General features: G+C 60.8%; 104 protein-coding genes and 2 pseudogenes (1 of these 106 only partly in view). 43 read left to right on the top strand and 63 right to left on the bottom strand.

Annotation, left to right across the window (positions count from 1 at the left end):
* Positions 1-96, top strand: partial view of a DMT family transporter gene (locus C3Y91_RS08635; RefSeq protein WP_130665905.1) — the 3' end only. Its footprint begins 345 nt before the window's first position; 96 of the gene's 441 nt are visible here — the last part of the coding sequence; the start codon falls outside the window, past its left edge; its stop codon occupies positions 94-96.
* A gap of 170 nt (positions 97-266) precedes the next feature.
* On the opposite strand, the gene C3Y91_RS08630 is transcribed toward C3Y91_RS08635, so the two are convergent.
* From C3Y91_RS08630 to C3Y91_RS08595, 8 genes are all read right to left on the bottom strand, one after another.
* Positions 267-1,715 carry a M20 family metallopeptidase gene (locus tag C3Y91_RS08630; protein ID WP_168575249.1) on the bottom strand — a complete coding sequence of 483 codons (1,449 nt, stop codon included), beginning with the start codon at positions 1,713-1,715 and terminating at the stop codon, positions 267-269.
* A gap of 134 nt (positions 1,716-1,849) precedes the next feature.
* Complete coding sequence (locus C3Y91_RS08625) at positions 1,850-3,394, bottom strand: ABC transporter substrate-binding protein (RefSeq protein ID WP_130665903.1); 1,545 nt, start codon at positions 3,392-3,394, stop codon at positions 1,850-1,852.
* Positions 3,395-3,419: 25 nt separating this feature from the next.
* The gene (locus tag C3Y91_RS08620; protein ID WP_018071203.1) at positions 3,420-4,283 is read right to left on the bottom strand and encodes a serine hydrolase; all 864 of its coding nucleotides are present in this window, start codon (positions 4,281-4,283) and stop codon (positions 3,420-3,422) included.
* A gap of 1 nt (position 4,284) precedes the next feature.
* Positions 4,285-5,913, bottom strand: coding sequence for an ABC transporter ATP-binding protein (locus C3Y91_RS08615; protein WP_130665902.1), 1,629 nt, complete (start codon positions 5,911-5,913; stop codon positions 4,285-4,287).
* Positions 5,910-6,728 carry an ABC transporter permease gene (locus tag C3Y91_RS08610; RefSeq protein WP_168575248.1) on the bottom strand — a complete coding sequence of 273 codons (819 nt, stop codon included), beginning with the start codon at positions 6,726-6,728 and terminating at the stop codon, positions 5,910-5,912. The genes C3Y91_RS08615 and C3Y91_RS08610 overlap by 4 nt, the downstream gene beginning before the upstream one ends.
* On the bottom strand, positions 6,725-7,669 hold the full coding sequence (locus tag C3Y91_RS08605; protein ID WP_130663496.1) for an ABC transporter permease: 945 nt from the start codon (positions 7,667-7,669) through the stop codon (positions 6,725-6,727). Before C3Y91_RS08605 ends, C3Y91_RS08610 begins: the two co-directional genes overlap by 4 nt.
* Positions 7,670-7,847: 178 nt before the next feature.
* Positions 7,848-8,753, bottom strand: coding sequence for a LysR family transcriptional regulator (locus C3Y91_RS08600; RefSeq protein ID WP_024320070.1), 906 nt, complete (start codon positions 8,751-8,753; stop codon positions 7,848-7,850).
* A 37-nt stretch (positions 8,754-8,790) separates the two neighbouring features.
* Positions 8,791-9,765 carry a LysR family transcriptional regulator gene (locus C3Y91_RS08595; protein WP_174826981.1) on the bottom strand — a complete coding sequence of 325 codons (975 nt, stop codon included), beginning with the start codon at positions 9,763-9,765 and terminating at the stop codon, positions 8,791-8,793.
* Positions 9,766-9,804: 39 nt separating this feature from the next.
* Here C3Y91_RS08595 and C3Y91_RS08590 point away from each other — a divergent pair, with 39 nt between their 5' ends.
* A complete protein-coding gene (locus C3Y91_RS08590) occupies positions 9,805-11,169 on the top strand; it encodes an MmgE/PrpD family protein (RefSeq protein WP_027690168.1) in 1,365 nt (454 codons plus the stop codon).
* 79 nt (positions 11,170-11,248) lie between these two features.
* Here the strand turns inward: C3Y91_RS08590 and yghX are convergent, their stop codons facing one another.
* The gene (yghX, locus tag C3Y91_RS08585) at positions 11,249-12,136 is read right to left on the bottom strand and encodes a YghX family hydrolase (protein WP_024320073.1); all 888 of its coding nucleotides are present in this window, start codon (positions 12,134-12,136) and stop codon (positions 11,249-11,251) included.
* 329 nt (positions 12,137-12,465) lie between these two features.
* On the opposite strand from yghX, the gene C3Y91_RS08580 reads away from it, so the two are divergent.
* The 5 genes from C3Y91_RS08580 (at position 12,466) to C3Y91_RS08560 (ending at position 17,989) form a co-directional block, all read left to right on the top strand.
* Positions 12,466-13,623, top strand: coding sequence for a Gfo/Idh/MocA family protein (locus C3Y91_RS08580; protein WP_024320074.1), 1,158 nt, complete (start codon positions 12,466-12,468; stop codon positions 13,621-13,623).
* A 13-nt stretch (positions 13,624-13,636) separates the two neighbouring features.
* Entirely contained in the window at positions 13,637-14,521 is an 885-nt protein-coding gene (locus C3Y91_RS08575; protein ID WP_024320075.1) for a carbohydrate ABC transporter permease, read from the top strand.
* Positions 14,518-15,375 carry a carbohydrate ABC transporter permease gene (locus tag C3Y91_RS08570; protein ID WP_018071212.1) on the top strand — a complete coding sequence of 286 codons (858 nt, stop codon included), beginning with the start codon at positions 14,518-14,520 and terminating at the stop codon, positions 15,373-15,375. Before C3Y91_RS08575 ends, C3Y91_RS08570 begins: the two co-directional genes overlap by 4 nt.
* A gap of 73 nt (positions 15,376-15,448) precedes the next feature.
* Positions 15,449-16,654 carry an ABC transporter substrate-binding protein gene (locus tag C3Y91_RS08565; RefSeq protein ID WP_018071213.1) on the top strand — a complete coding sequence of 402 codons (1,206 nt, stop codon included), beginning with the start codon at positions 15,449-15,451 and terminating at the stop codon, positions 16,652-16,654.
* Positions 16,655-16,855: 201 nt separating this feature from the next.
* The gene (locus C3Y91_RS08560; RefSeq protein WP_130663501.1) at positions 16,856-17,989 is read left to right on the top strand and encodes an ABC transporter ATP-binding protein; all 1,134 of its coding nucleotides are present in this window, start codon (positions 16,856-16,858) and stop codon (positions 17,987-17,989) included.
* A 312-nt stretch (positions 17,990-18,301) separates the two neighbouring features.
* Here the strand turns inward: C3Y91_RS08560 and C3Y91_RS08555 are convergent, their stop codons facing one another.
* From C3Y91_RS08555 to C3Y91_RS08545, 3 genes are all read right to left on the bottom strand, one after another.
* A complete protein-coding gene (locus C3Y91_RS08555) occupies positions 18,302-19,411 on the bottom strand; it encodes a sulfite oxidase (RefSeq protein WP_024320077.1) in 1,110 nt (369 codons plus the stop codon).
* 393 nt (positions 19,412-19,804) lie between these two features.
* Positions 19,805-20,182: a hypothetical protein gene (locus C3Y91_RS08550; RefSeq protein WP_024320078.1), complete on the bottom strand. Its 378-nt coding sequence runs from the start codon at positions 20,180-20,182 to the stop codon at positions 19,805-19,807.
* Position 20,183: 1 nt separating this feature from the next.
* Positions 20,184-20,633 (bottom strand): cupin domain-containing protein, encoded by a 450-nt coding sequence (locus C3Y91_RS08545; RefSeq protein ID WP_075225678.1) that lies wholly within the window; start codon positions 20,631-20,633, stop codon positions 20,184-20,186.
* Positions 20,634-20,733: 100 nt separating this feature from the next.
* Here C3Y91_RS08545 and C3Y91_RS08540 point away from each other — a divergent pair, with 100 nt between their 5' ends.
* Positions 20,734-21,717: a LysR family transcriptional regulator gene (locus C3Y91_RS08540; RefSeq protein WP_168575247.1), complete on the top strand. Its 984-nt coding sequence runs from the start codon at positions 20,734-20,736 to the stop codon at positions 21,715-21,717.
* 272 nt (positions 21,718-21,989) lie between these two features.
* On the opposite strand, the gene C3Y91_RS08535 is transcribed toward C3Y91_RS08540, so the two are convergent.
* Genes C3Y91_RS08535 through C3Y91_RS08525 form a run of 3 tightly spaced genes read right to left on the bottom strand, consistent with a single transcriptional unit; the run spans position 21,990 to position 25,079 of the window.
* Positions 21,990-23,090, bottom strand: a complete 1,101-nt coding sequence (locus C3Y91_RS08535) for a D-TA family PLP-dependent enzyme (protein ID WP_130722477.1) — start codon at positions 23,088-23,090, stop codon at positions 21,990-21,992.
* Positions 23,091-24,566 carry a M81 family metallopeptidase gene (locus C3Y91_RS08530; RefSeq protein ID WP_130683276.1) on the bottom strand — a complete coding sequence of 492 codons (1,476 nt, stop codon included), beginning with the start codon at positions 24,564-24,566 and terminating at the stop codon, positions 23,091-23,093.
* Between the two features lie 30 nt (positions 24,567-24,596).
* Positions 24,597-25,079 (bottom strand): hypothetical protein, encoded by a 483-nt coding sequence (locus tag C3Y91_RS08525; RefSeq protein ID WP_018483498.1) that lies wholly within the window; start codon positions 25,077-25,079, stop codon positions 24,597-24,599.
* A gap of 111 nt (positions 25,080-25,190) precedes the next feature.
* On the opposite strand from C3Y91_RS08525, the gene C3Y91_RS08520 reads away from it, so the two are divergent.
* The 5 genes from C3Y91_RS08520 to C3Y91_RS08500 all read left to right on the top strand — a co-directional run bounded on the left by C3Y91_RS08520 (position 25,191) and on the right by C3Y91_RS08500 (position 30,019).
* Entirely contained in the window at positions 25,191-25,580 is a 390-nt protein-coding gene (locus tag C3Y91_RS08520; RefSeq protein WP_018071220.1) for a RidA family protein, read from the top strand.
* Positions 25,581-25,601: 21 nt separating this feature from the next.
* Positions 25,602-26,465: a MurR/RpiR family transcriptional regulator gene (locus C3Y91_RS08515; protein ID WP_018071221.1), complete on the top strand. Its 864-nt coding sequence runs from the start codon at positions 25,602-25,604 to the stop codon at positions 26,463-26,465.
* A 25-nt stretch (positions 26,466-26,490) separates the two neighbouring features.
* Positions 26,491-27,267, top strand: a complete 777-nt coding sequence (locus C3Y91_RS08510) for an SDR family oxidoreductase (RefSeq protein WP_130665898.1) — start codon at positions 26,491-26,493, stop codon at positions 27,265-27,267.
* A 163-nt stretch (positions 27,268-27,430) separates the two neighbouring features.
* Positions 27,431-28,630: an MFS transporter gene (locus tag C3Y91_RS08505; RefSeq protein ID WP_168575246.1), complete on the top strand. Its 1,200-nt coding sequence runs from the start codon at positions 27,431-27,433 to the stop codon at positions 28,628-28,630.
* A 186-nt stretch (positions 28,631-28,816) separates the two neighbouring features.
* Positions 28,817-30,019 (top strand): ROK family transcriptional regulator, encoded by a 1,203-nt coding sequence (locus tag C3Y91_RS08500; RefSeq protein WP_130663505.1) that lies wholly within the window; start codon positions 28,817-28,819, stop codon positions 30,017-30,019.
* 36 nt (positions 30,020-30,055) lie between these two features.
* Here C3Y91_RS08500 and C3Y91_RS08495 read toward each other — a convergent pair whose 3' ends face one another.
* Positions 30,056-30,970 carry a DMT family transporter gene (locus C3Y91_RS08495; protein WP_168575245.1) on the bottom strand — a complete coding sequence of 305 codons (915 nt, stop codon included), beginning with the start codon at positions 30,968-30,970 and terminating at the stop codon, positions 30,056-30,058.
* 154 nt (positions 30,971-31,124) lie between these two features.
* Here C3Y91_RS08495 and C3Y91_RS08490 point away from each other — a divergent pair, with 154 nt between their 5' ends.
* Complete coding sequence (locus C3Y91_RS08490; protein ID WP_486669017.1) at positions 31,125-31,988, top strand: helix-turn-helix domain-containing protein; 864 nt, start codon at positions 31,125-31,127, stop codon at positions 31,986-31,988.
* A gap of 102 nt (positions 31,989-32,090) precedes the next feature.
* On the opposite strand, the pseudogene C3Y91_RS08485 reads toward C3Y91_RS08490, so the two are convergent.
* Both C3Y91_RS08485 and C3Y91_RS08480 read right to left on the bottom strand, forming a co-directional pair.
* A pseudogene (locus C3Y91_RS08485) lies at positions 32,091-33,087 on the bottom strand (NADP-dependent oxidoreductase).
* A 50-nt stretch (positions 33,088-33,137) separates the two neighbouring features.
* Positions 33,138-33,953 carry an oxidoreductase gene (locus C3Y91_RS08480; protein WP_168575244.1) on the bottom strand — a complete coding sequence of 272 codons (816 nt, stop codon included), beginning with the start codon at positions 33,951-33,953 and terminating at the stop codon, positions 33,138-33,140.
* Positions 33,954-34,043: 90 nt separating this feature from the next.
* Between C3Y91_RS08480 and C3Y91_RS08475 the strand changes: the two genes are divergently transcribed.
* Complete coding sequence (locus C3Y91_RS08475) at positions 34,044-34,520, top strand: winged helix-turn-helix transcriptional regulator (protein ID WP_130687755.1); 477 nt, start codon at positions 34,044-34,046, stop codon at positions 34,518-34,520.
* An 87-nt stretch (positions 34,521-34,607) separates the two neighbouring features.
* Here the strand turns inward: C3Y91_RS08475 and C3Y91_RS08470 are convergent, their stop codons facing one another.
* From C3Y91_RS08470 to C3Y91_RS08440, 7 genes are read right to left on the bottom strand one after another with little or no spacing between them, the layout of a single operon-like run.
* Positions 34,608-36,629: a beta-N-acetylhexosaminidase gene (locus C3Y91_RS08470; protein ID WP_130764183.1), complete on the bottom strand. Its 2,022-nt coding sequence runs from the start codon at positions 36,627-36,629 to the stop codon at positions 34,608-34,610.
* A gap of 55 nt (positions 36,630-36,684) precedes the next feature.
* Positions 36,685-37,155, bottom strand: coding sequence for a GNAT family N-acetyltransferase (locus C3Y91_RS08465; protein WP_130657293.1), 471 nt, complete (start codon positions 37,153-37,155; stop codon positions 36,685-36,687).
* Between the two features lie 11 nt (positions 37,156-37,166).
* Complete coding sequence (locus C3Y91_RS08460) at positions 37,167-38,093, bottom strand: ABC transporter ATP-binding protein (RefSeq protein WP_130657292.1); 927 nt, start codon at positions 38,091-38,093, stop codon at positions 37,167-37,169.
* Complete coding sequence (locus C3Y91_RS08455; protein WP_168575243.1) at positions 38,090-38,905, bottom strand: ABC transporter ATP-binding protein; 816 nt, start codon at positions 38,903-38,905, stop codon at positions 38,090-38,092. The genes C3Y91_RS08460 and C3Y91_RS08455 overlap by 4 nt, the downstream gene beginning before the upstream one ends.
* Positions 38,902-39,804 carry an ABC transporter permease gene (locus C3Y91_RS08450; protein ID WP_024320095.1) on the bottom strand — a complete coding sequence of 301 codons (903 nt, stop codon included), beginning with the start codon at positions 39,802-39,804 and terminating at the stop codon, positions 38,902-38,904. Before C3Y91_RS08450 ends, C3Y91_RS08455 begins: the two co-directional genes overlap by 4 nt.
* Positions 39,804-40,784, bottom strand: a complete 981-nt coding sequence (locus C3Y91_RS08445; protein ID WP_168575242.1) for an ABC transporter permease — start codon at positions 40,782-40,784, stop codon at positions 39,804-39,806. The genes C3Y91_RS08450 and C3Y91_RS08445 overlap by 1 nt, the downstream gene beginning before the upstream one ends.
* A 20-nt stretch (positions 40,785-40,804) precedes the next feature.
* Complete coding sequence (locus C3Y91_RS08440; RefSeq protein WP_018071233.1) at positions 40,805-42,496, bottom strand: ABC transporter substrate-binding protein; 1,692 nt, start codon at positions 42,494-42,496, stop codon at positions 40,805-40,807.
* A gap of 310 nt (positions 42,497-42,806) precedes the next feature.
* Here C3Y91_RS08440 and C3Y91_RS08435 point away from each other — a divergent pair, with 310 nt between their 5' ends.
* Positions 42,807-43,715, top strand: coding sequence for a flagellin N-terminal helical domain-containing protein (locus tag C3Y91_RS08435; protein WP_018071234.1), 909 nt, complete (start codon positions 42,807-42,809; stop codon positions 43,713-43,715).
* 267 nt (positions 43,716-43,982) lie between these two features.
* Positions 43,983-45,524: a DHA2 family efflux MFS transporter permease subunit gene (locus C3Y91_RS08430; protein WP_130775792.1), complete on the top strand. Its 1,542-nt coding sequence runs from the start codon at positions 43,983-43,985 to the stop codon at positions 45,522-45,524.
* A 183-nt stretch (positions 45,525-45,707) separates the two neighbouring features.
* Here the strand turns inward: C3Y91_RS08430 and C3Y91_RS38685 are convergent, their stop codons facing one another.
* Positions 45,708-46,049 carry a hypothetical protein gene (locus C3Y91_RS38685; RefSeq protein WP_392397615.1) on the bottom strand — a complete coding sequence of 114 codons (342 nt, stop codon included), beginning with the start codon at positions 46,047-46,049 and terminating at the stop codon, positions 45,708-45,710.
* 359 nt (positions 46,050-46,408) lie between these two features.
* Positions 46,409-47,077: a hypothetical protein gene (locus C3Y91_RS08420; protein WP_130687745.1), complete on the bottom strand. Its 669-nt coding sequence runs from the start codon at positions 47,075-47,077 to the stop codon at positions 46,409-46,411.
* A 343-nt stretch (positions 47,078-47,420) separates the two neighbouring features.
* On the opposite strand from C3Y91_RS08420, the gene C3Y91_RS08415 reads away from it, so the two are divergent.
* Complete coding sequence (locus C3Y91_RS08415; RefSeq protein WP_168575241.1) at positions 47,421-50,708, top strand: GH36-type glycosyl hydrolase domain-containing protein; 3,288 nt, start codon at positions 47,421-47,423, stop codon at positions 50,706-50,708.
* 31 nt (positions 50,709-50,739) lie between these two features.
* Here the strand turns inward: C3Y91_RS08415 and C3Y91_RS08410 are convergent, their stop codons facing one another.
* The 9 genes from C3Y91_RS08410 to C3Y91_RS08370 all read right to left on the bottom strand — a co-directional run bounded on the left by C3Y91_RS08410 (position 50,740) and on the right by C3Y91_RS08370 (position 59,172).
* Positions 50,740-51,480 (bottom strand): FadR/GntR family transcriptional regulator, encoded by a 741-nt coding sequence (locus C3Y91_RS08410; RefSeq protein ID WP_018071239.1) that lies wholly within the window; start codon positions 51,478-51,480, stop codon positions 50,740-50,742.
* A gap of 321 nt (positions 51,481-51,801) precedes the next feature.
* Positions 51,802-52,566: a 2-dehydro-3-deoxy-D-gluconate 5-dehydrogenase KduD gene (kduD, locus tag C3Y91_RS08405; RefSeq protein WP_343227720.1), complete on the bottom strand. Its 765-nt coding sequence runs from the start codon at positions 52,564-52,566 to the stop codon at positions 51,802-51,804.
* Positions 52,563-53,399 carry a 5-dehydro-4-deoxy-D-glucuronate isomerase gene (gene kduI / locus C3Y91_RS08400; RefSeq protein ID WP_024320102.1) on the bottom strand — a complete coding sequence of 279 codons (837 nt, stop codon included), beginning with the start codon at positions 53,397-53,399 and terminating at the stop codon, positions 52,563-52,565. Before kduI ends, kduD begins: the two co-directional genes overlap by 4 nt.
* 625 nt (positions 53,400-54,024) lie before the next feature.
* Entirely contained in the window at positions 54,025-54,171 is a 147-nt protein-coding gene (locus C3Y91_RS08395) for a DUF1127 domain-containing protein (RefSeq protein ID WP_003548073.1), read from the bottom strand.
* Positions 54,172-54,338: 167 nt separating this feature from the next.
* The gene (locus C3Y91_RS08390) at positions 54,339-55,319 is read right to left on the bottom strand and encodes a 3'-5' exonuclease (protein WP_130687735.1); all 981 of its coding nucleotides are present in this window, start codon (positions 55,317-55,319) and stop codon (positions 54,339-54,341) included.
* Between the two features lie 92 nt (positions 55,320-55,411).
* Positions 55,412-56,791, bottom strand: a complete 1,380-nt coding sequence (locus tag C3Y91_RS08385; RefSeq protein WP_168575239.1) for an ATP-binding protein — start codon at positions 56,789-56,791, stop codon at positions 55,412-55,414.
* Positions 56,788-57,462, bottom strand: a complete 675-nt coding sequence (locus C3Y91_RS08380) for a response regulator transcription factor (RefSeq protein ID WP_018071245.1) — start codon at positions 57,460-57,462, stop codon at positions 56,788-56,790. Before C3Y91_RS08380 ends, C3Y91_RS08385 begins: the two co-directional genes overlap by 4 nt.
* 123 nt (positions 57,463-57,585) lie before the next feature.
* Entirely contained in the window at positions 57,586-58,185 is a 600-nt protein-coding gene (locus C3Y91_RS08375; protein ID WP_168575238.1) for a class I SAM-dependent methyltransferase, read from the bottom strand.
* A 96-nt stretch (positions 58,186-58,281) separates the two neighbouring features.
* Positions 58,282-59,172: a haloalkane dehalogenase gene (locus tag C3Y91_RS08370; protein WP_018071247.1), complete on the bottom strand. Its 891-nt coding sequence runs from the start codon at positions 59,170-59,172 to the stop codon at positions 58,282-58,284.
* On the opposite strand from C3Y91_RS08370, the gene C3Y91_RS08365 reads away from it, so the two are divergent.
* The 3 genes from C3Y91_RS08365 (at position 59,173) to C3Y91_RS08355 (ending at position 62,292) form a co-directional block, all read left to right on the top strand.
* Entirely contained in the window at positions 59,173-59,685 is a 513-nt protein-coding gene (locus tag C3Y91_RS08365; protein WP_018071248.1) for a MarR family winged helix-turn-helix transcriptional regulator, read from the top strand.
* A 64-nt stretch (positions 59,686-59,749) separates the two neighbouring features.
* Positions 59,750-61,030: a flavin monoamine oxidase family protein gene (locus C3Y91_RS08360; RefSeq protein WP_168575237.1), complete on the top strand. Its 1,281-nt coding sequence runs from the start codon at positions 59,750-59,752 to the stop codon at positions 61,028-61,030.
* A gap of 230 nt (positions 61,031-61,260) precedes the next feature.
* Entirely contained in the window at positions 61,261-62,292 is a 1,032-nt protein-coding gene (locus C3Y91_RS08355) for an aldo/keto reductase (protein WP_130665878.1), read from the top strand.
* 109 nt (positions 62,293-62,401) lie between these two features.
* Here the strand turns inward: C3Y91_RS08355 and C3Y91_RS08350 are convergent, their stop codons facing one another.
* The gene (locus tag C3Y91_RS08350) at positions 62,402-64,186 is read right to left on the bottom strand and encodes a trimethylamine N-oxide permease (protein ID WP_130720162.1); all 1,785 of its coding nucleotides are present in this window, start codon (positions 64,184-64,186) and stop codon (positions 62,402-62,404) included.
* A gap of 248 nt (positions 64,187-64,434) precedes the next feature.
* On the opposite strand from C3Y91_RS08350, the gene C3Y91_RS08345 reads away from it, so the two are divergent.
* The 4 genes from C3Y91_RS08345 to C3Y91_RS08330 all read left to right on the top strand — a co-directional run bounded on the left by C3Y91_RS08345 (position 64,435) and on the right by C3Y91_RS08330 (position 68,367).
* Positions 64,435-66,804: a trimethylamine N-oxide demethylase gene (locus tag C3Y91_RS08345; protein ID WP_168575236.1), complete on the top strand. Its 2,370-nt coding sequence runs from the start codon at positions 64,435-64,437 to the stop codon at positions 66,802-66,804.
* A 269-nt stretch (positions 66,805-67,073) separates the two neighbouring features.
* On the top strand, positions 67,074-67,283 hold the full coding sequence (locus C3Y91_RS08340) for a cold-shock protein (RefSeq protein ID WP_003548109.1): 210 nt from the start codon (positions 67,074-67,076) through the stop codon (positions 67,281-67,283).
* A gap of 228 nt (positions 67,284-67,511) precedes the next feature.
* A complete protein-coding gene (locus tag C3Y91_RS08335; protein ID WP_018071674.1) occupies positions 67,512-67,736 on the top strand; it encodes a hypothetical protein in 225 nt (74 codons plus the stop codon).
* 250 nt (positions 67,737-67,986) lie between these two features.
* Entirely contained in the window at positions 67,987-68,367 is a 381-nt protein-coding gene (locus C3Y91_RS08330; RefSeq protein ID WP_018071673.1) for a DUF6481 family protein, read from the top strand.
* A gap of 43 nt (positions 68,368-68,410) precedes the next feature.
* On the opposite strand, the gene minE is transcribed toward C3Y91_RS08330, so the two are convergent.
* The 16 genes and pseudogenes from minE to C3Y91_RS08250 form a co-directional block, all read right to left on the bottom strand.
* Positions 68,411-68,671: a cell division topological specificity factor MinE gene (gene minE / locus C3Y91_RS08325; protein ID WP_003574994.1), complete on the bottom strand. Its 261-nt coding sequence runs from the start codon at positions 68,669-68,671 to the stop codon at positions 68,411-68,413.
* Positions 68,668-69,483: a septum site-determining protein MinD gene (gene minD, locus C3Y91_RS08320; RefSeq protein ID WP_018448670.1), complete on the bottom strand. Its 816-nt coding sequence runs from the start codon at positions 69,481-69,483 to the stop codon at positions 68,668-68,670. The genes minE and minD overlap by 4 nt, the downstream gene beginning before the upstream one ends.
* An 85-nt stretch (positions 69,484-69,568) precedes the next feature.
* Positions 69,569-70,288, bottom strand: coding sequence for a septum site-determining protein MinC (gene minC / locus C3Y91_RS08315; RefSeq protein ID WP_018071671.1), 720 nt, complete (start codon positions 70,286-70,288; stop codon positions 69,569-69,571).
* A gap of 209 nt (positions 70,289-70,497) precedes the next feature.
* Positions 70,498-71,099, bottom strand: a pseudogene (locus tag C3Y91_RS38395) (PAS domain-containing protein).
* A gap of 121 nt (positions 71,100-71,220) precedes the next feature.
* The gene (locus tag C3Y91_RS08305; RefSeq protein ID WP_130683304.1) at positions 71,221-72,558 is read right to left on the bottom strand and encodes a trimethylamine monooxygenase; all 1,338 of its coding nucleotides are present in this window, start codon (positions 72,556-72,558) and stop codon (positions 71,221-71,223) included.
* Positions 72,559-72,608: 50 nt separating this feature from the next.
* The gene (locus C3Y91_RS08300) at positions 72,609-73,649 is read right to left on the bottom strand and encodes a heme-dependent oxidative N-demethylase family protein (protein ID WP_075224573.1); all 1,041 of its coding nucleotides are present in this window, start codon (positions 73,647-73,649) and stop codon (positions 72,609-72,611) included.
* A gap of 31 nt (positions 73,650-73,680) precedes the next feature.
* Positions 73,681-74,646, bottom strand: a complete 966-nt coding sequence (locus C3Y91_RS08295; protein WP_024321769.1) for a PDR/VanB family oxidoreductase — start codon at positions 74,644-74,646, stop codon at positions 73,681-73,683.
* Positions 74,643-75,248 carry a dimethylamine monooxygenase subunit DmmA family protein gene (locus C3Y91_RS08290; RefSeq protein WP_075224575.1) on the bottom strand — a complete coding sequence of 202 codons (606 nt, stop codon included), beginning with the start codon at positions 75,246-75,248 and terminating at the stop codon, positions 74,643-74,645. Before C3Y91_RS08290 ends, C3Y91_RS08295 begins: the two co-directional genes overlap by 4 nt.
* An 11-nt stretch (positions 75,249-75,259) precedes the next feature.
* Positions 75,260-76,393 carry an aminomethyl transferase family protein gene (locus C3Y91_RS08285; protein WP_168575235.1) on the bottom strand — a complete coding sequence of 378 codons (1,134 nt, stop codon included), beginning with the start codon at positions 76,391-76,393 and terminating at the stop codon, positions 75,260-75,262.
* A 174-nt stretch (positions 76,394-76,567) separates the two neighbouring features.
* The gene (purU, locus tag C3Y91_RS08280; RefSeq protein ID WP_003548134.1) at positions 76,568-77,452 is read right to left on the bottom strand and encodes a formyltetrahydrofolate deformylase; all 885 of its coding nucleotides are present in this window, start codon (positions 77,450-77,452) and stop codon (positions 76,568-76,570) included.
* 94 nt (positions 77,453-77,546) lie between these two features.
* A complete protein-coding gene (gene glnT, locus C3Y91_RS08275) occupies positions 77,547-78,854 on the bottom strand; it encodes a type III glutamate--ammonia ligase (RefSeq protein WP_018071665.1) in 1,308 nt (435 codons plus the stop codon).
* An 80-nt stretch (positions 78,855-78,934) separates the two neighbouring features.
* Positions 78,935-80,263 (bottom strand): FMN-binding glutamate synthase family protein, encoded by a 1,329-nt coding sequence (locus tag C3Y91_RS08270; RefSeq protein ID WP_027690125.1) that lies wholly within the window; start codon positions 80,261-80,263, stop codon positions 78,935-78,937.
* 14 nt (positions 80,264-80,277) lie between these two features.
* The gene (locus C3Y91_RS08265) at positions 80,278-80,964 is read right to left on the bottom strand and encodes a GltB/FmdC/FwdC-like GXGXG domain-containing protein (RefSeq protein ID WP_026170875.1); all 687 of its coding nucleotides are present in this window, start codon (positions 80,962-80,964) and stop codon (positions 80,278-80,280) included.
* Between the two features lie 38 nt (positions 80,965-81,002).
* Complete coding sequence (locus tag C3Y91_RS08260; protein ID WP_018071663.1) at positions 81,003-81,911, bottom strand: class II glutamine amidotransferase; 909 nt, start codon at positions 81,909-81,911, stop codon at positions 81,003-81,005.
* An 88-nt stretch (positions 81,912-81,999) separates the two neighbouring features.
* The gene (locus C3Y91_RS08255; protein ID WP_130706828.1) at positions 82,000-82,683 is read right to left on the bottom strand and encodes a helix-turn-helix domain-containing protein; all 684 of its coding nucleotides are present in this window, start codon (positions 82,681-82,683) and stop codon (positions 82,000-82,002) included.
* Positions 82,684-82,762: 79 nt separating this feature from the next.
* Positions 82,763-83,722 carry a GlxA family transcriptional regulator gene (locus C3Y91_RS08250; protein ID WP_018071661.1) on the bottom strand — a complete coding sequence of 320 codons (960 nt, stop codon included), beginning with the start codon at positions 83,720-83,722 and terminating at the stop codon, positions 82,763-82,765.
* An 87-nt stretch (positions 83,723-83,809) separates the two neighbouring features.
* Between C3Y91_RS08250 and C3Y91_RS08245 the strand changes: the two genes are divergently transcribed.
* Genes C3Y91_RS08245 through C3Y91_RS08230 form a run of 4 tightly spaced genes read left to right on the top strand, consistent with a single transcriptional unit; the run spans position 83,810 to position 88,846 of the window.
* Positions 83,810-85,060 carry a sarcosine oxidase subunit beta family protein gene (locus C3Y91_RS08245; protein ID WP_130663525.1) on the top strand — a complete coding sequence of 417 codons (1,251 nt, stop codon included), beginning with the start codon at positions 83,810-83,812 and terminating at the stop codon, positions 85,058-85,060.
* Positions 85,061-85,072: 12 nt separating this feature from the next.
* Positions 85,073-85,354: a sarcosine oxidase subunit delta gene (locus C3Y91_RS08240; protein WP_018071659.1), complete on the top strand. Its 282-nt coding sequence runs from the start codon at positions 85,073-85,075 to the stop codon at positions 85,352-85,354.
* Positions 85,351-88,308: a sarcosine oxidase subunit alpha family protein gene (locus C3Y91_RS08235; protein WP_168575234.1), complete on the top strand. Its 2,958-nt coding sequence runs from the start codon at positions 85,351-85,353 to the stop codon at positions 88,306-88,308. The genes C3Y91_RS08240 and C3Y91_RS08235 overlap by 4 nt, the downstream gene beginning before the upstream one ends.
* Positions 88,301-88,846: a sarcosine oxidase subunit gamma gene (locus C3Y91_RS08230; protein WP_130764167.1), complete on the top strand. Its 546-nt coding sequence runs from the start codon at positions 88,301-88,303 to the stop codon at positions 88,844-88,846. Before C3Y91_RS08235 ends, C3Y91_RS08230 begins: the two co-directional genes overlap by 8 nt.
* A 132-nt stretch (positions 88,847-88,978) precedes the next feature.
* Here C3Y91_RS08230 and C3Y91_RS08225 read toward each other — a convergent pair whose 3' ends face one another.
* Complete coding sequence (locus C3Y91_RS08225) at positions 88,979-90,121, bottom strand: TadA family conjugal transfer-associated ATPase (protein ID WP_032982691.1); 1,143 nt, start codon at positions 90,119-90,121, stop codon at positions 88,979-88,981.
* The gene (locus C3Y91_RS38860; protein WP_260060310.1) at positions 90,121-90,243 is read right to left on the bottom strand and encodes a hypothetical protein; all 123 of its coding nucleotides are present in this window, start codon (positions 90,241-90,243) and stop codon (positions 90,121-90,123) included. The genes C3Y91_RS08225 and C3Y91_RS38860 overlap by 1 nt, the downstream gene beginning before the upstream one ends.
* Before the next feature lie 519 nt (positions 90,244-90,762).
* Here C3Y91_RS38860 and C3Y91_RS08220 point away from each other — a divergent pair.
* From C3Y91_RS08220 to C3Y91_RS08170, 11 genes are read left to right on the top strand one after another with little or no spacing between them, the layout of a single operon-like run.
* On the top strand, positions 90,763-90,966 hold the full coding sequence (locus C3Y91_RS08220) for a hypothetical protein (RefSeq protein WP_018246152.1): 204 nt from the start codon (positions 90,763-90,765) through the stop codon (positions 90,964-90,966).
* A 13-nt stretch (positions 90,967-90,979) separates the two neighbouring features.
* A complete protein-coding gene (locus tag C3Y91_RS08215) occupies positions 90,980-91,543 on the top strand; it encodes an A24 family peptidase (protein ID WP_017968491.1) in 564 nt (187 codons plus the stop codon).
* A gap of 5 nt (positions 91,544-91,548) precedes the next feature.
* Positions 91,549-92,346, top strand: coding sequence for a TadE/TadG family type IV pilus assembly protein (locus C3Y91_RS08210; protein ID WP_018071654.1), 798 nt, complete (start codon positions 91,549-91,551; stop codon positions 92,344-92,346).
* Positions 92,343-93,983 (top strand): TadE/TadG family type IV pilus assembly protein, encoded by a 1,641-nt coding sequence (locus C3Y91_RS08205; RefSeq protein WP_018071653.1) that lies wholly within the window; start codon positions 92,343-92,345, stop codon positions 93,981-93,983. The genes C3Y91_RS08210 and C3Y91_RS08205 overlap by 4 nt, the downstream gene beginning before the upstream one ends.
* Complete coding sequence (locus tag C3Y91_RS08200) at positions 93,955-94,635, top strand: TadE/TadG family type IV pilus assembly protein (protein WP_024321758.1); 681 nt, start codon at positions 93,955-93,957, stop codon at positions 94,633-94,635. The genes C3Y91_RS08205 and C3Y91_RS08200 overlap by 29 nt, the downstream gene beginning before the upstream one ends.
* Position 94,636: 1 nt before the next feature.
* Positions 94,637-95,551 carry a hypothetical protein gene (locus C3Y91_RS08195; protein WP_168575233.1) on the top strand — a complete coding sequence of 305 codons (915 nt, stop codon included), beginning with the start codon at positions 94,637-94,639 and terminating at the stop codon, positions 95,549-95,551.
* Positions 95,548-96,504, top strand: coding sequence for a Flp pilus assembly protein CpaB (cpaB, locus tag C3Y91_RS08190; protein ID WP_168575232.1), 957 nt, complete (start codon positions 95,548-95,550; stop codon positions 96,502-96,504). Before C3Y91_RS08195 ends, cpaB begins: the two co-directional genes overlap by 4 nt.
* Positions 96,505-96,524: 20 nt before the next feature.
* On the top strand, positions 96,525-98,423 hold the full coding sequence (locus C3Y91_RS08185) for a TadA family conjugal transfer-associated ATPase (RefSeq protein WP_018071649.1): 1,899 nt from the start codon (positions 96,525-96,527) through the stop codon (positions 98,421-98,423).
* Between the two features lie 10 nt (positions 98,424-98,433).
* A complete protein-coding gene (locus C3Y91_RS08180) occupies positions 98,434-99,297 on the top strand; it encodes a type II secretion system F family protein (RefSeq protein ID WP_130772566.1) in 864 nt (287 codons plus the stop codon).
* Positions 99,297-100,199, top strand: coding sequence for a type II secretion system F family protein (locus C3Y91_RS08175; protein WP_018071647.1), 903 nt, complete (start codon positions 99,297-99,299; stop codon positions 100,197-100,199). The genes C3Y91_RS08180 and C3Y91_RS08175 overlap by 1 nt, the downstream gene beginning before the upstream one ends.
* A gap of 2 nt (positions 100,200-100,201) precedes the next feature.
* Complete coding sequence (locus C3Y91_RS08170; RefSeq protein WP_130663531.1) at positions 100,202-101,080, top strand: FHA domain-containing protein; 879 nt, start codon at positions 100,202-100,204, stop codon at positions 101,078-101,080.
* Positions 101,081-101,123: 43 nt separating this feature from the next.
* Here C3Y91_RS08170 and C3Y91_RS08165 read toward each other — a convergent pair whose 3' ends face one another.
* The 7 genes from C3Y91_RS08165 to C3Y91_RS08135 form a co-directional block, all read right to left on the bottom strand.
* A complete protein-coding gene (locus tag C3Y91_RS08165) occupies positions 101,124-101,441 on the bottom strand; it encodes a hypothetical protein (RefSeq protein WP_168575231.1) in 318 nt (105 codons plus the stop codon).
* A gap of 28 nt (positions 101,442-101,469) precedes the next feature.
* Positions 101,470-102,561: an acyltransferase family protein gene (locus C3Y91_RS08160; RefSeq protein WP_130784142.1), complete on the bottom strand. Its 1,092-nt coding sequence runs from the start codon at positions 102,559-102,561 to the stop codon at positions 101,470-101,472.
* A 156-nt stretch (positions 102,562-102,717) separates the two neighbouring features.
* Positions 102,718-104,232 (bottom strand): lipopolysaccharide biosynthesis protein, encoded by a 1,515-nt coding sequence (locus C3Y91_RS08155; protein ID WP_130663534.1) that lies wholly within the window; start codon positions 104,230-104,232, stop codon positions 102,718-102,720.
* A 19-nt stretch (positions 104,233-104,251) separates the two neighbouring features.
* Positions 104,252-105,337, bottom strand: a complete 1,086-nt coding sequence (locus C3Y91_RS08150) for a polysaccharide pyruvyl transferase family protein (protein WP_168575230.1) — start codon at positions 105,335-105,337, stop codon at positions 104,252-104,254.
* Positions 105,338-105,757: 420 nt separating this feature from the next.
* The gene (locus C3Y91_RS08145; protein ID WP_018071641.1) at positions 105,758-106,363 is read right to left on the bottom strand and encodes a LysE family transporter; all 606 of its coding nucleotides are present in this window, start codon (positions 106,361-106,363) and stop codon (positions 105,758-105,760) included.
* A 7-nt stretch (positions 106,364-106,370) separates the two neighbouring features.
* Entirely contained in the window at positions 106,371-109,565 is a 3,195-nt protein-coding gene (locus tag C3Y91_RS08140) for a M10 family metallopeptidase C-terminal domain-containing protein (RefSeq protein ID WP_168575229.1), read from the bottom strand.
* Positions 109,566-109,621: 56 nt separating this feature from the next.
* Positions 109,622-109,921, bottom strand: a complete 300-nt coding sequence (locus C3Y91_RS08135) for a TolB-like translocation protein (RefSeq protein WP_130772582.1) — start codon at positions 109,919-109,921, stop codon at positions 109,622-109,624.
* A gap of 156 nt (positions 109,922-110,077) precedes the next feature.
* On the opposite strand from C3Y91_RS08135, the gene C3Y91_RS08130 reads away from it, so the two are divergent.
* Together C3Y91_RS08130 and C3Y91_RS08125 are read left to right on the top strand one after the other, a co-directional pair.
* Positions 110,078-110,983, top strand: coding sequence for a helix-turn-helix transcriptional regulator (locus C3Y91_RS08130; RefSeq protein ID WP_130772584.1), 906 nt, complete (start codon positions 110,078-110,080; stop codon positions 110,981-110,983).
* 9 nt (positions 110,984-110,992) lie between these two features.
* Entirely contained in the window at positions 110,993-112,135 is a 1,143-nt protein-coding gene (locus tag C3Y91_RS08125) for a helix-turn-helix transcriptional regulator (RefSeq protein ID WP_130688887.1), read from the top strand.
* 222 nt (positions 112,136-112,357) lie between these two features.
* Here the strand turns inward: C3Y91_RS08125 and C3Y91_RS08120 are convergent, their stop codons facing one another.
* Positions 112,358-113,242 (bottom strand): LysR substrate-binding domain-containing protein, encoded by an 885-nt coding sequence (locus C3Y91_RS08120; protein WP_168575228.1) that lies wholly within the window; start codon positions 113,240-113,242, stop codon positions 112,358-112,360.
* A gap of 125 nt (positions 113,243-113,367) precedes the next feature.
* On the opposite strand from C3Y91_RS08120, the gene C3Y91_RS08115 reads away from it, so the two are divergent.
* A complete protein-coding gene (locus tag C3Y91_RS08115) occupies positions 113,368-113,553 on the top strand; it encodes a 4-oxalocrotonate tautomerase (RefSeq protein ID WP_018071635.1) in 186 nt (61 codons plus the stop codon).
* The last annotated feature ends 63 nt before the right edge of the window (positions 113,554-113,616 follow it).

Genomic DNA, 113,616 nt, shown 5'->3' with positions numbered 1-113,616 from the left:
CCAGCGTCATTTTGGGCGAACGCGACCGGAATTGTTCTCATCGTCGGCGGAATGATGGTCAGCCGGCGACGACGCAAAGCCGGCGGCTCGCAATAGCCAAGCGCCGTGCTGCGATTCCGGTGCCATCGCTGACCGGGCAATTTCAGCGGCCGGTCGCAAGGGGACGGATGGACGGCGGAGAATGGCTCCCCGCCGTAAAGAACGGCCAAGACCAGTATGCACGCGCCCGACAAGCGGAAATAGCCGGGAAGCCCGGCGGCCGGGAACTACCGGCTGTGAACCGGTGCGGGCATCACATTGTCGGGGATCGGGCATGTATAGGCTTTGCCGCTGGTCTTTTCTCGCCACTCGGCCGTCGCGGCTGCCAGGAGGTCGGATGACGACATCAATGCGAGACCCGTGGTCGCAAGCGTCTTGGCCGCATGCGCCATGGCTTTGTGCGCGGCCGGGCTCTTTCCCTGCGCGACGACCTGCCAGGTGTGGGGATTGGTGCCGATCGCCCAGGCTGGCGCCCAGCATTGCGCGGTCGGCGTCACCCAGCTGACGTCGCCGACGTCGGTCGATCCGGCCCGGAAATGCGATTGTCCCTCGAAATCGCGCAGACCGGTGTGCAAGGGCGTCGAGCCATCGACCTTGGCGTTGGAGAATACGTCGCCCTTGATCTGGTAGAGGCGGATGCTGCTCCTGATCGCTTCCTGCGTGAAGGTATCCTGGATTTTCCTGGCAAAGGCGATGTCGGCCTCGTCGAAGGCTATCGGACCGAGCGCGACCATATTCTCGTGCATCGCCGTTTCGAGCGTGATGTTGGGAAGAAGGTTCGTCGAGGCGGTGTCGAACACGATCTCGACCGCGGTTTCGGTCATCATCGCCGCACCTCGTGCAACTTTCTCGACGCGCCCGGCAAGCTCAAGTGCCTGCGGCATGTCAGGCGCCCTGATCAGATAGAGAACCTCGGCGTTGGCCTGCACGACATTGGCGGCCCTGCCGCCGGTGTCGGTGATCGCGTAGTGAACGCGACAATCCTGCGGCATGTGTTCGCGCAGGAAATTGACGCCGACATTCATGAGTTCGACCGCATCGAGCGCCGAACGGCCGAGATGGGCGCTGTTGGCCGCATGTGCCGCGACACCCCTGAAGCGATAGTAATGTTCGAGAACGGCAAGATTGTTCGTCGAGCGAACACCGTTGAACGGAGCCGGATGCCAGGTCAGGGCGGCATCGACGTCATCGAATGCGCCGGCGCGAACCATGAAGGTCTTGCCGGAACCGCCCTCCTCTCCCGGGCAGCCGTAATAGCGCACCGTTCCGGGCAGGTTGTTCGCCTTGAGGTGGCCGGCAAGCGCAACGGCCGCCATCAGCGACCCGACGCCAAGCAGATTGTGCCCGCAGCCGTGACCGGTTGCTCCCGCCGCCTCGGGAAGAGGCTCGACCACGTCGGCGGTCTGGCTCATTCCGGCCAGGGCATCGAATTCGCCGAGGAAAGCAATCACCGGCTTGCCGCTGCCGGATTCGCCGATGAAGGCCGTTTCCATGTCTGCGACGCCGCGGCGCACGGCAAAGCCGTTTTCCTCGAGTGTCCTAGCTAGCAATTGCGACGAGCGCCGCTCCTCGAACTTCAACTCCGCGAAATCCCAGATACTGTCGCTGAGAGCGATATAATCCGGCTTCATCTTTTCGATCGTCGCGGCAATGGAGCCGATCGCGTCAAGATTCATGGCATTTCCTCGCTGTCTGTCCTGCCGCCACAGGGACGTGTTGCACCGGATCCGGCAGGATTGCCTGCCGGATCTCCTGTTGACTGTCGAAGCGGGATGGCGGCGCCCGACCTACCGGGCCCGGCAGTTCAGGCTCAATTGTCGAGCGAAACTTCCCAAAGACGGGCATTCGATTGCCAGACGGGCTGGCCCTTCAGCTTCTTGGTCGCGCCCCAGACATCGACCATGTCATAGAGGAAGATGCCCGGCATTTCCTTGAGCATCAGCGTGTGAAACTCGTCGAAGATCGCCTGACGCTTTGTCTGGTCGGCTTCCGCATAGGCGGCCTTCATCAACTCGACGGCCTTCGGGTCATCCCACATCAAAGAAGCGTTCTTGTCCTTGTTACCGACATAGAAGCCGTACATCAGCGCCGGATCGAGCCGCGGTGCGACCGATTGCGAGATGATCTGGTAGTTGCCGGACCGGCGGCGATCGACCTGCGTCGCATAGTCGAGCACCTCGATCTGCACATTGAGACCTGCCTGCTGCATCATGGCCTGCGCCATCACCGCGGCCGGGAAGCTTGGCACGTTGCTGCGCTTGTTGGCGATGATGGTAATCGGCTCGCCCTTATAGCCGGCCGTCGCAAGCTCTTTCTTCGCGGCCTCGATGTCGTAGGGCAGACGCTCCTTCTGGACATCGTCGAAATAGAGCGAGTCTTGCGAAACCATCGAACCGTTGGCTGCGCCGGTGCCATTGGAGGCGGCCTCGACGAGCTGGTCGAGATCGAGTGCCATCGCCATGGCGCGACGCACGCCGGGATTGCTCAGAACCTTGTCGCGCGTCTGGATGTAGAAGAGGTTTTTGCCGTTGTTGCGCGCCACGATCAGCTGCATCGTGTCGCTCGTCTTGAATTCGGGAATGAGATCCGGCGAAATCTCGGCGGTGTCGAGCACGCCGGACTGAAGGCCGGCCTTTACGGTCGAAGCATCGGGAATGACCATGAACTTGATGCCATCGACGCGAGGGCGCTTGGAACCGACCATGCCGTCGGGCTTGCCGTCATTCTCTGGCGAGACATAATCGTCGAACTTGGCGAGATGGATATACTCGCCCTTCTTCCATTCATCCCATTTGAAGGGACCGGTGCCGATCGGCTTGACGAAGCTTCCGTCCGCGCCGACCGATTCCGGGGAAATCATCCCGGTGTAACCGCATTCGGGGCGCGACATCAGGCCAAGGAAAACTGCGGATGGCTTTTCCAGCGTGATGGTGACTGTGGAAGCATCGACCGCCTTGACCCCCGTAACATGCACGCTGCCGCTGCCGTCGAAGTCGGGAAGGCAGGTCCATTTCGTTTCGGGCTTGAGATAACGGTTCCAGTTCCACACGACGTCATCGGCGGTCAATGTCTTGCCGTTGTGGAATTTGACGTCGTCACGCAGTTTGAAGCTGTAGCTCAGCCCATCGGCCGAGACTTCAAAACTCTTTGCCAGCAGCGGCTTGACCTCGCCGTTGTTGGCATAGCCGACGAGCCCCTCGACGATATGCAGGATGACGCCATCGGTGTTGCCGTCGCGATTGACGCCCGGATTGTTGCTGCGCAGATCGGAACTTTGAGCCACGACGATGTCGCGGGCGTCGACCAAGCCGGTCATCGCCATCAACATGGTGCCTGCAAGAAGAAGCTTGTGCATTGTTCTACCCTCTTTTTATGGATTGTTAGGATCGGAGTTCATCCCAGCAGGCGCGCGAAAGCCGGCCGATGGTTTCAAGCGCGACCGTGTAGCCAGGGGTGCCGTCCGGCATTTCCTGCGGCACCTCGTCGGTATAGGCGGCGATGATGTAGAAGGGGGAACCCTCGCGATAGACGATACCGGCATTCATGCGGCCGCGCTTTCCCGTGCCGCCCTTGTGGGCGACGAGCACACCGAAAGGTAGCCGGGAGGGAATGGCATAACGCAGGATCTGGTTCTTCAGGGTTTGAAGCGCATAAGCGCTGAGCGCCTGCGAGCAGCCGAGCCGGTCTGCGGCTTCCCGCGAATCCTGCGCATCCAGGATGGTCTGCAGCAGATAGACCTGATCCCGCGCCGTCGTCGTGGTGACGGCCTTCAATGAATGATCGGGCGACAGCGCCAAGGGAGGGATGAGGAAGCGATGGTTGGTGCCCGTCATGCCGATCGACTTGCAATAGCTGTCGACCTCTTCGAGCGTCAGCCTTTCGAAGACCATCTTGGTGCAGACATTGTCGCTCAGCACCATCATGCCGGTGATGGCATCGCGCAGCGATATGACGATACCAGGCGTCAGATAGCGGAACATCCCGCTCGCCACTTCCTCAGCGAAACGTTTTTCGTAGGTGATCTGTTCGTCCAGGTCCAGGCGGCCTTCATGGGCGGCCTTCAGGGCCGCCATCATGATCGAGGTCTTTCGGGTGCTGGCGGAAGGGGTTTCCTCGTCCGCGCCTCTGCCGATCGTTTCGCCGCTGCCAAGTGCACGCACCATGAAGCGCGTCACGAACGGCTGGGTATCGCAGATCGCGTTCAATCGCTCCGCGAGCTTTGCGGATTCAATCATCGTCGTCATGTCAGTTCTCCAGGCGCCATTTGAGGATCACGCCGCCCTGAGCATTGTGGTCCAGAGCGGGGATGGCCGAGAGAAGCCTTTGCGTATAGGCCTCCTTCGGGCTGTCGAAAACCGTAGCGCGGTCGCCCTCTTCGATGATCCGGCCGTCCTGCATGACGACGACGCGATCGGCCACCTGTTCGACCACGCCGAGATCGTGGCTGATGAACAGGCAGGAAAAGCCGTAGCGTTTTTGCAGATCGGACAGGAGTTCGAGCACCTGCGCCCGGACCGTCACGTCAAGCGCCGATACCGGCTCGTCGGCGATCAGGAATTTCGGCCGGCGCGCAATGGCCCGGGCAATCGCCACGCGCTGACGCTGGCCGCCCGAAAGCTCATGCGGATAGCGCCCGGCGTAGTCGGCCCCAAGGCCGACCTCCTCCAGCGTCTCCAGGGCGCGCTTGCGCTTAGCCATAGCGTCGAGATCGGCAACGAGCCGCAGCGCTTCTTCCACAAGCGCGACGATGGTCATGCGCGGATTGAGCGAGGAATAAGGATCCTGAAAAACCATCTGGCAATTCAGCCGATAATCCATCCAATCGTCGTTGCGGCTGCGTCCCTTGAACCGGATATCGCCTTCGCTCTCGCGGACCAGCCCGGCAATGGTGCGGCCGAGCGTGGTCTTGCCGGAACCCGAACCGCCGACCAGTGCCACGACTTCGCCCTCGTGGATATCGATGCTGACGCCATGCAGCGCCCGTTTCGGCGTTGCCTTCTTCATCAGCGACCGCCGGCCCGCATAGTCGACGACAATATCCCGCGCCGAAACCATCGGCGCCTTGGTCTTGTCGATCGTCCGCGTCTCTCCGCGGAACGGCAGGGAGGAAAGCAGCTTCTTCGTATAGGCACGCTGCGGTGCGTCGAGCAGATCGGCGGTGCGCCCTTCTTCGACGATCACGCCCTTTTCCATGACGACGATGCGGTTCGTGTAGCGGGCAACCATCGGCAGATCGTGACTGATCAGCAGCACGGCGGTGCCTTCCGCCTGCGTCAGCTCCACCATCAATTCCATGACATCGCGCTGGATCACGGCATCGAGCGCGGTCGTCGGCTCGTCGGCGATCAAGAGCGCCGGTTTCAGCAGCATGACGGATGCCAGCATGATGCGCTGACGCATGCCGCCCGAGAATTCGTGCGGATAGGCAGTGAGCGCCCCGGCGGGATCGTGGATTCCGACCCGGTTCAGCATGTCGAGGATCCGGCTGCGCCGCTCTTCCTTCGAAAGTTTCGTATGCAGCTGCAGCCCTTCTTCGAGTTGGCGGCCGACGGTCATCGAGGGATTGAGCGAGGTCATCGGCTCCTGGAAGACGACACCGACTTCTGCACCACGCAATTGGCGCAATTGCGCGCCGTTCATGGAAAGCACGTCGCGTCCCTTGTAGGCAACGGAGCCGCCGATCACCTTGATGGGCGCCGGCAGCAGCGAGATCAGGGCGCGTGTTGCCAGCGTCTTGCCCGATCCGCTTTCTCCGACGATGCCGAAGATCTCGCCGGGCGCGATGTCGAAGCTGACGTCCTTGACAACCTGCACACCGGTTCCGGTGACCTGAAGCGACAGGTTGCGGACATTCAAAAGCGTTCTATTGGTCATTTCAGCCCCCTCATCCGCGGATCAAGCTTGTCCCGAAGAGCGTCGCCCAGAAGATTGATGCCGAGGAGCGTCAGGGCGATCGCCAGGCCCGGGAAGAGACCCAGCCAGACCGCCTGCTCGATGAATGGCCGGCCGGCGGCCAGCATGTTGCCCCAGGTCGGTGCCGGTGGCGGAACGCCGAGGCCGAGAAAGCTGAGCGCGCTTTCGGAAAGGATCGCCCAGCCGAACATCGAGGTCGCCAGCACGGTGATCGGAGCGATGCAATTGGGGAGGATATGGCGGAACATGGTGTAGAGCTCGCCATTGCCCATCACCTTGGAGGCCTCGATGAATTCCCGCTCGCGCAGTGACAGGACGGCACCCCGGACAACGCGGGCCATGGAGGGAGAATAGGCAATGCCCAGCGCGAAGATGATGCCATATTGGTTGGCGCCGAAGACGGCGAGCAATCCCAGCGCCAGAAGGATGCCCGGAAAGGCAAGAAGCGCATTGTTGACGGCCATGATGACGGCATCGATCCAACCGCGGGCGTAGCCGCTGACGAGACCGATCAGCGTGCCGCAGACCGTCGCGAATGTGACCGTCAAGGTGCCGATCCAGACGCTCGCCCGGGCGCCGACGATCAGGCGGCTGAGCACGTCGCGGCCGAATTCGTCGGTTCCGAGCCAGTGGGCGCTGCTTGGTGCCGCCAGCCGTGCCGTGAAGCCGAGCTTCATCGGATCATAGGGGGTCCAGAAAAGGCCGATCGCAGCGGAGATCAGCAATGCGGCAATCAGAATGCTGCCCATGAAGCCGTTGAACGTGACGTTTTTCATTCGGCGACGACCCGCGGATCGAACAGGGGATAGAGCAGGTCGACGACCAAATTGACCAGCACATAGGATAGCGAGACGAACAGCAGGCAGCCCTGGATCACGGGGTAATCGCGGGCAAAAATGCTGTCGACCATCAGTCGCCCGAGCCCCGGAATGGTGAAGACCGTCTCGATGACGGCAATGCCGCCGAGCAGATTGCCGAGGATCAGACCGATGACTGTCCAGGTCGGGCCGAAGGCATTCTTGAAGGCGTGCCGCCAAAGGACGGCGCTTTCGGAAAGACCCTTGGCCCGGGCGTGGGTGATATAGTCGAGACGCAGCACTTCCAGCGTCGAGGCGCGTGCCATGCGGATCAACACACCCATCTCGTGAATGACCAGGGTCATGATCGGCAGCACGAGGTAGACCAGGCCGCCGGTAACGTTGCTGCCTATCGAGACATAGCCCAGGACCGGTAACCAGCCGAGTTTCAAGCCGAAGAAAAGCAGAAGCAGGAGTCCGAGCCAGAATGTCGGGATCGACAGCAGGATCGTGGCCGTGCCGACCAGCGCCAGGTCCGTCAGACTGTTCTGCCGCCAGGCGGCGATGACACCCGCCGGCACGGCGATGAGGCTCGCCAGAAGGACGGCGACGACAACGATTTCGGCGCTGACCAGAAAGCGTGATGCGACGAGCGGCAGAACCGGCTCGTCATTGACGATCGAGCGGCCGAAATCACCCTGGACGACATTGGCGGTCCAGATCAGGAACTGTTGCGGCAGCGATTTGTCGAGGCCGAGTTCCGAGCGCATCGCCGCGATCTGCTCCGGCTCAGCCATATCGCCCAGCATCAGTGCCGCCGGATCGCCGGGTATGAAGCGGATCAGCGTGAAGACAGTCACCGAGACGAGGGCGATCGTCGGCAATGCCATCAGCAGGCGGTTCAGAACGAATTTCAGCATTTTTGTTCCCCGCGATGGGCAACGGACAGTACCCGGCGCCATCGGTTTCGTTGCTGCAGACTATGATCGAATGAAGAAATATCCGCAATATTATGCGATTCTGTCATAAGTCTATGCGGAATATGACCGCAACCAAAGCGGCTGCGTTGGTGTAAGAGTTCAGGCTAAAAATTTGATTTTAAATGTCTTTTTGCGAAAGCTTAATCTGTCGCTTTAAGGCATCGCTCAGAGCATGGGCGGCAATCGAGAGTGGCGTCCCAACCGCCCTCGCCAATCCGAATTCCTGGGTCGCGCGTGGCACGAAAGGACGGTGGACCACCGGCAGATGGCGATAGAGATTTGCATAAAAGCTGCTGATGATCGTGACCCCGAGGCCATGCGCGACGTAGGAACAGGCGGAACTGTTGGTATGCGTCTCGATCTTGACGATCTGCTTGATGCCGGCCCGTCGGAAGGTCTGGTCGAGCGCCATGCGGTTCGGCCGTTGGCGGCCGATCAGAATGAGAGGAACGTCGCGCAAATTCCTGACCGTGATTTCCTCCAGTTTCGCAAGAGCATGATCCTTCGGAACGACGCAGACGCTTTCGCCGGTGGCGACGCGCTCGACCTCGATGCCCGGTCCGCTCTCGCCCTCCATGCGCAGAAAGCCGAAATCGATCACCCGCTGCTCGACGAGCTTGTTGATCGCGGTCGTCGTCTCGAAGAAGGTTTCGATCCGCACACCTGGGAAATCGCTGATGTAATCGGCCAGCATTGCCGGCGCGAAATGCTCCCACATGCTGCTCGGCAGGCCGATGCGGACGATCTCCGGGCCGGCGGCGCCGCTTCTTAAGTCCTCCGCGTGGCCCGACATCCGATCGACCGCGAGCAAGATGTTTTCGGCATCGCGGGCAAGAAGCAGGGCCTCGGGGGTGGGGATGAGACGGCCTTTGTCGCGCACGAAAAGCGACATCGAAAGGTCCGCCTCGAGCTGCTGGAGAAGGCGGCTGACGCCGGACTGACTGAGCCCCATCGTCTTTGCCGTGGCAATCGTCGACCCTGTCGCCAGAAGCGTGCGCAGGACTTCCAGTTGCTTGATATTCATGTGTTTGCGATCCCCCGGGACGGTTCAGGCACCGTCATCATGCCCAGTCCGAAATGCTTTGAAGGAAGAGGCTGGCGGCCTTGGGCATCGGAAATTTCTCGCCGCTGATCAGCGCGTAGGCAACCGGCAGTTCCGGTTCGAGCGGAATGAACTGCAGCGCCAGCGTCGCATATTCGCGGGCGATGATCTCGCCGACCAGCGCAATGCCGAGCCCCTGCGCGGCCAGCGCGCAGGCACTCGCCACCGAATGCGCTTCGAGCAAGGGGCGTTGGCGGATGCCGGCCTTGTAGAACAACGCCTCCAGCTCATGGCGAACCGGTCGCTCCCTGTTCAGCATGATCAGATCCTGCCCCTTCAGATCGCCGACCGACAATTGCCGGCTGCCGGCGTTCGGATGATCATTGTGCAGGACGCAAATGATCCGCGACGACAGGATCTTCTCCTGTTTCAATCCCGGGCTCATCAGCGGCAGACGCGCGAAGCCGAGATCGGCCTCGCCGTCGGCCACCATCCGTTCAATTGCCAGATAGCTGCCGGATGCGACTTCGACGCGCATCGGACCATTCGCGGCGAGAAAGTTCTTCACCAGCTTCGGAATACGCGTCGAGGAAAGACTGGAGGGAAAGGCGAGCCGCAGCATGATCTCGCGCGATCGACCGCTCTCGAGCTCCATCGCCGCCGTTTTCAAGGCGCGCAGCCGGTCTGAAATGGCACGGATTTCCGGGCCGAGCTGCAGCCCCTCGCGGGTCGGTTGAAGCCGGTTCTTTTCCCGGTCGAAAAGCCGGACGCCGAGATAGTCTTCCAGTTGCTGCAATAAGCGGCTGGCATTCGATTGCGAGATACCAAGCTCGACGGAAGCGGCGATCGTCGAGCCTGTCGCGGCGATGGCGTCATAGGCTTCGATATGCTTCAGGCTGATCGCCGCACTCGTGTCGCGCGCCATTCTATCTCCAATGTCGATAGCCCTACCCGCAAACCGCATAAGATTGCGGACCTGCGGAAAGTTGAACATTTTCCGCTGAGAACCAAACTCACGGAAAGACTTTCGTCAATGGCCACCATTCTCCGGAAGATCGCGGAACAGGTCCTGTCGCGAACGACGTTCTCGAACGTCGCCATGGACCGGGCAAGAGATGCTGTGGTGGACACGATCGGCTGCATGATTGCAGGCAGTGGCGATGAAAGCGTTGCTGCGCTCACCCGCGCCTTCGACCGGGAAATCGCCGGAGGCGGCAAAGCGCGGCTCATCACCGGCGGCTCCGCCTCGCCCTCTTTCGCCGCACTCATCAACGCAACGGCGGCTCATGCGCTCGATTTCGATGACAATTTCCATCCGGCAAGGGCGCATGCTTCCGCGGTGCTGGTGCCGGCGCTGCTGGCGGTTCTGACGAGCGGCAAGGTGACAAGCGGAAGACGGTTTCTCGAGGCCTACCTGGCCGGGCTGGAAGCGCAGGCGGCTGTCGGCTTTGGCGTCAATCCCTCTCACTACAACAGGGGCTGGCACGCGACGGCGACGGTCGGCAGCATCGGGGCCGCGGCTGGCGTGGCACGGCTTCTCGGCGCCGACGAAGAGAGCCTAACCGCGGCGATGAGCCTCGCGACGAGCTTCGCCTGCGGCCCGAAAGGGCAATTCGGCACGAGCGCCAAACCGCTTCATGCCGGCATTGCAGCGCGCAATGCCGTGGACGCGGCGCGCATGGCGCTTGCGGGCATGAGCGGACGGGCGGATATCCTCGAACGGCCGCAAGGCTTCCTCGATCTTTTCGGGGGCGATGATGCCAAGGGCTGGGACGACCTGACATTCGAGAAGGAGCATATCATCGAAAGCCGGGGCGTGGTGACCAAGCGCCATCCCTGCTGCGCCTCGACCCATCGCGCAATCGACGCGCTTCTGGATCTGAAGCAGGAGCATGGGCTTTTGGCGGGCGACATTGCCAGGATCGAGGCGAAAGTCGGCATATCCGCTGTCCGCAACCTCGCTTATCCCGACCCTGCCGACGAGATGCAGGCACGCTTCTCGATGCAGTATTGCCTGGCGACAGCTTTCCTCAAAGGCTCCCTTAGCCTTTCGGATTTTACACGGCAGGAGATTGGGCGGCCGGAAATCCGGGAATTCATGCCGCGCATCGACATGCGGTCCTATTCGGCTGATGAGGAAAAAGGCGTGGAGCGCCTCCCGCATGTCGTCACGGTCATGATGCGCGACGGGCGCATTTTGAACAAATCCCGCTTGCATGCGAAGGGATCGCTCGAAGCGCCGATGAGCGTTCATGAACGTGAAGTCAAATTCATCGACTGCTTGCGCTGGGGAAGTCGGACTGCGTCCGGCGCTTCTTTCCTGCAGCTTCGCAAGCTTGCCGATGTTGAAAACCTGTCTGGCGACGATCTCTTCTGGAGCCTGATTGCAGACCGTTAGTCGCCTTGACAAGCCGTGGGGACGGACAGGCGGCGGGGAACGCCTCCCCGGCCGCATCATCGTTCAGGCGGCAGCCTTCTCAGGCGAGGTATTTCGTAAACCAGTCGACCGTTCGCTGCCAGGCGAGCTTGGCTGCTGCTTCGTCGTAGCGGGGCGTGGAATCATTGTGAAAACCGTGATTGACGTCAGGGTAGATGTAGGCCTCGAACGTTTTTCCCGATGACTTCAACGCAGCTTCATAGGCCGGCCAGCCTTCGTTTATCCCCTTGTCCAGCCCGGCATAATGGAGAAGCAGTGGCGCCTTGATCTTCGGCACGTCTTCTGCACGCGGCTGCCTGCCGTAAAAGGGCACGGCTGCGGCAAGTTCCGGATAGGCCACCGCCGCGGCGTTGGCGACGCCGCCGCCATAGCAGAAGCCGGTGATGCCGACCTTGCCGGTGGTGAGATCGCTGTGCATCAAAAATTCGACCGCCGCGAAGAAATCGTTCATCAGCTTTTCCGGGTCGACCTTCTGCTGGAGTTCCCGCCCCTTTTCATCGTTGCCGGGGTAGCCTCCGACCGACGTGAGCCCATCGGGCGCAAGGGCTATGAAGCCTGCCTTTGCCACGCGCCGCGCCACATCCTCGATATAGGGGTTCAGACCTCTGTTTTCGTGAACGACCACCACGGCCGCGACTTTGCCGGCGGCTTTTGCAGGGCGGACGAGATAGCCGCGGACATCTCCATTTCCTTTTGGCGAGGGATAGGTGATGTATTCGGCTGATATATCGGGATCGGTGAACTCGACCTGGGTCGCCAGCGCATAGTCGGGGCTCAGTGACGCAAGAATGGCGGCTGCCGTGACGCCGCCGACAGCGAATTTGCCGGCCCGGTCGAGAAACTCGCGCTTGGTAATTCTCCCGTGCGCGTAATAATCGTAGAGTTCGAGAAGTTCCTGAGGGAAATCCTTGGCTGTCATGCGGGTCATGATGGCTCCTCCTTGCCTTCGGGTCTCGCACTATCCTACACACGTAAACTCGCGGCTCTTTTCAACATTTCGCGAGTTCTGCGTGAGCTTGCCGGGGCGATCGTTGGCTGCGCCAACAGTCGCTGAATTCGCCGCCCCGGCGTCAAGAGATGCGGCCTATTCCCTTTGGCAATCGACGTCCGGCCGGTCGCAGCCAGCAATCGACCGCCGGCTACCGATCTATGAAAATTAATTTCATGCTCGCGCTTTGAGGCCCGTTTTCTATTGACGCCTCGCGATTTTTGTCCCAACTTAAAGAAAATAAATTACTAAATGGGAACTTGATCGGCATGAAAGTGGGAATCATCGGGCTAGGATTCCGGCTCGGCTATCTCGGCTATGTTTTCAAGGCAATCGATAGCAGCTTCGACATTGTAGGCTATGTGGATCCGGAACCAGCCGGACTTCCCGGATTGACGGAAAAGGGAATTTCGGTCGGCAAGGCCTATGGTTCGCCGGAGGAGCTCCTTGCCTCCGAAAAGCTCGATCTCCTGATGATCGGCTCCCCCAATCACCTGCATCTCGACCACATCAGGCTCGGACTTCAAGCCGGTCTCAAGGTCTTCTGCGAAAAGCCGATCGTCACCACGATCGCTGAAAGCATCGAACTTGCCCATCTGATGGCAAAATTCGGCCACGAGCGACTGATGGTCGGTCTCGTCTTGCGCTATTCTCCTCTTTATAAGGATCTCCGCGCTATCCAGGCCGAGGGCAAGCTTGGTCAGATCGTGTCGATCGAGGCCTCCGAACATATCGAGCCTTATCACGGTGCCTTCTTCATGCGCGACTGGCGCCGCTATGAGCGCTATTCCGGCAGCTTCATGCTGGAGAAATGCTGCCACGACCTCGATCTTTACAATGGTGTCGCCGGCGCAAGGCCGGAACGCGTCGCAAGTTTCGGTGGCCGCAAGAGCTTCATTCCGGCAAACGACCCGGCGCGCGAGGGCATCAACGACCTCGAGCTTTTCCACCGCAAGCCGAGCGGGTGGATGGGATCGGACAAGGTCTTCGACAGCGATGCCGATATCATCGACTATCAGGTGGCGATCGTCGAATATGCCAATGGCGTCGGCATGAACTTTCACACCAATCTGAATGTGCCCGATCAATTCCGCCGTTTTGCCATCATGGGTTCGCGCGGCATGGCCGAAGGCGATTTCGTGCGCGGCTATCTCGACGTTCACGAACAGCTGACCGGCAACAAGATTGTCGAAAACAAATATGCCGCCACCGAGCTCTCCCAGCACTACGGCGCCGATGAACAGATGGCGAGCGATCTGCTTGAAAGCGTGCGCACCGGGCTCGAACTTCCTGTTTCCACGCTGAATGCGCTCGAAGCCGGTATCCTCGCCTTGGCGATGGACGAAGCGAGGATGAAGAAAGCGGTCATCGATCTGCGTCCCATCTGGGACCGCTTCGACGAAGCCCTTCACGCAAGAGCGGCTTGAGGAGGGCGGCAAGATGAGTGTTCAAAGAAGCACCTTCATCTTCGCTTGCATCCTTCTTCTTCCGGCTGTGCTCTATGTTCTGGCGATCGTCGCCTATCCGCTGGTCGATACCTTCATTCTCTCCTTCACCGATGCATCCCTTAAGAAGACCACCAATTGGGTCGGCTGGGTCAACTACGAGAAAATCTTCAACGAGCGGTTTGCAGAAGTCATCATCCGTACGTTCATCTGGACATTCTTCTCGGTCGCCCTGAAAATGGTGATCGGCACTTTCGGTGCGACCATGCTGAATGCCGCGGTCCCCGGCCGCTCGCTGTTCCGGCTTTTGACCATGCCGCCATGGATCGTGCCGATGGCGATCGGTATCTTCATGTGGGGCTGGATGTATAATGGCCAGTTCGGGATGATATCAGGCATGTTGCAGCGCTTCGGTCTCGTCGACGGTCCGGTCGCCTTCCTCGCCTATGGAAGCACCGCTTTCTGGGCAACGATCGTCACCGACGTGTGGATCGGCGTGCCGCTGGTGACGATCTACTTCCTGGCCGCGATCCAATCCATTCCGAAGGATCTCTACGAGGCCGCCTGGACCGACGGCGCCGGCCGCTGGTACCGCTTCCGCCGCATCACGCTGCCGCTGATGGTTCCGGCGATCATCACCATGTCGATGCTGTCGCTGATCGCCACCTTCAACTCATTCGACATCATCTGGATCCTGACGCAGGGCGGACCGAGCGGCGAGACCACGACGATGATCATCGATACCTATCAGACCGCGATCGGCTCGAAGAAATACGGTGAAGGTGCCGCGCGCGCCGTTTTGATCTGTATCTTCCTCTCGCTCTTCTGCTTCGCCTATTTCCGCGTCACCCGCCGTCTCAACCCGGAGAAGCGCGCATGAGCAATGCAGCCATGATCGACCGTTACCGCTGGTGGGAAATCATCCTGATCTATTGCGGCATCGCGCTGTTTCTTTTCTTTGTGCTGTCGCCCTTCGTCGAAGGTTTCCTGGTTTCGCTGAAGCCGCTCAGCCAGCTCTTCTCTTCGCCCTACCGCTTCTGGCCGGAGAACGGCTCGTTTGAAGCCTATCGGACGATGTGGATCAGCGTGCCGGGCTTCGGGCGCTATATCTTCAACTCGTTCTTCATCTCGATCATCGTCACGCTGATCGTGCTCTGCCTCGTCATTCCGGCGGCCTATGCCTTTGCGAAGTTCGAATTCAAGGGCATGGGGATCCTGCTCGGCGCGTTCCTGACGGTGAACATGTTCTCGGGCGCCGTGCTGTTGATCCCGCTCTTCCGGCTGATGCGCAGCATCGGCGTGCTCAACACCTATCTCGCCATGATCGTGCCGGGCGTCGCCTTCTTGATTCCGTCGGCGATCTGGCTGCTGCGCACCTACATGATCCGCATTCCACAGGAACTCAACGAAGCGGCCTACATGGATGGCGCCAGCCATTTCTATACGCTTCGCCGTGTCATCCTGCCCATTGCGATGCCGGGGATTATCGTCGTCGCCATTACCACCTTCATCGGCGCTTACGCCCAGCAATTCATCTTCGCGCTGACGTTCAACTCGAAGACCGAATACATGCCCTTGCCGGTGGGGCTCTTTGCTTACTTCGGCAAGCAGGAGGTCATCTGGAACGAACTGATGGCGGCTTCCTTCGTCGGTATCGCGCCGGCAATGGTCGTCATCTTCTTCCTTCAGCGCTACCTTGTCGGCGGGCTGACCGCCGGTGCGGTGAAACAATAAGACCAAAAAACGAGTGAACAGCTAACACAAGAATGGGAGTCACGACGTGAGCATTACCATCAAGACAGGCCTTATGGCGCTCGCCCTGCTCGGTTCGACGGCACTGACCGCCGTCACTGCCCAGGCGGCCGACAAGGAAATCAGCTGGATCTATTGCGGCGACACGATCGACCCGGTCCACACCAAATACATCAAGCAGTGGGAAGAAAAGAACGCAGGCTGGAAGATCGCCCCCGAGGTCGTCGGATGGGCGCAGTGCCAGGACAAGGCAACGACGCTCGCCGCCGCCGGCACGCCGGTGGCGATGGCCTATGTCGGTTCGCGCACGCTGAAGGAATTCGCGCAGAACGACCTCATCGTTCCGGTGCCGATGACAGACGACGAGAAGAAGACCTACTATCCGCACATCGTCGACACGGTCACCTTCGAGGGCTCACAGTGGGGCGTTCCGATCGCCTTCTCCACCAAGGCGCTCTACTGGAACAAGGATCTCTTCAAGCAGGCCGGCCTCGATCCCGAGACGCCGCCGAAGACCTGGGCTGAAGAAATCGCGATGGCAAAGACCATCAAGGAAAAGACCGGCATTCCGGGCTACGGTCTCTCCGCCAAGACCTTCGACAATACGATGCACCAGTTCATGCATTGGGTTTACACCAATAATGGCGCGGTGATCGATGCCGACGGCAAGGTCACGCTCGACAGCCCTGAGATTCTTGCTGCGCTGAAGGCCTACAAGGATATCGTTCCCTACTCCGAAGAAGGTCCGACCGCCTACGAGCAGAACGAAGTCCGCGCCATCTTCCTCGACGGCAAGGTCGCCATGATCCAGGCAGGTTCGGGTGCGGCCGACCGCCTGAAGAAAACGAAGATCAGCTGGGGCATCACGACGCTGCCGCTCGGTCCCGACGCCAAGGGCCCCGGCACGCTGCTGATCACCGACAGCCTGGCGATCTTCAAGGGTTCGGGGGTCGAGGACAAGGCGACGGAATTTGCCAAGTTCATCACCTCGCCCGACGTGCAGTCGGAATACGAACTGCAGGGCGGCGCCGGTCTCACTCCCCTGCGTCCGTCAGCCAAGGTCGACGAGTTCGTCGCCAAGGATCCTTACTGGAAGCCCTTGATCGACGGCATCAGCTATGGTGGTCCCGAGCCGCTCTTCACCGACTATAAGGGCTTCCAGAACTCGATGATCGAGATGATCCAGTCCGTGGTCACGGGTAAGGCCGAGCCGGAAGCGGCGCTCAAGAAGGCTGCTGGCGAAGTCGAGGCGTTCAAGTAAGCTTTTTGGGCCCCTGGGATCGCGGACGGCAACAGCCCGCGATCCCTTCCCTACAGCGTCGTGGTCTGTTCCACAGCCGCAAGGAAACGCTGTAACACTTTGAATTGCTGCATAATTTCATCTCTAAATCGATTCCGATTTAGGGAATATGCAGGAACGATGATCGAATGTGCGACGAAGGCCGCCGGTGGAGACAGATTTTTGGGACAGCTCTTTCTCAACAAAGTTCAGAAGTTCTATGGCGACTACGAAGTTCTGAAGGGCGTGCAGCTCGATGTGAAGAACGGCGAATTCGTCGTCTTCGTCGGCCCGTCAGGCTGCGGCAAATCCACCCTGCTGCGCATGATTGCCGGTCTCGACGCGACGAGCGCGGGCGACATCGTTATCGATGGTATCAGGGTCAATGACCTGCCGCCGGTCAAGCGCGGCATCGCCATGGTGTTCCAGTCCTACGCGCTTTACCCGCACATGACAGTCTTCGAGAACATCGCCTTTCCGCTTCGCGTCGAAAGGATGGAAGAGGAAAAGCTCAAGGCCAAGGTAGAAAATGCAGCGCGCATCCTTCACCTCGAACAGCGGCTGCAGCAGAAACCCGGTATGCTTTCCGGCGGCCAGCGCCAACGCGTCGCGATCGGCCGCGCGATCGTGCGCGAACCCAAGATATTCCTGTTCGACGAGCCGCTGTCCAACCTCGACGCGGCGTTGCGCGCCGACATGCGCATCGAGCTTGCCAAGCTGCACAGGCAGTTGAAGGCGACGATGATCTATGTGACGCACGACCAGGTCGAGGCGATGACCATGGCCGATCGTATCGTCGTGCTGGATTCCGGTGATATCTCCCAGACGGGCGCGCCGCTGGAGCTTTATCACAAGCCCGCGAACCAGTTCGTCGCCGGTTTCATCGGCAATCCGAAAATGAATTTTCTTCCTGTGACCTGTAAAAGCGTCAGCGCCAGTGGCGTCGAGGTGGATTATCAGGGCCAGACAGCCCTTTTGCCCGTGGCGCCGCGCGACGGCATTGTCGGCAAGGCTTTGACGCTCGGCATCCGACCGGAGCATATCCAGCTTAACGGCGGCGATATCGTCTTTACCGTGACGCCGACGGTTATCGAGCGCCTCGGGGCAAATACGGTCGCTTACGCCTCGCTCAACGGAGAGGCCGAAAATTTCTGCGCCATGCTGCCGGGCAGCGTCGGCATCCGCGCGGACGTGCCGGTTGCAACCGGCATCAATGCCGCAGATTGCCACCTCTTCGACGAGGCGGGCATAGCTTTCGAGCGGCGCGTGGAACTGACCGAAATCGATATGAACGTGATCAATCCGACGGCGGCCTGAGCCGACTGGCCCTGTTTCGGCGGTTGGTCCTGCCAGGGGTCGGATTCGGCTAGGCGCGAATGACACCCTAAGCAATTACGCCTGCCCGCCGGCATGATTTCGGGGTGCTTCTCACTCCACGAACGTCTTTGGACAATCTCCTGCAGATAGCAGAGTCCGGCCCTCGAAGGTGCCTGTTGCTCCAGTTGCTGCTGGTAAATCCAAGATCGGTGGTAAGCGGTAGGATCAGCCTTCCGCCATTGTTGAGCCGGTCCAGCCAGATACCTGCTGGTCGAGTTGCGCCGGCCTTCATGTTCCACCCAATGCGGGTGATTAGATCACGAATTCCTCCTCGTACGTCTGTGGCTCGGGAACGACCGTAACCTCCACCGGAACGATCCAATTGGCTGCGTAGCTCTCGCAGTCAGAACGCTGGAGCTCGGGCTGCACGCACCCCGCCCCATCGATCGCGCGACATCGCAGTATATATTGCCCCACTTCTTCAGGGGTCCACATGTACTCCCACAAGCGCCATGCAAAGGGACGTTCTGTTTCGAGGAGCCTTCCCTCGCGCCAGCCCCTGCCATCTCCGGTGCAGACCTGCACCTGCCGGATAACAGCCTCTCCGCTCCAGGCGGCTCCGAAAATCCGGTACGGTTGGCCGGCGATGAGACGCGCCCCCTGTACGGGACGCGCGATCTGCGCTTTGACCTCCATCTCCGCAAGGGGGACCAGCCTGGGTTCCCCGAGGCTGCGCTCCCAACGGAAATAGTCGCGCGCCTGCCAGTAGCCAAGGAACGGTTGCTCCACAACCGTGATATCAGTGATCCACTTGACCCAAGCCATGCCGAACCAGCCACCCACGACCGCGCGTAGCGGGTAGCCGTGATCGCGCGTCAACGGCTCCTCGTTCATCGAATAGGCAAGGATCGTGCTGTCAGCGATGGCCTTCTCAAGCGGTAAACTGCGCGCAAAAGCGATGGGGCCGGGAGAAGCCGTTTTCTTGTTTGTGTCGACGACGCCGCTGTCGGCGCCTGCGAGAAGTACCTCACGTGCGGTTCGTTTAACGCCCGCCATTTCCAAAATCTCGCGCAGAAGAACACCTGTCCACGCGGCATTGCCGACGGCTCCGTTCTGCCACTGCAACCCCTCCTTCGGCGGCTCATAGTAGACGCGCCCGTTCCCTGCACACTCGACGACGGCGGTGAAAGTCGTGCTCCGCATCGCCTTGATGCTGTCGAGGTCAAGTTCGATCGGCCGCTCCACCGCCCCGCCAACGCGCAATCTCCAGTCTCGCGCATCGAGGTCCGGCGACGGGAAATGGTTTCGCACGAAGAACAGCTCGGTTGGGATCAGCCAATCGGAGAGCGACGCAAACGGAAACTCGATGTTCTGTGGGGATTTCTGTCGAACTATTAGACTGGGTTGCTGTGGTGTCGGCATCGTCCTCGTCTCCCCTTTCAAGAGCACAACGTCGGCTCTCGGTTGCGCGAATTCCGGTACGATCACACCGTCCCTCGCAGTGCGTCCGTCGCATTCCGCCTTCAGGCCGCATTCTAGCACATACCGCACGTTCCTCGGATCGACCTCGAACGGCAGCAAAGGGGCCGACGGCGGTCTTGACCGCTTTGCGCCCTTATGTCGGACATTGAGATTTTTTAGCCGCACCCGCAAAGCGGACATTTGCCCGAACTGGCGAGACAGCAGGTGATGCCGCCACAGGACCTCTGGCAATCGGACGGCAGTTCTCGCGGCGTTCGGTCCGCTTCTCTTATAATGCCCGGAGGCTAAACCAAGCCTTTTGACCGCGGGCGTTGCGAAGCCCGCGGTCAGTCGTCACGCCTCTGCACCAAATCCGTGGCGGGCAACGGTCACCAGAAACAGCAGCATCGAGGCCAAAGTCAGTATCGCGCCGGCACTCGCCAGAGCGGGCGGACCTCCGGCCATGACCATGGCAATACCTGGGACCATGAGAGCGACACCGAGGATGGCAAGTCCGGCGTGAACGCGGGGAAGTATCCCCCGCGCTGCAGTGGGGGTCAGCCGGTAGTACAGGCCAAACAACGCCAGCGTCGTCCATCCCACCAGGTTGAGATGCGCATGGGCCGGCGCCAGCAAGTGGTCCTCGCTGATTGCCATCTGGATCCCCCAAACCATGCCAGAGGTGACACACACGACCGCCGCGAGAAAAAAGATAAAGGCGATGTCACGCATATCAGCCTCTCTGCGCCAGCCCGGGGCCGGTAAACTGCGAGCCATAGCGTGCCGCACATTCGGCAACCGCGGCGATGTCACGCGGTATTTGAAAACCCGCTGCGGCGACTTCTTCGAAAAAACCTTCAAAGCCACCCGGCGTCAGCACGGCGATGCAAACAGCGCCGTCGGGACCGGTGCGGAAGCTATGACGCTTGCCACGTGGGATATGCGCAGTCTCCATCGGACCGCGCCGAAACACGGTGCCCTCAAGTTCGAAATCAATGACGCCTTCCAGCACAAGGAAAGTTTCGTCCTCGGCCTCATGGATGTGCGAAGGCGGGCCCTCAAGCGGGCCGGCAACGCCGTGGACGATGGACATGGCGCCTTGCGTTTCGGCGGAGGACAACAGGATGCGGTAGGTGGTGCCGTTCCAGCTATGAGACTGCTGTGGCTGGGTATATACGTTCATGATACAGGGACCTTCGTGGTTGGTTGATCGGAAGGCCCCCGAAATAGCGCACCGCCGGGCTTGTGATAAATTGGATGATTATATCGACTGAATTGATCCCATGAATTTATCCGCCTTCGACCTTAACCTATTGAAAGTGCTGGATGCCTTGTTGCGCGAACGGTCTACCGTGCGCGCCGGGGAGCGGGTTGGCCTATCGCAGCCGGCCGTGTCGGCGGCCCTTGGGCGGTTGCGCGCCGCCTTCGGCGATCCACTGCTGATGCGTGATGGCCAGCAAATGCGCCCGACCGAATTTGCACTTGCTTTGGCGTTGCCGCTGACTCAACTGCTTGAGGATTCAAGCCGCCTCTTAAACCCGGCAAGCTTCGATCCAGCGAGTGCGGTGCAGACTTTCCGCATTGCAGCGTCGGATTTTTTCACCGAGATGATGCTACCCGGCCTAATGGCTAACCTGGAACAGCGGGCACCGGGCATTTCGCTGCGCTATACCGACTCGCTCAACCTTCAGACCATGGACGACCTACGAGAAGCCAGGCTGGATCTGATCTTGTTGCCTGCGGGCAATTTTTCGCCCTGGGTCGATTGGCGACCGATCTTTCATGCCAGTTACGTTGTTGTTGCGCGGCAGGATCATCCGGTTCTACGCCAGCACGGTGTTACGCCGGCGGCGGCGATGCCCGTCGAACTGTATTGCAGTCTGCGCCACGCCGCCTTCCGCGTCATCGAGATGGCGCCCGATCGAGAAACTGCCGCACTTGCTGCATTGGGCCTGCAACGTGAGGTCGTCCTCTCGGTACCGACCTTTACGGCCGTCTTGCGGTCTGTGGCCGCGACAAACCTTGTCGGAATTGTACCGCGCCGGATGGCCGTGAAAGTGGCCATCGCAGAGGGGCTTGCCATTCATCCGCTGCCCTTTGCTTTGCCACCAACACTGTTGGTAATGATTTGGCACCGGCGCAATTCGGCCTCCCGTGCACACACTTGGCTGCGCGATCAGGTCTCCGAAATACTCACGCCACTCGATGATCTTGAACAATCCAGCGTCGGTAGTTTGGTATTGGGAAGCGCTGGCAATCTCGATTGATTGCGGGCTAGGTTTGCGTCCCGTATCGGGCGCTATGGAACGGCTGCTCTCAATACTTAGAAGCCGAAAACCGACCGTCAGTTTCCGCCCCAAATCGGTCATCCGTCGGTGCTGAGCTGATGTCTGTTATTGGCGCAACGAAATCATCCGCCGCGTGCATGTCTTGCGATATCAGCGACTGCATCCTTGCTGATACCGAGACCGCGAGCAATCAGCCAATCACTGCGGTCGTCGGTGATCAGGGCCACTTCGCCTTCAATCGGAACCGACCCCTACCAGACGAGGCCGCGGGCGGCGACTTCCTCGACGCGGGTGACGATGCCGCCCCGATGGAAGACCATCGTATCGAACAGATTGGAAACCACGCATGTGTGGTTCGGGATGATGAACAGCTTCTGACCGATCTGCGGCCGGGGGCCGGTGCAGTTCGACAGGTCGATCACGCCGTGTTCTTCCGAGAGGCTGCTGATCCGCGCCTCGGGATAACCGACGATCAGCCCGTAATCGCTGAAACCCTGAAGATCCGATGTCAGCGCCTTCGACCCGGCATCGATGACGGCGCGGTCGGCGTTTGGCCGCGACACGACGGTCGCCAGCACATGCATGGCGCAATCGTCCTCGGTGCAATGGCCCATGCGCACCATCTGGCGATCATTATAGATATAGGTGCCGGCGCGGTGTTCCGTGGCCGATTTGACGAGATGCGCCTCGAAGAGGCTTGGGGTTCCGCCATTGCTGACAATCGGGCAGGTTATGCCTTCCGAAGTCAGCTGTTCGAGCGTCTCGGCGATGAAGGCTTCGACGGCGGCAGCCGATTGCGGTTTCGGATAGGTCACGATGCCGCCGAAGGTGAGGCCGTCGGCAGCGGCGATGCGCTTGGCGAGCGAAGCCGCTTCTGCCGGTGTCTGCACGCCGCAGCGGCTGCCGCCGGTATCGCATTCGACCAGCACGTTCAGCGGCTTGTGGCCGGAGAAATGTGCTGCGAGCCCGTCGACCGTCACTTCGCTGTCGGCGACGACCTTGAGGGCCGAAATTCTCTCGTTCAACTTGGCCAGCCGCTCGAGCTTCTGCGGTCCCAGGATGTTGAAGGTGATGAGGATGTCTTCGAAGCCGGCTTCGGCAAAGACTTCGGCTTCCGTCACCTTCTGGCAATTGATGCCCTTGGCGCCGGCGGCAACCTGCGCGACGGCGAGAGCCGGGATCTTGTGCGTCTTGATATGCGGGCGGAAGTTCAGCCCATGCTGATCCATATAGGATTGAACGCGGCCTATGTTTGCAGCCAGCCTGTCTTCGTCGATCACAGGACGCGGCGTCGAGAGATCGGCGATCCTGTCTCCTGCCATGGCGACGACGGCAAACCGGTTGTCATGCATCTAGGCGGCTCCGCGTTCTAGTCCGTGTGGATCGGCGACGATCGGCCATATGGTCTTCGGTGCGCGCCGGTACGGCGTCGTCGCCGGATTATTGGGATAGGGCGTTCCGGCGGAGCAGTAAAGGATCTCTGCGGCGATCTTCGAGAAGGACGCGAAGAAGTGGTTGGTGGATTTGATCACCAGGATCTTCTGTCGGGCGGGATCGATGCCCATCGCCGAAAAAAGGCTCGGATCGAAGCTTTGGGCGCGCGTCGAATTGAGGATGATGTCGAGGCCCTTGAGGACGATATGTACGGCGTCGCCGAAAGGTGCGAGGCTCTCGCCGAACTGCATCTCGGCATTCTTCACCAGCTTGACGATCTTGACGGTGCCATCGACGGGATTGCCGGTGCCGGGCGCCGACTTGGCGCCGAAGCGCAACGGAATTTCCGCCCCCTCGCCCGCCGCAAAGCAAATCTGGACGGCCACCGGATCCCAGATGGTGCCGATCGCAGCACTCGTGACGCCGCGGGCCATGAGTTCCCCGAGGATGACAGTCGCGTCCCCTGCCGTGCCGCCACCCGGATTATCCCAGACATCGGCGATGACAACCGGCCAAGCGGTTGCGGCAAGCGCGCGCGTGACGGCTTCCTTCTCGTCGATCTGCGGAACCATGAAGGTGCCGCGCTTCGAAAACAGCTCGAGGCCGAGTTCGCGCGCCAAAGCCGCGCCCTTCTCCGGCTTATTGTCCGTCACGACAAGCAGCTTCGTTCCCATTTCGGGAACGTCGCCCACCATGAAACCGTGGATCACCGAGATCGACAAGACGTCAGGATCATCCGTCTCGATCTGCATGATCTTGTCGACGAAGGAACGCATGGGCTCGCGCGATGTCGGGAAGACGTCGATCATCTTGCAGTCGAACACCGACATATCAGGCTTGATCCGGCCTTCGAGCGTTTCGACCGTCATGCGCCAGAGATCCTCGGCGCGGTCGACGAAGTCCGTATGCGGAAACTCCTTGAAATAGACAGCGAAATCGAGCGCAGCGACGCGTTTTGCGGTGAGATGGCTGTGCGGATCGAGTTCGGCGCAGATGAGGACATCAGGCCCGACGATCTCCCGCATGCGCGAGAGAAGATCGCCTTCAGTATCCTCGTATCCGGCAGCCACCATGGCGCCATGCAGGCCCATGACAACGGCGTCGACAGGCATTGCCGCGTTGAGTTGCCCGAGGATTTCGTCACGCAATTCCTCGTAGGTCGCCCGGTTGACGAGGCCTGCGGGATCGGCCCAGGTGGCGGTTCCCTCAATCAGTTCCCAACCCTTTTCTCGGGTGACGCGCCTTCCGACGGTGATCGGCGCGGTGCAGAGCGTCGGCGTCTCGGGATGCTGGCCGGGCGGAGCATAAAGAGAGGCTTCGAATGCGCGACGATCCACGCAGATCGGGGAAAAGGTGTTGGTCTCGGTCGCCAGTGCTGCCGTGAAAATGCGCAAGAAAGTGGCCTTCGTATTGTCGGCCCCGCGTCAACCCATCGGGTTCGGCAGGTAGCCGGTGAAACCTGAGATCTTCCAGCGTCCTTCGTGAAGCCTGCAATAATAGAGCGTCTGCCATTGCATGACGTCTCGGGTGCCGTCAGGCTTGGAAATGCCGCCATCGAATTTCTTGCGAACAAGCGCCATGTCGCCTTCGATTTCGATATCTTCCAGCGTCGTCGTGGTGAAGATCGCCGTGCGCGCATCTTCTGCGAAACTCTGTTTTGCGAAATCCTCTGCCTGCCTCAGCCATTCCTGGCGATAGGCCGACAGCGTCGGAAATGCGAGGCGCCACTTGTCGGGGCTGACTTCCTTTCGGCCGTCGATGCCGATGAAACCCTCTTCCACAAAGTCATGCTCGACCATCGACCAATCGGCGGCCAGAAAGGCATCGATATCGCGCGGAACGAGCATCTCCCAGATAGCGTGCCGGGCGCTGTCGGACGGGAAAGGATTCTTGAAAGGATCGCGCATATCTGCCCCGGATTGAAATTCTTTTCATAAAACGTGTTTTTCACTGGTCAAATTCTGCTTTCTATGGTCACTTGTCAACTTATCAAGAAAATAATTTGCAAGGACTTCAGCATGCCCATCAAGCGCTATGGCACTGTTCAAACGGGCGCCGGCGGCAAGGCGCTGCCTTTCGCGCGGGCGGTCGAAGCCGACGGATGGCTGTATGTTTCCGGCCAGGTTGCGATGGAAGATGGCGAAATCATCGATGGCAACATCATTGCCCAGACACACAAGACGATTGCCAATGTCCTGGCGATCCTCGACGAGGCCGGATACGGCGTCGAAGACGTCGTGCGCGTCGGCGTCTGGCTCGATGATCCGCGCGACTTCTGGACCTTCAATAAAATCTACCAGGAGTATTTCGGCGAACATCCACCGGCCCGCGCCTGTGTGCAATCGTCGATGATGGTTGATTGCAAGGTTGAGATCGACTGCGTGGCCTATAAGAAGAAGGATAAATAGAGAACCATCGGGGGGACGGGCTTGGATATCTTTTCAACGCTGCAGGAAGACAAGGGTCGGCTCTCTCCCTCCGAGGGCCGCATCGCGGAGATCATCGTCAACGATTTCGAATTTGCCGTGAATGCCTCGATCATCGAGCTCGCGGAACGGGCCAAGGTATCGCCGCCGACCGTCACCCGTTTTTGCCGACGGCTCGGTTGCGAGAGCTTTTCCGACTTCAAGGTGCAGCTCGCAAGGACCGCCCATATCGGGGTGCGGTATCTGAAACCGGAATCGAAAAGCACTGATCCGGCCGATGTCGCACAGGATATCATCACCAAGGCCCAGAATGCGCTCTTTCTCCTGCATCGGTCGCTCGATCTTGCCGCGATCGAAGCCGCCGTTTCGCATATCGCCAAGGCCGATATGATCTATGCGTTCGGATCGGGCGGCAATTCGTCGATGATCGCCGACGAGCTCCAGAACCGCCTCTTCCGTCTCGGGCTTCGCATCACGGCAAGTTCCGACCACAGCATGCAGCTGATGATGGCTGCCGCGGCAAAGCCGGGCGACGTGTTGATCGGCTCGTCCTTCTCAGGGCGCAATATGGAGCTGGTGCGGGCCTTCGAGCTTGCCCGCCAGACAAAGGTGAAGACGATCGCGCTCACCCAGACGGACAGCCCGGTTGCCAAGGCTGCCGAGATCGTCGTGCCGATCGATCTTCCCGAAGGCAGCAATATCTATCGCCCGACCTCGACGCGCATCGCCTACATCGCGACGGTCGATATCCTGTCGAGCCTGGTCGCCTACGCCGTTCAGCCAAAGGCGACGACCACGCTTCGGCGCATCAAGCAACAGCTGGTCATTCACCGCGACGGCGACGACCGGCAATTGCTTGGAGATTGAGGTTCATGAACGGGAGCGACAGAAAATGACGCAGTCGATAGCCATCGTTACCGGCGCTGCAGGCGATATCGGCGCGGCGATCGCCGCACGGCTCGCCGATGACCACGACATCGTGTTGCTCGCCGACATCGATGCGGAGGCTGCGGCTGCCGTGGCATTGAAGCTCGGGCCGGGCGATCGCTTCGTCGCCGTCCAATGCGATGTGACCAGCGAGACGAGCATTGCCGAATTGGCAAGACGCGCAGCAGACGTCGGCGTGGTTCGAACCCTGGTCAACAATGCCGGTGCTGCCCGCGCCACCAGCCTGCACGACACGACGCCCGAGATCTGGCGGGCGGACGTTGCGCTTAATCTCGAAGCGGCATTCTTATGTTTCCGCGCATTCGAGCCCATGCTGACGGTTTCCAAGGGTTCCGTCGTCAACATCGCCTCGGTCAACGGCATGCATGTCTTCGGACACCCGGCCTATAGCGCCGCCAAGGCAGGCCTTCTGCATTTCACCCGGCTGGTCGCCGTGGAATACGGCAAGTTCGGGATCCGGTCCAACGCCGTCGCACCCGGCACGGTGAAGACGCAGGCCTGGGAAGCCCGTGCGAGCGCCAATCCCAACGTTTTCGAGGAAGCACGCCGCTGGTATCCGCTACAGCGGGTCGTCGATCCGAAAGATGTTGCCAATGCCGTGGCCTTCCTCGCCGGTCCCCAGGCCGCCTCTATCACCGGCGTCTGCCTGCCTGTCGACTGCGGCCTCACGGCAGGCCAGGCCGAGCTCGCGCGAACCTTCTCGCAATCGGAACATTACTGAAATCCAGAGCGGTTCAACTTTTCATGGAACCGCAGAACCGCTCTAACTTTTCGTTTTTACGCAATTCCGGACGAAAAACCGCTTCGCACTTTTCCTGGAATTGCTCCAGAGGAAGACGAGAGGAGCAGGTTGTGAAGCCGGCTTACTTCTGATCGATGACCGCATGAGCCGACTTTTTCCCGACGTCTTCCGTAATCCGGCGATCCGCGCTAGCATGATCGCCATTTTCACCTTCGGAATGGCGGGGGCGATGACGGCTCCCTATCGTTCGGTCGTGGGTATCCGCGAATTGGGCTTGAGCGACGGCCTCTATTCCTTCCTGAGTTTCCTCTCCGCGGCGGTGAACGTCGTTATCAGCGTCCTGCTCGGCAATCTCGCCGACCGGCTGGGCGAGTACCGGTCGACGATGATCGGCGCCTGCCTGTTCGGCATCGTCGGCTACGGCATGGTCTGCGCCTTTCCCAGCGCCGCCGTCTTCGTCATCGCCGGCTTGCTGCCCCTGCCGATCTACGGGGCGCTGAACTCGCTGCTATTTGCCAATGCGCGCGCGGCGATGCACGGCATGAACCGAAGCGACATGGTGACGGCCAACTCCGGCGTACGCGCCATGATCTCCCTGTCCTGGGTGTTGATCCCCGGTATCACCGGCCTGGTTCTCTCGGGCGCATCGAGCATGCTGCCGGCTTACCTCTTTGCCAGCATCTCATGTCTGCTCTGTCAGGGGATCATCGTCTTCGCCCTGCCGAAGCGGACGGGAACGGAGATGGCGGCAGTTCATCATCTCAGCTATCTCGGCGCGCTTCGCCAGGTGGTTTCGCCGCGCATCTCGGCGCATATTGGCGGGGTAGCGCTGATTACCAGCACGCTGCATCTCAATGACGCCCTTCTGCCGTTGATCGCCACCGGTGCTGCTCATGGTTCGCTGAGCGACGTCGGCATTCTTGTCGGCATCGTCGCATTGCTGGAAGTCGTCTTCATCATCGTCTGGTCGCGGATCGCACGGAAGGCCGGCCAGATGACGGCGCTTGCCGCCGGCACCATCATCTATGCCGTGTTCCTCAGCCTTCTCGGCTTTGCCTCTGAGCCGTGGCACCTCTATGCGCTCACCCTGCTTGCCGGCATCGGAGCGTCGGCGATCATCACCATTCCGATCACCTATCTGCAGGATCTGATCGCCGACCGGCCGGGCCTCGGCAGCGCACTGATCTCCGTCAATATCTTTGCCAGCGCCGGGTTCGGCGCGCTGGTCTTTGCCGCCGGCACCTATGTGACTGGCTATTCGGGAACCGCGATCCTGAGCGCCGTCACCGGATTGTCGGGAATAGCGATCATCGGCCTCTTGCATAGGGGCAAAGCCCGCTAAAGCGCGTCGCGATCTTTCAGATTCGCTTGTCGCGCTTTAGGTCTTTGTTCTTACGCATGTCGTTGTCGCAAAACCGCTGCACAGTTTTGCGCGACATGCTTTCGTCCAGGGACGTGGCGAAGAATGTGGCTTTCATCGGTGTTCGTCTTGTGACAAGGGTGACGCACCAATTCCTTTGAAGGCGACATGAAGGCAATCTCCGGCACGAATCTCGAGCAGGCCAAGTCTCACAACCGGCGTGTGGTGATCGAGGCTGTCCGCACGAACGGTCCCTTGTCGCGCGCGGCGATCGCCCGGATGACGGCGCTGACTGCCCAGACCGTATCGAACATCGTCGAGGAGCTGGAGCGATCGCATCTTCTCGTTCCGGCCGAGGCGCAGAAGCTGGCGCGCGGCCAGCCGATCATCCCCTACTCCATCAATCCACGCGGCGCCTATTCGATCGGCCTCGAACTTGGTCGGCAGCGCGCCAGCGGGGTCCTGACGGATCTCTCCGGCGCCGTCTGCGCACGCATCGAGCGCCATGTCGAACATCCCGATCCGCAACGGGCGATGCCGGCTCTCCAGTCCATCGTCGAGGATCTTCAGCAGGCCTTCGCATTCGACCGGAACAGGTTGCTCGGCGTCGGGATGGCCCTGCCCGGCCGCTATGCCGATGGCGGCACAACGTCGCTCAGTCCGCTGAACCTGCCCGGCTGGCAGGGTTTTCCCGTCGGGCATGAGCTGGAACAGCGGGTAAAGGTGCCGGTGCTCGTCGAAAACGACGCGACGGCAGCGGCGATCGGCGAGCGCCTGCATGGCGTCGCCCGCGGTTTGGGCAGCTTCGTCTATCTGTTCCTCGCCGGCGGCGGTGGCATCGGCGCCGGGATGTTCCTCGACGGTCACCTCTACAAGGGCAGCCGCAACAATGCCGGCGAGATCGGTCACATCATCGTCGAACCGCATGGCAAGCTCTGCAGTTGCGGCAAGCGCGGCTGTCTGGATCGCTACATCTCGCCGGCCGTTGCCTACGAATTCATGGGCATTGCCAACGCCGAGGAACTGTCGCCCGACGATCTCGATGCGCTGATCGCCAAGGGCGGCGAAGGTCTCGATACCTGGCTGGATCAGGCCGTCCAACCGCTGCGGCAGACCCTTGATTTTCTGGAACTGGCCTTCGATCCGCAGACCATCGTGCTTGGCGGCAGCATATCGACATCGCTCATGCTTCGGCTTGCAGAGCGGCTGGAGCCGCTGCACACCCCGATCGATACCAACCAGCAGCGGACGGTGCCTCGCGTCATGATCGGCATGACCGGCAAGGATACGGCAATTCTCGGCGCCGCCGCCCTGCCGATCTTTTCCGAAACCAATCCGCGCTTCGACGTGCTGCAAAAGCCGCTTGGCTAGTACACCTCTGCCCGGGAGATTGCTTGGGCCGGCCTCTCATCCGCCTGCCGGCAACCTCGCATCTGACTGCGGCGGGCGACGGGCCAGAGGTCGCGCAAAGATGACCACGTTGCCGAGAAGCGTCAGCGCCAGGCCGATCAGGCCCAGAGCGGTCCAGTGGTAGCCCTCGAAGACCGTCGACAACGACAGGGCGACGATCGGGAACAGGACGGTGGCATAGGCAGCGCGTGAGGAGCCGATGCGCGACACCAGCATGAGGTAGGTGGTGAAGCCGATCACCGATCCGATTGCCGCGAGATAGAGCATGGCGGCAAGATAGGTGACGTTGGGCGGTGCGACGATCGGCGTTTGCGTCACGGCAATCAGGACGAGGAGGACGATCGCGCCATAGGTCATGCCCCAGGCATTGGCGGTCAGCGGTGAGATTCCAGCCGCGCTGTTTCGACGCGATGCCATATTGCCCAGCGAGAAGAACAGCGTGCCAAGCGCTGCGAGCCCGATCCCTTTCAATGTGCCCATATCGAAATCGACGACGACGTCCTGTCCGAAAAGGAGGAGAAGGCCGGTTGCTCCGAGCGCCGCTGCGAGAAGCGTGCGGCCTGTAATGCGGTCGCCGAAGAAGAGGCGCGCATTGACGGCATTGTAGATCGTTGCGAGCGAGAAGATCACGGAGATCAGCCCGGACGGGATAGAGGCGGCGGCGTTGTAGAAGCAGATGAAATTGAGGCTGAACAGGCAGAGCGCTTGCGCAAGGATGAAAGGCTGATCGCGCAAGGCAGGCAGCTTGAGCCGCCGCATGACGGCCAGGATGGCGAGGAGGATCACTGCTGCGACCGCAAATCTGTAAAAGACCGAGACCAAGACCGGCACGGGACCGACCTGCATCGCAATGGCGATCCAAGTCGTCCCCCATATAAGGACGGTGGCGATGAAGAGAGCGGCATTTGCCATGGAGTGATCCTCGTTTTCCCGACCAATAGGCGAACCGCGAGCAGGTCTCTTGCAGATTCTTGCTATGAAATCGATTTGCCCGGACTTCCGGCTCGCCAGGCAGCTCGTCCGCCGGTATTGTTCGCGCGGCATGGTCAGGTGTGGGGAAGAATTGGTGAAATATAGTCACCCCTCGGTTTTCAGGTTTTTGTCCGCATCTCCCACTGCGCGGATGTCACAGTCCATCGATTTGGGGTTCGGGCGATCAGCTGCCATCTGGAGCAATGCACACGACAGGATGAGCTATCAGCGGCCGAACGGCCATACGTTCAGTCTTTATCTCAGGGGCGGCGCCGGAACGCGACGTCTGGATGGCAGCCCCGCCGCGCGCGGCCGTCCGGGAGTGCTGTGCATCATGCCACAGGAGCACTCGTCCGAATGGGAAATCACCGACTTCTCCCAATTCGTCCATCTGTATGTTCCCGATGATGAGTTGCGCCGGATGTTTGCGGAGACGTTTGACCGCGATGCTCGGCTCATGGCTCTTCCCGAAGTGACCTTCGCAGATGCACCCCCCTTGGCGCGCACGCTTCGGCAGATGACGCAAGCGATCGTGGCGGGCAGTCATCTGCAGGCTGAAGAAGCGATGGCACAGACGATCAACGATTTCTTCGTTGATCCGCGCTATGGCGGGATGCGTCCCTGCGCGATCAGCGGCGGGCTCGCTTCTCATGTGCGGCGCCGGAGTCTGGAGTATATCGAGGCCCATCTCGGTGAGACAATCCGCTTGCAGGATCTGGCGGCGATCGGGCAGCTCAGCGCCTTTCATTTTCAGCGGATGTTCCGGGCAAGCTATGGTGTGTCCCCACATGGCTGGGTGGCTCACCGGCGTATCGAGCGCGCCAAATCGATGTTATCAGGCATGGACCCGATCGCGCAGATCGCTTCGGCCTGCGGCTTCAGCAGCCAGAGCCACATGACACGGGCATTCAAGTTGGGCACAGGCGTCACACCCTCTGCCTACCGGCAAAGACAGTGAAACCCTTCGCTCGACCGCACTTCTCCTTTCCGAAACCAATCCGTGCTTCGACGTCCTGCAAAAGCCGCTCGGCTAAACCGAGGCTCTTCGGCCTTCCAGACCTCACTTCACCGCGATGACGACCTTGCCCTTCGCGCGTCCCGTTTCCACATAGTCCAGCGCCTCGTTGGTCTTATCGAACGGGAAGGCCCGGTCGATGACGGGGCGGATGGCGCCCGCCTCGATCAGCGAGGTGATCTTGCCGAGCTGCGCGCCGTTTGCCGTCATGAAGAGGAAGGAATAGCCGATCCCCCGGCGCTTCGATTTCCGCCGGATGCCTAAACTCAAGAAGCGCATGACCTGCTGCAGCAGCCAGCCGAAGCCGTTTTCCCTGGCGAAATCGGGATCGGGCGGACCCGATATCGAGATCAGCTTGCCGCCGGGCTTCAGGACGGCGAGCGATTTCTCCAGCGTATCCTTGCCGAGGCTGTTCAGCACGACGTCATAGCCCTTCAGCACCTTTTCGAAGTCGTCCTTCTTGTAATCGACCACCACGTCGGCGCCGAGGCTTTTCACCAGATCGATACTTGCCGTGCTCACGGTCGTCGCCACGTGGGCGCCGAGATGTTTGGCAAGCTGGATCGCGATGGTGCCGACGCCGCCGGAGCCCGCATGGATCAGCACCCTCTGCCCCTTCTGCAGCTTGGCGCGCTCGACCAGTGCCTGCCATGCGGTCAGCGCCACAAGCGGAATGGATGCGGCCTCTTCCATGCTGAGATTGGCGGGCTTCAGGGCGATATCGGCAGCGTCGATGGCGATATACTCGGCGAAGGTGCCGATTCCTTGCCGGGACGCGCATAGACCGCGTCGCCGGGTTTGAATTGCCGGACATTGGCGCTGACCCGCACCACGACACAGCGACATCATTGCCGAGCACCAAGGGAAGCCGGTAAGGCAGGATCAGCTTGAACTCTCCGTCCCGGATCTTGGCATCCAGCGGGTTCACGCTGGCGGCATGGATCTCGACCATGACGTCATTCTCCCGCAGCTGCGGTTCAGGGCTCTGGCCGAGCCTGAGGGCGCCGCCTTTCTTGTAGCGATCGATCAGGAATGCTTTCATGAGGGCGAACTTTCGTTTTTGCGATGAGCCGACAATGCGGCAAGCCAGGATCAATCGGGAAGTTTGTTGAATTTCCGGAGGCTCTTGTCGACAAAGGACTCAGGCAGGAAGCGGCGGATGAAACGCACTTGTCCTGCTGCTTTCCCGGCCGTGTAGCGTCTCTTCGGCGATGGCGCATTGGCGGCCTTGACGACGGTTGCGGCGACCACCTCGGGCGCATCGCCTTTTGAGACGATCTCGCGCATCAGCTTCTCCGCATCGGCGCGCACTGCGTCATAGACGGCAAGCGGCCGGTCGGGGCGCGTGATGTTCTCCTCGAAGGAGGTGCGGGTGACACCCGGTTCGACGAGCACGACGCGGATGCCCTGTGTGCGCACTTCATGATCGAGGGATTCCGAATAGCCTTCGATCGCGTGTTTGGTCGCTGCGTAGAGCGCGTTGAACGGCGCCGGGATCAGCCCGAGGATCGAGCTCAGGTTGATGATCCGACCGCTGCGCTGCCGCCGCATCACCGGCAGCACCGCATTGGTCATGCGCATCGTGCCGAAGACGTTGACGTCGAACACGGCTTTGGCCTGCGCCGTCGTCGATTCCTCGGCGCCGCCGAGCAGGCCGATCCCGGCATTGTTGACGAGAAGATCGATCCGTCCCGTGCGTTTCAGAACTTCGTCGACGACGCCCTGCACCGATTGATCGTCGATGACGTCGCAGACCAGCATGGTGATGCCATCGGCGGTGTCGGCCATCGGCTTTCGGCTGGTGCCGAACACCCGGTAACCGTCGCGCCGCAGCGCCTTCGCCGTCACCAGCCCGATGCCGGAGGAAGCCCCGGTGACCAGGGCAATGCTGCGTTCTGTCTTGCTCATTGACGTCTGCCTTCGTTTTTGTCGTGGAACATCCATGCGCATTCTGTTACTATCAAAAAGATAGCAAGTCACTACTAAAAAGATATCGACATGAAGAATCTTTCCGAACAACCCTGCCTGATCGCCCGCAGCCTGGCGCTCGTCGGCGATGCGTGGAGCATGCTGATCATGCGCGACGCCCATGCGGGGCTGACCCGCTTCGATGAATTTCGCAAAAGCCTCGGTATCGTCCCGACAATGCTGACGGGGCGGCTATCATCGCTGACCGAGGAAGGATTGCTGGAAAAGCGTCGCTATTCCGAGCGTCCGCCGCGCGACGAATATGTGCTGACGGAAGCCGGCCGCGATTTTCTGCCGGTGCTGTTTGCAATCGGCGCCTGGGGCCGCAAGCACCGCAGCGGCGGTGCAGTCACCCGTTTCGTCGACGCCGAGACCGGAACCGAGATCGATCCCGTCACCATCGACCGCGCGACCGGCGCGCCGATTGGAACTCGTCCTATTCGTATCGCCGCACCCGAATGCGAGCTGCCCGCGGCAGATGAAACGGCACCTGACACCGCCCTTTGAAAGCGATGTCAGTTTCCCCCCGCCATCACCGCCTCCGGCGATGGCGAGGGTGATCCTCAAATCAAAACCCGCGGCCCGATCCGGGCGCTACGACTGCTGCAGCCCGTAGAGCAGCGGCATCAGTCCTGCGAGCGCCCTGAAGCGCTCCCACGACTTGGACGACGGCTTCGTCCAGCCGGTTTCAGCAAGTGCGGAAATGCGCGGAAAGACGAGGCGGTCGAAAACGGCACGATCCGTCATCGGCTCGGACCAGATGCAGGCCTGGATGCCGAGGAGTTTCTGTTTCTGGCTCGCCGTCCAGCCGCCGATGGGGTCGAAATTGTAGAGCTTCTCGGCATCCGAAGTCCCCGCCCAGCTGGCGCCGGGTTCATCCCAGTCGGGCCTGAGCGCCATGTCGAGGTAGTAGACCTGTCCGGGGCAGACGACGATTTCGTAGCCGCGCTCGGCAAGTTCGGCCGAGACTTCGACATTGCGCCAGCTGCAGAGATAGCTTTTCGATTTGTCGATGACATCGCCGTGGGCCGCCTCTTCCCAGCCGCCGGTGATGCAGCCCTTGCTCGCAAGGAAGCGCTGGACACGGTTCAGGAACTCCGCCTGCAGGATGGCGGCACCCGAGCCGTGGATATCGTCGGCGCCATGGGTATTGGTCACGACGTTCAGCCGCTTGGCATGCGCATCGGCAACCTCGTCGCCCGCGACGCTACGCAGGCGCTCGAGCGCTTCCGGCGAGCCGGACCATGCGCCGAGCGGAACTTCGTCAGCACCGAGGTGGATGGTCTTGAACGGAAAGAGCTCGATGAGTTCCAAGAGGATCGTCTCGATGATCTCATAGGTCTTCTCGCGGGCCGGATTGATGCAATTGTCGGGAAAGCCCTGAACCGAATAGTAGCTGCCGACCTCGGCCGGATCGCGCAACTCCGGGATCGCCTGCAGCATGGCGTAGCAATGGCCGGGGACATCGATCTCCGGCACGATCTCCACGCCGAAGCTCTTGGCATGGGCGACGATCTCGCGGATGGCAGCCTTGGTGTAATAACCGCCGGTGCGGGCCGGGCTCGAACCGAGCAGCGGCGGAACGGCAAGACCGTGGCCGCGCCAGGCACCGACCGCGGTCAAATCAGGATAGGCGTCGATCTCGACGCGCCATGCTTCGTCGTCGGAAAGGTGCCAGTGGAAGCGGTTGAGCTTGTTCCAGGCAAGCACCGCCACCAGCTTCTTGACCTCGGCCGCACCGTAGAACTGGCGGGCAACGTCGAGGTGCAGGCCGCGCCAGCCCATCGACGGCTCATCGACGATCTCGCCGGATGCCGGAAACTGGAAGACCTCGGGATGCAGCCTTGCACCGCGCCAGATCTGGCCGAGCGTGACAAGGCCGTAGAGGAAGCCGGTCTGGCTGCTTGCCTCGATCGTGATCGCCTCACCCTCGAAGCTCAGCCGATAGGCCTCCGGCCCGAAGCCGGCGGCATCCTTCAGGGCAACCGGAACCGCGCCTTCCGTCTCGCTCCGCACGATGCCTTCGACGGCGAAGAGATGCTCGACCAGCGCTGCGAAGCCGCGCGCTGCCGCCTCCGCTTCAGCGCTCCGCGCCTGCGGCGCAAAACCGGCCGGCAGCGGACGTCGGGAAGTGACGGACACATGGTTCGGCCAGGGGATGATCGACACCTGAACGGGCGCATTGGCGGGAACCGGATAGATCTCGGCGCCACGCTTCAATGGCGCGTTGCTGACCGAAGATCGCGTCGGCTCTATGGTGAGCACGATCGTGCTGCCGTCGGAAAGCGCGAGATAGCCGCTCGTCGCGCCGTCCGTCCAGTGGCGGAACTGCCAGCTCAGCGCATAGACTGAAACCGTCCACGTCTCGCCGGCGCCGAGAACGAAATTGGCCGGCGGCTGGAATTCGGTGAAATTCGACAGCCGCTGCGAAACCGTGGCGCCTTCGACGCGCCCGGCCGGATCGACACGACCCGGGCCGCTGACGCACAGCGAGAAATTCGAAAGCGGCTCTGTGCCGAGGTTCTTGAGGCGCAGGACGTAGGAGAATTCCTTGCCGTCCGCAGGCGGGTTCCAAAGGGTTTCAAGCCGCAGGGCTTTTGGTCGTGATGTGGACATGGTCACTCTTTCCTTTTGAAGATCTGGCCTTTTTGACGATCGGGCCTTTTGAAAATCAGCTCTTGAGCATTCCGGCGTAAATGCCGGGAGCGGAATTGGGGATCGGCATGGCCCCGACCGCCTTTTCGTAAAAGGCAGAGGGGCCGACGTCGCCGATGATCGCATAGGCATAGCCCATCGCTTTCAGGTCGTTCAGGCTGGCAAAAAGCAATGCCCGGCCGATGCCGAGCCCGCGAAGGCCTTCGTCGACGCCGGTCGGTCCGAAGAAGCCGCGCGCCGTGGCTTCATGGCAGGAAAAACCGACGAGCTTCTGCTCGCGTGTGGCGATGAAACAGCTCGGCGGCTGGCGGGTCATCGCGACGGAGGCCTCGCTCGCCCATCCCTCGCCGAATTGTTCTGCGATCCAGCCGGTGATCAGCCGGAATTCCGGCGGCAAGGCCCGGCGGATCGTCACGCCCTCGCTGGCCATTCGTTCGGCCGACTGCGTGTCTTGCGGCAGGGTGGAGAGGTTGACGAGATAATCCATTTTGCCATCCTTCAGCTGGAAACGCCGAGTGCGCGCATGAAATGGTTGGAGCCGACCTGCTCGATGACAGTCGATTCAGGACGGCTGAGCGAGCGTACCTTTTCCGCCTGTTCGAGGAAACGTGCGCTTCCGCCGGTCACGAAGGGTCTGCTGCCGTCCGGAACGGCTGAAAGCAGCAATCTTGTATAGGGATGGCGCGGATCGGACAGAACCGTATCGGTGTCGCCCCATTCGACCATCTGGCCGGCGAACATGACGACGATCTCTTCGGCCACGTGCGCTGCCGTTGCGATGTCGTGCGTGATATAGAGCATGGCAAGGTCGTTTTCGCGTTTCACTGTCGCGAGCAGATGGAGAATGTCCTTGCGGATGGAGACATCGAGCATCGAGGTCGGCTCATCGGCCACCAGCACGCTCGGCGCAACGGCTAGCGCCCGCGCGATATTCACCCGCTGCCGCTGGCCGCCCGAGAGCTCATGCGGGAATTTCTGCCTGGTCAAATCGGGCTCCAGCCCGACGCTTGTCAGCAGGCGGGCAATCTCTTCGGCAAGATCCGTCCTGGAGCCGCTCTGTCGATGCAATTGCAGCGGCCGCGCCAGATGATGGCTGACCGTAAAGGCCGGATTGAGCGACGAGAACGGATCCTGGAAGACCATCTGTACCGCCCTGCGGTACTGATGCTCATCCTTCGCCTCGCCGCGGGCGGTCAGGTCCTGCCCGCGGAAAAACAGCCTGCCGCCCGTCGGCTTGTCCAAGCGCGCAATGATGCGGGCGCAGGTCGTCTTGCCGCAGCCGGATTCGCCGACCAGCGCCAATGCCCGACCGGGAAAAAGCGAGAAGGACACACCTTTCAACGCGTGTACCGGGCCGAAATTACGCTGGATATTTTCGAGCCGGATCACGGCGTCGGTGACAACAGGATTTGCCTCCGCCTTCATGCCAAGGCTCCCGAGTGATGCGGATTGCCTGGAAGCTGGGGAATGGCATTCCAAAGCTTGCGGGTGTAATCGTGCAGCGGCGCCTCTGCGACCTGGCGCACCTCGCCGACTTCGACGAGTTCGCCCTTCAGCATGACGCCGATGCGCTGGCAGAGCTGCGCCATCAGATGCAGGTCATGGGTGATGAAGAGCACCGAGAAACCATAGGTCCGCTGCAGGTCGAGGACCTGCTCGAGGATCTCCCGCTGCACGACCACGTCGAGGGCGGTCGTCGGCTCGTCCATGATGATAAGCTCGGGCCTCAGCGCCAGGCAGATGGCGATGACGATGCGCTGGCGCATGCCACCGGAGAACTGGTGCGGGTAATCGCCGATGCGATGCGTGGGAATGCCGACGAGACGGAACATCTCCTCAGCCCGAGCCCTTGATTCCTCATGCGAGCAACCGGTGTGCCGGCGCAGAACGTCATGGAACTGCGCCTCGACCCGCATCAGCGGATTGAGCGAATTCATCGCGCTCTGGAAGACCATGCCGATGCGCTTCCAGCGGATTCTCTGCAACTCGCGTTCCGGCAGCCTCAAAAGATCCTGTCCATCGAGCCTTATGCTGCCGCCGCTGATCCAGGCGGGTGCCTTGGAAAGACGGGTGATGGCATAGGCAATCGTGCTCTTGCCGCAACCGGATTCGCCGGCGAGCCCGAAGATCTCGCCGCGGCCGATATTGAAAGAGACATCCTTCACGGCGCGGAACTCTCCCTTGTCGACGAGGTAGTCGACGTTGAGCTTGTCGATTTCCAGAAGATTGTCGCTCATCGGCCGAGCTCCAGTTCCCGGTTGCGGGCGCGGGTGAGACGGAACCAGCGCGTCAGCGCCGGGCCGGAGCGAAGCTGCGGGTTGGCGATCTCGTCGAAGGTGAAATTCAAAAGCGCAAGGCCAAGCCCCGTCACCGCGATGCCGAGCGCCGGCACGCCGATATCCCACCATGCGCCGACCATGATTGCCGAAGAATTCTGGGCATTGTAGAGCATCGTGCCCCAGGAGACTTTCAGGGGATCGCCGAAGCCGAGATATTCAAGCGTCGTCTGGGCAACGATGGCGTAGATGATGCTGCCGACGAGATTGATGCCGATCAGCGTCGTCAGGTTCGGCAGGATTTCCACGAAGATGATACGCCAGGCCGGCTCTCCGATCATCTGGGAGGCCGTGACGAAATCGCGATTGCGAAGCGCCATCGTCTGCGACCGCGTCATGCGGGCGCCCCAGGGCCAGGAGGTCAGCGCGATGATCGTCATGATGGTCATCGGCCCCACGGTGCCGGCGAAGGAGGCGAGCAGGATCAAAAGCGGCATGTTCGGGATGACCAGGACGGCATTGGTCGCAAGGTCGAGCACCGCATCGGTTCTGCCTCCGACATAACCGGCGATGAGGCCGATGGCCGTGCCGAGAACGGTGATGGCAATGCCCGTGGCAAAACCGACGGAGAGCGAGCTGCGAGCGCCCCAGACGAACTGGCGATAGACATCCCGCCCCATCTTCGTCGTGCCCATGACATGTTCGATCGACGGTGGCTGATGCGAGCGACCGACACGCGCGCCGGGCTCGCCGGGCGCAACGACCGGCGCAAACAGCGCCATCAGCCACAGGACCGCAATGATGACGAGGCCGGCCAGCGCCTTCTTCTGGTTGAGGACAGACCTTAGCCCGAAGTTCATTAGACCGCCTCCCGCAATCTCGGATCGACGAGCCCGTAGATGATGTCGACGAGGAAATTGGCGCCGAGCGTTGCGAGCGTCATCAGCAGCAACTGTCCCTGGATGACGGGGTAATCGCGGGCGATGCTCGCGGTATAAAGCGTTAGCCCCAATCCGGGATAGTTGAAGACGATCTCGGTGACGATCGAACCGCCGAAGACGGCGCCGAGCATCAGCGCCAGGTTGGTCAAAACGGGAAGCATGGCATTGCGCGCGCCGTAGCCGAACATGACCTGAAGGTGGCTGAGCCCCTTGGCACGGCCCATGGTCACGTAATCTTCGCCGAGCACCGAGATCATCGACGAGCGCATCGTCGTCTGGAATTCGCCGATCAGGAATGGCGAAAGCGTCAGGACCGGCAGGATGGCATGCATGAACACGCTGCCAACGAAGGTGAAATTGAAGGCGGGATCGAGGTTCGGATCATAGGCGTAGCCGACCGGAAACCAGCGCAGCGAGACCGCAAAGACGAACAAAGTCGTCAGCGCCACGATAACGGGCGGCACCGAAATCATGATCACGGAAAGCGGCGAGACGATCGTGTCGAAGCGTCCGCCGCGGCGCCAAGCCGAGATCGCGCCCAGCACGACGCCGACGCAGAGCGAAAAGATGATCGCGGTGGTGACAAGGAAGACCGTCCAGAGCGTCGAACGGCCGAGAACCTGGGCGACGGTCTGGGGATAATATTTGACCGAGACGCCGAGATCGAGGGTCGCCAACCCCTTCACGTAATCGACGAACTGCCAGAGCATCGGCTGGTCGACCGCGCCGAAGCGCGCTTTGATCGCCCCGATCGCGGCCGGGGTTGCCCGCGGGCCGAGTTGGGCAACCATGGCATCGACGGGGCTCCCCGGCATAAGCCGGGGAAGAATGAAGTTCACGACGATCGCAAACGCCAAGGCGACTGCATAGACGCCGAGGCGCCGGCTCGAAACACGCATGTCTGCACCTCCCGCGAGGTTTATTGGACCGGGGTGAGGCGCAGCAGATGCATCAGGCGCATGCGGTTATTGTCATGATCCTCCGGATTCATGACGGGATCCTTGTCGGTGACCCAGCCGGTGAAGCGCTTGCTCGAGAACTGATACCAGGTCGGCCCGTTGAAGACAGGCACAACGGGGAAGTCGTCGGCGACCAGCAGCTGGATGTCGTTGAAGATTTTCTTGTGATCGTCCTCCGACGTCGCCTTCAGATACTGATCGAAAAGGGCGTCCAGCTTCGGGTTCGAATAACGCGAGGGCGCGCCGGTGATGCGCCCGCCATAGGCGGTCGAAAGGTTCTGGTAATAGCCGCGGAACGGCGTTGCGGCATCGGCGCGGGAGTTCATGACGACCTCGAAGCTGCCGTCGAGGATCTGCTTGCGCCACTGCTCATATTCGGGCGTGGTGACGGATGCGTTGATGCCGGCGGCACGCAGTCCTTCGACGGCGATCTGAACGGCGTCGATCCAGTCCGTCCAGCCATTCGGAACGATGATCGGGAAGGCGATCGGCTTGCCGCTCGGCGTCGCGCGGAAGCCGTCGGCACCCTTCTTGTAGCCGGCATCATCGAGAATCTTGTTGGCCTTCTCGGTATCGAAGCCCATGAAGGCATCCTTGTCGCCCTCGGCATCCTTGTTGCGCCAGCTCTCAAAACGCGGCGGCAGGCCGGACGCATGCTCATTGACGACGGGATAGCCGAAGCCCGCAATATCGACCATCGACGTGCGGTCCATGGCAAGGCTGAAGGCATGGCGGAAGTTCAGGTCCTTGTAGGCCTCGAGGTTGCCTTCATTGCCGCTCTTGAAGTTCATCTGGAAGGCGACGGTCTCGGCCGGCGGCTGCCAGTAGCCGTTGTGATCCGGATCGAGCGCGACGAAGGTCTTGTCGATTTGCGGAATGAAGGATCCGATCCAGTCCATATTGCCCTCCGGCAGGATGGCAAGCATCTGGTCGTTGCCGGAGATCTGCGGCAGCCTGAGGCAATCGACATGCAGTGAGGCGGCATCCCAGTAGTTCGGGTTGCGGCATTGCTCGTAGACCTGCGGCGTGAACCGGCGCAGCTCTGTCATCGGCCCGGAACCGACCGGCTTCTCGTTCTTGAAGGCGACCGGATCGGAAACGTCCTTCCAGATATGCTCGGGAACGACGGCGAGGTCGGCAAGCGATTCCGGGAAATCGGAGTTCATGGCCTTCAGATTGATCTTGACCTCGGTCGCCGACGGCGCCTCGACGGAGGCAACGGTCTCGCCGACGCCGACCGTGTCGAGCGCGGCGTTCTTCAGCATCAGATCGATTGTGTATTTCATGTCGGCCGAGGTCAGCGGCTGCCCGTCGGACCATTTGACGCCGGGGCGAAGCTCGTAGGTGATCGACTTCATGTCATCGGAGAATTTATAGCTGGTCGCCAGGCGAAACACCGGCTTGCCACCATCCTCGGCATTGAAGATCACCAGGGGCTCGTAGATGAAATCCATCGTGCTCTGCCGGCGGCCGGCAAGGTCGAACGGATTGAAGTTCTGAACCCAGCTGCTCTGCTCCTCGATATGCATCGTCAGCACCGACTCTGCGGCTGCACCACCCGTCCCAAAAACGACGAGCGCCGTCAGAGCGGTTGCCGCCGCCAAGCCAGCGCGCATGGAATTGTTGCGGATTGCACTCTTGCTCAATCTCATTCCATCGTTCCCCTTGTTGCTTATTTTTGAAGTCAATCAAATTGATTTAATATTGATAGTCAGTTTCCTGCCGACACGTCAATTGGCGATCTCAAACTTTTTGCAACGGCCTCCGGGCCGGCTACCTGTGTTGTTTTGTAAGGATAATTCCGGCGTTAATAATTAATGTACCTTTAAGTACCATAATTATTTCAACGATGGCGAATCGACCTGCTCGAACATTGGTCGATAAGCATGAGGCTGCTCGCCACGGCCGGGATGTCACCCGGGATGCAACACATCCAACTTCTAAGAGCGGGTCGAATTTCCCATGACGAGCATCAATACGAACAATTCAGCGATGTCTGCCCTTCAGACGCTGCGCAGCATCAACTCCAATCTCGAAACGACACAGAATAGTGTTTCTACCGGTTATCGGGTCGATACAGCATCCGATAACGCCGCTTACTGGTCGATCGCAACCACGATGCGGTCCGACAACAAGGCGCTCTCGGCCGTGTCCGACGCCCTTGGCCTCGGCGCAGCAAAGGTCGATACTGCCTATACGGCCATGGACAATGCGATCGACGTCGTCGACGAGATCAAATCCAAGCTCGTCGCAGCGACCGAAGACGGTGTCGACAAGTCCAAGGTCCAGGAAGAAATCAGTCAGCTTCAGGAACAGCTGCTGAGCATTGCCCAGTCGGCGTCGTTCTCGGGTGAAAACTGGGTCGCCGGCGCGGATGGCACGAAAAGTGTCGTATCGTCCTTCGTTCGCGACGGCTCGGGCGCCGTTTCCGTTAAAATGACGGAATACGCTCTGGATACCAGCTCCACGGGCAATGTGTTGTTCGGCATGAGCAGCGGGACGATCGATACCGCGTCCGGCATCCTCGGAACGGTGGATGCAAATGGCGATTCCGTCTATTCGCTTGACATCACCGACTTCACCACCGGTCAGATCCAGTCGGCGCTGTCGACCATCGAATCCGCACTGTCGGCAATGACCTCCGCCGGTGCGCAACTCGGTTCAATCTCGACGCGCATCGATCTGCAGGAAGACTTCGTCGGTGCGCTATCCGATTCGATCGACTCGGGTGTGGGCCGGCTGGTCGATGCCGACATGGAGGAGGAGTCGAGCAAACTCTCCGCCTTGCAAACACAACAGCAGCTTGCGATCCAGTCGCTATCGATCGCCAATTCGTCGTCCCAGAATATCCTGTCGCTCTTCCGCAGCTAAGCGCAGGACAGATAGGACGCTCGGACCAAATCCGTTGATCACACGATCGAGCCTGGCCTTCCCGGTCAGGCTCGATCGCGTTCAACTCACTCCTGCAAATTTGTGCCGGCGGGTCCCTATCGCTTCCGTCCTCATCCGAACTATGGTGTCGCGATCGGCGAAATCGCGGTTCACTTCTGAGCAATGCTGTCCGTCGTCTCGATCGCAACCACGATCGGCCTTAGTCTTCGCACCCGAGGCGGAGAACGCAGCGCGCGGGATCATCGCATGTCGGAACGACTTGAATCTGCCCGTCCTGACGAAACGCCCGCCATCGTCTGGCTCGGCTTCATGGCGATGTGTGTCGGCATGTTCATGGCGATCCTCGACGTCCAGGTGGTGGCGACATCGCTGCCGACTATCCAGTCCGCGCTCGGCATCGATCCGGATCAGATGAGCTGGATACAGACGGCCTATCTCATCGCCGAAGTGGTCGCGATCCCACTCACCGGCTTCTTGACCCGGTTGCTGACGATGCGGTGGCTGTTCGTTACCGCCATCAGCCTGTTCGTCGCAGCCTCCGCCGGCTGTGCGGCGAGCGGCAGCTTCGGTGAGTTGGTGGCTTGGCGGGTGCTGCAGGGTTTTTCCGGAGGAACGCTGATCCCATCGGTTTTTTCAGCCGTGTTCATCCTGTTCCCGAACGAGCGGCAGGCGCTTGCAACGACGATTGCCGGCGTTCTTGCGGTGCTGGCACCGACCGTCGGACCGATCGTCGGCGGATGGCTGACTGAGACCTATTCCTGGCACTGGCTGTTCCTGATCAACATCATCCCCGGTATCGTCTCGGCAATCCTGGCGGCACGCTTCCTGCCGCGGCAAGCGACCGATCTGTCCGAACTCAGGCATCTCGACGGCCTGTCGCTTCTGCTGATGGCGACCGCGCTGACGAGCCTGGAACTCAGCCTGAAAGAGGCGCCGACGAGCGGCTGGATCTCGGCCTATGTCCTCAGCCTGCTAACGGCCTGCCTTGCATCGGGAGGCGTCTTCGTCTGGCGAACGCTGCGCAGAAACCGGCCGATCGTCGATCTTGGCAATTTCGGCGATCGGAACTTTCTCGTCGGCTCGGTTCTGAGCTTCGTGCTCGGCATCGGCCTCTTCGGCTCGGTCTATCTCATGCCGGTCTTTCTCGCTTTCATCAGGGGACACGACGCTCTCCAAATCGGCATGACGATGCTGGTCACCGGCATCGCGCAACTGGTCACGGCGCCGATTGCGGTCGCGCTGGAGAAGCGTATGGATGCGCGGCTGCTGTCGGCTGCCGGTTTCGCGCTATTTGCGATCGGTGTCGGGATGAGCGCGTTTCAGGATCCTCGCACGGACTATGACGCGATGTTCTGGCCGCAGGTCGTGCGCGGCGTCGCCATCATGTTCTGCCTGCTGCCGCCGACGCGGTTGGCGCTCGGCACACTTCCGGCAGATCGCATTCCCGATGCGAGCGGTCTTTTCAACCTGATGCGCAATCTCGGCGGGGCCATCGGCATCGCGCTGATCGACACCATCATCTACACGCGCTCGGAACCGCTCGGACAAGCCCTCTGGACCCGTCTTCAAACCGGCGACATCGAGGCTGGGACATTCGTCGGCGCACCTCTTCAGACCATATCGGGGCATAGTGGCAGCTTCGATGCGGATACCATGGCGCTACTCGATCCGCTGGTCCAGACAGCGGCAAGTGTCCAGGCGATCAACGAAGCCTGGATGATCGTCGCCGTCCTGACCGGCTGCGCCCTGCTCTCAGTGCCCTTTGCCAGGCGGCCAACGTCAACGTGAAAACCAGGGTTGACGAAACCGCTCTAAAGAGAATCAACTAAGTTGTTGAAAAACCTGGAGCCGAGACGGCAATAGCGCCACCAGTTGTCAGTCTTCGCCCCAAAAATTTATTCTGCGACAAGGTGGCCAGAACCCTACCCCGCGATCCTGAGATGGAAGCCCAACGCATCGGCCAAACGGCTTCTAGGCCAGCTTAGCACTGCGCGTCTCGGCATCGATGAAATAGGCTGCAGCACCTGCCAACAGCAGCAAAGCAGCGAAAATCCCGATGACCAGGCCGAAATCTTTAGTCACAAAAAGACCGATCAACGATGGCGAAGAGGCCGCTGCTAAGGTTGGGAGGAAAGTGTTTGAGAGGTTTTGGACTGCTTTATGCGGCAATCGCGACCGTTCCTGCAATGCCAGTAAATTTCGCTCATGCATAAACGACCATTGGCAGCGCCACTTCAAATCGCCTGCCGACTCGTTGGTTTTGGCGCTTTGAGCAACAAAAGGGGCGCTCCCCGGGGAATTGGAGCCGGTCAATCAAACCCGGCGGCAACGCGTGATTTTCGCAGACAAAAAAAGAGGGCCGACGGAGAACCGTGGCCCATTAATTGTGAAGGTATAAACCTCCAGAGGGGAACAGCTGAAACGACGGAACTGGGAGGAAAGCCGTCGTGTTGCATCAGCTGTGATCACTATGCTCCTTTTTTGACCAGTTGGAAAACATTTTTTGTGCAATGCAGCTATGCAATAGCGGACCATCCAGCCGAAAATAGTCCGTAGAGGATGGCATCTTGAAGGCTGCGGACTAGGCCGCAATGAAACGAGCCATCCAGTGGAGAAGAGGCCATGCGTGAGGACGCGATGCCTTTGATCGGGTTCGACGATTTCGCTTGATTTTACTCGGCGTCGTCGTTCGCCTTTGGGAACAGTTGCAGCACATTTGACCCACTCGGGTGCGCGAGAGTGCGCGCCTTTGGGCGCCGCGGGTTGTTTTCTCCAGCCTTTTGGATAGCTGAAACGAGACCTTCCCGCTGGCGATAATAATCTGGCTTGGCAGGCAGGGTGAGGTCAAACTCTTCGAGCATACGCTCAATAATGTCCATCGCTTCAGCCGCCAGACCAGCATAACCTTCTTGGCGTCGCTCGAAGAAGCCATCGTATCCGGGCCTGGAAAGGTCGAGACTATCCAACGCATAAGAAAGGGTCTTCACTCGGTTCGACAACCACAAAATTTCTTCTGAAAGCTCGGTATTAAAAAGCCCCCAGTTTGCGTCCTGCGGAAGTGCAAGGGTTGGATCGCGAACGTGAAACGCGAATTCGCCTTCATCCATAGGATTGAATTCGGGCATGTCGTGAACGGCCGCATAGCTGGCTCCGACAAAATCGTCTAGGGCCAGCACCGTCAGCATCGCTAGGTTTCTAACCTCGGCTTTCGGGCGCCGGTTGATCCCAGACTTCGCAAGTCGAATGACGATGGGAAGCAAGGAGCCAGCGGCTAAACCGCCAGCGGCGATGAACGCTCCCATTGCCATGATCCCTTGAGTGGTTTCGAAGAACTGCGTCAATAGTCACCTCGTTGAATGGGAGCTGCGAGTTGCGTCAAGAAGCATGCACAGACGGAATCAGCGCTTTCCGTCCCAGTTTGCCTTGAACTTAAATGATAGGGAACTCCGTTCCCGCCGTGTGGCGCCATTGAGCAACCTGACGGCATCATCGTCACCGGCGACCTCAGTTCCTTTGGCGCCTTGGCAATGACCTCTCGGTGCAACTTTCGAATTGAACATAAAGTGATATCGGCTGGCCTGTCTTTCAAGGACCTAACCGAGAACCGGCGATAGTGGTAAGATTTCTCTCAACCATTTTGCGTCATCCTCCAGTTCCCTTCTGAAGCCAATCCACGAGATCCCAATGCCCTCGGACCTTAATCGCAGTTTCCCAATGCCTCGCCGCGAAGAGCTTGGTCTCTGCACGATCAGCAACGGTTCCGGCCTGTCGATATCGGCCCTGCCGAACGGCACGCTGTTTGCCATCGAATATGCCGACGCTCTGGGATCGGTGCAGATCAACCAGATACAGGGCTCGCCGCTCGTCGGCGGCATCGGTCGCCTCTATCTGCGCGTTGGTGGCGCGAAACCTGACGTCGTCGAGATTGTCGGGCCGCGCGCCAATGGCAGTTTCGGGCACGATGCGACGAGCTTCTCCTGGAGCGGCAAGAGAGGCGATATCGGCTACAATGTCCGCCTCGAGCTTCATCCCGCCGAAACGGCCTGGTTCTGGCGTGTCTCCATCCGGCATCTGAAGGATGGAACGCTGCCGGTCGATCTGGTGCTGATCCAGGACGTCGGTCTCGGCGATCGCGGTTTCCTGATGAACAGCGAAGCCTATGCGTCGCAATATGTCGATCATCACATCGCCGATCACCAGACATTCGGTCCCGTCGTGATGAACCGGCAAAATCTCAAGCAGGCAGGTGCCCGCATTCCCTGGCTCGTCCAGGGCTGTCTCGATGGGGCGGCTGCCTATGCCACGGATGCGATCCAGCTGGTGCAGGCGAGCGACCGCCTCGGCGATCTGCTGGTCGGGCCTTTCGGCACCAGCCTGCCGAGCAAACGGCGGCAGCAGGAGACGGCATGTCCCGCCATCCAGTCGAGACCGCTCTCCGTGCCGGCAAGCGGCGCGACCGCGACCTTCTTTGCCGTCTTCGCCGCCGATCATCCCGAGGCGTCGAGCGATGCCGATCTTTCGTGGCTCGACGGGCTGGTAACGATAAAAGGTGTGGCAGCCGATATAGCAGAGGCGGCGCCGGTCCGCAGCCTGCTGCAGGATGCCCCTCTGCTGAAGGCCGAGGCGCTTGATAAGAAGGCGATCGGCCAGCTTTATCCGGAGCGGAGCCTGGAAGAGCGCGCTGAGGGAAAGCTGCTTTCGTTTTTCGTGCCGGACGGCGCCTTGAACCGCCATGTCGTGTTGCGCGAAAAGGAACTCCTGGTAGCGCGCCGTCACGGCGCGATCGTCCGCAGCGGTGAGAATATGCTGCTCGATGATGCGACGCTTGCCGCGACCTGCTGGATGCAGGGCATTTTCGCGGCCCAGCTGACGATCGGCAACACCTCCTTTCACAAGCTCTTTTCCGTCTCCCGTGACCCCTACAATCTGACGCGCGCAAGCGGGCTGCGCATCATGGCGGATGTCGGCGCCGGCTGGCAGCTTCTGGCGGTGCCGTCGGCTTTCGAAATGGGGCTCAGCGATTGCCGCTGGATCTATCGCCTCCCCGAATGCACGATCATCGTGTCGGCGGTCGCCTCCGGCGAGGATGCGGCGATGCAGTGGACCATCTCCGTCGAGGGCAAGCCCTGCCGCTTCCTGGTGTTCGGTCACATCGTCCTCGGCGAGCGCGAATATGACGCGGGTGGGCAGATCGAATTCGACACGCCAGGAAAACGCATGCTTTTCCGGCCGGACCCGGCCTGGCTCTGGGGCGAGCGTTATCCCGATGCCGGCTATTGGCTGGTGAGTTCGACGCCCGATGCCATCGATGAGATCGGCGGCGACGAACTGCTCTACAGTGATGGGATTGCGCGCAACGGCGCCTTCGTCGCGCTCAGATCCCGGCCGACACAGGCGCTCTCCTTTGCCGTCGTCGGCTCGATGACCGATGCGGCGGAAGCCGAACGACTGGCGCAGCGTTATGAGGCGGGCGTCACCGATGAAGCCATGCTTGCACCGGCATCAAAATTCTGGCGGAACGCTGTGCGCGGCATAACGATCGGCAGCACCTCGCCCGACCTTGCCGCGCAGACGACCCTGCTGCCCTGGCTTGCGCATGACGCGATCGTGCATCTGAGCGTACCGCACGGCCTCGAGCAATATACGGGTGCGGCCTGGGGCACACGCGACGCCTGCCAGGGCCCGATCGAATTCCTGCTCGCCTATGAGCATGACCGCGAGGCCAAGGAGGTGCTGAAGACCGTCTTCAGCGAACAATACCTTGACAAAGGCGACTGGCCGCAATGGTTCATGCTGGAGCCCTATGCCAATATCCGGGCGGGCGATAGTCACGGCGACATCGTCGTCTGGCCGCTGAAGGCGCTCTGCGACTATATCGAAGCGACCGGCGATCTCGCCATTCTCGACGAGAAAGTCTCCTGGCGCGATGAAAAGACGATGGCCAGGGCGCCGGAGCCCGACACCATTGCGATCCATGTCGAGAAGCTGCTCGATACCGTTCGCGAAGCTTTCATCCCGGGAACGCATCTGATCCGCTATGGCGAGGGAGACTGGAACGATTCCCTGCAGCCGGCCGATCCGCATCTGCGCGACTGGATGGTCAGCAGTTGGACCGTTGCCCTGCTCTACGAGCAGATCGTCCGTTATTCCGCGATCCTGCGCCGCCTCGGTCATGGCAACAAGGCCAAGGGCTTAAGGAAGATCGCAACGGCGATGCGCCGGGATTTCAACCGCCATCTCGTGCGTGACGGCGTCGTTGCCGGCTACGGTATCTTCGATCCCAGCCATGACGGCGTCGAATTGCTGCTGCACCCGAGCGACCAGCGCACCGGCCTGCATTTTTCGTTGATCTCGATGACGCAGGCGATGCTTGGCGGGCTGTTCACGCCGGCTCAGAGAGGCGATCATATGAAGCTGATCGAAGATCATCTGCTGTTTCCCGACGGCGTGCGGCTGATGGAGAAGCCCGCGACCTATGCCGGCGGCCCCGAGACGCTGTTTCGCCGCGCCGAATCCTCCTCCTTCTTCGGTCGCGAGATCGGGCTGATGTATGTGCATGCGCATCTGCGCTACTGCGAAACGCTGGCGCTGGAGGCCGAGGCGGAAGAGCTCTGGAAGGCGATCGCCGTCGTCAATCCGATTTCAGTCACATCAGCGCTGCCGCATGCATCGCTGCGCCAGCGCAATACCTATTTCAGCAGCAGCGATGCAGCGTTTCATGACCGTTATCAGGCAACGGCCGAATGGGAGCGCGTCAAGGCGGGAGAGACCGCCGTCGACGGTGGATGGCGCATCTATTCAAGCGGCCCCGGGCTCTACACCAGAAGCTTCGTCGAAAATATCCTCGGCTTCAAACGGCGCTTCGGCCGGCGCAAACGCAAACCGCTTCTTCCCGCGATCCACGCCTCTGCCGATCTGCACACCGACCATGCCGCCTGGCGGCGGCTGATGAAGCCGAAGCCTGAGGTGTGACGCGTGCGCGCGCGCTCCGCGCACCGCGGCATTATGCGGTAGCGTCGCGCAGCTCCTCGAAGCGTGCGGCACTTTTCGACAGGTGGCTTCGGATGGCGCGGCGCGCGGCAGGTTCGTCGCGGTCGCGGATCGCCGCGAATATGGCATGGTGTTCCCTGCGCATGCGCGCCGCATGGCGCTTGCGCTCGACTGATGTCATCTTGTCCAAGCGTGCCCATTGCCGCGGCACCATAATGTTGCCGAACGTGTCGAAGAGGCGGCCGTAATAGGAGTTCTGCGTTGCGACCAGGATGGATCTGTGGAAGGCGTAGTCCTCTTGCGCACCATATCCACCCTCCTCGAGCGCCTTGTCGAGGGCATCGAGACGGTCCTGCATGCGGTCGATGTCCTCCTGCGTGCGCCGCAGCGCGGCAAGACCGGCGGCTTCGTATTCGATCCCCATGCGCAGCTCCAGCACGCGCAGAACCTCGTCGATCGACTGCAGGTCGTTCGGAATGATCGAGAAGGATCTGGGCGTCGGATCGTTCGAGACGAAAGCCCCAAGGCCTTGCCGCGTGGTGATCAACCCCTTCGCGCGCAGCGCGGCGAGCGCTTCGCGAACGATCGTTCGGCTGACGCCGGTCGCCGTCATGATCGCCTGCTCGGTCGGCAGGCGCTGGCCGGGCTTCAGGTCGCCGGACTCGATTTGCGCCGTCAACATATCGGCAAGGTAGCTGCGCAGGTTCGGCGCCTGCTGAATGGTATTGACGACTGCGTTGTCCCTATCTGCCATCCTGTTTCGAAATCCTGGTGTTGAGGCGGCTGCGCCGACCCCGTTTCCTGTTCGCATTCCCTCCACGCCGATGCGGTGGGCAGCAGCCCTAGAACAGGATGATTTTAGGCCGGGTCGGCCTAAAATCTGAATCCTGTTCTAAATTATAGAGTTAGAGCGTGATGTCGTCCGAAAACTGCTCGCACTTTTCGGCATCATGCTCTAGCGCATAACCCCGAAAACCGGAATCGATTTTCGGGGGTTACGCGGAAAATCAAAACGATAGAGCGTCGTTAGCGCGTCTGAAAAGGCGCTCTAGGCCTGATCGGTTGGTGAGACCGATCAGCGCGCCAGCCAACCGCCATCGACAGGCAGCACCGTTCCATGCACGTAGTCGGATGCCGACGATGCCAGGAATACGGCCGCACCGCCGAGTTCGGACGGCGTTCCCCAGCGCCCGGCCGGGATGCGGGCAAGGATGGCGGCACTGCGGTCGGCATCCTCGCGCAGCGCCGTCGTATTGTTGGTGACGAAGTAACCGGGGGCGATGGCGTTGACGTTGACGCCTTTGTCGGCCCATTCGCAGGCAAGCAGCTTGGTCAGTCCAGCGAGGCCACTTTTCGAGGCAGTATAAGACGGGATCCGGATGCCGCCCTGGAAGGAGAGCAGCGAGGCGATGTTGATGATCTTGCCCCTGCCCTTGTCGACCATATGGCGGCCGGCTGCCTGCGACAGGAAGAAGGCGGTCTTCAGGTTGACGTCGATCACCGCGTCCCAGTCTTCCTCGGTGAAGTCGAGCGCATCGGCGCGGCGGATGATGCCGGCATTGTTGACGAGGATATCGAGGCCGCCGAAGGTCTGGATGGTCTCAGCGACGATCCCCTTGACCGGCTCGATGCTGGCAAGATCGGCCTTGACGACATGGAAGCGGCTTCCCGCTTCCTTCACCAGCGCTTCGGTTTCGTCCATCGAGGAGCGTCCGACGGCGACGATCGACGCACCGGCCTGCGCCAACGCTGCCGCGATGGCCTGGCCGAGACCGGTATTGGCGCCGGTGACGACGGCGACCCGGCCAGAAAGGTCGAAGGGATTTGCCACGACGCTCACCTCAGATCCGCAATGGCGATATGGTCCATGTCGGTGAAGCTCTTATTGTCGCCGGCCATCGCCCAGATGAAGCTGTAGTTCTTGGTGCCGGCGCCCGAATGGATCGACCAGGGCGGCGAGATGACCGCCTGTTCGTTGGCGACAAGCATATGCCGGGTCTGCTGCGGCTCGCCCATGAAGTGGAACACACGCTGCTCCGCTTCCAGATCGAAATAGAGATAGGCTTCCATGCGGCGGTCATGCGTATGGGCCGGCATTGTGTTCCAGACGCTGCCCGGCTCGATCATGGTGAAGCCCAGGGTGAGTTGGCAGGACTGGCAGACTTCCGGATGGATGAACTGGTAGATCGACCGCTTGTTGGCCGTTGCGGCTTCGCCCGGCGTCAGGTGACGGGCCTTTTCACGGGTGAGCAACACGGTCGGGTGCGCTTGATGCGCCGGCGTCGAGACCAGATAGAACTTTGCCGGATCGGCAGCATCCGCGCTCTCGAACCTGATGTCCTTGGCACCCTTGCCGGCATAGAGGCAATCATATTTGGCAAGATCGTAGCGTGTGCCGTCGACGATGATGCGGCCGGCGCCGCCGATGTTCAGGGCGCCGAGTTCACGCTCGGCAAGGAAGGTTTCCTGTCCGATCGCCGTCGGTGCCGTCAGCGTCAGACCGGGGCCGAGCGGTGTCGCGCCGCCGATGACCATCCGGTCGTAATGCGAATATGTCAGCCGGATCTCGCCGCCCGCGAAGACGGTTTCCACCAGAAAGTGACGCCGCAACGTCTCCGTGTCGAAATCGCGCACGGCCTCGGGATGGGAGGCGTGCCTCACGTCGATCTGCATGTCAATTTTCCTTCCGCTTTATTGTCGCCAGGGGTCGTCGCTATTGCGGAAGCCGATCTTGTCCGGCCTGTTCCGCCGCGGCGGTATCCATCCGGTTACATAGTTGTACGACAAGTTTGGTGTCAACAGGTTTGTCGGTGCGCGCTTGAGGAGACGCAAGGCCCGCAAGAGCACGAAAGAAAATCTGGGAATAGATGAGGAGAATTTCCGGAGATGATGACGCCATCATCAAGCGATGATCGCAAGTGGTCGCTTCGGCGCGGTCCGGAATTTTCTTGGGCCAAAACGAAAAAGCCTGCCGCGGGAGGAGGTGCGGCAGGCTTTCGAAAAAAACCGAACGACAGCTGGGAGGAGGAGTGCTGTCATTCCACAGACGACCCTGGGAGGAGGATGGGGCGCCTGTACATCGAAGGGATGCGGGAGGAGGTGCATCGCTTCGATAGAAATAATCATACTTATTTCTTGCTCAGTTGATAGGCATTTCTTTGCAGGGCAGCTATGCGCTATGCGAAAAGCGGGCGGCTTGATCAGCCTGCTCCATCTGCCGCAGGCACAAAAGCAAAGCGCCCGCTTGGGAGGAAGCAGGCGCTGGCATAGTCTCGAAGATGCTTGGTCTAAGCTGCCGTTAGCGGGCGATGGCTGCGCGGGCGACGTTGCGGATTTCGCTGCGGCCGATGCCGAGGTCGTCCAGTTCGCGTGCGGACATACGACCCAGTTCAGCGACCGTCTGACGATACTTGCGCCAGTTATTAAAAGAGCGTGCTACGTTCATGATGATCCCCTTTCGTGGGCTTTCGAAGCTTAGCTGCCAGTCCTTGGCGCTTCGTTCGCTTCGATGAGCTCTATATAGTATGAGACCCCTGACTATTGCAGCGCCAATGCATCACTGCACCTATGCGGCAATTGCATGGATCATCAAATCTGGTGGCGATTTCCCGATTATGCTTTGAAACGATCGAAGGCCGTCAGCCGCACGATCGGCGGCTCCGCCTCGGCCCAGCGGTAAATATCCGAGCGCAGATAGGAAAGCTCGTCGTCGAGATCCTCTTCGCCGACTTCGATCCACCAGGACTTCAGGCGGCCGTCGCTTCCGTCCGACCAGCGATAACCCCTCGCCTTCAGATGATCCTTCATCTCGAACGGACTGTGTTCGGCAAAGATACGGATGCGTGAGCGCTGGCTGGCGCGGTAAAGCTCGGTGAACGGGCTTTCACCGTCGCGCTGCTCTCGATCGAGGATTTCCAGCAGTGCGTGGCAGTCGTCCACGGCGCGATGGCCTTCGTGGAAATACCCAGCCTGGCCGACGAGATAGCCGAGCTTCGTACCCTCGAAGCCGCGGGCGCTCCAGTCGATCTCCGAAACCGAGCATGCCCAGGCCTTGCCGGTGAAAATCTTTGAGAAAGCCTCGCAGAACGGCCGGTCGAACCCAGCATTATGGGCAATGATCAGATCGGCCGGCTCGATCAGAGTTCTCAGCGATTGGATATCGATGAGCTGTCCTTCGACCATCGCATCGTTGATACCCGTCAGCCGGCTGATCTCGGGCGGGATCGGCCGGGACGGCTGTTGCAGGCCGCCATAAATGCCGACGATATCGCCGATCGCGCCGTCATCGTTGAAGGTAAAGGCGACGGCGCCGATTTCGATGATCTCGTCGCTGCGGTGGTTGAGACCGGTGGTCTCCGTATCGAGAATGACGCCGAGCCGCGAAAACTCCGGCCGTCTGACTGATGCAATCGGCCGGGCCGCCAGTTTTCTCAAGATGCGATAGTTGCCGCTCTCTTCCAGCGTCCGCGCCATGTCTTCATCAGAGTAGGCGGTCGGTTGGGAAGGTTGCCGGCGCGATGGACCGCGCACCTTGGCAATCGCGGGCGATGCCTTGGCAAACATGTCGAGTTGCGAATCTCTGTGCACGCTCATCGGATCTATATGTCACGGAGACGCGATTTAATCCATCACACGACAACGCCGAGCGTCCGTCAGATGCGCAAAGGACGCTGTAGCCCTTTGAATTACGCAGTCGCCAGGCGCGGCGGCGTGTGAACGCCTGCCGTTTTGTCCGGTTGGAAGCTCAGCCGGCAGATCGCGCCGGGATTGCGGTTGTCGATCGTCACCTCGCCGCCGTGCATGCGCAGGATGTCACGAACGAGATTGAGGCCGAGGCCGGCGCCGCGTCCGTCGTGATGGCGCTTGAAGAACGGCTCGAATATCCGATCCCGCATATCGGCGGGAATGCCCGGTCCCTCGTCTTTGACCTCGATCCAGTTGCAGCCGGCGGTCAGCGAGATGATGCCTTTCCGGCCGCCGTGGTTGATCGCGTTCTGCAGGATGTTCATCAGGGCGCGCTGCAGCGCCAGAGGATCGCCCTCGATCTCGCCGGCACCCTCGACATCGAACTGCACCATATAACCGGCGGCAAAGGCCAGCGGCGCCATCTCGATGATAACCTTCCTCGCCAGCTGCCCCAAATCGACCTTGGTGAACTGGACCTTGCCCTGTTTCAGCCGCTGAAGATCGAGCATCTGCTCGGTGAGAACGGCAAGCCTTGCGGCATCTTCCAAGAGGTCGGTCTTGGTCGAACTGTGCGGCAGGGATCCAATTCGCGTATTGAGAATGGCGATCGGCGTGCGCAGCTCATGGGCGGCGTCGGTCAGAAACCGTTCCTGCCGCTCATAGCCCTCGTCGAGACGGCCGAGCGCGCGGTTGACGGCGTGCACCAGCGGCGCGATCTCTTCGGGAATATCGTTTTCCGACAACCGGCCGCCGCGCTGGTCGATATCGATCGTATCGGCCTGGAGTGCCGCCTGGTCGATCCCGACCAGCGACCTTCGCACGACAAGCGGCGTTGCGATCAGCGCGCCCAACGCCATCACTGCGACGATGGGGATAACAATTTTCACAAGGATCAATGAGACGCGGAACAGGATGAAGGCGAGTGAGTTCGGGCCGTCGGTGCCCGTCAGAAACTGCACCTGTCCCCAATCCATCGCAATCCACATCATCCGGGCAGCCGGACGGTCGTGGTCGCCGAGATCCGAGCCGAACCTTGCCTGGCCGACATGATCGAGCGTATTGCCGATGGTGGCATATTCTTCCGGAATCCGGCCCTCGGTCAAAACATGTCCCTGCATGTCGCGAATGGTGTACCAGAGATCGGGCGCATCTTTCCGCAGCTGTCGCAAATCCTCGGTCTCCCTCAGGCTCAACTCTCCGGTGGGCTGGCGGAAGATGGCCTGGCGCAGGATCTCGATCGTGCCCTCTGTCGACCTGTAATCGGTTATCTTGCCCACCGAAGTCAGCACGATCATCACCAGAATGAGCACGACCGACTGTACGGCAAGAAGCCGCCAGAGCAGGCGCTTGCGCAGCGAATAGGAGCATCGTCTGCTCATGATGCTTCACGCAGGAGATAACCCACGCCCCGGATGACGTTGATGACTACGCCCGCATGCGACGCTGCCAGCTTGCGCCGCAGCCGCGATATATGGGAATCGAGCGCATTCGACTGGATCTCGTCGTCGAAGCCGAAAACCGCTTCCATCAAGGCCGGCCGCGGCACCATGCGACCGGCCCGCCGCACCAGGCATTCGAGCACAAGTGCCTCCCGGCGCGGCATTTCCAGACGCTGGCCGGAGACGATGATGTCGCAATAGGTCGGATCGAATAAAAGCCGGCCGACCGAGATCAGCGCCGGGCGCAAGGTTTCGGAGCGGCGCATCACGGCACGCAGCCGCGCCAGAAGTTCGTCGAAGACGAACGGCTTGGCGAGGTAATCGTCGGCGCCGGTCTCAAGCCCAGTGATCCTGTCTGGAACCTCTCCCTTGGCGGTGATGACGATGATTGGCAGCGTCAACCCCTTTTTGCGGATCTTCGGAATGAGTTCAAGGCCGTCGCCGTCGGGCAGTTGCCGATCCAGGAGGACGGCGTCGTAAGCGCCGTCGCCGATCACCAGCTCGGCGTCGCATAGGGTCGAGACGTGGTCCATCACCATGTCGTGCCGGGTCAGGGCGCCCCGGAGCGCCACGGCCATTTGAGGTTCGTCCTCGATCAGTAATATGCGCATCTCACATTCCTATCGGGGCCGTCGATCCACAGGAGGAGACCATATCACCTCATCGACGCCCGCAGCAGCGGTAGCGCATCGAACGCCGGATTGCTGCCTCGAAGCAAAGGATCCTATCTCTCATCATGCGCGGCGCTGCTCGATCAGAGCCATTGGCTGGTACCTGCGGCTGATGCGATAAACCGCAGCCGGCGGGATATTGCGCAACGTCCAGCCGATCCTCTTTGAGACAAGACCGAGGGAGTCGAGGATTTCGACGAGCACTGGGCATTTTGGGCCGTAGGTGAATTGATAGAAGGCACCATGCGGTCTGAGGTTGGAAAAGCAGCCCTCGAGCAGCGCCTGAACATCGTCCGGCCGCAGGGCAAGAAGCGGAAGGCCGCTGACGACGCCACCGAAGAAGCTTCTGGAAAGCGCCGTCTTCCACATCTCCCGCACGTCCAGATGCAGCACCCTGGCATCGGGAAAGCGATCTTGAAGCAGCGTGGCGAAATCCCGTTCGTATTCGATCAGAGTCAGATCGCGCTCTGCAATGCCGCGTTCCAAAAGGGCCGCGGTGAAAACCCCGGTGCCTGGGCCGAGTTCGAGAATCGGCCCGGTTAGCGTAGAAATTTCCTTGGTCATCAGGCCCGCAAGGCGGGGGCCTGATGGTGTGATCGAGGCGATGCGCAGCGGCGCGCGAAGCCAGGCAAGAAGAAAGCGTCGGCGATCGAAACGTGGCATGGGACCTTCACGGTGGCTGATTGATCCCACCCATGAACCGGCTCAACATTGCAACAGTCTGTCATGTCGCAGTCACGGTGCCGCAGACGCAGATTTTTATGCCTGAGACGCGACCTTCCGGTGCGCTGCTCTCAGCCCCCTCCTGTCGATCCAGCTTTTGATTTCGGCGGCAATCGCCTCGGGCTGGTCCTCGGGGGCAATGTGGCGCGCCGGCCCACAACCCCTGATCTCCAGGCCGGCGACGTTGTCGCGGCACCACGAAATCATCTCGCTGCCGATCAACAGCGTTTCGGAGGGACCGTCGAAGGTCAGCAACAGCTTGGGAGTCAAAGGACTGGCGGAAAGCCAGCGGTCATAGGCCTCGATCCTGGCGACCACGTCGGCCGGCTCGCCGTTGATCGGCATGGCGCGCGGCCATTCCAGCAGCGGGCGCCGGCTGTTACGGTCCGGATAGGGTGCGCGGTAGACATCCCAGTCGAAATCGCTGAGCCCTTTCAGCGTGGTCGCGCGCAAGGCCTGTTCGATGAAGAAATTTTCGTCGAGGACCTTGGCCTCGCCGGTTCCCGCACCCCGCAACAGCTCATAACGCGCCTTTCCTCCGCCCGGCAAATCCTCCCAGCCCATCGGCCGCAGGATGGTTTCCATGAAGGCGATGCCGCGCACCCGCTCGGCGTGGCGCGAGGCCCAGTCGAATGCCAGCGCGCCGCCCCAGTCGTGGCCGACGAGCACGACGTCGTCGAGGTCAAGCGCATCGAACCAGGCGTCGAGATAGGCGATGTGATCGCCATAGCGATAGCCGATATCGGGTTTGCCGGAGCGTCCCATGCCGATGAGATCGGGCGCCAGGCAGCGGCCGGCCCCGATGCCGGGCATGATGTTCCGCCAGAGATGCGATGAGGTGGGATTGCCGTGAAGGAAGACGATCGGGTCGCCCTCCCCCAATTCCTCGTAGGAGATGAACGAGGTGAGGATATCGATGGTCGGCATATGGAGCTCCACGCTTTCGTGCTATATAGGCAGGCGACTGTCCATTTATCATATAGACAGGTAACTGTCTATATCGCTGCGCGGGGTTTCATGTCGTCTTCTTCCCTTGGCCTGTTGTTGCGTCTGGTCCATCAGCATTGGACACAGGCCGTCGAAGCGGCACTCGATGAGGCCGGCTACGGCGATATCCGCCCGCCGCACGCCAATGTCTTCACCTTCGCGCGGCCCGAGGGCATCCAGGTCAGCGAGCTGACCAAGCTCGCCCGTGTTCGCAAGCAGACGATGACGCAGGCCGTGGAAGAACTCGAGCGCTTGGGTTATGTCGAGCGCCGGCCCGATCCGAATGACCGGCGCGGCCGGCTGGTGTTTCTGACGGAAAAAGGCCAGGGGGTCAGGCCGATAGCGATGGCGGCCGGTCGGCGCGTCGATGAAAGCTGGGCCGCCCTGACCAGCCAGCAGCAGATGGACGATCTGCGGACAGCACTCCGGCGGCTGCTGGAACAGCTGCAATGACAAAGCGGGGCTGGCATGAGAGCAACTCTTTCCACTTAACCGTCGCGCGACCGAAGGAGAATGTATGCCTGGTGACAAAAGCAAGGGCGCCATGGAGGATGTCGTCGTCATCGGCGCCGGTGCCGCCGGCATTGCCGCCGCCCGCCGCCTGCAGGCAATCCGCCCGGATCTTTCCATCCTCCTGCTTGAAGCCGGCGATCGTCTCGGCGGTCGCGCCTGGACGGTCGGGCTGCCTGAAGCCGCCGATATCGGGCTCGATCTCGGCTGCGGCTGGCTGCATGGCGCGCGGACCAATGCCTGGACTGCGATCGCCGGCGAGGTCGGACTGACGGTCGACCGCACGCCTGCACCCTGGAACGATGGCGGACGGCGGCTTCAGCGGGATGACGCGGCGGTGCGTGCCGCAAGGCAGGCGATCGGCGCCTATTTCGAGCGCCTCGAGGGCCACGAGGGCCACGAGGGGAATGATGCAGCCATGGCCGATATGCTCGAGCCCGGCAATCCCTGGAACGGCCAGATCCGGGCGGTCGGCACCTATATCACCGGTGCCGAACTGGAGCGGTCGTCGGTCGTCGATTACAACAGATACGATCCCGGCCCTGGCCCTGACTGGCGGGTGCGCGAGGGCTATGGAACGCTGGTCTCGCTTTACGGCAAGCCGGTTCAGGCAAGGCTCGGCACCGAGGTCACGCGCATCGACCATCGTCATGCCGGCCGTATCGCCATCGAGACGAACCATGGTGTGCTCAATGCCCGCGCCGTATTGGCGACCGTTTCGACGAATGTGCTTGCCGCCGGCAAGATCGACTTCGACCCGCCTTTGCCTGACAAGATCGAGGCAGCAGCCCGTTTGCCGCTCGGGCTCGCCGACAAGCTGTTCTTGAGGCTTGTAAATCGGGAGGCGTTGCCGGCGGATACGCACATGCTCGGCTCTACCCGTCGCGGCGCAACCGGCACCTATCAGCTTCGGCCGTTCGGCGCCCCCGTCGTCGAAGCCTATTTTGCCGGCGACCTCGCGCATGATCTGGAGGGGCAAGGCAGAGGGGCCGCCTTCTCCTTCGCCGGAGATGAACTGGCGGCACATTTCGGCGCGGATATCCGCAAGGAATTGTCGGTGCTCGCAATGTCGGCCTGGGCCGCAGCGCCCCATATCGGCGGCTCCTATTCCTACGCAGAGCCCGGCGCCTCCGATCTGCGTGGCCGTCTCGCCGCGCCGCATGACGGGCGGATCTTCTTTGCCGGCGAAGCCTGTTCGACGTCGCGTTATTCGACGGCGCACGGCGCCTACGAGACCGGCGTCGCTGCAGCCGAGCTGATCGCGGGGTCGTTTTCGCAAAGTCCGTGATCCTCGCCGGCTGCGATGGCAGGCAGGAATATTTTTTTCTCACTTGGTAGCGCGGGCGGGATTGGTTATGCTGCCCTCGCCCCTGTGCTCCCAGTTCAGGGCGCTACACGTCATCCGGCGGCGAGCGGCCGCCTCAAGCACAATATTGTCATTGTCATTGATTGCAGGAGCCCCGGCTTCTACCCCGGCGTTTGCACGTCGGCTGCGGGTATCCGCATGAGGAGGAAGAAATGGATTATCGCAAGCTCGGTCCCAGCGGGACCGTCGTCACCGCCTATTGCCTCGGCACCATGACCTTCGGCGCGGAGGCCGACGAGGCCGCCTCGCACAAGCTGCTCGACGATTATTTCGCCTGGGGCGGCAATTTCATCGATACCGCTGATGTTTACAGCGCCGGCAAGTCGGAAGAGATCATCGGACGCTGGCTGAAGGCGCGCCCGACCGAGGCCCGCCAGGCGATCGTCGCCACCAAGGGGCGTTTTCCGATGGGCAACGGCCCCAACGATATCGGCCTGTCGCGCCGGCATCTTAGCCAGGCGCTCGACGATTCGCTCCGCCGCCTCGGCCTCGAGCAGATCGACCTCTACCAGATGCATGCCTGGGACGCGTTGACGCCGATCGAGGAGACGCTGCGTTTCCTCGACGATGCGGTCTCATCCGGCAAGATCGGCTATTACGGCTTCTCCAATTATGTCGGCTGGCACATCGCCAAGGCCTCGGAGATCGCCAAGGCGCGCGGCTACACGCGTCCGGTGACGCTGCAGCCGCAATATAACCTGCTGGTGCGCGACATCGAGCTCGAGATTGTCGCGGCCTGCCAGGATGCCGGCATGGGCTTGTTGCCGTGGTCGCCGCTCGGCGGCGGCTGGCTGACCGGCAAGTACAAGCGCGACGAGATGCCGACCGGCGCCACCCGCCTCGGCGAAAACCCCAATCGCGGCGGTGAATCCTATGCGCCGCGTAATGCGCTGGAACGAACCTGGGCGATCATCGGCGTCGTCGAGGAGATCGCCAAGGCGCATGGCGTCAGCATGGCGCAGGTGGCGCTCGGCTGGACTGCTGCGCAGCCGGCGATCACATCTGTCATCCTCGGCGCCCGCACACCGGAACAGCTCGCCGACAATTTGGGCGCCATGAAACTCAAGCTCTCCGATGACGACATGGCGCGGCTCAACGAGGTGAGTGCGCCCCAGCCTTTGGACTATCCCTATGGCAAGGGCGGTATCAACCAGCGCCATCGCAAGATCGAGGGCGGCCGCTGAGCCTTCCTTCTATAACCGGATGAGTCGTCTCGCCCGGTCTGCAACCACCAATGAAAAAGCCGCCATGTTTCCATGGCGGCTTAGCGGCCTTTCTGCTTGGGAGGCGATTTTAGGCCGGAAGCTGGAAGATGACGTTGGCGATCAGGACGATCGCCAGCCCGCCGGCGAGCGCGAGATAAGGCAGGATGCCGGCTTTCTTGACGCCGAGATCCTGGCCGACGAGACCGAGATCCTCCATCGCGCCGGCCGGGAATTTGCCGCCGTCGCGCACATAGTGGCGATAGGCGAAGACCGGCAGGATCAGGGCGGCGAAGATGAAGCCGACCCAGAGCGCATTGGAATAACCCCAGACCTTGGCACCCGCACCGAGGAAGAGCGCGTTGACGAAGGCCAGCACGGTGTTGAGGCCGATCAGCCAGGTCGGCGCCTTCCAGGGGCGTTCGATATGACCGGAATCCATCCGGTGGATCCAGCCGGAATTGAGGTTCAGGAAGTTGAAGATGATGTAGCCGACATTCGAGACGGCGAGCACGAAGAAGTAGCCGCCGACATCGGAGGCGATCGCCAGCAGGAAGAGATTGAAGGCGAAATCGGTCCACATCGCCCGGGTCGGCGCGCCGTGCTCGTTGACGTGGTCGAGATATTTCGGCAGCCAGCCGTCCTTCGAGCCCTGGTAGAGCGTGCGCGAGGAACCGGCCATCGCCGTCATGATTGCGAGGAAGAGCGCCATGATCATCAGTACGACGAGCAGCTGGGTGACGACGCGGCCGGCGCCGATCAGGCCGCCGAGCGCTTCGGCAACACCCGTGCCATCAACGATGCCGGGGGCCAGCATGCCTGCATGGCCGAGGACGCCCTGGAAGGCGAAGGGCACGAGGAAGAAGAACAGGCAGCAGGCAAGGCCGGAATAGAAGATCGCCTTGAAGGTGTCGGTCTTCGGGTTCTTGAGTTCGCGGGTGTAGCAGACGGCCGTCTCGAAGCCATAGGTCGACCAGGCGGCGATATAGAGGCCGCCGAGGAAGAGTGTCCAGCCGCCGTTGCTCCAGGTGCCGTCGACAGCGGCATAGGCGGCTGTCGGCGGCACGAGACCGGTGACGTTGGTGGCCAGGATCTGGCCGCTGACGATCGGGTAGAGGCCGATGATGAGCAGCGGCACCAGCACGATGATGGCCAGCCACTTCTGCACGCTTGCCGTTTCGGAAATGCCGCGATGCTGGATCGCGAAGATGATCAGCATCAGGATGCCGCCGATGAAGAAGGTGGCGTTGATATTGGCGGTGGCAAGGAAGGGAATGTTGAAGCTCAAGAGCGACCAGCTGCGGATCGCCGGCGTCAGGGCGGCGATACCGTCGGTGCCGAGCAATGCCTTGACGGCGTCATCCGGCGTCGTGCCGGCATGGGCTGCGATATATTCGGCGACGCGGGGGCTGTCGGCCGTGATGGAAGCGGCATGCGCTGAGATCCAGTCGAGGACCATTTGCGAATCGGCTGCAGGAATCGGGTAGAATGCGTTGAGGATGTAACCGGCGGCGATGGCGCAGCCGAGCGACAGCACCGGCGACCAGGCAAACCAGTTGCACCAGACGGACAGCGGCGCGATGAATTTCGAATAGCGCAACCAGGCGGTGGCGCCATAGACCGAAGCGCCGCCGGATTTGTTGGCGAACATGCCGGCGATCTCGGCATAGGTGAAGGATTGCAGGAAACCCATCACCATCGAGATGATCCAGACGACGAAGGCAAGCTTGCCCGTCGTGCCCGCAATGCCGCCGATGGAGAAAAGAACAAGCGGCGGCACGCCCGCAGCCACCCAGAATGCGCCCTTCCAATCGAGCGCGCGTACAAGCTTACCTTCGGTGCCGGATGCAATCCCGGCCTCCACAATGTCTGTCATCAGTGAAATTCCCCATTCTATTTGTTCCGGACGTATCTTTGTACGTCTCCCTGAACGTGTCTCCCTGACAGTCTCAAGCCCGCCCGGATGATTTTGGCGATCCGTGTTCCCGACGGATTCCCGAGTCTGAACTCTTTATGCATAGTGAAGATATTTTCTTTTTAGTCAACATCACTTTACTTTCCACAGCCATTTTGTAAACCTGTGTCCGCATGCCTGAGGGCATGCCCGATCCCCATGAGGGCAGAATGCGAGAACTTCATCCTGCTATGACAGGCCTGCGGCCGGCCGCTCCGAGCCTCGTGCATTATCCCGGCATTCCTACCCTGCCGGAGGGAACCGAGCGCTACAGGGCAAAGGGCGGTGGATCGGTCGTTATGCGCGTCGAGCCGGGCGACCGGGTCAGTGTCATCGACAGCGAGGGCGGGCAGGTCTGTGAGATCTCCTTCCTCGATGAGAAAGGCCGCTTCCTGGCCGCCGGTCTCGGAACGGCATTCAGCAATTCAGCCGAGGGTTTGAAGGCCATTCTTCAAGCGGAGGATGAGAGTGCTGCCCGCACGCGTGCAGCGCTTCAGCGTCGCGGCGCCGATCTGGCAGTGGCCGGTGCGCTCTGTATCTTCGGGGCGGGTTCGACCCCGGGCAGCCGGGCGGATTTCACGATTTCCATGAAGGGCCTGCTGATCGTCGCAGCACCCGCCAGCGCCATGTCGCCGGAGGCACAGGATACGGCGACGCCGATCGAGATCAGGATCAAGCGCAGCCTGCTGATCCGCGATTACGCTTCCGCCTTGCCGGAACCGGCCGCCGATCCGGTCGAGGATATCCGCATCCGGGCGGCGACCGCGGCCGCCTATTTCGTGCGTGCCGGCGAATTCATCCAGATCATCGACGTCTATGGACGCCAGTGCACCGATTTCCAGGCTTTTGCCGCCCGCAAGGTCGACAATGGTCTCGACCTCGCGCTTGATTCCACCGTCACCCGCACGCTGCTCGGCCGCAGCTATCCGACGCCGGGTCTCCCCTCCAAGGCCTTCGACCGCGACTTCGAACCGCTGGTCGAAATCGTCCAGGATACGGTCGGGCGTCACGACGCTTTCGCGACCGCCTGCAATTCGCGCTATTACGACGACATGGGTTATCCCGGCCACGTCAACTGTACGGATAATTTCAACGCTGCGCTGGCGCCTTACGGCATTGCCGGCCGCAAGGGCTGGGAAGCGCTGAACTATTTCTACAACACCAATATCGACCACAACAACCAGCTCTATCTCGACGAGCCCTGGTCGCGCCCTGGTGATTACGTGCTGATGCGGGCGCTGACCGACCTCGTCTGCGTCTCCTCGTCCTGCCCTGACGATATCGATGCGGCGAACGGCTGGGATCCGACGGATATCCACGTCCGCACCTTTTCCGGAAAAGAGAAATTCTCACGAGCGGTAGCCTATCGCATGACCCCAGATGCCGACGCCGAACTGACACGCGAAACCGCCTTCCATCCCCGCCTCTCCGCGTTGACGCGGGACTACACCGAATATCGCGGCTACTGGCTGCCGAACCGCTTTTCCAGCGAAGGGCCGGTGGAGGAATACTGGGCCTGCCGCGAGCGCGCTGCCGTCATCGACCTCTCGCCCTTGCGGAAATTCGAGGTGACGGGGCCGGATGCCGAGGAACTGCTGCAATATTGCCTGACGCGCGACGTGCGCAAGCTGTCGACCGGCCAGGTCGTCTATTCGGCCATGTGCTACGAAAACGGCGGCATGATCGATGATGGCACGCTGTTCCGGCTCGGCGACAAGAACTTCCGCTGGATCGGCGGCGATGATTTCAGCGGCATATGGCTGCGCCAGCAGGCGGAGAAGAAGGGCTTCAAGGCCTGGGTCCGCTCTTCGACCGACCAGATGCACAATATCGCCCTGCAAGGTCCGAAGAGCCGCGATATCCTGAAGGAGATCATCTGGACGGCGCCGCGCCAGCCGACGATCGGCGAGCTCGAATGGTTCCGCTTCACCGTCGGCCGCATCGGCGGCTTCGAGGGTGTTCCAATCGTCGTCTCGCGCACGGGCTACACAGGCGAGCTCGGCTACGAGATCTTCTGTCATCCGAAGGATGCGCTGACGGTGTTTGACGCCGTCTGGGAGGCAGGCCAGCCGCACGGATTGAAGCCGATGGGGCTGGAGGCGCTCGACATGGTCCGCATCGAGGCCGGTCTGATCTTCGCCCATCACGAATTCACCGACCAGACGGACCCGTTCGAGGCCGGGATCGGCTTCACGGTGCCGCTGAAATCCAAGCAGGACGATTTCATCGGCCGCGAGGCGCTGATCCGGCGCAAGGAGCATCCGCGCCATCTGCTCGTCGGCCTCGATATCAAGGCGAACGAAGCGGTCGGTCATGGCGATTGCATCCATATCGGCCGGGCCCAGGTGGGCGTTATCACCAGCGCCACGCGTTCGCCGATCCTCGGCAAGACGATCGCGCTCGCCCGCATCGACGTCATGCATGCAAGCCCCGGCATCGAGGTCGAGATCGGCAAGCTCGACGGCCACCAGAAGCGCCTGCCGGCGACGATCGTCCCGCTTTCGCATTACGACCCGCAGAAGACGCGGCCGCGCTCGTAATGCCTGCTTTTGTGGTCGAGGCCGGCGATTGGTGTCCCGGCATGCAAGGCGACCGAGATGCAACCTGATGATGAGTGAGTGGCCCTGAAAAACTAAAAGTTGACAAATTCGGGTTGAGTGTCTATATCTCGATAGTCGATATTGCTTGTTTGACTTTTGTTATCGCACGCTGGCAACGTGCCCTGGACGAACTTCCCTCTTCAAAATCGAGATCATCATCCGTCGTGCTTCCGCACGTGCGGTCGTCAATTGCTATGAAAGGGTTTGTTATGACCACTGGCACAGTTAAATGGTTCAATTCCACCAAGGGTTTCGGCTTCATTCAGCCTGATGACGGCGGCGCTGACGCCTTCGTCCACATCTCTGCCGTCGAACGCGCCGGAATGCGCGAAATCGTCGAAGGCCAGAAGATCGGCTACGAGCTTGAGCGCGATAACAAGTCGGGCAAAATGTCCGCTTGCAATCTCCAAGCTGCCTAAACTGAAATCTGCTTTCCTTTGACCGCGGATGTACCGGCACTGTCGAAAGTATGATACTATTAAGGTCAGGCACGTTGCCTGGCCTTTTTTGCTGAGTCGGCCAGCGGGCTGCGGCATAATTTCCTAAACGCGGAATCGCTTTAAGGAATTATGCAGTAATTCAAAGCGTTACAGCGTCCTTTGCGCGTCTGAAAGACGCGCGGCGCTGTGATAAAATCCAGGATTGATATGACAGAGTCACACAGCAAATCACGCAAGCAGGCGGAGATTGCCTTCGGAAACGCGCAATCGCAGTTCCTGGCGCGAAGCCGCGCGGTCGAAGAGATCGATTCGACCGTACGTGCCCGCGAGGAAAAAACCTTGCGGTTACGCGAAGCGCGTGAGGCCAAGGAATTGCAGGATCGCTTGACAGGGGTTACTGCTCCTGCCGCGAAGCGAAAAAAGAAAATCTGACCCCTACTGCATAATTCCTTAAATCGGATTCGATTTCAGGATAAAACCATGCAGCAGTTCAAATTATTACAGCGCCCTTTGCGCGTCCGATGACGTGCGGCGCCATAGAACAGGATGATTTTAGGCCGGATCGGCCTAATCTCTGAGTCCTGTTCTAAATTAAAGAGTTGGAGCATGATGTCGTCCGAAAACTGCGCACAGTTTTCGGCATCATGCTCTAGAGTCGAAGTCAAACAGTCAGGAAACAGATTTGAAAAACGCCAGAAACAACGAGCTTTCCGATCGCCGCAGCGCCGCTGCCGAAGCCAAGGCGGCTCTCCTCAATGCGTATCGTAACGCCAAGGATTCAGCCGAACCCACAAGGCTGGCAAAGCAGGCGGAGCGTCAAGCCATTGCCGCGGCCAGGGAAGAACGTCGCGCTCAGCGAGAACGGGTCAAGCTCGAGGAACTGGAGCGGGCTCAGGCTGCAGAAGCCGAACGCCAGGCTGCCGCCGAGGCCGCAGCACGCGCCGATGCCGACGCGCGCGAAGCGGCTGACAAAGACCGGATCGCTCGCGTGATTGCCGATGAAGCCGCCCGAAAGGCCGAACGCGACCTGCGTTACGCCAATCGCAAAGCCAGAAAGTCCTGATCGTCAGCGCTGCCTGTTGTCGCAACAGGCAGCGCGTTGTCGTTCACGCGGCCTGCACGGCTGCATTCAGCGGAATTTCGACGTCGATCTCGAGCGTCGAGACGTACTCGTTGCGATCGATCGTCACCTGCACCTTGTCGTGGTCGAGCTGCACGTGCTTGGCGATCACCGCAAGGATTTCCTCGCGCAGCAGGGAGACCAGGTCCGACCCCGCCGAGGAACGTTCATGGGCGAGAAGGACCTGCAGCCGTTCGCGGGCGGCTGGTGCGGTTCTCTGCTTGTTGAAAAGACGGAAAATATTCATGCCGCCCTCCGTCCGAAGATCTTGCCGAAAATATTCCTCTTTTCCTCTGGGATCGCGATCGGCACCGTCTCGCCCGCAAGCCGGCGAGCGGCATCGAAATAGGCCATAGCAGCCGCGCTGCGGCTGTCTGCCAGCGTGACCGGCGCACCGATGTTGGATGCCCGCAGAACATCCATGCTTTCGGGTATGATACCGAGAAGCGGGATGGAAAGGATCTCCAGGACGTCGTCGACCTTGAGCATGTCGCCGCGTTCGGCGCGGTTGGCGTCGTAGCGGGTGAGCAGCAGGTGCTTTTCCATCCGCTCGCCACGTTCGGCCTTGGCGGTCTTGGCATCCAGCAGGCCGATGATGCGATCTGAATCGCGCACCGACGAGACCTCGGGATTGGTGACGACCACGGCAACATCGGCGTGGCGCATGGCAAGCGTTGCCCCACGCTCGATCCCGGCGGGGCTGTCGCAGATGATCCAGTCGAAATAACGCTTCAGGTCGTTGATGACGCGCTCGACGCCCTCGGCCGTCAGGTTGTCCTTGTCGCGCGTCTGCGAAGCCGGCAGCAGGAACAGCGTCTCCAGCCGCTTGTCGCGGATCAGCGCCTGGGTAAGCTTGGCGTCGCCCTGGATGACATTGATCAGGTCGTAGACGACCCTGCGTTCGGCGCCCATCACGAGGTCGAGATTGCGTAAGCCCACGTCGAAATCGACGACGACGACTTTTTCATTGCGTTGCGCCAGCGCCGCTCCCAACGCGGCGGTCGAGGTCGTCTTGCCAACCCCGCCCTTGCCTGACGTGACGACGATCACTTTCCCCATCATTGTCTCTCCTTTGCCGTGGCCCCAGTAATTCAAGGTGTTAAAGCGTCCTTTGCGGCTCCCGATGAGGCGCGCGGCGCTGTCGTCAGATCAGTTTCTCTGCCATGATCGCGTCGTCTTCGAGCCAGAGCTGAACCGCCTGTCCGCGAAGATTGGGCGCCATGTCTTCCGCCATTTTGTAGATGCCGTCGATTGCAACCAGTTCGGCCTCGAGCTTGCGGCAAAAGATCCGCGCCGATGCGTTTCCGATGGACCCCGCCATGGCTCGGCCACGCAAGGCGCCATAGATATGGACGGACCCGCCGGCGATGACCTCGGCACCCGAGGCGACCGAACCGATGACGGTGACGTCGCCTTCCGGAAAGATCACCGATTGCCCCGAGCGCACCGGCTCCCGGATGACGATCGATTGCATTGGCGGGCGGGTCTCCGCCACTGCCGGTTTGCCGGGCGGATCGGCAGGCTCCTTTGCCTGAACCTCGATATCGGAAACCGACCGACCGCCTTTGAGGGCGGGCGGCATGCCGGACCCGAGGATCGAAGGCCGAGCGCCCTCGATGCCCATGATGCTGACATTGCGCTTGGCAAGTTCGGCAATCAGGTCCTTCAACTGCGAGCGGTCGATTTGCAGGTCCGTCAGGTCGAGCACGACAGGCCGTCCGAGGAAGAAGCCGGCCGAACGCGCAGCCAGATCGTCCAGCCTGATCAACCAATCATCGATCGGAAGATCTGGAGACAGCATGACCGCGAGGAAAGAGCGGCCCTTGATGCGGATAGAGCGAGCGTCTGTTAGCACTTTGGTCATCTATGTGAAGAAATCGTTGACCATGTCTACCGCTGCTATGGTTAACAAAAAGTTAACGCGGCCCTAATATTACCCACAACCACAGGAGATTCTTCAGACACAGGATTGCCGCAAGCCATTGGAAAGGCCGTGCAATTTCGGGAAGAACGGAACGGTTAATAATGCGGCTTCGAACGTGAGCCGCAAATCTGCCGCTGCTTGGGCAGCGCTCAGCCTTCCGCCTTGCGTTGCGCGTTGGAAATGGCGCGTGCGGCCTCTTCAGACGAGTTGGCGAGCGTGCGCATCTCGGCGGCAAGCACCGCAAAGCCCGATCCGGCCGTGCCGGCGCGGGCGGCCTCGATGCCGGCATTGACGGCGAGCAGCTTCAGGTAGCGCAGCGATTGCAGGATTTCATTGGTCTTCGAGGCGGTGATGCGCATATCGGCGGTCTGGTCATCGATTCGCTGATAGAGCGATTCGATGTTGATGATGCTGCCTTCGAGATAGAGAAGCTCACCCTTCTCGTCCCAGATGCCGCCGCCCGTCTCGGTCACCCAGATGAGATGACCCATGGCATGGCGGAGCGGTACTCCATCGTCCAGTCCGTGCGCTTCTCCAGCGCCCGTCCGACGATCTCGTCCATCAGAGGCACGTCTTCCTCGTACATGATCGAGGTGAAGGTCCGCGTGCGGTTGCCGATGATTTCGTCGACGGGATAACCGAAGATGCGCTCGATGCCGTTGGTCATCTCCAGCATCGTGTAGTTTTCATCGGCACGGCAGCGATAGAGAAAACCACTCATGCGCCCGAGAATGCTCGTTTGAAAATCCATGAAGGCCACATCCGAAGAGAAGAGTTGCAGATGGATTTATGTCGTCTCATTTAAAAAGGCGCACGTCACAATGCCGGAAGAGAGCATGAATACCCTCCTCCGGCAATGCAGGTCCGCCTCATCAGTTGCGCAGATATTCCTCCATGGAATCGTCGAGCGCCTCGACCCAGGGCGTGTGGTGCGTCGGCGACATATTGCCGGTCATCAGCGATCGATAGGCATGATCGCGGAAGCCCATGATGTTGTGGGCCTTGTGATGCTCCCACTCCATGAAGGTCTGGTTGGTCCCCTCGATGTCAAAGCTCGGATAATCGGTTTCGGCAAGCAGTTCCTTCACATAGTCGCCCTGATACCAGATCATCTGCTCGGCATCTTCGAGCGTCTCCTCGCGGGCGCGCCACATGTCAAAATTGGCCTTCAGCTCCTCTTCAGGCGGCAGGGTGATGCGGCCCATCATCACGTCGCGCGCCCACCAGGCCTGCACATCGAACATGTTGAAGGTGTAGAACTGGTCCTGCATGCCGATATAGAAAAGCTGCGGGTTCTTGTCGAAGATCACCCCCTTGTAGAGGCTGTCAGCCCAGAGGCGGTTGGCCGTCTTCAGCCGGAGATCGTCGGGCAGGAAGGGGAAATGGTGCTGGTATCCGGTGCAGAGGATCACGGCATCGACCCCCTTGGTCGAGCCGTCGAGGAAATGCGCCGTGCGGTTTTCGAGCTTGGTCAGCAGCGGCCGCTCCTCGAAATTCTCCGGCCATTTGAAGCCCATCGGCTTCGAGCGGTAACTCGTGGTCACCGATTTCGCGCCGTATTTCCAGCATTGTGAGCCGATGTCCTCGGCCGAATAGCTGCGGCCGACGAGCAGGATGTCCTTGCCCTTGAACTCAAGCGCGTCGCGGAAGTCGTGGGCATGCAGCACGCGGCCGTTGAAGGTCTTCACACCCTCGAAATAGGGCACATTCGGCGTCGAGAAGTGACCTGATGCCACGACGACATAGTCGAACTCCTCGTCATACATCCGGTCCTCGACGCGGTTATGCGCCGTCACCGTGAATTTCTTCGTCTGATCGTCGAAACGGACCATGCGCACCGGCGTGCTGAAGCGCACCCAGTGGCGGACATTCGCCTTCTCGACGCGACCCTTGATGTAATCCCAGAGCACGGCGCGGGGCGGATAGGAAGCGATCGGTTTGCCGAAATGCTCCTCGAAGGAATAATCGGCGAATTCGAGGCATTCCTTCGGGCCGTTCGACCAGAGGTAACGATACATGCTGCCGTGGACCGGCTCGCCATATTCGTCGAGCCCGGTGCGCCAGGTATAGTTCCAGAGCCCACCCCAGTCCGACTGCTTTTCGAAGCAGACGATCTCCGGGATCTCGGCGCCCTTCTGGGCGGCCGATTGAAAGGCGCGCAGCTGCGCCAGTCCGGAAGGACCGGCACCGATGACGGCTACTCTAGTCATGAAGCATTCCCCTCTTGATTATATCGCATTGCCTGACGCATCGCTGCGCCTCAGTCCGGATAGATGCCGGGGCTGGTCGGCGCCCCGTCGTCATATTTGGAAAGCCAGTCGATCGTCGTCTCACGGAAGCGGGTGAGGCCCTTGTAGTCGATGAGCTCAGGCGGCAGCGTCTTCAGCACGCGCGGGAAGCGTCGCGCCCATTTCGGCACGGTGGCGAGCTCTTCCATGTTCATCAGGTAGCAGCGGATGACGAAAAGGATGGCGTTCGAGCGCGGCAGGCGCCACAGGCTCTGCAATTCGACGCGCAGATGCACCTTCTCGCCAACATTCTCCGGCGTCACCGTGGTGCGGTCAGGACCCCATTTGTGATAATTCTCCGGGCTGGTGTCGAGCCGCGGATTGATCGTCATCGTCCAGTTGAAGCGCCGTGTCGGCTTGCCCTGCTGCAGGTTCAACAGGAATTTCAGCGCCCTGTCGAAGACGCCGATCTGGTGGGCGAGCGGCACCGGTCCGTGCCATTCCATGAAGTTCATGCCGATATCGAAATCGAGCGACCAGTCGGCCTGCGTCGTCACCATGCCGGCATCCATCCAGAGATTGCCGTCGCGTTGGTCGACGATGCAGAAGTCGCCCTGGGCCTGGCGGGTGATATATTCGAAGGGCTCATAGGGCAGCGTCGAGGCATCGCCAAAGGTGAAGCTGTCGTCGATGCCGAGCGGGCGGTTGATCCAGCGCCACTGGTCGCCGTTGCGGATCAGGGTGAAATGGTCTGGGTAACCCGCCGCCTGCTCTTCCATCAAAAGTTCGAGCGTATCCCATTGCGCGCTCATCATGTGCGGCAGCGCCTGGTAGCGCAGCGGATCTTCCTTCAGGACCAGCGCCCGGTCGTGCATCTCGGCGACATAATGCTCGTCGACGTCGATCAGGCTTTCGTAGACGGTTCCCGCCCGGCCGTGCACATGCGGCTCCATGTTGACCGAATACATGTATTCGTCGCGGTCGAAGGGAAACGGGAAACGCCGGATGTTTTCGGGGCTGTTCCGATAGCTGAAATCGTTCCGGAAGGTTTCCTGCTTGAAGACGATTGCCATGTCCGGTCTCCTTGTTCCGCTTCCGATGCCGCTAGAGATCAAGATGCAGCGTGTTTCCCTCGAAGCGGGAAACGCAGATCATCACCTTGCGGCCGGATGCTTTTTCTTCGTTCGTCAGATAGACGTCATGGTGCAGCAGCTTGCCGTCGCAGGTGACGACCCCGGTCTCGCATTGACCGCAGGCGCCGCCGCGACAGAGGAAGGGCGCGTCGACGCCCGCCGCCTCGATCGCCTCCAGCATGCTTTCGTGATGACCGACCTTCACGGTCTTGCCGGACCGCAGGAGTTCGATCGCGAAGGGCTTGCCGGGCAGCGACGACAGGAACCGTTCCGAATGCAGGTTCTGCTCCGGCCAGCCGGCGTCCAGCCCCGTTTTCAGCACGCCGTCGATCATCCCGGATGGGCCGCAGACATAGAGATGCGTGCCGAGCGGCTGGCTGTCGAGCAGGCGCGGCAGGGGGATGGCGCCACCTTCGGCGTCGCAATAGATCTTGATGCGATGTCTGCCATAGCGCTCGACGAGTTGCTGCCAATAGGCGCCGCGGTCGCGCGTGCGGATGGCGTAATGCAGCTCGAAATTGGCGCCCTCGCGGGAAAATTGCTCCATCATCGCGATGAAGGGGGTAATGCCGATGCCGCCGGCGATCAGAAGGTGCTTGCGCCCGCGCCAGTCCGGCTGGAACAGGTTGACGGGATAGCTGACCTTGAGCTCGTCGCCTTCGCTGAGCTTCTCATGCATGAAGGTGGAGCCGCCGCGCGAATCCTCGACGTGCAGCACGCTGATTTCATAGGCTGCGCAATCATGCGGCGGCGACATCAGCGAATAAGCATTGCGGCGCATATGGCCGCCATCGTTCATCAAAACGATGACGTGGGCGCCGCCGGAGAAATAAGGCATCGGCTTGCCGTCAAGGCGCTCGAAACGGAAGCGCTTGACGCGCTCGGCGATCGGCGTGATCCGCGTCACGCGGACAGGAATTTCAGTACCACCGCTCAAAGGAACAACTCCTCCGGATCAGGCGCGCTACCCGGTTCTTCCGCATCGATATTGACGCCCTGGAAGGCGGCGAGCCGGCGCGAATAATGGTCGCGCACCAGAAGCGGCAGCCCGCAATGGCTACAGGTGAAAGGGCTGGTGGTGACGTCGTCGGTGATGCCCTTGCAATGGACGCATTGCACACGCCGGGCCAGCGAGCCGCGATGCTCGGTGATGACGGAGGCATGGTCCATGCCGTAATCGAGCGCCACCAGCATTGCCTGGCCGATGAAACCTTCCGTGCCCGACAGATAAAGCCGCGTGCCCATGTGGGCGGTGGCGAGCGAACCCTTCAATCGGAAGAGCAGCGTGGCAATCGTCGGCGCCGTGAAGAACATGTCGGCGCCGAGGCGGGCCAGCGCCTCGTCCAGGCCGGTACCCTGCGAGCCGCGGGCGACATAGAGGATCTCGCTGCGGGAAAGAGCCGTTTCGTCCAGCCCCGGCTGCTGATCGAGCAGAGCCTTGGCGCCCTCCCCTTCGAGCGCGAAAATGTGCCGCCGGGCGCGCGGCTGGATGGTCAGGCCCGTGTAGACTGGTCGGCTCTTGATGCCTGCAACGAGCATTTGCGTGCTCCTTAACCTACGGCAATCCTCTTCTTCTTCTCCGGATCGTCGAAAGGAAGCGTGTGGGCGGTGGCGCCTGCCTTCACGGTCTTGCCGCGGACCTCGAGTTTCGTCCCATGCACCGCCTTGTCAACGTCCAGACGGGCAATCGCCATGGATTTCTTCGTCAGCGATGAATAGCTCGGGCAGGTAATGACGCCGACCTTTTTGCCGTCGGCAAAGACTTGGTCGCCAAGATCGGCCGGTCCGTCGGCATCGATCAGCATGCCGAAGATCTTGAAGCGTTCCTTGCCTTTGAGGCGGGCATGTTCCTCGGCGCCGCGGAAGCCCGTCTTGCCGGGGCTGACGGTGAAGTCCAGGCCGAGTTCCCAGAGGCTGTCGCCGGGCGGCTGATCGGCGAAGGGATACATCTGCGAATTGTCGTAGGGGTAGAAGAGCAGGTAGCTTTCGACCCGCAGCATGTCGAGAACCGAGAAGCAGCAGGGGATGATGCCCATCTCCTTGCCTTCCTCGACGATCCGGTCCCAGACCATGACGGCGTCCTGGCCGCGCACGAAGATCTCGTAGCCGCGCTCGCCGGTATAGCCGGTGCGCGAGATCATCACCGGTGCGCCGAACAGTGTCGTCTGCATATGATGGAAATATTTGAGGTCGCGGATGCCGGGGACATATTTGGCGAGATAATCGACCGCGATCGGCCCCTGCAGCGACAGGTCATGCAGGTCGTCGTCGAAGAGCACCGCGCAATTGCGGCCTGCCGCCTGCTTGACGAGTTCCTCGTGGCCGGAGCCGGAGCCATGCACCAGCATCCAGGAATTCGGGCCGGTGCGATAGACGATGCAGTCGTCGGTAAAGTGGCCGCGCTCGTTCAGCATGGTCGCGTAGACCGACCGGCCGGGGTAAATCTTCGTCAGGTCGCGGGTGGTGATGGAGTCAAGCGCGGCGATGGCGTGCGGGCCGACCAGGTGCACCTTCTTCAGGCCCGAGACATCCATGATGCCGGCCTTGGTGCGGACGGCGACATGTTCTTCCGACATGTCCTTGTCGTAGGTCCAGGCGGTGCCCATGCCGCTCCAGTCCTCGAGCTTCGATCCCAGAGCGCGATGCCGATCCGCCAAGACGGAGAAACGCCATGATAAAGCCATTGTCCGTTCCCTTTTGTTTCCTCTACGGAATATTTATTTCCTGACTATATAAGTCTTTCGCGCCGTGGCAACCCCGCCCGGCATGCATTTCCCAAACTTTTGACGGCGCTTGCTGCAACCTTAACCATCTGAACAACGGATGCGGCTACGTTTTTGCCGTCCCCCAAGCCGTCTCTAACCCATGCGTTCGGAGGCGTAGCTGCCGGGGCTTGCCGGGAAGACCACGGTGCGATTGCCGTTGATGAAAGTACGGTGATGGATATGGGCGTGGATGGCACGGGCCAGCACCTGGCTTTCGACGTCGCGGCCGATCGAGACATAGTCGTCGGGCGACTGCGCATGGGTGATGCGCGCCGTGTCCTGCTCGATGATCGGGCCTTCGTCGAGATCGGCGGTGACGTAATGCGCGGTTGCCCCGATCAGCTTAACGCCGCGGCCGTAGGCCTGTTTGTAAGGGTTTGCGCCCTTGAAGCTCGGCAGGAAGGAATGGTGGATATTGATGATCTTCCCGGACATTTTCTGGCACATCTCGTCCGAGAGGATCTGCATGTAACGCGCGAGCACGATCAGTTCGGTGCCGGTCTGCTCGGCCACTTCCATGATGCGGGCCTCGGCCTGCACCTTGTTGGCCTTGGTGACCGGAATATGGTGGAAGGGGATGTCGTGATTGACCACGACCTTCTGGTAATCGAAATGGTTGGAGACGACGCCGACGATGTCGATCGGCAGCGCGCCGATCTTCCAGCGATAAAGCAGGTCGTTGAGGCAATGGCCGAAGCGCGACACCATCAGCAGCACCTTCATGCGCTTCTCGCTGTCGTGAAAATCGTAATCCATTTCGAAAGGAGCGGCGACGGCTGCAAAACCGGTGTCGATATCGGCGCCCGAAAGACCCTCTTCCGAAATGAAGCTGACGCGCATGAAGAACTTGCCGGTATCGAGATCGTCGAACTGCGAGCTGTCGATGATGTTGCAGCCCTTGTCGGCCAGATAGCTCGAAATCGCCGCCACGATGCCGCGCGTCGACTTGCAGGATACGGTGAGTACGAAGTTCTTCATGCTGTCACTTTCTTCGCCATATCAAGTGCAGGGGACCCGATCACGCCGGAGCCTGTTCGCCCCGGCGCGTCAGTGATTGGAGGCGTCCAGCCACTCAGATGTCGAGCGTACTGTCGCGTTCCCACTGGGTGAAATGCGAGCAGTAGGCATTCCATTCCTGGTGCTTGAGCTTGAGATAGGCGGCGGAAAACTCAGCCCCGATCGCTTGCTTCAATCCCTCGTCGGCATCATAGGCACGCAGCGCGTCGAGCAGGTTGAGCGGCAGACGCGGCGCGTCCTTCACCAGATGCCCCTCGGCATACATGTCGATATCGTAATGCCGGCCGGGATCGGCCTGGCTGCGGATGCCGTCAAGGCCGGCCGCGATGATGATCGCCTGCAGCAGATACGGGTTGACCGCACCGTCCGGCAGGCGCAGCTCGAAACGTCCCGGTCCCGGCACGCGCACCATGTGGGTGCGGTTGTTGCCCGTCCAGGTGACCGTGTTCGGCGACCAGGTCGCGCCCGATGTGGTGCGCGGCGCGTTGATGCGCTTGTAGGAATTGACCGTCGGATTGGTGATCGCGGCCAACGCGGAGGCGTGTTTCATGATGCCGCCGAGGAAGGTCTTACCCTGAGCGGAGAGCCCAAAGGCCATTTCCTTGTCCGCGAAGGCGTTGACCTTGCCATCGATGTCCCAGACCGAGATATGGGCATGGCAGCCGTTTCCGGTCAGGCCTTTGAATGGCTTTGGCATGAAGGTGGCGCGAAGGCCGTGCTTTTCGGCGACCGACTTGACCATGAACTTGAAGAAGGAGTGCTTGTCGGCTGTCTGAAGCGCGTCGTCATATTCCCAGTTCATCTCGAACTGGCCGTTCGCGTCCTCGTGGTCGTTCTGATAGGGCTTCCAGCCGAGCTCGAGCATGTAGTCGCAGATCTCGGCGATGACATCATAGCGACGCATCACGGCCTGCTGATCGTAGCAGGGCTTTTCGGCTGTATCGAACTGGTCCGAAATCACCGAGCCGTCCGAGGAGATGAGAAAGAACTCGGGCTCTACGCCGGTTTTGACCCGGAGCCCTTCTTTCGCAGCTTCAGCGACCAGTCTTTTCAGCAGCACACGCGGTGCCTGTTCGACAGGCCGATCGTCCATGACGCAGTCGGCAGCAACCCATGCGACGTCTTTCTTCCAGGGTAGCTGGATGACGGAGGAAGCATCGGGAACCGCAAACAGGTCGGGATGGGCAGGCGTCAGATCGAGCCAGGTTGCAAAGCCCGCAAAGCCGGCGCCATCTTTCTGCATATCGGCGATGGCTTCTGCGGGGACCAGCTTGGCGCGTTGGCCGCCGAACAGGTCGGTATAGCTGATCATGAAATATTTGATGCCTTTGTCTCTGGCAAAAGCAGCAAGGTCCAGTGTCATTCTCGTTCCCCTTTGGATTTCTTGGAGACACTTTGGTTATGGATGCGAGGCGGCCGGGACGTTTGCCCGGCCGGTAGAAATCAGTAGCCTCCCTTGCCGGGATACCAGTTCGTGCCGGCGAGCGGGATCTGGGCCATGGCGGCGGCCTCCATCGTCAGCGCGCAAAGATCTTCCGGTTCCAGGTTATGCAGGTGGTTCTTGCCGCAGGCGCGCGCGATGGTCTGGGCTTCCAGCGTCATAACCTTCAGATAGTTGGCAAGACGGCGGCCAGCGGCGACCGGATCAAGCCGCTTCATCAGCTCCGGGTCCTGCGTCGTGATGCCAGCCGGGTCCTTGCCTTCGTGCCAGTCGTCATAGGCACCGGCCGTCGTGCCGAGCTTTTGGTATTCTTCTTCCCAGTGCGGATCGTTGTCGCCGATCGCAACAAGCGCCGCCGTGCCGATGGCAACGGCATCGGCGCCCAGCGCCAGTGCCTTGGCCACGTCGGCGCCCGAACGGATGCCGCCCGAGATGATCAGTTGCACCTTGCGATGCATGCCGAGATCCTGCAGCGCCTGGACAGCGGGGCGGATGCAGGCAAGCGTCGGCATGCCGACATTCTCGATGAAGACATCCTGTGTCGCGGCGGTTCCGCCCTGCATGCCGTCTAGCACCACCACGTCGGCACCGGCCTTCACGGCAAGCGCTGTATCGTAATAGGGACGCGCGCCGCCGACCTTCACATAGATCGGCTTTTCCCAGTCGGTGATCTCGCGCAGTTCCAGGATCTTGATTTCGAGGTCGTCCGGGCCGGTCCAATCCGGATGGCGGCAGGCCGAGCGCTGGTCGATGCCCTTCGGCAGATTGCGCATGTTGGCGACGCGATCGGAGATCTTCTGGCCGAGCAGCATGCCGCCGCCGCCGGGCTTTGCGCCCTGACCGACAACCACCTCGATCGCATCGGCGCGACGCAGGTCCTTGGGATTCATGCCGTATCGCGACGGCAGATACTGGTAGACCAGCGTCTGTGAATGGCCGCGCTCTTCATCGGTCATCCCGCCGTCGCCTGTCGTGGTGGAGGTTCCGGCAATCGTCGCGCCGCGTCCGAGCGCTTCCTTGGCATTGCCGGAGAGCGCGCCGAAGCTCATGCCGGCAATGGTGATCGGCGTCTTCAGGTGAATGGGTTTTTTGGCGAAGCGCGCGCCGAGGACGACTGACGTGTCGCACTTCTCGCGGTAACCTTCGAGCGGATAGCGCGAGATCGATGCGCCGAGAAACAGCAGGTCATCGAAATGCGGAACCTTCCGTTTGGTGCCGGCGCCACGGATGTCGTAAATGCCGGTCGCCGCAGCACGGCGGATTTCCGCCAGCGTGTAATCGTCGAAGGTCGCGGACTTGCGCGGCGGGGTATAGGGGTTGTGATAGCTCATGATGGTCCCTCGCCTTAATATGCGTCAGCGTTGTCGATATTGAAATTGTAAAGCTTGCGGGCGGAGCCGTAACGCTTGAATTCCTCGGGCCGCACTTCGGTCACGCCCGCCCTTTCGAGAAGTTCGGCCAGCTTCGTCAGATGCTCGGGACGCAGCTCCTTTTCGATGCAATCGGCACCCAGGCTCTTGACCGAACCGCGCACGAAGAGCTTCGCCTCGTAGAGCGAATCCCCAAGCGCGTCGCCGGCATCGCCGAGCACCACAAGATGGCCGGACTGGCCCATGAAGGCGGACATGTGGCCGATATTGCCATGAACGACGATGTCGATGCCCTTCATCGAGATGCCGCAGCGAGACGCCGCATTGCCCTTGATGACAAGGAGGCCGCCGCGCCCGGTTGCGCCGGCATACTGGCTGGCATCGCCCTCGATGACGACTGTGCCAGACATCATGTTTTCCGCAACACCCGGACCTGCCGAACCATGAACGGTGACGGTCCCGCCGTCGTTCATCCCGGCGCAATAATAGCCGACGGACCCCTTCACGTCGACCGTGACGGGTGCATCGATGCCGACGGCAACCGAATGGCTGCCGCGCGGGTTGACGACTTCGAAGGAAAGATCGTTCGAACCGTTCTGGATGTTGTGCAGGGCGCTGTTGAGTTCACGCAACGGCGTAGTGGCAAGATCAATGACAGGCATGTTTCGATAACCCTTGGAGAATGCGCATGAGGTGCCGGTCAAGCGACCTTCTGGTGATCCCAGAAATAGACGGTTGCAGGCTCCGGCTCCCAGACCCGGGCATTCTCGATGCCGGGCAGATTGACGAGCGCCCGGTATTCCGAACCGAATGCGACATACTGGTCCGTTTCGGCCATGACAGCGGGCTTGCAGGCAATCGCGTCGCGCACGACGCCGAAGCCGGACTTCGTGCCGACGACGAAGGTGAAGAAGCCGTCGAGGTCATCCACCGCGCCTTCCAGCGCCTGGCCGAGATTTTTGCCCTTGGCCATCTCTGCCGTCAGATAGGCGGCGGCGACCTCGGTGTCGTTTTCCGTTTCGAAGGTCATGCCTTCGCGCTTCAGCTCGCGGCGCAGATTGTTGTGGTTGGACAGCGAGCCATTATGCACCAGGCATTGGTCGGAGCCGGTGGAAAAAGGATGGGCGCCGAGCGTCGTGACGGCCGATTCCGTCGCCATGCGGGTATGGCCGATGCCGTGGGTGCCGGCCATTGAATTGACCGCGAAGCGGGAGACAACATCCTTCGGCAGGCCGGTTTCCTTATAGATCTCGATGGCGTCGCCGCTGCTCATGATGCGAACGTTCGGACGCAGTTCCGCAACGGCTGCCTTGCCCGCGTCGAGCAGGTCCCTCGCAAGCGTGATGACGGCATGCGTGCTCTTCACCTGGATGGCGACCCGTGCGCCAACCGCCTCGCCGAGTTCGGCCTCGAGGCCGGCGAAATCCTTCTTCGGATTGGCCGACTGGATGGTGATCTTGGCATTGCTGCCGCTGGCGTCGCCATAGATCGCGATCCCGGCGCTGTCCGGCCCCCGATCCGTCATCGTCACCAGCATGGAGGACAGCAGCGCGCCGAGCTCCGGTTCGAGACTTTTATCCTTGAGGAAGAGACCCACAATTCCGCACATGACGAGACCTCCGTTCGTGTTGAGAAAGGACTAGCAGGTCTGTTTTGAGTTTTCAACTCGGAAGAAAGATTTTTTCTTTTAAGGCAAGTCAGCCTTTGGAGATCTGCTGGGGATAGGTGATGATCGAGAGGTATTTGCTCGGCAGCTTCACCAGTTCCTCAGGCCCATGCGGCGCATCGGCATCGAAGAACAGGCTGTCGCCCGGCTGCATCTGGAAAAGCTGGTCGCCGTGACGGTAGACCACCTCGCCTTCGAGCATATAGAGAAACTCCATGCCCTCGTGCTGGAAGGTCGGGAAGATGTCGGAATCGGCCGTCAATGTGATGAGATAGGGCTCGACGATGACGCCGCTGGTATTGTTGTCGATATGGCCGAGCAGATTATATTGATGGCCGGCGCGCGTGCCGCGCCGTTCGAGCTCGATGCCTTGGCCTGCCTTGACGAAGACGGCATTGCGCGGTTCCTCGAAGCGGCGGAAAAACGCGGTCAGCGGCACGCCGAGCGCCCGTGATAGGGATTGCAGCGTCGTCAGTGACGGCGAGATGTTGCCGTTCTCGATCTTCGACAGCATACCGAGTGAAATGCCGGTGGCCGCCGCCAGATCGGTGACCGTGATGCCGAGTTTCTTGCGGTAGGCGCGCACCTCATGGCCGATCGCCATTTCGAGGTTGTTTTCCTTCGGCTCGCGGACGGCGTGCGGGTCCTGGGAAAAGGCTGTGCGTCCACCATGGGCCTGTTCCGGTTGTTCTGCCGCTTCACGCTTCAATTTCATGGGTTTTCCACTGCCGCCTTGTCTTTTGTCTGAAGGCAACCCTATCGTCATAGTGAAAATTTCTCAACCGTGAAGAAAACTATTCCCGCCGCGCCGCGCGCGGAGCGATGCCATAGACCGCGCGGAACATCCGGGAAAAATGGCTCAGACTGGAAAAACCGGTGGCCACCGCGATTTCCGAGACGGAAAGCGGGCTCTGTTTCAGCAGGCGATGGGCATGCTGCAGCCTGATCCTGCGGTACTGATCGAGGAAGGTGGTATTGAGCTGGGCAGCAAAGAGCCGGTCGAGATGGCGGGTGGTGACGCCGGCGATGCGCGCCATGGCGGCACGCTCGAGCGGCATCTCGATCGTCTCCTCCATCCGTTCGAGAACGCTGAGCAGGCCTGGATGATAGACGCCATAGCGCTCTGCCAGCGAGGCGCGCTGCGGGGCTGCGGGTTCGTTGACCTCGGTATGAAGATACCAGTCGCTGACGCGGCGGGCGAAATCCGGCCCCATGCGCTCGGCGATCAGCACGTGCATCATGTCGAGCGGTGCGATGCCGCCGCCGCAGGTAATCCTGTTGCCGTCGATCATGAAGCGCGCCTGACGCGGCGTGAGGTCCGGGAAGGCTTCGAGAAGGGCTGAGGCATGCTCCCAGTGGATGGTGAAGTCGCGGCCGCCAAGCAGTCCGGCGGCGGCCATCAGATACGGACCGCCCGAGATGCCGCCGATTCTTACACCTTCGCGCGACAGCTGCCTCAAACAGGAAAGGACGCCGGGATACCGCCAGTCCCGGGGCAAGCCGCCGGCGCAGACGAAGGCCGTTCCGAGCCCCGCGCCCCTGACGGGCAGAGGTTCGGCCGGGACGCTGACGCCCGAGGAGGAAAGCGCCGGTGCGCCATCCGGCGAGAAGATCTGCAGCCGATAGATCTCACGTCCCGCCAAGAGATTTGCCGCCCTGAGCGGTTCGGTCGCCGAGGCATAGGACATCAGAGCAAATCCCGGGATAAGGATGAAACCGATCGTCTGGGCATTTCTGCTATCAAGTGAGGACATGTCTCTTTCTTAGCTATTTATGTCCCTATCGTGCAAGTCTGCTGGCCTCTTTCTGGCATCATGCAGCTGTTCATTTCGGATTGACCCATGCGCTATTCCGCTCTTTCGATTTTCCTGAACGGCCTTCGCGGCAACAAAAGCTGGGCGCCTGCCTGGCGCGACCCGGCGCCGAAGCCGCATTACGACGTCATCATCGTCGGTGGCGGCGGCCATGGTCTTGCCACCGCCTATTATCTTGCCAAGGAATTCGGCGTCACCAATGTCGCCGTCCTCGAAAAGGGCTACCTCGGCTCCGGCAATATCGGCAGGAACACGACGATCATCCGCTCGAACTACCTGTTGCCGGGCAATAATCCCTTCTACGAGTTGTCGATGAAGCTGTGGGAAGGGCTGGAGCAAGACTTCAACTTCAACGCCATGGTCTCGCAGCGCGGCGTGCTCAACCTCTTCCATTCCGACGCGCAGCGCGACGCCTATACGCGCCGCGGCAACGCCATGCGGCTGCACGGCGTCGACGCCGAGCTTCTCGACCGGCAGGCGGTGCGCAAGAAATTGCCCTTCCTCGATTTCGACAATGCCCGTTTCCCGGTGATGGGCGGCCTGTTCCACCCGCGCGGCGGCACGGTGCGCCACGATGCGGTCGCCTGGGGTTATGCGCGCGGCGCCGATCAACGCGGTGTCGACATCATCACCCAGTGCGAGGTGACCGGCATCCGCAGCGAAAACGGCCAGGTGACCGGCGTCGAGACCAGCAAGGGCTTCATCGGTTGCGGCAAGCTGGCGCTTGCGGCCGCCGGCAATTCCACCGTCGTCGCCGATATGGCCGGCCTTCGCCTGCCGATCGAAAGCCATGTGCTGCAGGCCTTTGTTTCAGAGGGGCTGAAGCCGTTCATCGACACGGTCGTCACCTTCGGCGCCGGGCATTTCTACGTGTCCCAGTCGGACAAGGGCGGCCTGGTCTTCGGTGGCGATATCGACGGCTATAATTCCTATGCCCAGCGCGGCAATCTCGCTTCGGTCGAACATGTCGCCGAAGCCGGGCTGGCGATGATCCCTTCCTTGTCGCGCGTGCGTTATCTGCGATCCTGGGGCGGCGTCATGGATATGAGCATGGACGGCTCGCCGATCATCGATCGCACCCATATCGACAATCTCTATCTCAACGCCGGCTGGTGTTACGGCGGCTTCAAGGCGACACCCGCCTCCGGCTTCTGCTACGCCCATCTGATTGCCCGCAATGCGCCGCATCAGACCGCCCGCGCCTTCCGGCTCGACCGCTTCGCGCGCGGCTACCCGATCGACGAAAAGGGCGTCGGCGCCCAGCCCAATCTGCACTGAGGACATTTGACGATGGCAAGCCTGATTTCCTGTCCTCATTGCGGCGCCCGACCGAAGGAGGAATTTTCGATCCGCGGCGATGCGGGCCTTGCTCGGCCGGCGCCGGATGCCGGTGCGGAGGCGTGGTTCGATTATGTCTATCTGCGTGACAATCCGCGCGGCCGGCACAGCGAATACTGGCACCACTCTTCCGGATGCCGCCGCTGGCTGATCGTCGAACGCGATACCGTCACCCATGCGGTCTACGGCGTCAGGGATGCTGCCCTTTCCAAGCTCGGTGGAGAACCGGCATGACGAGCTTCCGTCTTTCCTCCGGCGGCCGCATCGATCGCACCACGTCGCTCGGCTTTACTTTCGACGGCAGGCCCCTTGAAGGCCATCAAGGCGACACGCTCGCCTCGGCGCTGCTTGCCAACGGCGTCCAGCTCGTCGGCCGCAGCTTCAAATATCACCGCCCGCGCGGCATCCTGACGGCGGGGGCTGCCGAACCGAACGCGCTGGTGACGACAGGCAACGGCGGGCGCACCGAACCGAATACGCGCGCGACGATGATCGAGCTTTACCAGGGGCTGACGGCAAAGAGCCAGAACCGCTGGCCTTCGCTCGGCTTCGATGTCGGCGCGGTCAACGGGCTGCTGTCGCCCTTCCTCAGCGCCGGCTTCTACTACAAGACCTTCATGTGGCCGGCGGCGCTTTGGGAAAAGCTCTACGAGCCGGTGATCCGCAAGGCGGCAGGCCTCGGCAGGGCCTCCTATCAGGCCGATCCGGATTCCTACGAGAAATGCTGGGCGCATTGCGATCTGCTGGTGATCGGCGCCGGCCCTGCCGGTCTTGCCGCAGCGTTGACCGCCGGCCGCGCCGGTGCGCGCGTCATCCTCGCCGACGAGGGACCCGAACTGGGCGGCAGCCTGCTTTCCGACAGCGGTTCTGTCGACGGCAAGCCGGCAGACGCGCTTCTCGGTGAGCTGCTTGCCGAGCTGGAGGGACTTCCGAATGTGCGGCGCCTGCCGCGGATGACGGTGTTCGGCTGGTACGACGACAATGTCTTCGGCGCCGTCGAACGGGTGCAGAAGCATGTGGCGACGCCCGATCCGGATCGTCCGGTCGAAAGATTGTGGCGCATCGTCGCCCGCCAGGCGATCCTTGCGACCGGCGCCGAAGAGCGGCCGCTCGTCTTTGGCGGCAACGATATTCCCGGTGTGATGATGGCGGGCGCCATGCGCAGCTATCTCAACCGGCAGGCGGTAGCACCTGGCAGAAGCACGGTCATCTTCACCACCAACGATGCCGGATATCGCACCGCTGCCGATCTTGAAGCCGCCGGCCTCGCGGTCGCGGCGATCGTCGACAGCCGCGGGGATGCGGCCACGAGTTGGCAGGGCCGCGCCGAGGTGCTGAAGGGCGCCAGGCTTATCGATGCGTTTGGCGGCAAGCGCCTGCGCGGCGTCAGCGTCGAGGCAGCAACCGGCACCCGTCGGATCGAAGCCGATGCGCTTGCCATGTCGGGCGGCTGGAGCCCGATCATTCATCTTGCCTGCCATCGCGGTGCAAAACCGCAATGGTCGGACGAGGCATCGGCGTTTCTGGCGCCTGTCCAGCAGCAAGGTCTGACCATTGCCGGCTCGGCCGCCGGCCTTGCGCAAACGGCGACCTGCCTCGGCGATGGCGCCGCAAAGGCAGCTGCCGCGTTGAAGACGATCGGCTTCGCGGCGGCGGAACCGGCCTTTACTATGGCCTCCGAGGCGGCTGCACAGGCAAAGCCGCTCTGGTCGGTCAAAGGCTCGAAGGGCAAGGCTTTCGTCGATTACCAGAACGACGTGCATCTCAAGGATTTGGGCCTCGCCGTCCGCGAAGGCTACGGCCATGTCGAGCTCGCCAAGCGTTACACCACATCAGGCATGGCGACCGACCAGGGCAAGCTTTCCAACATCAACGCCATCGGCATCCTTGCCGAGGCGCGCGGCGTGTCGCCCGCCGAAGTGGGAACGACGACCTTTCGGCCCTTCTACACGCCGGTTTCCTTCGGCGCCTTGACCGGGACATCGCGCGGCAAACATTTCCAGCCGGCGCGCAAATCGCCGCTGCATGGCTGGGCCGAGAAGAACGGCGCGGTCTTCGTCGAAACCGGCCTCTGGTACCGGTCCTCCTGGTTTCCGCGTGCCGGCGAGACGACATGGCGCGAAAGCGTCGACCGCGAGGTGCTGAACATCCGGAAAAATGCCGGCCTCTGCGACGTCTCGACCCTCGGCAAGATCGAGATTTTCGGGAAGGATGCCGCGACCTTCCTCGACCGCATCTATTGCAACGGCTTCGCCAAACTTGCTCTGGGCAAGGCGCGTTACGGCATCATGCTGCGCGAGGACGGCTTCATCTATGATGACGGCACCACCAGCCGGTTCAGTGACGAGCATTTCTTCATGACGACGACGACCGCACTTGCCGCCGGCGTGCTCACCCATCTCGAATTCTGCGCCCAGACGCTCTGGCCGGACCTCGACGTCTGCTTTGCCTCCTCGACCGATCAATGGGCGCAGATGGCCGTTGCCGGGCCGAAGTCGCGCGCCATTCTCGAGGAGATCGTCGACGAGGACTTGTCGGATGCGGCCTTCCCCTTCATGAGCGCCCGCAAGGTCTCCCTCTTCGGCGGCCGCCTCGAAGGCCGGCTCTTCCGGATCTCCTTCTCCGGCGAACTCGCCTACGAGCTTGCAGTACCGGCCGGCTACGGCGAAGGTGTCGCCGATGCGATCATGGCGGCGGGCGAGAAACATGGCATCTGCGCCTATGGCGCCGAAGCGCTCGGCGTCATGCGCATCGAAAAGGGTCATGTCACCCATGCTGAGATCAACGGCACGGTAACGCCCGGCGATCTCGGCTTCGGCCGCATGGTTTCATCCACCAAGCCGGATTTCATCGGCAAGGCAATGCTGGCGCGCGAAGGACTGCAGGACCCTGAGCGGCCGCGCCTCGTCGGCGTCAAGCCGCTCGATCCGGCAAGCGGTTTCCGCACCGGCTCGCATATTCTTGCCGACGGCGTTGCGGCGACGCTCGAAAACGACCAGGGCTACGTGACATCAAGCGCCTTTTCGCCGGGGCTCGGCCATATGATCGGCCTGGCGCTCGTCAGGCGTGGGCCGGAGCGCATCGGTGAAAAGGTGACGGTCTGGAACGGCCTGCGCAACGAATTCACCGATGCGGTGCTCTGCCATCCCGTCTTCATCGATCCTGAAAACGAGAAGCTCCATGCCTGATCTTCCGCAGCACAAACCGGTTCTGGCCGGCACGGCATATAACAGCATCTCAGGGGCAGGCGTCCGGCTGGAAGCCTTGCCGGAGGGCCATCTCATGCATGTGCTCGGCGCAATCGAGCCAACCGCGCTCGCTGCGGAATTGCTGAAAGCAGGCTTTGCGAAAACTTCGATCCGCAAGGCGGGTTTCCGGCAATGGTTCGTCGCCGGCGACGAGCCGCTTGTCCCTGCCAACCTCGATGCTCTCGCGGCAGCGCTTGCGGGAAAGGCCTTCGTCATGGACCAGAGCCACGGGCGCGTGCGGATCGGCGTTTCCGGCCGTTCTTCGCGGGCGCTTCTCTCAAGGGGGACCGCCGTCGATCTCGATCCTTCCGTCTTCCCGGACGGCCATTCGGCGATGACGATGGTCGGTCATCTCTCTGTGCAGATCGTCCGCACCGGCAAAGACAGCTTCGAGCTTACGGTTCTGCGCAGTTTTGCCGAAAGCCTCTGGGACGATCTCACCCATATGGCGGCGAGCGCTGAAAAGGATAGCGTCTGACAGAGCATGATGCCGAAAAGTGTGAGCGGTTTTCGGATGACATCATGCTCTAACTATAGAATGTAGACCAGGAAGATTTTGGGCCGGCCCGGCCTAAAATCTTCCTGTTCTAGAGGCAGGTTTCGATCGTTTTTAAGCTGTATGCAGCGCGGCGGCACCGACCCATTCGGGGCGCTCCGCGCCTTGCAGCTCTTCCACCGCATCGGCGGCAAAGCTCGGCACGACACCGGTCCAAAGCAGTGCGCCGTCGGGATTGGAATGACCGTCGCCCTCGAGCTTGTAGATGCTTTCGACGATATACTGGCCGTCATTGTTCAGGCCCTTGATCTCGGAAATCTCGATCACCCGGCGCCGGCCGGTGCGCTTGAAGCGGGCGATCTGCACGACGACGTCGACTGCCGAGGCGATCTGGGCGCGCAGCGGCCGAAGCGGCATGTCGATATCAGACATCAGCGCCAGCGTTTCCAGCCGGTGCAGGGAGTCATAGGGCGTGTTCGCGTGCACCGTCGAAAGGCTGCCGCTGTGGCCCGACGTCATCGCCTGAATCATATCGAGCGCCTCGCCGCCGCGGCACTCGCCGACGATGATCCGGTCGGGCCGCATGCGCAGCGACGAGCGGAACAGGTCGCGGATGCTGGCGCCGCCGCGACCGAAACGGTCGGGTTTCGTCACTTCGAGATAGACCACGTGTTCCTTGCGGATCTGCAGTTCGGACGTGTCCTCGATGACGATGACGCGCTCGTGGTCGGCAAAGGCTTCCGACAGCGCGTTCAGCATCGTCGTCTTGCCGGTGCCGGTGCCGCCGGAGATGATGACATTCTTCTGCAGCCCGACGGCCGCCTGCAGCAGCGACAGCGATTCCTCCGTCAGGCTGCCCTGGGTGACGAGGTCGCGGATGCTGCGATGTTCTTTCAGGAAGCGGCGAATGGAGATGCAGAGCCCGGTGCGGGCGGCCGGCGGCTGGATCATCTGCACGCGCGAACCATCCGGCAGACGGGCCTCGATGCTCGGCTCCTCGGGCGTCAGCCGCTTGCCTGAGAATTGCGCGATGCTGCGCGCGGCCGATTCCAGGTCCTCGCGACTGGCAAAACGCGTATCGGCGCGTTCGAGCTTGCCTCGCCTTTCGACGAAGATGTCGGATGTCCCGTTGATCAGGATTTCGGACACGCTCGGATCGTCGAGGAGAAAACGGATCGGCCCGAGCAGTTTGTCCAGCGCCCGGGTCAGGACCTGGAAGGTTGCCTGTTCGGCAGCGTCGTCGGAAACGGCTTTCATCAGAGCGGCATCCCGACCAGGACCGTGCTCATGCCGAACAGTGTCGCCATCATCTGAACCGCGGTCGGAAAGAACATCATCAGTGGAATGAGGACCAATCCAAGTATCAAGATGCTGCTCATCGTTTCCATCGTTCTCTCTCTCCGGATCGACTGGCGGGCGATACCCACCATTTGACGAAAGCTTAATCCAGATCGTCAAACAACGCCATGGCCGGCCCTCGCGCAGGCAGTCATTGTGATCGCCACATGCCGTTTCTTCTATCGCTTTGAAAGAATTGACCAATTATGGAGCCGTAGACGAGGCCCTGCAAGGTTGACAAAAACTTCGGCCATTCAGCTAAAACCTTAGCCTGTTCAAGCGGTTAGTTGAAAAAACATGACGTCAACTGCGATTGTGCCGGCGATGCCTCCAAGACAATTGGAACCCTTCGTTTCGTTTGCTTGACGGAGGGCTGGCCTTGGGCGCACTCTTGGGTCTTAATGGTGTTGTTCAACAAACGTTGGCAGCCGGGGAAGATAAGCTGAAGCAGAAAATATCATTGGATCGAGCAACATGCTCATTCAGATCGATAGCGTATGCTTGGTTCATCTTCACCAGGGCTTCGAACCGAAACAAACCTGGGAATGAGGAGTAATCACATGTTTGGTAAACTCAAGACTCTCGCAATTGCACTTCACAAGGACGAGCGCGGCGACATGGCCCAGATCGTCCTGGCCGTCGCCCTGATCGTCATTCCGCTGATGCTGCTTCTGCTCGCATTCGGCAAGCAGATCGGCGAATGGTTCAACGAAAAGAACACGGCGCTCTCGGATGCCGAGAGAATTCCTGAGCCGGGTCAATAAGCGGGTCGGGATCATGGATACGACCTATGATCTGACCCTGATGCCTGCAGCGGCGGCTCTTGCCGTCGCCTGCACCATGACCGCGGCGGTGCTCGACCATCGCCACGGTCATATCCCGAACGCCGTCACCTATCCCTGCCTGCTTGGCGGGTTCATGTTGGCGGCAGTCAGCGGCGGTCTCGCAGGAATAGGGCTTGCCTTCGCAGGCCTCCTTGCAGCCGGCCTGATCTTTTTCATCGCCTTCGCAGCCGGAAGCTGCGGCGGCGGCGACGTCAAGCTGATGGCGGCGCTCGGCGCCATTCTTGGCCTCTGGCCCGCCATCGACGTCACCCTTGCATCGCTCATGGTCGGCGGCGTGATTGCCGTTTTCTCCATGGCGCGGCGTGTTCAGTGGAGCGTGCTGGCCCGAACGGTCGGACTGTTTGCGCTTCTCCTGCCCGCCGGTTTCCGCGACGCCGCTTCGGTGCTGAAGCCGCGCGAGACACATCATACCGTGCGCTTCGGCGTTGCCGCTGCACTCGGACTTCTCTGGTGCCTTTTCATGCCTGATTTCACCCCTCTTTCACTCGTGAGGTAACGGCAATGCGCGCGGAACTCGAACGCCCCATCTTCGACGGTGCCTTCTGGAGTTCGATCCTGCACTCACGGACCTTCTGGTTCCCTGAGGATCACGGCGCGCTCCTCGGTACCTTTGCGATCGCCATGATGCTGCTTGCCTCGATGCTGCTGCTGCCGCGGCTTTCCGCCCGCCGGCGCCGGATATCGGAGCTGCACGGCGATACCTCCGGCAGCACGACGATGATGGATTTCGTACTTGTCACGCCGGTCTTCGTCTTCTTCATGTTCGTGGTCTTCCAGTTCACGATCCTGGCCAAGAACCACCTCTTCACCCACTATGCAGCCTATGCGGCGGCCCGCAGCGCCCGCGTCTATTTCTGCCCGGCTTTTCCGATCACGCTGCGAAGCATCATCGACGTGAAGACCTGCGATGACGATGCTGCCGCCGGCAAGGCCGATCTTGCCGCCCGCCTGGCGCTGATCCCGGCCGCACCCTACGACCAGCTGAAATGCGTCGGCGCCTGCCAGCCGCCGGAAGATGCGCTGAAAAGCCTTGCCGACGCTTCCGGCCTTTCGAAGAACTGGCGGGCGATGCGCAACCAGGCCCGCTACATGTTCGATCCGCAGAACGTTACCGTGACCGTCGATCGCGCGCCGATGGCAATCTATGCCGCCATCAACCGTTCGCCGCATGTGCCTGTCACCGCCAAGGTGGAAGCCCGCTTCCTGCTGCTCGAATATGCCGGCTGGGTCTTTGCCCGCGGCCAGAGGAAGGACGGCCGCTACTACACGATCTCGACGGCGGAGGTGAACCTGCTATGACACCGACCCTCATTAAGCGCCTGCACCGCGACGAACGCGGCTTCCTGTCGCCGATCATTCTCTACATGACGATCGCGCTCGCCCTGATGATCGTCTGGATCCTGAATACGGGACAGATGATCTACGACAAGCAGCGCACGCAGGATACGGCCGATGCCGCAGCACTCGTCCATGCCGACTGGGAAGCGCGCTATCTCAACATCATGGCGATGAACAATGTTGCCTCGTCGCAGGCAACCGTCGTCATGGCGACGTCGGTCGCCTTCCAGCTGACGACGGCCGAACTCGCCCTGCGCTCGGGCGTCATTCTGGCGAAACTCGCCGAATATTCTTTCACGGAAGGCTTCGGCCCGGCGTCGCTCGTGCCGCCGATGCCGCCGATGCCCTATTGCCCGGGCTGGCAGAAGATTCCGATCGTCGGCGGCATCATCTACGGTGCTTGCCTGGCGTTCCAGGGAGTCCGGGCGATAGGAGCCACCAAGGCGCTTGCATATACGGTAAAAGCACAGATCGATTACGATCCCTGGGGCCTCATCGTGAAGTCCAGCGACATCATCGACGCCATGAATGATCTCAACGACTACCTCGTCGAGAGCTTTCCGCAGCGGGTCGGCAATGAAGCCTTGCATCTGGTGCGCCTGAACAAGTCGGACCATGTCGTCTTCCACCCGCCGTGCGAATCCTGCGACGACGCCGGAGAAGGTGCGGGCGGTAACCTGCCGGTCGATCGTGACGGCGTCAATCCCGCTGCGGCCTATGCTGAAATGTGCCTGGCGATGAGCAATGGCACGCAAGGGCAGGACCCGTTTCTCATGCGCGGCGAGTTTGCCAATCGCGGCTTCCCCAACGGCAAGGGTCCATTGACCGCAGGCGGCGTCGACGGCAGCCATATCCGCGACTGGGTCAACCACGAGAGCGGCATCGACGATGCTTTAGTGGACTTCTACATCTTTTATGAAGCCTTCGGCCCGGCCTATTTGAGCAAGGTTCCGTTCAAGGCGATCATCGAGCAATTTGGCGATCTCAGCTGGTGGCAGGAACTGGTCCTCGATGGCAGCTTCTTTGTCGCCGAGGAATTCTTCGGCATCGAGTTCGGCGTCGTGAACCCCTTCCAGCTGCCGATCGACGTGCCGCCGCGCTATTCCGACAAGCAGACAAAAGACGAGAACGATTTCACCCGCAAGTTCGACATGATCTGGAACCAGGTCTGCGGCCCAGCCGGTGGCGCGATTTCCGTGGCGGGTGCTCCCCTGCCCGTCATCTCCTTCCCGAAGCCTTACTGGCTGAAAGGACGCATACCGTTTAACTTCACGCCCTTCGGCGGCGAGCAACTCGACGACTACCAGACGCTGGCGATCGTTTCGCGGGCCCCGCGCGCCAGGCTGCAGATCCGCATCTTCAAGGACAAGACACCCTCCGCCTATGCGCTCGCGCAGAGCTGGGTCCACAATTACACGGCCTTCGACCTCTACACCCAGGACTGGCTGGCATCGCTTGCGCCCGCCACGCTTGCCGACGATATCGGCGAGGTTTCCAACACCATCAAGCAGAGCCCGGCGGCCGACAGTTTTACCGGCTTGACCCGTGTCTTCGACCGAGGAGGAGCCAATGCCTGGGCTGCCGTCAACACACACTGAGCCTATGGGCGGTCCTCCAGGCCGCGGGCTGCTGATGCGGCTGCACCGCGACAGGCGCGGTCTTGCCTCGATCGAATTCGTGCTCGCCGCGCCGGTCATCTTGCTGATCGTGATTTTCGTCATCCACGCGAACAAGATTTCCACCAAGAAGGTCGGAACCATGCTTGCGATGCGCAACGCCGCCTTCGCCGAGGCAAATGGGCTGGACTGCACGTCGGATTTCTCGAATGTCTTCCCGATCCCGGCTCTGCCGGCACTGCCCGGGGGCGACGCCATCAACTGCTCGCGCACACCATCGCATGAAGGCGATGGCGACCCCCTGCGCACCTTTGTCTGGGACGATGTTCAAAATACCTTGAAGAGCGACGGCCGCGACTTCGGCGACATGGTCGGCGACCTCGCCAATGAGAAGCCGCAGCTCGTCACCGCGACAGCCGACCGCGTCTACAAGTTCAGGGATTCCGACGATCTCGATACGATCAGGAGCCTCCGCTGGAAGGATGCGTTCACGGTTGATGATTCGACGCTGTTTGCCTCGCACAACAATGACACCACGAGCCACGGCTACGATCCGACGCTGCGCCGGGAAATTCGCGATGTCGCCGACGATTCCGGCGATCTCTTCGACGGCGTCTTTCCGGGAGCGAAATAAGATGAGACAAGGGCCCCGCATCTCTGTTCATCTCGCCGGTTTGGCGCTCGTCATCGGGTTCGCCGCCGCCATGGCCACACCGGGCCGTGCCGAGATCTACAAGGACTTGAGAGTGACGCTGAATTCGATGCTGGCCGGTATCGTCGGCGCGCCGGAACGGGCGCCGCGCGATCTCGTCATCAACGGCCAACCGCTTGAATTCACGCCCTATCAGAGCGATCGCAGCATTTCCGATATCACCGACGAATGGCTGCGGGTGTTGGCCGTCAATACCCGCCCTGCCCTGCCGAAAGCCAACGACAGGCAAGAGCTGACTGCCGTCATTGCCGCCAATATGCTGATCGTGCCAAAGATCAGCCGCATCCGCGACGATCTTGCCGTGGTGGTTCAGTTCTTCGACGGCGACGGCGAGGCAGCCCTCGACTATCTCAGACGCCAGGACCCGACCAATCCTTCCGCGAGAGCGCCGATTCCCGGCGTCTCGATCATGATCCGTCGTCCGGCCGATGCGCCGATGACCGAAGTGCTGATGAGCCGCTTTGACGATGTCGCTTCGACGCTTCCGGCCTTCGCGGCTCCAGCCGATGTCAGCAAGCTGCCGATGTCGCTGCGTCCGCCGGCCGGTGTCGAGGTGCTGAGTGATATCGGCGATCGCGACAAGGGCCACACCTCGCGCACGGTCGTGTCGAAAGGCACGCTGTCGGCCACGCGTTGGTCGGATCAGCGCGCCGATCTGCTTGTCCGCGATGGCTTCACCATCGAGACATCGCCAGCGCAGCACGGCCGGGTCACAGCACTTTATGGCCGCCGCGGCAGCGTCGAGGCCAATGTCTTGTACACCCGCAGTAAAACCGACGGCCGGACCGTCGAAGTCATTCAAATCAGGCAACCCTTCGTCGAAGGAATAACACCATGAACTGGAAGCTCATCGCGGCCGTCATCGTCGGGCTCATCACCGGCGTTCTGCTCTACTTCTGGACCGAGAGCGTCAAGAACGAGCAGGTGGCCTATGCCTTCATGCGGCTCCAGCCCGACAGGAAGGTGACGCGAGGTCAGGCGATCACGCCCGACATGCTCGCCGAACCGGTGATGCTGCCGGAAAGCTTCGGGGCGCTCGCCAAGCTCGCGGTTCCCGCGGCCAGCGCCTATCAGGAATGGCTGAAGGACAGGACGGCCGCCGCCGACATTCCGGCCGGCTCGGTGCTGCTCTTCCAGTATTTCGACGATACCGATGGCGGGCGCCTGACGACGATGATCGCACCCGGCAAGCGGGCACTGACCCTTCCCGTCAACGCCGCCTCGGCTGTCGGCCATTTCGTCGAGCCGGGCAGCTATGTCGATATCCTCGGCACGGTCGACGAACCGGTCGAGCCCGTGGCGCCGGCCGCAGCAGCCCAGCCGGGAGCCGCTGGCCAGCCCGCTGCCGTGCCAGGTCAGCCTGCCGTCCCGGGCCAGGCGCCGGCCGCAGCCGGACAGCCGCAGGCTCCAGCCCAGCCGCAGTCGCCGGTCGAGCAGATGCTGAAGAACTATCTCACCCAGTATCCAGGCGCCGACGAGAACGATGTCAACGCCTACCGCAAACAAGCGCAGGACTATAAACTCGGCATCAGCTCGCGCACTCGCGTCGTCACCCGCACCTTCCTGCAGAATGTCAAAGTGCTGGCCGTCGGCGCGGCGACGACGGCGGAGGGTGCAGTCACCAAGGCCAACAGCACCTACAACAATGTGACCGTCGAAGTGACACCGTCGGAAGCTGAGATGCTGATTTTTGCCATGGGCCAGTCGAACGGCAGCCTGAACCTGGTGCTGCGCAATCCGGCCGACAATACCGTCGAGGACCTGCCAAGCATCAACTGGACGCGCATGTGACCGTCGCGGGGGAATGAGCCATGCTGTTGAAGATTTCCTATGAGGACGGCAGCGGTCGGGAGGTGATCCCGCTCTCGGCGAACGAGACTTATTTCGTTGGCGAAAGCAGCACGCTGACGCTCCCCGCCGGCGCGGGCGTCGTGCGGCTGCGCGGCAGCCACGTCTCTTCGCCGCAATTCGTGCTGCGGAAATCGGGCCAGGGATGGTCGGTGCAGCATCACGGCCGCAACCCGACGCGCGTCGACGATCAGCCGCTTCGAGCCGGCACGCCGGTTGCGGTATCGGCCGGCATGTCGATCTGGGTGCCGAACGTCACGATCGAGCTCGTCGAGCCGGCCGCGGCCCCCGTAGCGGTCACGCAGTTTCCCGATCAGGAACGCGTGCTCGCCCTGCAGATGGAAATTCACGAGCGCCTGCTGAAGGACACGCAGTATGACCGGCTGGTGAAATCCTCCGATTTCGGCCGCGAGGAGACGCGCACCCGTATCCGCGAGCGTCTCGACATGTTCATCAAGGAGGCGCTCGACAGCGCGCCGCAGGATCTCGTTATCCTTGTCATCAAGAACGCCGTCTATCGATGGCTGGCAAAACGCATCGCCCGCACGGGCCGGCGTGACGCCTCGTCGAATGCCGCAAGCCTCGCGCGCGAGGAGCAGGACAATCGCCGCCTCTTCGACGTCGGCAAGGCGCTGATTTCGGCCCTGCAGCTCAAGCTGAACTTCGAATCCACCCGCTCGGACTTCGCCCAGCTCGATACGCGGTTCAGCGCCGCCTTCCAGTCCCGGCAGGCTCTTTTCAACGCCGGCGACCGCTACGAGATCGCCCATATGCACCTGCGCTCCAATATCGAGGAGCTGATGTATCGCTGGGGGACGATCTCCGAGCTGATGGATCTCGACGTCATCTCGGAAATCATGGTGACGCGCTATGACGAGATCTACGTCGAAAAATTCGGCCTGCTGGAACGCTATCCTTTCGCCTTCGCCAATGAGCGGCAGCTGATGAAGGTGATCGAGCGCATCGCCGTCGATTCCAACCGCTCGATCAACGAGAGCGAGGCGATGGCCGACTTCCGCATGCCGGACGGCTCACGCGTCAACGCCGTCATTCCGCCGCTGGCGGTCAAGGGCGCCTGCCTCACCATCCGCAAGTTCGGCGGTAAGTCGCGGCTCGATATCAGCAAGCTGGTGACCGCCGGTGCGCTCAGCGAGCCGATGCGCGCCTTCCTCGAGGCGGCCGTCCGCTCGCGCAAGAACATCGTCGTCTCAGGCGGTACCGGCTCCGGCAAGACGACGCTCTTGAACAGCCTGTCGCAGTTCATCCCGATCGGCGAGCGCGTCGTTGCCGTCGAGGATACGTCGGAACTGCAACTCGACGGGATCCATGTCGTCTATCTGCAATCGCGGCCGAAGACGGCGGAGTCCGAGACCAGTGTCACCATCCGCGATCTCGTGCGCAACGCGCTGCGCATGCGGCCCGACCGCATCATCGTCGGCGAGTGCCGCGGTGCGGAGGCGATCGACATGCTGCAGGCGATGAACACCGGCCATGCCGGCTCGATGACGACGGCGCATGCCAACACACCACAGGACATGATGACCCGCCTGGAGGTGATGGTGCTGCAGGGGCAGAGCTCTCTACCTGTCATGGCGATCCGCCAGCAGATCGTTGCCGCCGTCGAGCTCGTCGTGCAGCTGAACCGACTGGCGAACGGCCGGCGCGCCGTCACCGAAATATCCGAGGTGATCGGCATCGATCCGGATACCGGCCTCATCATTGTCGAGCCGATCTTCAATCTCGTCGGGCGCGCCGGCGGACAGGCCGTGCATGCCTTCACCGGTTATCTGCCGAGCTTCGTCGCCGAGCTCGTCGAGTTCGGCGAGGACGGCGAGATCGAAAAACTGGACATGTTCGTCTGAGGGGGAAGCGATGAATATCAGCATTCTGCAGATTTTTGCGGTCGCCCTCGGCGCAGTGACGGCCGGACTGCTCGTCTGGGGCGCGCCGGTGCGCTGGCCGGCGCCGCTCTTACGCGCAACCGAACGTGACATCGCGCTCGCCAGCGAGGCGGCACAGGTCTTCGGGCGCGATGCCGTTCCGCCCTATACGATGATCCTCGCCTACGCCATCACGGCGATCGTCGTCTTCGTGGTGGTCTCGCTGATTTTCGGGCCGATCTTCGGCGTCGTCGTCGCCATCCCGGTCGCCATCTTCCTGCCCAAAGGCGTGATCCGTTATTTTCTGCAGCGGCGCTGGCTGCAGATCGAATCGCAACTCCCCTACGCCGTCGACCAGATCGTCTCGGCGGTGCGCACCGGCAAGCCGCTCGCCATCGCCGTCAATGCGGTGGCCGATACCGGCCAGATGCCGGCCTCGCGCGAGTTCGAACGCATCGCCCGCGAACAGAAGCTCGGCATCGGCCTGGTCGAGGCGCTTGACCGCCACGGCCGCAACGTGCCGAGCCTGCACTTCAAGATGGTCGATGCGGCCCTCGGTCTCTTTGCCCGCCAGGGCGGCGACATTTCCGAGCCGCTGACGGAAATGTCGAAATCCTTCAAGGAAATCTGGAAGCTCGACCAGAAGATCACGACCTCGTCGTCGCAGGCGCGCATGAATTTCCGCGTCGTCAACGGCGGTGCGCTGTTCATGATCCTGATGATCTTCTTCGGCCAGCCGGAACTGATCGACAAGGTGTTCGGCAACGCCATCGGCATCGTCATCGCGATCGTCGGCGCCATACTTTACGCGACCGGTTTCTTCTGGATGCGCTCGATGATGAAGGTGTCGGTCTGATGTCTCAGATACCTCTTGGCCTCATCGCCGTCGTCTTTGCCGGGATCACCGCAGCGCTGTTCGTCTGGTGGATCGGCGACATGCTCGGCAGCATTCAGGTGGTGCGCCGGTCCGCAGGCGGCGATGGTCCGCCGCCGAATATCGTCGACAGCATCGGCATGCGCACGCCGGTCGAATTCGTGCTGACGCATTTCGAGCCGTTCCTGGCCGATTACGGCGCGCAGCTCGAGCAGAAGCTGATCTATGGCGGTCGGCCCTTCGGCGGCGTGACGGGGCGGGAATATATCGCGCTTCTCGTCGTTCTGAGCCTCTTCGGTTTCGTCGTGCTCGGCTTATTGTTCGGCATTGCCAGCGGCAGCGTGATCGGCGGGCTGGTGGCCGGGCTGATCCTCGGCCTGATCCCCGCCATCTATTTCTGGGTCGTCGCCGATGACAAGGCGCAGGACCGCAAGGAACGCATTTCGCGCGAATTTCCCTATTTCCTCGATCTCGTCGTCATGACGCAGCAAGCGCAAGCGACCTTGCCGGAAAGCCTGAGGCTTTATGCCGAGGCCGCACCCGGCACCGTCATGAGCGAGGAGATCGAACAGACGCTGAAGGACGTGGCGCTCGGCACCGGCATGATCGAGGCCCTGCAGCGTCTGGAGCGTCGCATGACCGCCGAAGAAGTCATCCGCGTCATCCGCGCCGTGATCCAGGGCGAAGTCGAGGGCAGCAACCGTGTGGAGTTGCTGCGCGAACATGCGCGCGACCTGCGCTTCCGCCGCTGGGAAAAGGCCGACAGGGCCAGTGAAAAGCTGAAGGCCAAGATCGTCATGCCGGCGATGATGATCGTCGTGTCGATCCTGCTTCTGGTGCTGGCGCCTGCAATTGTCGAGATGATGTCGAGTGGGATGTTCTGATCATGGCCTTTCTTTCCTTCTTTCGCGGAAACAAACCAAGCCTTCTGCAGACCGGTCCCGGCGGCCAGAGCCGCAGCCATGTGCTCGACCGGCCGGAAATGTCGATCGGCCGGGCTTCCAATGCCGATATCGTCGTCGACGATCCGTTCCTAGCGCCGATCCATGCCCGCATCGAGCGGCAGAGCGACGGCGGCTTCATCATTCGCCGCATGGGACTGAACCCGATCATGCTGCGCGGCGAAGCGCTGTTGCAGACGGCCTCGCTGAAGGCCGGCGACAGCTTCCGTCTCGGCAAGGACGTCGAATTCCAATTCGTCGTCAAGGCCGCCGCCAAGGACCCGCCGAAGAAGGAGGCCTCCAAGGCAAGTGACGACAAGCCGAAGAAGTCGCTGCTCAAACAGCCGGCCTTCCTGGCCGGCATGGGGGTCGCCTATCTCGCCATCGTCGGCATCATCGGCTACGTGATCCTATCTGGCGGCAGCAGCGCGGAAAGTGGCCCGACGGCAGAGCGCATCAATGCGGAAGCTGGCCGCATTCCGACATGCATCAAGAATGCCAGGCGCATGCGCCAGGTCTCCGAACAAAGTTTCAACGGGGCTGTCGGCGGCCGTGTCGGCAGGGATGGCGAGGCAAGCTATGCCGCCCTTTCGCTTGCAGCCGAACCGGCTGACGACGCCGCGCTGGCAAAGGCCGCCGAGCCGATTGTCGAGGCCTACAAGCGCACGGCCCTTGCCGCCCTTGCCTCGGAAAACCGCGGCAACAATACGCTGGCGCGGAGCCTCTACCAGCAGACCTACGATCTCGTCCCCGACATCAACTGCTCGGCCGCGCGTTTCGCGCTGCAGCGCCGCGCCGCCATGAAGCCGCCCGCCCGCCGCTGATCGACGGTTTGATGGGCATTTGACCGGAAGGCGTGGTTCGAACCTAATGAGACGCTCTTTCGCCAAACAATAAGCCCAGCAATATAAAGGAGCCGAAGGATAAAGCGCAACCTGTCTGGACGATGGCGGCTGCCTTACGCAATGAACGAAACTCCTCAGCGACATAGTACCTGTCGAAGCGGCTGCGCTTGCGTGCTTGCCGTTCCCGCCAGCTGAGGCCCTGATCTTCCGGCTTATCTACCAAACAGTCGGTCTCAAAGAGCACCCTGATGATCACCCAGAAAGCAACTGCGAAGCTCACGGCAAATGTGCCGAAGCAGGTAAAAAATATCAACTTCACGACGAGCGGTTGACCGACCATTCTCAGCCCCAGGAAAGCCGACGCAAAGTTATCGAGCTCGACGGGTCCGCGTAGCCATAGTTTTGTCAACGAGACGAGCGGTCACATAAGCGAAACATACGACCGCGCTGAGAAACACTGAGAATGCGAGAGGGTTATTCAATCCAATCGACGCCGCAACCGGCTTGAACACACCGATCGCACCTCGATGTAGGATGTAGATTGGGTAGGAGATATACCCAATCCATGTCGCCAAAGCCTCTGCTTTTGCAGGCATCTCCAAAAAGAGGCCAAGAGTCACGATGAGCGGCGCCAAGGCCATCGCGAACATCAAGTCGTAGTACGGCCGCAGCACGGCAGGAACCGGCGCCGCAATGCAAATCATCAGAAGAAGGCATGGCACAATGGCGGCCCAGCCCTTCCTCCAAGCGGGAATGCCGCCGAATAGCCGGCTTATCACGACCCCTGCAGTAAATGAAAACATCACCCTTGGCAGGCCACCTACCGCGGAGGGCCACTCCCAGCCAATATTCAACATGCCGTATTTAAGACCGACAAAAACCAAACATGCAGCCGAGACCAATGCAACTCCGCAGAGGGCTCGGATAGAGAGCCGAAAAAGCCACAGGGCGAAGACTATATTCACCAACAATTCCCAGAACATCGACCACGCCGGACCGTTGATTGGAAACATTCCTTGCATCGGGTTCGCTTGAAGGAAATACATTGGGCTGGGCAGAAAGAACGTGTTCGCAGTCGTCGACGCCAGCAGGTCGATAACACTTTGATCTCTCAGCCCCCAGCTTGTTAACAGAATGATCTGTATGAGGCCGACCAGAATTCCGATCAAATAGAGCGGATAAAGACGCTTGATGCGGGCCGCCATAAACGACTGGAACAGCAGACCGCGAGCGAGCCGTTTTCCGTAAATATCTGCGATAATAAATCCGCTGAGAACGAAGAAAAAATCGACTGCCAGATAGGCTGAAGGCGCATAGCTCTCCCGGAAATGTGTGGCGACAACACACATAGCGGCAAATCCGCGCATTGCATCGAGCGTATAGTAACGGTTGCGGTCGGCAACCGAGACTCCTACGTCGTCCATCGCCGGTGGCGAATAACCGCGGTCGAGGCTAGTCATCTTATGGATTATCCTATTACGCGTTTGCGTCTGAGAGGCGTTCGGATGCGGTGGATGAGAACATCACCGAAGCGACGTTCTCATAATTTCAGATGACGGCTTGAGGACGAGATCCTTCAAATCGCAACACAGGTCTATGCGGCTAGGGCCTGGAAATCATGCAGGGTTGGCAACCGCACCCCTGTTACTTTTGCGCTGCCGTGCCTGCTTTATACTGCCGATCAAGATATTTAAACGAGCTCTGCACAGAACGAATATCAGGCCACAGTAAACCATGCCGCCTGCAAGGATTTCCACGGCCAAGCGTGGATACGGGGACCAATGAATGAGCAATTCGTGGAGGAGGAAAACGACTGCAACCATTCCTGCAGAGGCTACGGTAGGCCGCAGGAATTGCGCCAGATATGCCGGGATACTCAGCTCTATATGTTGCGAAACCTTCCAGCTGGTGATCGGCCAAAACAACAGAACTTCGATCATTATGGCGAAAACAATCGTCGTGACGCCATAAGGATAGAGAATTGCGATCGTCAGGAGTGTGAGGAGGTTTCGTGCCAGCTGGTAGTAAAACCACCAATCCATCTCTCCTTGGCTCTTGATCAAGGATGCCTGCACGTAGCCGATCCCAGCCATCAATCCTATGACGCAGTAGAACCGAACCGGCCAAACGGCCGCGATCCAATGGGCACCGAAAATTGTGGTGATCGCATCATCGGCAACGGCGGCAAGACCAATGAATACGGGGTACGAAACCAGAGCGCAACCAAACGTTGCCATTAGAAATGCTTCTCGAACTTTCTTCGGATCGGACCGCAATGAAGAAAGCAAGACGTGCGTGACAGATGTTAAGCCGCCGGCGATGACGTTGTTGATCATATCAAACAAACGCTTGGAAAAGTTATAGATCCCGAGCGCTGCCGGGCTCAAGAGCACCCCAATGAGCAAGTTGTCCAAGCTCATCGTCTGTAAAAACCGAGTGCCGGATGCAAAGAACCCATAGTGAAGGAGCTCGTTCAGGCTTGCTCGCTTCAGGTGAAGCCCGGGCCGCCAGCCGGCGCCCCAGAAAGCGGCGCCGCATGATGCCGCTGTGGCCGCGATCTGTGCAATCGCAAGCCCCCACAAGCCGAAACCCGCGAGAACCAAAACAAGGCAAATGCAGGCAGAAGTGATGGTAGCAATCACGGTGCGGACGGCTACCAGATGAAACGACATCTTCCTATTGACAATTGCATTCGGAACGACGGCCGTGAAGTCGAAGAAAACCTTCAATCCCATGATGTAAATCAGGGGTGTGATTTGCTCATGCCCCACATAGGCCGCGATTGGCGAAGCGGCTATGCACAAAGCGCCATAGATCAAAAATGAAAAAGCGAGCGAAAGCAGGAATATCGTATCCAGATGGCTTCGCCTGATTTCGGCTCTTTGTATGATCGCTTCGCCAAATGCCGTTGGTCCAAAGCTGCCCGCAAACGACACAATGCTGAATGCCAGTGCGACAAGACCGAAATCCTGAGGCTGGAGAACGCGAGATGTCACGACAAAGACAGCGAAGGTAAGGACTGTCGGAATAAGCGTACTCAGCGCCGACCAGAAAGCACCCGTAACGGCTGCGGCGGATCGGTTCTCACTGACATGGCTGAATAGAATATCGTCGTCTTGTAAAACCGACAAAGTGAGCTCCTACCGGGAATCAGACTATGGAGGGTTGAGGTATTAGATCTGGGACGGGAATAGTAGGGTTTAGATTCATGGGTTTACTTGACTTGTACCAAGCTCCTCCCAATTCATACGGCAGGCGAGACATTGCTACTAAAAGCTCGTTGGCATTTGTCGCTTTCTCCACCAGAGGGCTGTCGCCAGTCTGGCTGTCGATGACGTCGTGTAGGTTACTTCCCTCCCTCGCAACCGCGATATGCGGCTTATTCAGCAAAAGACAGAGAATATGACCGTGTAGATGGTTGGTGATTATCCGTTGCGCGCCGGACAGGATCTTCACGCCATACTCGACATATCGAGCAGCGACATCCTCACGATGTTCGGCCATCATCTCGGTGCGGCTAAAGCCATGCCGCAACGCTGATTTGACGACGGTCGACTTGCGCATGCGCGACAAACTATTTGGACCGTTAACCCAATTGGTAAGAGGTCCATCAGCAATCGCTCGCGCTTTCGCTATATCAACGTCGTCCTCTCCACGAGGCTGCATGACATATAGTACCCTGAGGGGATCAGCTTCGAACCGTTTCAGCGTTCCCATGCCGAATGCCGTGTCCGGGCCAGCCTCTACATCACAATCGAAGTTGGCTTTGGCTAGCTCGAAACTCTGATCATCGCGCGTCATGCAAAAAAAATTGCGATGCCTCCCAATCGTACGTTTCGCGTATTCCTTGAGCGACTCGTTCGCGAAATGAATGGTTTGCGGCATCTGAATGATCGTCCGATCCGGATATTTCCACATCAAACGGTAGCGGACATCATCCCTGCCCGTCCGCGCGTCTCCAAAGTCGATCCCCCCGCAAATGAATATTGGAGCGTCGCCTGGGGTTGATTTTATCTCGTCTATACTTTTAGAAGTGCTGCCAGTCAGCACCGGGGGGCGCCCCGTTACTTCTCGCAATACCATCGACAATCCAAGCCAACTCGCATGATGACCAGGATCTTTATTTGATGGAAAGTTCATTATAACGTAAGGCTGTCCCCGGCTTACAAATTTCCTTACGATTTCAATCAACTTTTCTTTTTGTCGTCGTATTACAACTTCGCCGAGGTGATGCATATATTCTACTTACATTTTCAAAATTCAAGCAGTACTTACATCCGCGATTTTGAAGAGTCAATTGAAGCGTAAATTGCTTTACGTCATAGTTAAGTAGGCAAATTGTCTCACCCCTCTTAGCCGCCAGCAATCACAAGGTCCGAGCGTCGCGCCTGGGCTTGGAATTGCGAATCGAAGGGACAGCCCGCGGAAAATCCGTGGATATGAAGTGTTGATTAGACTTTATGTCGAAGAAGGAGATCACGGGCTTTCGGCGATGGCTCGGCCATCAACAGCACCGCGCAATTCCGTTCCGGTCTTCGCGATGTCTATTCTTTCCACAGCAGGGGAAGTGCACAAAAACGCCTTGGATAGCAGGCTAGCCGCTTCCAACCGCGTCACGCAGCAAGTCGGCATGTTGGGGTTCCCTGAGTGCTTGGATCAAAGCACATGCTCAAAAAGCAGTATTAAACCATAAAGCCCCATGGCGGCTGCCAGGACGGTTTGGGCAGTCTTCGTCCAGATCGCGTCGAGCCGTTGAATGGCCGGCACGGAGAAAACACATCCAACCAGGGTAAACCAGCTGAAGGCCATGACGAAAATGATGCAAGTGGCCGCTTCACCCATACCGGTCCTGAAGCCCGGCTGGGCGAGATAGAGTCCCACGAAGAAGGGAACGGACAGGGGATTGCTGAGCGCCGTTGCCAGGCCCAAGCCGTAGAGCCTGAGACTCAGGCTATCCGATCCGAGCTGTTGAGAAGGCGCTCCCCCAAGAGGACGGCGCGCAAGCCGGAAGGCTGAATAAAGGAGGATTGAGGACAAAACAACCGAAGCCCACAGATCCAGGTCATCCAGCATATAAAGGCTCGTTGCTCCGATCGCAGCGAGATAAGAGGCAATGGCGGCACCGGAGGCAATCCCGGCGGCAACGCTCAGCAGGCGACCCCAGGATGGCCTTACTGCCACGCGCAGCACGATAAGCAAGTTTGGCCCTGGCGCGACCAGAACCAATGCATAAGATAGAGCAAGCGAGGCGAGAAGCGGCATAGCAACATCACATCAGGATGTCGTGATGGGCTGCCACCGCCAGGACGGGCTCGGCCGTGTCCAGGATGCCGATGGTGAAGGACTTGACGGTCGATGCGCCGAGGCTATCGATTGCCTTTGCGGTGATCGTCAGGGCGTGATCGGTAATGGTCTCGTAGTCGATCGCCGCCGTCGTTTGCAACTTGTTGCCGACAAGCTTGAAATGGTCGGCATCGTCGACCAGCGACCACTTGATCGAATTGCCTTCAGTGTCCGTCGCCGACAGCAGCCCGACTGACGAGCCGACCTTGATGTTCTCCTTGATGCCGGCGCGGGAGAATTTGAGGTCGTGCGGGGGGGTGTTGACCGCAGGCTCGGCGACATCCTTGACCGAGATGGCAAAGGTCTTGTCGACCGACACCGTGCCGTCGGAGACCTCGACGGTGATCGCAAACGAGCTTTTCGCCTCGAAATCGAAGGCTTTGGCGGTGACCAGCCTGTCGCCTTTCAGGGAGAACTGCCCGTCGGCGTCGTCGATGAGCTTGAATTTCAGCGTGTCGCCGTCGCCGTCGAAGGCCGACAGCAGGCCGAGCGTCGTCCATTGCGGCGTATCTTCGACGACGACCATCCTGGAGAGCTGGATGTTGGTGGGGGCGGTGTTGACCGGAGGTGGCTCGCCGGTTCCCAGATCGATCGTGCGATCGGCGAATTGCGCGAATTCAACATCGAGGCCGTAGGCGTCCTTGCCTTCCGCAACGCTCGTGAGGGTGTGAAGATCCGAATTCCATTGGTAATCGGAGTAGTTGCCGGCGAACACGATCGTATCGGTGCCATCGCCACCGGAAAAAATGTCGTCGCCGCCGCCGCCCGATATCCGGTCGTCGCCTTTGCCGCCACTCAAGATATTGGCAAGTCTGTCGCCGATAAGCGTGTCGCCGTAGTCCGAGCCGGTGAGGTTCTCGATCGAAAAATACTTGTCTCCGGCCGCATCGCCCGTGTTGACCGAGGAGTCGGCGAGACTGGCCGTCACGGCCTGCGTCGCATCTGAATAAGAGGCGGTGTCATTGCCAGAACTGACAGCGCCGTAGCTTGGCACGTCCACCGAGACGTGCAGCTGATAATCATAGGCCCTGTTGTAGTAATTATCGACCACCAGGTAATAGTCGCCGGTATTCTGGACCGTAAATGTCAGGTGGGAATCTTTTATATTCGTCGATCCCGGATCGAGCGGCCCGCTCATATCGTCGTTGTAGGCGATATCGAGCCCGCGCGCGGCGTATAAGCGGATGTTCGTGTCCGTGGTCACGGTCGGCGACGTGCCGTCGATGTCGAAGGTAACGGTGCTGCCGGCAAGAAGCCGGAGATGGTAGTAATCAAAGCCGTTCTCACCGGTCGAGGCGTTGACCGTCACATGCGGCAACGAGGTGGCGTTGGCGATGTTGGCGTTGGCCGCCAGGCTAAAGCGATCCGTCAGATCGAGCGCCTTGTCAGCGGAGGAAAGATCGAGCGTGGCGGGCTTGACAACCTCGCCGCCGCCCATGGCGATGGGCGAAACTGGGCCATCCGCCGAGACATGAAGCTGGTGCGCCAGATTGCCGCTGACCGAATGCGCGATGTAATAATCGCCTGTCGTGGCCACGGTAAAGGTGATGAAGGAGTCGGTCCCGCTGGCCGAGCCGGGATCGAGCTGTCCACCCATCGCCTTGTTGAAGGCAACCAGCGCGTGCGCCGAGTCGTAGAGGCCGACTTGGCTGTAGGTCCCGTAAGGCAGGCCATCGACATCGAGCGTCACCGTCGTCCCGGCGTTGAGATGAACGCGATAATAGCCCTCGCTGTAGGCTTGTTCGCTGGGAAGGTTGATCGTGACATGCGGCACGGTGTTCGAATCGGTGACATTGGCATCGGCAAATACGCTGAAGCTGTTGGAGATATCGAGCGCCGTGGCGAAGGACGAAATAGCGTTGCCGAGAGGCTTCATCACCGAGCCGCTGCCGAGGCCAACGCCCGCAGGCTGGTCGTCGCCGTAGAGCACGTCCGCGCCCGCGCCGCCGCGAAGGATGTCGTTGCCGGCCCCGCCCAGCAGGCCGTCATTGCCGGCTCCGCCATTCAGTGTGTCGTTGCCCCCCTTGCCCGAGAGCGCATCGTTGCCGCCGCCGCCGCTCAATGTGTTGTCAGCGATGTTGCCCAGCATCGTATCCGCTCCGGATCCTCCCTTGGCGTTCTCGATCAACGAGCGTGTATCGTTGTTGTAGAGCAGCGCGTTGGCGATATTGCCCGCAGACGGCGTGATGATGTTGCTCGCCGAAAGATGGCGAACGGCCAGCTGGCTTTCGGAGAAAGTCGACATGGCACCCGGGGCGAGGTCGATCTTGAGGTTACTGCTGTAGTTCGACAGATCGTAGGTGTCGACGCCGCCGCCGTCCCAGACCGTGGCATAGACAGTGTTTGTCGCCGGGGCGCCCTTGCCGGCGCCGTTGATCAATTGCTCGCCTGTGGACGGGTCCCATGAATAGGTCGTGTCGCCGCCGTTGGTGGTGAAGTTGGCGCCATAGAGATATTGAAGAGCCGCGATATCTGCCGGCATGAAGCTTTGTTGCGACTGGTCTCCGGCGGAGTAGCCGAACCAATGGTCAGATCCGAAGACGATGGAATCGTCGGCGCTGTGCCCACCCTGATCCAGGCCGAGGGTCTGCGCCACGCCCCTCATGATCTCCAGGAAGCCAAAATTTCCCTTTATCGGCTGGCCAAAAAAGAAATTATCCTGGCTGAACCATGCGTCACCCGCCTCGGGCGTGTGACCGGGGGCATTGAACATCGTCGAATCGAAATTCTCGATGGGTGGCGCGTCGCTGTCATAGACGGTCTTCAACTGGCTGAACCGCAAAATGGCGTGGTCGGTCGCCGTTTCGGTAACTTCGGTAAAGTTGAGGCCGGTGTAAGAGGAGACCATGGCAAGGGCGGAGCGGGTCGTATCCTGCTGGGCGGCGGTGAAGCCGACATGCTGCGCCCACCAGGGCCCAAGTCCGACGCCTGGATATTCGAAGCCGCCCGCGGGATAATAGGAATAGGAAGAACCTTGAGCAGGGAAGCTGTAGGTAAGGGTCGTAGATGTCCAGCGGGTCCCCGAAAGAAGCGGGTCGATATTTGGATTTCCCGAGGAGTTTACGTCTGCGCTATCACCAGTTTCGGCGGATATAAGTGCGGCTTCAGTTATATTCGGCATAACAATTCCTTCTAAATCAATATCTTAGAATTTGACGGTGCATCGAATTCCAGCACTTAAGCCAAAACAGCGAGTTTGTTTGCCGCCGACACGACGGTGACCTTCGATCGATCCGGCGTGAAGCTGGCCTTCCCAGCACCTGCCGCATCCGAGCGAACGGTGACTTCTCCGCTCACGAGGTTCTTCAGGAAGATGTCGGAGTGGCCATCCCCGTCTCCGGCCACGAGATTGGAGGCGGAGGAGGTGAAGACCGCCTTGGTTCCATCGGGAGAAATGCTGCCGCTTCCGGCCACAGCCCAATTGCCATTGCCGGCTTCGCCGTCAGCGTTCGAAGAGAGAATGATTGGTGTCGTCATGTCGTGCCTTCAACGTTGCTTCAGGGGCAAGTTCCGGCGCGACTGTATGGTGGGCTCTAAACAACGTCGTCCACCATAAGGATGAAAAACAAGTTGAGCTCATTTTTGGACTGCACTATGTTTGCCGCGTCGCAGCAAATCCGAAGAGCATCCCGAATGGCAGAAAATATACCGCCGGATGTCTTCTCATCCTTGCTTGGGCAGATTTACGAATGCGCGCTCTTTCCGGAACGTTGGCCCGCCACGATCGAGACCATCCGGTGCCTGTTGCCTGATATTTCAGGCCTGGACGTCGAACAACTCTCTCTGCCGGCACCGGCAGCCAACGGCGCCGGTAACGGCAACAGGGTTGGCGGCGATATCAGGATCGCCGCCGTGCCTGATCTCGACGCCATCCTCATCGGGCATCTCGAGCGGGCGGTCTCGATCGGCCGGGTCGCTCGCGACCGGGCGGTTGCCTCCGAGCTGCACGAGGCCAATGTCGACAGCTGGGGGAGCGGGGTCCTGCTCGTCGACGAGGCGCTTTACCTCATTCGCGCCAACCGGGCCGGCGAAAGCATGATCGAGCGCGGCAATCCCGTGCGACTGCGGGGCCGATCCCTGGAACTCCGGCCGGCCTCGGCGCAGAAGACGCTTCTGCAGGCGGTGGCGAAGGCGACCGGCGGGACGGACGGATCAGACACGGTTGCCTCCGGCGCGCCGATCAATTTCATCGCCGATGGCGGCGGCGCGCCTGTTGTGATCCAAGTGATGGCGATGCGCGAGGATCTGAGACCGGAGCTTCCCATCCTGCGGTCGGCGGTCGCCATCGTTCTAATCTCGCCTATGGCGACGCGCTCGCCGCCGCAGCAGGCACTGAGCGCACTTTACCGGCTGACGCCGGCTGAGGCACGCGTGCTGCAGCTTCTGGGTGAGGGATCGATGCTCTCGGAGATTGCCGATACCCTGCAATTGAAACGCTCGACGGTGAAGACGCATATGTTGCGGATCTTCGCCAAGACTTCCACGAACAGGCAGGCGGACCTCGTGGGTCTCGCCCATTCCCTGTCCTTACCTGTGTAATCCGTCCCCATGAACATTCATCCACCGCTTCAACTGACATCGAAACTCGTCGCCATGATCTACGACTGCGTTCTCGAACCGGTCAAATGGGAGGCCTTCGTCAGCGAACTGCTGCGCGAGCTCAACTTTTCCTATGGCCTGCTCAGCATCAGCGCCTTTCCCGAGGGCAACGCCATCTTCGGCGTCAGCGTCGGGATCGAAGGGCCGTGGATGGAAAGGCTACCGGGCTATTGGGCCGATATCATGGAGATCTGGGGCGGCGATGCTCGGATCCAGCAATATCCGCTGGAAGAGCCTATCCTGCAGTCGCAGATCGCCGACGGCCGCCGGCTGAAGGCCAATCCCTATTACACCGGCTGGTTCGCACCGCAGGGCTATATTGATGCGGTGGCGATCGGGCTGGAGCGCAACCCGCATATGGTCTCCAGCCTGGCCCTCGGACGCCACGCCACGGCCGGCCCGGTGAGCGAGGACGAGCTGAGCCAGTTGCGCCTTCTCGCCCCGCATCTGCGCCGCGCCATCTCGATCGCCCAACAGCTGGAGGTGCAGTCGATCGCAGCATCGGCATATGCCTCGGTGGTCGACAGCCTGCCGGTCGGCGTGCTTCTGGTGGACGAACTGATGACCATCATCCATGCCAATCCGACTGCCGAAAGCTTGCTGTCGCAGCCGGGCCCGTTCCGGTCGGCCGGCAACCGGCTGGTGGTGAGGAGCGAGGGGGCTGCAGCGTTAGAACAGGCCGTCGCCAGGGCCGCGTCCGACGAGGCCGCCCTTGGCCGGAGCGGCGGCGCCGGCATTCCCGTGCGCCATGCCGACGGCATCGCCTATGTCGTACATGTCCTGCCGCTGCGCCAGCGCCAGAGCCGCGGCGCACTCTGCCTGCCGGCATCGGCCGCTCTCTTCCTTGTGCCGGCCGGTAGCCAGTCCTTGCTGCCGAGCGAACCCGTGACCCAGCTTTACGGCCTGAGCCCGGCCGAAACCCGTATCTTCGAGCTGATCGTCCGCGGCGAGACGCCGAAGGCGATCGCCAAACAGCTCGGCCTGTCCGCCAGCACCATCAAGACGCATGTCCGCAACATCTTCGCCAAGACCGGAACGCGGCGCCAGGCCGATTTCGCCCGCATGGCCGCATCTCTTCGCGTGCTGCTTTGAGGGGCGACCGGAAATGCCTCGCCTGCATGAAAGCCTCGCCCAAGCAGCGCCGAAATCCGCTCAGGTAGGGAGAAACTACCTTCTCGCACGGTGGAAGGTACGAACCCTGGTCCACTCTGGGCATTAAACGGTATAAGCGGCACACCGCTTTCCCTTCTAGGCAATGATCGCCAGCTTATAGGCTTCCGCGGTATAGCGGCCGTCGGCCTCGACCGAGCGTTGTCAGCCAAACCGTTCCATCAGGAAATCGATCACCGTCCGCAACATCGCAGTCGGCCGCCGGTTCGGCGCATAGATGAGGGACATCGGTACAGGCTTGTAGGACCATTCGGGCAACACCTGTTCAAGCCGTCCTTCGGCGATATCGGCAGCGAGCAGCAGTTCCGGCTGAAGCGCAATTCCCGCGCCGCTGAGCGCTGCCATGCGCAGCGCCGCCCCCTGGTTGGCCGAGAATTTTCCGGAAATCAATACATCGCGCATTCCGCCGCTCGGTCCGACCAGGTGCCAGCGATCCTGCATGCGCCAATAGGAGTGGCCGAGGCAGAGATGGTTCGCCAGAGCCTCCGGCGAGGCCGGCCGGCCATGGCGGGCAAGGTAGTCCGGCGAGGCAGCGAGAATCCGCCGGTAGGGCGTGAGCGGGCGGGCGACGAGGCTGCTGTCCGAGAGCGGACCGATGTGGATACCGAGTTCGAAACCCTCGCCGACGAGGTCATGGACATTGTTGTCGAGCGAAAGCTCGATGCTGACGTCGGGATAGGCGTTCTGGTAGTCGATCAGCGCCGGCACCAGGACTTGCGTCCCGAAGCTGACGGGTGCCACCAACCGAAGGCGGCCGCGCGGCGCCGATTGCAGCTCGCTTGCCGAGGCCTCGGCCAGCGCCACTTCGGAAAGCGCGCGCTTGCTGCGCTCGTAATAGAGCTGGCCGACCTCTGTCAGCTGATGGCGTCGCGTGGTGCGATGGATCAGCTTCGCCCCGAGCCGGGTCTCGATCGTCTTGATGTGCTTGGCAACCATGGCAGGCGACACTTGCGCGATCTCCGCGGCGGCCGCGAAACTGCCATTGTCGATGACCCTGACGAACATCGCCATGCCGGCCAGCTTGTCCACGATTGCCTACCTCTTGGTTTCGAATGACGAAACCGGGAGCTTATTTATCAACCAATGAATTTACAACATGGTCGTCATGCCCGCGCCAAGACGACGGACACCACCAACCTGAATAAGGAGAAACCATGCCCATTCTTCACCTGCAGATGCATCCCGGCCGCACCGACGATCAGAAACGCGCCTTCGTCCGCGAAGCGACCAAGGCCGCCGTCGAAACCCTGGCGTGCCCGCCGGAATCGCTGGAAATCCTGATAACGGAGATCGCCAAGGATTCCTGGGCGGTCGGTGGCAAGCTCAAATCTGAAGCCTGAGAGACGAGCCGCAGCGTCGAAGACTCGAACTGCGGGACGCCGCCGCCCGGGTCAGCACGGGAG

Origin of the sequence: Rhizobium ruizarguesonis (assembly GCF_012349115.1) — a bacterium.
In the GTDB taxonomy this organism is placed as follows: Bacteria; Pseudomonadota; Alphaproteobacteria; order Rhizobiales; family Rhizobiaceae; genus Rhizobium; species Rhizobium ruizarguesonis.
This window is presented reverse-complemented; position numbering and strand designations above follow the sequence as displayed.

What these genes read in the sequence shown, in the direction of transcription:
- C3Y91_RS08630 (WP_168575249.1), bottom strand. Translation starts at nt 1,715, where the DNA reads ATGAATCTTGACGCGATCGGCTCCATTGCCGCGACGATCGAAAAGATG.
- C3Y91_RS08625 (WP_130665903.1), bottom strand. Translation starts at nt 3,394, where the DNA reads ATGCACAAGCTTCTTCTTGCAGGCACCATGTTGATGGCGATGACCGGC.
- C3Y91_RS08620 (WP_018071203.1), bottom strand. Translation starts at nt 4,283, where the DNA reads ATGACGACGATGATTGAATCCGCAAAGCTCGCGGAGCGATTGAACGCG.
- C3Y91_RS08615 (WP_130665902.1), bottom strand. Translation starts at nt 5,913, where the DNA reads ATGACCAATAGAACGCTTTTGAATGTCCGCAACCTGTCGCTTCAGGTC.
- C3Y91_RS08610 (WP_168575248.1), bottom strand. Translation starts at nt 6,728, where the DNA reads ATGAAAAACGTCACGTTCAACGGCTTCATGGGCAGCATTCTGATTGCC.
- C3Y91_RS08605 (WP_130663496.1), bottom strand. Translation starts at nt 7,669, where the DNA reads ATGCTGAAATTCGTTCTGAACCGCCTGCTGATGGCATTGCCGACGATC.
- C3Y91_RS08600 (WP_024320070.1), bottom strand. Translation starts at nt 8,753, where the DNA reads ATGAATATCAAGCAACTGGAAGTCCTGCGCACGCTTCTGGCGACAGGG.
- C3Y91_RS08595 (WP_174826981.1), bottom strand. Translation starts at nt 9,765, where the DNA reads ATGTTCAACTTTCCGCAGGTCCGCAATCTTATGCGGTTTGCGGGTAGG.
- C3Y91_RS08590 (WP_027690168.1), top strand. Translation starts at nt 9,805, where the DNA reads ATGGCCACCATTCTCCGGAAGATCGCGGAACAGGTCCTGTCGCGAACG.
- yghX (WP_024320073.1), bottom strand. Translation starts at nt 12,136, where the DNA reads ATGACCCGCATGACAGCCAAGGATTTCCCTCAGGAACTTCTCGAACTC.
- C3Y91_RS08580 (WP_024320074.1), top strand. Translation starts at nt 12,466, where the DNA reads ATGAAAGTGGGAATCATCGGGCTAGGATTCCGGCTCGGCTATCTCGGC.
- C3Y91_RS08575 (WP_024320075.1), top strand. Translation starts at nt 13,637, where the DNA reads ATGAGTGTTCAAAGAAGCACCTTCATCTTCGCTTGCATCCTTCTTCTT.
- C3Y91_RS08570 (WP_018071212.1), top strand. Translation starts at nt 14,518, where the DNA reads ATGAGCAATGCAGCCATGATCGACCGTTACCGCTGGTGGGAAATCATC.
- C3Y91_RS08565 (WP_018071213.1), top strand. Translation starts at nt 15,449, where the DNA reads ATGGCGCTCGCCCTGCTCGGTTCGACGGCACTGACCGCCGTCACTGCC.
- C3Y91_RS08555 (WP_024320077.1), bottom strand. Translation starts at nt 19,411, where the DNA reads ATGCCGACACCACAGCAACCCAGTCTAATAGTTCGACAGAAATCCCCA.
- C3Y91_RS08550 (WP_024320078.1), bottom strand. Translation starts at nt 20,182, where the DNA reads ATGCGTGACATCGCCTTTATCTTTTTTCTCGCGGCGGTCGTGTGTGTC.
- C3Y91_RS08545 (WP_075225678.1), bottom strand. Translation starts at nt 20,633, where the DNA reads ATGAACGTATATACCCAGCCACAGCAGTCTCATAGCTGGAACGGCACC.
- C3Y91_RS08540 (WP_168575247.1), top strand. Translation starts at nt 20,734, where the DNA reads ATGAATTTATCCGCCTTCGACCTTAACCTATTGAAAGTGCTGGATGCC.
- C3Y91_RS08535 (WP_130722477.1), bottom strand. Translation starts at nt 23,090, where the DNA reads ATGCATGACAACCGGTTTGCCGTCGTCGCCATGGCAGGAGACAGGATC.
- C3Y91_RS08525 (WP_018483498.1), bottom strand. Translation starts at nt 25,079, where the DNA reads ATGCGCGATCCTTTCAAGAATCCTTTCCCGTCCGACAGCGCCCGGCAC.
- C3Y91_RS08520 (WP_018071220.1), top strand. Translation starts at nt 25,191, where the DNA reads ATGCCCATCAAGCGCTATGGCACTGTTCAAACGGGCGCCGGCGGCAAG.
- C3Y91_RS08510 (WP_130665898.1), top strand. Translation starts at nt 26,491, where the DNA reads ATGACGCAGTCGATAGCCATCGTTACCGGCGCTGCAGGCGATATCGGC.
- C3Y91_RS08505 (WP_168575246.1), top strand. Translation starts at nt 27,431, where the DNA reads ATGAGCCGACTTTTTCCCGACGTCTTCCGTAATCCGGCGATCCGCGCT.
- C3Y91_RS08500 (WP_130663505.1), top strand. Translation starts at nt 28,817, where the DNA reads ATGAAGGCAATCTCCGGCACGAATCTCGAGCAGGCCAAGTCTCACAAC.
- C3Y91_RS08495 (WP_168575245.1), bottom strand. Translation starts at nt 30,970, where the DNA reads ATGGCAAATGCCGCTCTCTTCATCGCCACCGTCCTTATATGGGGGACG.
- C3Y91_RS08480 (WP_168575244.1), bottom strand. Translation starts at nt 33,953, where the DNA reads ATGAGCAAGACAGAACGCAGCATTGCCCTGGTCACCGGGGCTTCCTCC.
- C3Y91_RS08475 (WP_130687755.1), top strand. Translation starts at nt 34,044, where the DNA reads ATGAAGAATCTTTCCGAACAACCCTGCCTGATCGCCCGCAGCCTGGCG.
- C3Y91_RS08470 (WP_130764183.1), bottom strand. Translation starts at nt 36,629, where the DNA reads ATGTCCACATCACGACCAAAAGCCCTGCGGCTTGAAACCCTTTGGAAC.
- C3Y91_RS08465 (WP_130657293.1), bottom strand. Translation starts at nt 37,155, where the DNA reads ATGGATTATCTCGTCAACCTCTCCACCCTGCCGCAAGACACGCAGTCG.
- C3Y91_RS08460 (WP_130657292.1), bottom strand. Translation starts at nt 38,093, where the DNA reads ATGAAGGCGGAGGCAAATCCTGTTGTCACCGACGCCGTGATCCGGCTC.
- C3Y91_RS08455 (WP_168575243.1), bottom strand. Translation starts at nt 38,905, where the DNA reads ATGAGCGACAATCTTCTGGAAATCGACAAGCTCAACGTCGACTACCTC.
- C3Y91_RS08450 (WP_024320095.1), bottom strand. Translation starts at nt 39,804, where the DNA reads ATGAACTTCGGGCTAAGGTCTGTCCTCAACCAGAAGAAGGCGCTGGCC.
- C3Y91_RS08445 (WP_168575242.1), bottom strand. Translation starts at nt 40,784, where the DNA reads ATGCGTGTTTCGAGCCGGCGCCTCGGCGTCTATGCAGTCGCCTTGGCG.
- C3Y91_RS08440 (WP_018071233.1), bottom strand. Translation starts at nt 42,496, where the DNA reads ATGAGATTGAGCAAGAGTGCAATCCGCAACAATTCCATGCGCGCTGGC.
- C3Y91_RS08435 (WP_018071234.1), top strand. Translation starts at nt 42,807, where the DNA reads ATGACGAGCATCAATACGAACAATTCAGCGATGTCTGCCCTTCAGACG.
- C3Y91_RS08430 (WP_130775792.1), top strand. Translation starts at nt 43,983, where the DNA reads ATGTCGGAACGACTTGAATCTGCCCGTCCTGACGAAACGCCCGCCATC.
- C3Y91_RS08415 (WP_168575241.1), top strand. Translation starts at nt 47,421, where the DNA reads ATGCCCTCGGACCTTAATCGCAGTTTCCCAATGCCTCGCCGCGAAGAG.
- C3Y91_RS08410 (WP_018071239.1), bottom strand. Translation starts at nt 51,480, where the DNA reads ATGGCAGATAGGGACAACGCAGTCGTCAATACCATTCAGCAGGCGCCG.
- kduI (WP_024320102.1), bottom strand. Translation starts at nt 53,399, where the DNA reads ATGCAGATCGACGTGAGGCACGCCTCCCATCCCGAGGCCGTGCGCGAT.
- C3Y91_RS08395 (WP_003548073.1), bottom strand. Translation starts at nt 54,171, where the DNA reads ATGAACGTAGCACGCTCTTTTAATAACTGGCGCAAGTATCGTCAGACG.
- C3Y91_RS08390 (WP_130687735.1), bottom strand. Translation starts at nt 55,319, where the DNA reads ATGAGCGTGCACAGAGATTCGCAACTCGACATGTTTGCCAAGGCATCG.
- C3Y91_RS08385 (WP_168575239.1), bottom strand. Translation starts at nt 56,791, where the DNA reads ATGAGCAGACGATGCTCCTATTCGCTGCGCAAGCGCCTGCTCTGGCGG.
- C3Y91_RS08380 (WP_018071245.1), bottom strand. Translation starts at nt 57,462, where the DNA reads ATGCGCATATTACTGATCGAGGACGAACCTCAAATGGCCGTGGCGCTC.
- C3Y91_RS08375 (WP_168575238.1), bottom strand. Translation starts at nt 58,185, where the DNA reads ATGCCACGTTTCGATCGCCGACGCTTTCTTCTTGCCTGGCTTCGCGCG.
- C3Y91_RS08370 (WP_018071247.1), bottom strand. Translation starts at nt 59,172, where the DNA reads ATGCCGACCATCGATATCCTCACCTCGTTCATCTCCTACGAGGAATTG.
- C3Y91_RS08365 (WP_018071248.1), top strand. Translation starts at nt 59,173, where the DNA reads ATGGAGCTCCACGCTTTCGTGCTATATAGGCAGGCGACTGTCCATTTA.
- C3Y91_RS08360 (WP_168575237.1), top strand. Translation starts at nt 59,750, where the DNA reads ATGCCTGGTGACAAAAGCAAGGGCGCCATGGAGGATGTCGTCGTCATC.
- C3Y91_RS08355 (WP_130665878.1), top strand. Translation starts at nt 61,261, where the DNA reads ATGGATTATCGCAAGCTCGGTCCCAGCGGGACCGTCGTCACCGCCTAT.
- C3Y91_RS08350 (WP_130720162.1), bottom strand. Translation starts at nt 64,186, where the DNA reads ATGACAGACATTGTGGAGGCCGGGATTGCATCCGGCACCGAAGGTAAG.
- C3Y91_RS08345 (WP_168575236.1), top strand. Translation starts at nt 64,435, where the DNA reads ATGCGAGAACTTCATCCTGCTATGACAGGCCTGCGGCCGGCCGCTCCG.
- C3Y91_RS08340 (WP_003548109.1), top strand. Translation starts at nt 67,074, where the DNA reads ATGACCACTGGCACAGTTAAATGGTTCAATTCCACCAAGGGTTTCGGC.
- C3Y91_RS08335 (WP_018071674.1), top strand. Translation starts at nt 67,512, where the DNA reads ATGACAGAGTCACACAGCAAATCACGCAAGCAGGCGGAGATTGCCTTC.
- minE (WP_003574994.1), bottom strand. Translation starts at nt 68,671, where the DNA reads ATGAATATTTTCCGTCTTTTCAACAAGCAGAGAACCGCACCAGCCGCC.
- minD (WP_018448670.1), bottom strand. Translation starts at nt 69,483, where the DNA reads ATGGGGAAAGTGATCGTCGTCACGTCAGGCAAGGGCGGGGTTGGCAAG.
- minC (WP_018071671.1), bottom strand. Translation starts at nt 70,288, where the DNA reads ATGACCAAAGTGCTAACAGACGCTCGCTCTATCCGCATCAAGGGCCGC.
- C3Y91_RS08305 (WP_130683304.1), bottom strand. Translation starts at nt 72,558, where the DNA reads ATGACTAGAGTAGCCGTCATCGGTGCCGGTCCTTCCGGACTGGCGCAG.
- C3Y91_RS08300 (WP_075224573.1), bottom strand. Translation starts at nt 73,649, where the DNA reads ATGGCAATCGTCTTCAAGCAGGAAACCTTCCGGAACGATTTCAGCTAT.
- C3Y91_RS08290 (WP_075224575.1), bottom strand. Translation starts at nt 75,248, where the DNA reads ATGCTCGTTGCAGGCATCAAGAGCCGACCAGTCTACACGGGCCTGACC.
- C3Y91_RS08285 (WP_168575235.1), bottom strand. Translation starts at nt 76,393, where the DNA reads ATGGCTTTATCATGGCGTTTCTCCGTCTTGGCGGATCGGCATCGCGCT.
- purU (WP_003548134.1), bottom strand. Translation starts at nt 77,452, where the DNA reads ATGAAGAACTTCGTACTCACCGTATCCTGCAAGTCGACGCGCGGCATC.
- glnT (WP_018071665.1), bottom strand. Translation starts at nt 78,854, where the DNA reads ATGACACTGGACCTTGCTGCTTTTGCCAGAGACAAAGGCATCAAATAT.
- C3Y91_RS08270 (WP_027690125.1), bottom strand. Translation starts at nt 80,263, where the DNA reads ATGAGCTATCACAACCCCTATACCCCGCCGCGCAAGTCCGCGACCTTC.
- C3Y91_RS08265 (WP_026170875.1), bottom strand. Translation starts at nt 80,964, where the DNA reads ATGCCTGTCATTGATCTTGCCACTACGCCGTTGCGTGAACTCAACAGC.
- C3Y91_RS08260 (WP_018071663.1), bottom strand. Translation starts at nt 81,911, where the DNA reads ATGTGCGGAATTGTGGGTCTCTTCCTCAAGGATAAAAGTCTCGAACCG.
- C3Y91_RS08255 (WP_130706828.1), bottom strand. Translation starts at nt 82,683, where the DNA reads ATGAAATTGAAGCGTGAAGCGGCAGAACAACCGGAACAGGCCCATGGT.
- C3Y91_RS08250 (WP_018071661.1), bottom strand. Translation starts at nt 83,722, where the DNA reads ATGTCCTCACTTGATAGCAGAAATGCCCAGACGATCGGTTTCATCCTT.
- C3Y91_RS08245 (WP_130663525.1), top strand. Translation starts at nt 83,810, where the DNA reads ATGCGCTATTCCGCTCTTTCGATTTTCCTGAACGGCCTTCGCGGCAAC.
- C3Y91_RS08240 (WP_018071659.1), top strand. Translation starts at nt 85,073, where the DNA reads ATGGCAAGCCTGATTTCCTGTCCTCATTGCGGCGCCCGACCGAAGGAG.
- C3Y91_RS08235 (WP_168575234.1), top strand. Translation starts at nt 85,351, where the DNA reads ATGACGAGCTTCCGTCTTTCCTCCGGCGGCCGCATCGATCGCACCACG.
- C3Y91_RS08230 (WP_130764167.1), top strand. Translation starts at nt 88,301, where the DNA reads ATGCCTGATCTTCCGCAGCACAAACCGGTTCTGGCCGGCACGGCATAT.
- C3Y91_RS08225 (WP_032982691.1), bottom strand. Translation starts at nt 90,121, where the DNA reads ATGAAAGCCGTTTCCGACGACGCTGCCGAACAGGCAACCTTCCAGGTC.
- C3Y91_RS38860 (WP_260060310.1), bottom strand. Translation starts at nt 90,243, where the DNA reads ATGAGCAGCATCTTGATACTTGGATTGGTCCTCATTCCACTGATGATG.
- C3Y91_RS08220 (WP_018246152.1), top strand. Translation starts at nt 90,763, where the DNA reads ATGTTTGGTAAACTCAAGACTCTCGCAATTGCACTTCACAAGGACGAG.
- C3Y91_RS08215 (WP_017968491.1), top strand. Translation starts at nt 90,980, where the DNA reads ATGGATACGACCTATGATCTGACCCTGATGCCTGCAGCGGCGGCTCTT.
- C3Y91_RS08210 (WP_018071654.1), top strand. Translation starts at nt 91,549, where the DNA reads ATGCGCGCGGAACTCGAACGCCCCATCTTCGACGGTGCCTTCTGGAGT.
- C3Y91_RS08205 (WP_018071653.1), top strand. Translation starts at nt 92,343, where the DNA reads ATGACACCGACCCTCATTAAGCGCCTGCACCGCGACGAACGCGGCTTC.
- C3Y91_RS08200 (WP_024321758.1), top strand. Translation starts at nt 93,955, where the DNA reads ATGCCTGGGCTGCCGTCAACACACACTGAGCCTATGGGCGGTCCTCCA.
- C3Y91_RS08195 (WP_168575233.1), top strand. Translation starts at nt 94,637, where the DNA reads ATGAGACAAGGGCCCCGCATCTCTGTTCATCTCGCCGGTTTGGCGCTC.
- cpaB (WP_168575232.1), top strand. Translation starts at nt 95,548, where the DNA reads ATGAACTGGAAGCTCATCGCGGCCGTCATCGTCGGGCTCATCACCGGC.
- C3Y91_RS08185 (WP_018071649.1), top strand. Translation starts at nt 96,525, where the DNA reads ATGCTGTTGAAGATTTCCTATGAGGACGGCAGCGGTCGGGAGGTGATC.
- C3Y91_RS08180 (WP_130772566.1), top strand. Translation starts at nt 98,434, where the DNA reads ATGAATATCAGCATTCTGCAGATTTTTGCGGTCGCCCTCGGCGCAGTG.
- C3Y91_RS08175 (WP_018071647.1), top strand. Translation starts at nt 99,297, where the DNA reads ATGTCTCAGATACCTCTTGGCCTCATCGCCGTCGTCTTTGCCGGGATC.
- C3Y91_RS08170 (WP_130663531.1), top strand. Translation starts at nt 100,202, where the DNA reads ATGGCCTTTCTTTCCTTCTTTCGCGGAAACAAACCAAGCCTTCTGCAG.
- C3Y91_RS08165 (WP_168575231.1), bottom strand. Translation starts at nt 101,441, where the DNA reads ATGGTCGGTCAACCGCTCGTCGTGAAGTTGATATTTTTTACCTGCTTC.
- C3Y91_RS08160 (WP_130784142.1), bottom strand. Translation starts at nt 102,561, where the DNA reads ATGACTAGCCTCGACCGCGGTTATTCGCCACCGGCGATGGACGACGTA.
- C3Y91_RS08150 (WP_168575230.1), bottom strand. Translation starts at nt 105,337, where the DNA reads ATGCATCACCTCGGCGAAGTTGTAATACGACGACAAAAAGAAAAGTTG.
- C3Y91_RS08145 (WP_018071641.1), bottom strand. Translation starts at nt 106,363, where the DNA reads ATGCCGCTTCTCGCCTCGCTTGCTCTATCTTATGCATTGGTTCTGGTC.
- C3Y91_RS08140 (WP_168575229.1), bottom strand. Translation starts at nt 109,565, where the DNA reads ATGCCGAATATAACTGAAGCCGCACTTATATCCGCCGAAACTGGTGAT.
- C3Y91_RS08135 (WP_130772582.1), bottom strand. Translation starts at nt 109,921, where the DNA reads ATGACGACACCAATCATTCTCTCTTCGAACGCTGACGGCGAAGCCGGC.
- C3Y91_RS08130 (WP_130772584.1), top strand. Translation starts at nt 110,078, where the DNA reads ATGGCAGAAAATATACCGCCGGATGTCTTCTCATCCTTGCTTGGGCAG.
- C3Y91_RS08125 (WP_130688887.1), top strand. Translation starts at nt 110,993, where the DNA reads ATGAACATTCATCCACCGCTTCAACTGACATCGAAACTCGTCGCCATG.
- C3Y91_RS08115 (WP_018071635.1), top strand. Translation starts at nt 113,368, where the DNA reads ATGCCCATTCTTCACCTGCAGATGCATCCCGGCCGCACCGACGATCAG.